91 protein-coding genes and 1 riboswitch (1 of these 92 running past the window's edge) are annotated in these 115,343 nt (G+C 49.1%); of the genes, 38 read left to right on the top strand and 53 right to left on the bottom strand.

What is annotated here, in order from left to right; all coding sequences use genetic code 11:
• The 10 genes from QZ311_RS02900 to QZ311_RS02855 form a co-directional block, all read right to left on the bottom strand.
• On the bottom strand, window positions 1–87 hold the beginning of the coding sequence (locus QZ311_RS02900; protein ID WP_297063681.1) for a fimbrial protein. Its footprint begins 3,174 nt before the window's first position; only the first 87 of its 3,261 coding nucleotides appear in the window; it begins with the start codon at window positions 85–87; its stop codon lies beyond the left edge, outside the window.
• A 27-nt stretch (window positions 88–114) separates the two neighbouring features.
• Window positions 115–1,389, bottom strand: coding sequence for a hypothetical protein (locus QZ311_RS02895; RefSeq protein WP_297063680.1), 1,275 nt, complete (start codon window positions 1,387–1,389; stop codon window positions 115–117).
• Window positions 1,390–1,451: 62 nt separating this feature from the next.
• Window positions 1,452–2,507, bottom strand: a complete 1,056-nt coding sequence (locus QZ311_RS02890; RefSeq protein WP_136415376.1) for a FimB/Mfa2 family fimbrial subunit — start codon at window positions 2,505–2,507, stop codon at window positions 1,452–1,454.
• A 385-nt stretch (window positions 2,508–2,892) separates the two neighbouring features.
• Window positions 2,893–4,479: an Mfa1 family fimbria major subunit gene (locus tag QZ311_RS02885; RefSeq protein WP_287117748.1), complete on the bottom strand. Its 1,587-nt coding sequence runs from the start codon at window positions 4,477–4,479 to the stop codon at window positions 2,893–2,895.
• Window positions 4,480–4,729: 250 nt separating this feature from the next.
• On the bottom strand, window positions 4,730–6,127 hold the full coding sequence (locus QZ311_RS02880; RefSeq protein WP_287117747.1) for a DUF3868 domain-containing protein: 1,398 nt from the start codon (window positions 6,125–6,127) through the stop codon (window positions 4,730–4,732).
• Between the two features lie 39 nt (window positions 6,128–6,166).
• Entirely contained in the window at window positions 6,167–6,751 is a 585-nt protein-coding gene (locus QZ311_RS02875) for a DUF3575 domain-containing protein (RefSeq protein WP_123615196.1), read from the bottom strand.
• Between the two features lie 704 nt (window positions 6,752–7,455).
• Entirely contained in the window at window positions 7,456–9,246 is a 1,791-nt protein-coding gene (locus tag QZ311_RS02870) for a lytic transglycosylase domain-containing protein (RefSeq protein ID WP_297063678.1), read from the bottom strand.
• A 34-nt stretch (window positions 9,247–9,280) separates the two neighbouring features.
• Window positions 9,281–10,186 carry a DUF5683 domain-containing protein gene (locus tag QZ311_RS02865; protein ID WP_297063676.1) on the bottom strand — a complete coding sequence of 302 codons (906 nt, stop codon included), beginning with the start codon at window positions 10,184–10,186 and terminating at the stop codon, window positions 9,281–9,283.
• 72 nt (window positions 10,187–10,258) lie between these two features.
• Entirely contained in the window at window positions 10,259–11,140 is an 882-nt protein-coding gene (locus QZ311_RS02860; RefSeq protein ID WP_297063674.1) for a ParB/RepB/Spo0J family partition protein, read from the bottom strand.
• Window positions 11,141–11,171: 31 nt separating this feature from the next.
• The gene (locus QZ311_RS02855; RefSeq protein ID WP_297063672.1) at window positions 11,172–11,948 is read right to left on the bottom strand and encodes an AAA family ATPase; all 777 of its coding nucleotides are present in this window, start codon (window positions 11,946–11,948) and stop codon (window positions 11,172–11,174) included.
• A gap of 192 nt (window positions 11,949–12,140) precedes the next feature.
• Between QZ311_RS02855 and QZ311_RS02850 the strand changes: the two genes are divergently transcribed.
• The 8 genes from QZ311_RS02850 to QZ311_RS02815 all read left to right on the top strand — a co-directional run bounded on the left by QZ311_RS02850 (window position 12,141) and on the right by QZ311_RS02815 (window position 24,356).
• Window positions 12,141–13,592, top strand: coding sequence for an ATP-binding protein (locus QZ311_RS02850; RefSeq protein ID WP_297063670.1), 1,452 nt, complete (start codon window positions 12,141–12,143; stop codon window positions 13,590–13,592).
• Between the two features lie 479 nt (window positions 13,593–14,071).
• Complete coding sequence (locus tag QZ311_RS02845) at window positions 14,072–16,990, top strand: N-acetylmuramoyl-L-alanine amidase (RefSeq protein ID WP_297063669.1); 2,919 nt, start codon at window positions 14,072–14,074, stop codon at window positions 16,988–16,990.
• Window positions 16,991–17,019: 29 nt separating this feature from the next.
• Complete coding sequence (locus QZ311_RS02840) at window positions 17,020–18,360, top strand: glycosyltransferase family 2 protein (protein ID WP_297063668.1); 1,341 nt, start codon at window positions 17,020–17,022, stop codon at window positions 18,358–18,360.
• Between the two features lie 52 nt (window positions 18,361–18,412).
• Complete coding sequence (locus QZ311_RS02835) at window positions 18,413–19,372, top strand: DUF4922 domain-containing protein (protein ID WP_297063665.1); 960 nt, start codon at window positions 18,413–18,415, stop codon at window positions 19,370–19,372.
• 32 nt (window positions 19,373–19,404) lie between these two features.
• Complete coding sequence (locus tag QZ311_RS02830) at window positions 19,405–20,739, top strand: SpoIID/LytB domain-containing protein (protein ID WP_297063663.1); 1,335 nt, start codon at window positions 19,405–19,407, stop codon at window positions 20,737–20,739.
• 27 nt (window positions 20,740–20,766) lie between these two features.
• Window positions 20,767–22,032 (top strand): MFS transporter, encoded by a 1,266-nt coding sequence (locus QZ311_RS02825; protein ID WP_297063811.1) that lies wholly within the window; start codon window positions 20,767–20,769, stop codon window positions 22,030–22,032.
• Window positions 22,033–22,150: 118 nt separating this feature from the next.
• On the top strand, window positions 22,151–23,482 hold the full coding sequence (locus QZ311_RS02820) for a DUF1343 domain-containing protein (protein ID WP_297063661.1): 1,332 nt from the start codon (window positions 22,151–22,153) through the stop codon (window positions 23,480–23,482).
• Between the two features lie 25 nt (window positions 23,483–23,507).
• Window positions 23,508–24,356, top strand: a complete 849-nt coding sequence (locus QZ311_RS02815; protein WP_297063659.1) for a BadF/BadG/BcrA/BcrD ATPase family protein — start codon at window positions 23,508–23,510, stop codon at window positions 24,354–24,356.
• A 154-nt stretch (window positions 24,357–24,510) separates the two neighbouring features.
• Here QZ311_RS02815 and QZ311_RS02810 read toward each other — a convergent pair whose 3' ends face one another.
• From QZ311_RS02810 to QZ311_RS02800, 3 genes are all read right to left on the bottom strand, one after another.
• Entirely contained in the window at window positions 24,511–25,062 is a 552-nt protein-coding gene (locus tag QZ311_RS02810) for a 5-formyltetrahydrofolate cyclo-ligase (protein WP_297063657.1), read from the bottom strand.
• 18 nt (window positions 25,063–25,080) lie between these two features.
• Window positions 25,081–26,697, bottom strand: coding sequence for a S41 family peptidase (locus QZ311_RS02805; protein WP_297063655.1), 1,617 nt, complete (start codon window positions 26,695–26,697; stop codon window positions 25,081–25,083).
• An 84-nt stretch (window positions 26,698–26,781) separates the two neighbouring features.
• Window positions 26,782–27,234: a dCMP deaminase family protein gene (locus QZ311_RS02800; protein WP_297063654.1), complete on the bottom strand. Its 453-nt coding sequence runs from the start codon at window positions 27,232–27,234 to the stop codon at window positions 26,782–26,784.
• A gap of 470 nt (window positions 27,235–27,704) precedes the next feature.
• On the opposite strand from QZ311_RS02800, the gene QZ311_RS02795 reads away from it, so the two are divergent.
• The 8 genes from QZ311_RS02795 to QZ311_RS02760 all read left to right on the top strand — a co-directional run bounded on the left by QZ311_RS02795 (window position 27,705) and on the right by QZ311_RS02760 (window position 35,038).
• Window positions 27,705–28,589, top strand: a complete 885-nt coding sequence (locus tag QZ311_RS02795) for an META domain-containing protein (RefSeq protein WP_297063651.1) — start codon at window positions 27,705–27,707, stop codon at window positions 28,587–28,589.
• An 89-nt stretch (window positions 28,590–28,678) separates the two neighbouring features.
• Complete coding sequence (locus tag QZ311_RS02790; RefSeq protein ID WP_297063649.1) at window positions 28,679–29,842, top strand: Xaa-Pro peptidase family protein; 1,164 nt, start codon at window positions 28,679–28,681, stop codon at window positions 29,840–29,842.
• Between the two features lie 68 nt (window positions 29,843–29,910).
• Window positions 29,911–31,380, top strand: coding sequence for an HD domain-containing protein (locus tag QZ311_RS02785; RefSeq protein ID WP_297063648.1), 1,470 nt, complete (start codon window positions 29,911–29,913; stop codon window positions 31,378–31,380).
• Between the two features lie 13 nt (window positions 31,381–31,393).
• Window positions 31,394–31,726, top strand: a complete 333-nt coding sequence (locus QZ311_RS02780) for a 6-carboxytetrahydropterin synthase (protein WP_297063645.1) — start codon at window positions 31,394–31,396, stop codon at window positions 31,724–31,726.
• Between the two features lie 29 nt (window positions 31,727–31,755).
• Complete coding sequence (locus QZ311_RS02775) at window positions 31,756–32,337, top strand: radical SAM protein (RefSeq protein ID WP_297063643.1); 582 nt, start codon at window positions 31,756–31,758, stop codon at window positions 32,335–32,337.
• A gap of 259 nt (window positions 32,338–32,596) precedes the next feature.
• The gene (locus QZ311_RS02770) at window positions 32,597–32,908 is read left to right on the top strand and encodes a DUF5053 domain-containing protein (protein ID WP_297063641.1); all 312 of its coding nucleotides are present in this window, start codon (window positions 32,597–32,599) and stop codon (window positions 32,906–32,908) included.
• Between the two features lie 216 nt (window positions 32,909–33,124).
• Window positions 33,125–34,654: a bifunctional UDP-sugar hydrolase/5'-nucleotidase gene (locus tag QZ311_RS02765; protein WP_297063639.1), complete on the top strand. Its 1,530-nt coding sequence runs from the start codon at window positions 33,125–33,127 to the stop codon at window positions 34,652–34,654.
• A gap of 12 nt (window positions 34,655–34,666) precedes the next feature.
• Entirely contained in the window at window positions 34,667–35,038 is a 372-nt protein-coding gene (locus tag QZ311_RS02760) for a DMT family protein (protein ID WP_297063636.1), read from the top strand.
• A gap of 82 nt (window positions 35,039–35,120) precedes the next feature.
• Here QZ311_RS02760 and QZ311_RS02755 read toward each other — a convergent pair whose 3' ends face one another.
• The 15 genes from QZ311_RS02755 to QZ311_RS02685 form a co-directional block, all read right to left on the bottom strand.
• Window positions 35,121–36,974: a U32 family peptidase gene (locus QZ311_RS02755; protein ID WP_297063634.1), complete on the bottom strand. Its 1,854-nt coding sequence runs from the start codon at window positions 36,972–36,974 to the stop codon at window positions 35,121–35,123.
• Window positions 36,975–37,284: 310 nt separating this feature from the next.
• On the bottom strand, window positions 37,285–38,514 hold the full coding sequence (locus QZ311_RS02750; RefSeq protein WP_297063633.1) for an AGE family epimerase/isomerase: 1,230 nt from the start codon (window positions 38,512–38,514) through the stop codon (window positions 37,285–37,287).
• Window positions 38,515–38,526: 12 nt separating this feature from the next.
• Window positions 38,527–39,966, bottom strand: a complete 1,440-nt coding sequence (locus QZ311_RS02745; protein WP_297063631.1) for an MFS transporter — start codon at window positions 39,964–39,966, stop codon at window positions 38,527–38,529.
• Window positions 39,967–40,101: 135 nt separating this feature from the next.
• Window positions 40,102–41,271, bottom strand: a complete 1,170-nt coding sequence (locus QZ311_RS02740) for a glycosidase (protein ID WP_297063630.1) — start codon at window positions 41,269–41,271, stop codon at window positions 40,102–40,104.
• Window positions 41,272–41,345: 74 nt separating this feature from the next.
• Window positions 41,346–42,449 (bottom strand): glycosyl hydrolase, encoded by a 1,104-nt coding sequence (locus QZ311_RS02735; protein ID WP_297063628.1) that lies wholly within the window; start codon window positions 42,447–42,449, stop codon window positions 41,346–41,348.
• Between the two features lie 98 nt (window positions 42,450–42,547).
• The gene (locus QZ311_RS02730) at window positions 42,548–44,995 is read right to left on the bottom strand and encodes a glycosyl transferase (RefSeq protein ID WP_297063809.1); all 2,448 of its coding nucleotides are present in this window, start codon (window positions 44,993–44,995) and stop codon (window positions 42,548–42,550) included.
• 159 nt (window positions 44,996–45,154) lie between these two features.
• The gene (locus QZ311_RS02725) at window positions 45,155–46,891 is read right to left on the bottom strand and encodes a glycosyl hydrolase (protein ID WP_297063626.1); all 1,737 of its coding nucleotides are present in this window, start codon (window positions 46,889–46,891) and stop codon (window positions 45,155–45,157) included.
• Window positions 46,892–46,971: 80 nt separating this feature from the next.
• Window positions 46,972–49,275 carry a hypothetical protein gene (locus QZ311_RS02720; RefSeq protein WP_297063624.1) on the bottom strand — a complete coding sequence of 768 codons (2,304 nt, stop codon included), beginning with the start codon at window positions 49,273–49,275 and terminating at the stop codon, window positions 46,972–46,974.
• Between the two features lie 25 nt (window positions 49,276–49,300).
• Complete coding sequence (locus QZ311_RS02715) at window positions 49,301–50,617, bottom strand: glycan-binding surface protein (protein ID WP_297063622.1); 1,317 nt, start codon at window positions 50,615–50,617, stop codon at window positions 49,301–49,303.
• Window positions 50,618–50,640: 23 nt separating this feature from the next.
• The gene (locus QZ311_RS02710) at window positions 50,641–52,407 is read right to left on the bottom strand and encodes a RagB/SusD family nutrient uptake outer membrane protein (protein WP_297063620.1); all 1,767 of its coding nucleotides are present in this window, start codon (window positions 52,405–52,407) and stop codon (window positions 50,641–50,643) included.
• 21 nt (window positions 52,408–52,428) lie between these two features.
• Window positions 52,429–55,608, bottom strand: coding sequence for a TonB-dependent receptor (locus QZ311_RS02705; RefSeq protein WP_297063807.1), 3,180 nt, complete (start codon window positions 55,606–55,608; stop codon window positions 52,429–52,431).
• 271 nt (window positions 55,609–55,879) lie between these two features.
• Entirely contained in the window at window positions 55,880–57,181 is a 1,302-nt protein-coding gene (locus tag QZ311_RS02700) for a beta-mannosidase (protein WP_297063618.1), read from the bottom strand.
• 162 nt (window positions 57,182–57,343) lie between these two features.
• Window positions 57,344–58,810, bottom strand: a complete 1,467-nt coding sequence (locus QZ311_RS02695; RefSeq protein WP_297063616.1) for a sialate O-acetylesterase — start codon at window positions 58,808–58,810, stop codon at window positions 57,344–57,346.
• A 65-nt stretch (window positions 58,811–58,875) separates the two neighbouring features.
• Window positions 58,876–59,889 carry a glycoside hydrolase family 5 protein gene (locus tag QZ311_RS02690; protein WP_297063613.1) on the bottom strand — a complete coding sequence of 338 codons (1,014 nt, stop codon included), beginning with the start codon at window positions 59,887–59,889 and terminating at the stop codon, window positions 58,876–58,878.
• 20 nt (window positions 59,890–59,909) lie between these two features.
• Window positions 59,910–60,785: an AraC family transcriptional regulator gene (locus QZ311_RS02685; RefSeq protein WP_297063612.1), complete on the bottom strand. Its 876-nt coding sequence runs from the start codon at window positions 60,783–60,785 to the stop codon at window positions 59,910–59,912.
• 376 nt (window positions 60,786–61,161) lie between these two features.
• Between QZ311_RS02685 and sppA the strand changes: the two genes are divergently transcribed.
• From sppA to QZ311_RS02660, 5 genes are all read left to right on the top strand, one after another.
• A complete protein-coding gene (gene sppA, locus QZ311_RS02680; protein ID WP_297063610.1) occupies window positions 61,162–62,943 on the top strand; it encodes a signal peptide peptidase SppA in 1,782 nt (593 codons plus the stop codon).
• Window positions 62,944–63,024: 81 nt separating this feature from the next.
• Window positions 63,025–64,098, top strand: coding sequence for a tetraacyldisaccharide 4'-kinase (lpxK, locus tag QZ311_RS02675; RefSeq protein WP_297063608.1), 1,074 nt, complete (start codon window positions 63,025–63,027; stop codon window positions 64,096–64,098).
• Between the two features lie 91 nt (window positions 64,099–64,189).
• A complete protein-coding gene (locus tag QZ311_RS02670; protein WP_297063607.1) occupies window positions 64,190–65,002 on the top strand; it encodes a purine-nucleoside phosphorylase in 813 nt (270 codons plus the stop codon).
• 81 nt (window positions 65,003–65,083) lie between these two features.
• Window positions 65,084–66,115 (top strand): thiamine-phosphate kinase, encoded by a 1,032-nt coding sequence (thiL, locus tag QZ311_RS02665; RefSeq protein ID WP_297063804.1) that lies wholly within the window; start codon window positions 65,084–65,086, stop codon window positions 66,113–66,115.
• A 264-nt stretch (window positions 66,116–66,379) separates the two neighbouring features.
• Window positions 66,380–67,627, top strand: coding sequence for a hypothetical protein (locus QZ311_RS02660; protein WP_297063606.1), 1,248 nt, complete (start codon window positions 66,380–66,382; stop codon window positions 67,625–67,627).
• Window positions 67,628–67,769: 142 nt separating this feature from the next.
• Here the strand turns inward: QZ311_RS02660 and QZ311_RS02655 are convergent, their stop codons facing one another.
• The 5 genes from QZ311_RS02655 to QZ311_RS02635 form a co-directional block, all read right to left on the bottom strand.
• A complete protein-coding gene (locus tag QZ311_RS02655; RefSeq protein WP_297063605.1) occupies window positions 67,770–68,840 on the bottom strand; it encodes an LptF/LptG family permease in 1,071 nt (356 codons plus the stop codon).
• Between the two features lie 57 nt (window positions 68,841–68,897).
• A complete protein-coding gene (gene tgt / locus QZ311_RS02650; protein ID WP_297063604.1) occupies window positions 68,898–70,028 on the bottom strand; it encodes a tRNA guanosine(34) transglycosylase Tgt in 1,131 nt (376 codons plus the stop codon).
• 4 nt (window positions 70,029–70,032) lie between these two features.
• Window positions 70,033–70,584: an FKBP-type peptidyl-prolyl cis-trans isomerase gene (locus QZ311_RS02645; protein ID WP_297063603.1), complete on the bottom strand. Its 552-nt coding sequence runs from the start codon at window positions 70,582–70,584 to the stop codon at window positions 70,033–70,035.
• Between the two features lie 9 nt (window positions 70,585–70,593).
• Window positions 70,594–71,172, bottom strand: a complete 579-nt coding sequence (locus QZ311_RS02640; protein WP_297063602.1) for a LemA family protein — start codon at window positions 71,170–71,172, stop codon at window positions 70,594–70,596.
• Between the two features lie 98 nt (window positions 71,173–71,270).
• On the bottom strand, window positions 71,271–72,815 hold the full coding sequence (locus QZ311_RS02635) for a glycine--tRNA ligase (protein WP_297063600.1): 1,545 nt from the start codon (window positions 72,813–72,815) through the stop codon (window positions 71,271–71,273).
• Between the two features lie 327 nt (window positions 72,816–73,142).
• Between QZ311_RS02635 and QZ311_RS02630 the strand changes: the two genes are divergently transcribed.
• The 3 genes from QZ311_RS02630 to crcB are packed head-to-tail and all read left to right on the top strand — an operon-like array spanning window position 73,143 to window position 75,161.
• Window positions 73,143–74,036, top strand: coding sequence for a zinc ABC transporter substrate-binding protein (locus tag QZ311_RS02630; RefSeq protein WP_297063598.1), 894 nt, complete (start codon window positions 73,143–73,145; stop codon window positions 74,034–74,036).
• A gap of 27 nt (window positions 74,037–74,063) precedes the next feature.
• On the top strand, window positions 74,064–74,756 hold the full coding sequence (locus tag QZ311_RS02625; RefSeq protein WP_297063597.1) for an ATP-binding cassette domain-containing protein: 693 nt from the start codon (window positions 74,064–74,066) through the stop codon (window positions 74,754–74,756).
• A gap of 24 nt (window positions 74,757–74,780) precedes the next feature.
• Complete coding sequence (crcB, locus tag QZ311_RS02620; protein ID WP_297063594.1) at window positions 74,781–75,161, top strand: fluoride efflux transporter CrcB; 381 nt, start codon at window positions 74,781–74,783, stop codon at window positions 75,159–75,161.
• A 103-nt stretch (window positions 75,162–75,264) separates the two neighbouring features.
• Here crcB and QZ311_RS02615 read toward each other — a convergent pair whose 3' ends face one another.
• The 9 genes from QZ311_RS02615 to dnaG all read right to left on the bottom strand — a co-directional run bounded on the left by QZ311_RS02615 (window position 75,265) and on the right by dnaG (window position 88,685).
• Window positions 75,265–76,506: a bifunctional 3,4-dihydroxy-2-butanone-4-phosphate synthase/GTP cyclohydrolase II gene (locus QZ311_RS02615; RefSeq protein ID WP_297063592.1), complete on the bottom strand. Its 1,242-nt coding sequence runs from the start codon at window positions 76,504–76,506 to the stop codon at window positions 75,265–75,267.
• Window positions 76,507–76,553: 47 nt separating this feature from the next.
• Window positions 76,554–78,470 carry an LptF/LptG family permease gene (locus tag QZ311_RS02610; RefSeq protein ID WP_297063590.1) on the bottom strand — a complete coding sequence of 639 codons (1,917 nt, stop codon included), beginning with the start codon at window positions 78,468–78,470 and terminating at the stop codon, window positions 76,554–76,556.
• A 157-nt stretch (window positions 78,471–78,627) separates the two neighbouring features.
• A complete protein-coding gene (locus tag QZ311_RS02605) occupies window positions 78,628–79,122 on the bottom strand; it encodes an OmpH family outer membrane protein (RefSeq protein WP_297063588.1) in 495 nt (164 codons plus the stop codon).
• Window positions 79,123–79,233: 111 nt separating this feature from the next.
• Window positions 79,234–79,749: an OmpH family outer membrane protein gene (locus QZ311_RS02600; protein ID WP_297063586.1), complete on the bottom strand. Its 516-nt coding sequence runs from the start codon at window positions 79,747–79,749 to the stop codon at window positions 79,234–79,236.
• A 112-nt stretch (window positions 79,750–79,861) separates the two neighbouring features.
• Window positions 79,862–82,525, bottom strand: a complete 2,664-nt coding sequence (locus QZ311_RS02595) for a POTRA domain-containing protein (RefSeq protein ID WP_297063583.1) — start codon at window positions 82,523–82,525, stop codon at window positions 79,862–79,864.
• Between the two features lie 32 nt (window positions 82,526–82,557).
• On the bottom strand, window positions 82,558–83,295 hold the full coding sequence (locus QZ311_RS02590) for an isoprenyl transferase (RefSeq protein ID WP_297063581.1): 738 nt from the start codon (window positions 83,293–83,295) through the stop codon (window positions 82,558–82,560).
• Between the two features lie 112 nt (window positions 83,296–83,407).
• A complete protein-coding gene (locus QZ311_RS02585) occupies window positions 83,408–84,109 on the bottom strand; it encodes a DUF6089 family protein (RefSeq protein ID WP_297063579.1) in 702 nt (233 codons plus the stop codon).
• 38 nt (window positions 84,110–84,147) lie between these two features.
• The gene (locus tag QZ311_RS02580; RefSeq protein ID WP_297063577.1) at window positions 84,148–85,680 is read right to left on the bottom strand and encodes a DUF6242 domain-containing protein; all 1,533 of its coding nucleotides are present in this window, start codon (window positions 85,678–85,680) and stop codon (window positions 84,148–84,150) included.
• A gap of 803 nt (window positions 85,681–86,483) precedes the next feature.
• Entirely contained in the window at window positions 86,484–88,685 is a 2,202-nt protein-coding gene (dnaG, locus tag QZ311_RS02575; RefSeq protein WP_297063575.1) for a DNA primase, read from the bottom strand.
• Between the two features lie 318 nt (window positions 88,686–89,003).
• Between dnaG and thrS the strand changes: the two genes are divergently transcribed.
• The 6 genes from thrS (at window position 89,004) to QZ311_RS02545 (ending at window position 94,040) form a co-directional block, all read left to right on the top strand.
• Window positions 89,004–90,947, top strand: a complete 1,944-nt coding sequence (gene thrS, locus QZ311_RS02570) for a threonine--tRNA ligase (protein WP_297063574.1) — start codon at window positions 89,004–89,006, stop codon at window positions 90,945–90,947.
• 74 nt (window positions 90,948–91,021) lie between these two features.
• On the top strand, window positions 91,022–91,543 hold the full coding sequence (gene infC / locus QZ311_RS02565) for a translation initiation factor IF-3 (RefSeq protein ID WP_363323590.1): 522 nt from the start codon (window positions 91,022–91,024) through the stop codon (window positions 91,541–91,543).
• 83 nt (window positions 91,544–91,626) lie between these two features.
• Window positions 91,627–91,824 (top strand): 50S ribosomal protein L35, encoded by a 198-nt coding sequence (gene rpmI / locus QZ311_RS02560; protein ID WP_123615160.1) that lies wholly within the window; start codon window positions 91,627–91,629, stop codon window positions 91,822–91,824.
• Window positions 91,825–91,958: 134 nt separating this feature from the next.
• Window positions 91,959–92,309 carry a 50S ribosomal protein L20 gene (rplT, locus tag QZ311_RS02555; RefSeq protein ID WP_107032431.1) on the top strand — a complete coding sequence of 117 codons (351 nt, stop codon included), beginning with the start codon at window positions 91,959–91,961 and terminating at the stop codon, window positions 92,307–92,309.
• 154 nt (window positions 92,310–92,463) lie between these two features.
• On the top strand, window positions 92,464–93,747 hold the full coding sequence (locus QZ311_RS02550; protein ID WP_297063568.1) for an O-acetylhomoserine aminocarboxypropyltransferase/cysteine synthase family protein: 1,284 nt from the start codon (window positions 92,464–92,466) through the stop codon (window positions 93,745–93,747).
• A 35-nt stretch (window positions 93,748–93,782) separates the two neighbouring features.
• Complete coding sequence (locus QZ311_RS02545; protein WP_297063566.1) at window positions 93,783–94,040, top strand: DUF2007 domain-containing protein; 258 nt, start codon at window positions 93,783–93,785, stop codon at window positions 94,038–94,040.
• 99 nt (window positions 94,041–94,139) lie between these two features.
• On the opposite strand, the gene QZ311_RS02540 is transcribed toward QZ311_RS02545, so the two are convergent.
• The gene (locus QZ311_RS02540) at window positions 94,140–96,773 is read right to left on the bottom strand and encodes an outer membrane beta-barrel protein (protein WP_297063564.1); all 2,634 of its coding nucleotides are present in this window, start codon (window positions 96,771–96,773) and stop codon (window positions 94,140–94,142) included.
• 407 nt (window positions 96,774–97,180) lie between these two features.
• On the opposite strand from QZ311_RS02540, the gene QZ311_RS02535 reads away from it, so the two are divergent.
• The 5 genes from QZ311_RS02535 to leuB all read left to right on the top strand — a co-directional run bounded on the left by QZ311_RS02535 (window position 97,181) and on the right by leuB (window position 103,445).
• Window positions 97,181–98,677, top strand: a complete 1,497-nt coding sequence (locus tag QZ311_RS02535) for a 2-isopropylmalate synthase (protein ID WP_297063562.1) — start codon at window positions 97,181–97,183, stop codon at window positions 98,675–98,677.
• Window positions 98,678–98,725: 48 nt separating this feature from the next.
• A complete protein-coding gene (leuC, locus tag QZ311_RS02530; RefSeq protein ID WP_297063560.1) occupies window positions 98,726–100,120 on the top strand; it encodes a 3-isopropylmalate dehydratase large subunit in 1,395 nt (464 codons plus the stop codon).
• A gap of 28 nt (window positions 100,121–100,148) precedes the next feature.
• Entirely contained in the window at window positions 100,149–100,736 is a 588-nt protein-coding gene (gene leuD / locus QZ311_RS02525; RefSeq protein WP_297063558.1) for a 3-isopropylmalate dehydratase small subunit, read from the top strand.
• Between the two features lie 88 nt (window positions 100,737–100,824).
• Window positions 100,825–102,360 carry an alpha-isopropylmalate synthase regulatory domain-containing protein gene (locus tag QZ311_RS02520; RefSeq protein WP_297063556.1) on the top strand — a complete coding sequence of 512 codons (1,536 nt, stop codon included), beginning with the start codon at window positions 100,825–100,827 and terminating at the stop codon, window positions 102,358–102,360.
• A gap of 23 nt (window positions 102,361–102,383) precedes the next feature.
• Window positions 102,384–103,445 carry a 3-isopropylmalate dehydrogenase gene (gene leuB, locus QZ311_RS02515; RefSeq protein ID WP_297063554.1) on the top strand — a complete coding sequence of 354 codons (1,062 nt, stop codon included), beginning with the start codon at window positions 102,384–102,386 and terminating at the stop codon, window positions 103,443–103,445.
• Window positions 103,446–103,742: 297 nt separating this feature from the next.
• On the opposite strand, the gene QZ311_RS02510 is transcribed toward leuB, so the two are convergent.
• The 9 genes from QZ311_RS02510 to QZ311_RS02470 all read right to left on the bottom strand — a co-directional run bounded on the left by QZ311_RS02510 (window position 103,743) and on the right by QZ311_RS02470 (window position 111,937).
• Window positions 103,743–104,246, bottom strand: coding sequence for an RNA polymerase sigma factor (locus tag QZ311_RS02510; RefSeq protein WP_297063552.1), 504 nt, complete (start codon window positions 104,244–104,246; stop codon window positions 103,743–103,745).
• A gap of 899 nt (window positions 104,247–105,145) precedes the next feature.
• The gene (locus QZ311_RS02505) at window positions 105,146–105,925 is read right to left on the bottom strand and encodes a hypothetical protein (protein WP_297063550.1); all 780 of its coding nucleotides are present in this window, start codon (window positions 105,923–105,925) and stop codon (window positions 105,146–105,148) included.
• Between the two features lie 88 nt (window positions 105,926–106,013).
• A complete protein-coding gene (locus QZ311_RS02500) occupies window positions 106,014–106,796 on the bottom strand; it encodes a hypothetical protein (RefSeq protein ID WP_297063548.1) in 783 nt (260 codons plus the stop codon).
• A 19-nt stretch (window positions 106,797–106,815) separates the two neighbouring features.
• The gene (locus tag QZ311_RS02495) at window positions 106,816–107,580 is read right to left on the bottom strand and encodes an NADAR family protein (protein WP_297063546.1); all 765 of its coding nucleotides are present in this window, start codon (window positions 107,578–107,580) and stop codon (window positions 106,816–106,818) included.
• A riboswitch (SAM-I-IV-variant riboswitch) is annotated at window positions 107,577–107,693 on the bottom strand. Its footprint overlaps the gene before it by 4 nt.
• 139 nt (window positions 107,694–107,832) lie before the next feature.
• Window positions 107,833–108,267: a hypothetical protein gene (locus QZ311_RS02490; RefSeq protein ID WP_297063543.1), complete on the bottom strand. Its 435-nt coding sequence runs from the start codon at window positions 108,265–108,267 to the stop codon at window positions 107,833–107,835.
• Entirely contained in the window at window positions 108,267–108,740 is a 474-nt protein-coding gene (locus QZ311_RS02485) for a hypothetical protein (RefSeq protein WP_297063541.1), read from the bottom strand. The genes QZ311_RS02490 and QZ311_RS02485 overlap by 1 nt, the downstream gene beginning before the upstream one ends.
• Window positions 108,733–109,953 carry a hypothetical protein gene (locus QZ311_RS02480; protein ID WP_297063539.1) on the bottom strand — a complete coding sequence of 407 codons (1,221 nt, stop codon included), beginning with the start codon at window positions 109,951–109,953 and terminating at the stop codon, window positions 108,733–108,735. Before QZ311_RS02480 ends, QZ311_RS02485 begins: the two co-directional genes overlap by 8 nt.
• Window positions 109,947–110,987 (bottom strand): hypothetical protein, encoded by a 1,041-nt coding sequence (locus QZ311_RS02475; RefSeq protein WP_297063537.1) that lies wholly within the window; start codon window positions 110,985–110,987, stop codon window positions 109,947–109,949. Before QZ311_RS02475 ends, QZ311_RS02480 begins: the two co-directional genes overlap by 7 nt.
• Window positions 110,988–110,995: 8 nt before the next feature.
• Window positions 110,996–111,937: a DUF6175 family protein gene (locus tag QZ311_RS02470; RefSeq protein ID WP_297063535.1), complete on the bottom strand. Its 942-nt coding sequence runs from the start codon at window positions 111,935–111,937 to the stop codon at window positions 110,996–110,998.
• 411 nt (window positions 111,938–112,348) lie between these two features.
• Here QZ311_RS02470 and QZ311_RS02465 point away from each other — a divergent pair, with 411 nt between their 5' ends.
• The 3 genes from QZ311_RS02465 (at window position 112,349) to QZ311_RS02455 (ending at window position 114,857) form a co-directional block, all read left to right on the top strand.
• Window positions 112,349–113,260 (top strand): hypothetical protein, encoded by a 912-nt coding sequence (locus QZ311_RS02465; RefSeq protein ID WP_297063533.1) that lies wholly within the window; start codon window positions 112,349–112,351, stop codon window positions 113,258–113,260.
• A gap of 12 nt (window positions 113,261–113,272) precedes the next feature.
• Window positions 113,273–114,193: a hypothetical protein gene (locus QZ311_RS02460; protein ID WP_297063531.1), complete on the top strand. Its 921-nt coding sequence runs from the start codon at window positions 113,273–113,275 to the stop codon at window positions 114,191–114,193.
• A gap of 160 nt (window positions 114,194–114,353) precedes the next feature.
• On the top strand, window positions 114,354–114,857 hold the full coding sequence (locus QZ311_RS02455; protein ID WP_297063530.1) for a hypothetical protein: 504 nt from the start codon (window positions 114,354–114,356) through the stop codon (window positions 114,855–114,857).
• Here QZ311_RS02455 and QZ311_RS02450 read toward each other — a convergent pair.
• On the bottom strand, window positions 114,854–115,162 hold the full coding sequence (locus QZ311_RS02450) for a helix-turn-helix transcriptional regulator (RefSeq protein ID WP_297063528.1): 309 nt from the start codon (window positions 115,160–115,162) through the stop codon (window positions 114,854–114,856). The two genes, QZ311_RS02455 and QZ311_RS02450, sit on opposite strands and share 4 nt — an antisense overlap.
• Between the last annotated feature and the right edge of the window lie 181 nt (window positions 115,163–115,343).

Raw genomic sequence — 115,343 nt, 5'->3', positions numbered from 1 at the left:
ATCAATATCGTCACTACAGCTTCCCACAGAGACAGCAAGAGCAGTAGCGAGCATGATAGTTTTAAATATGTCAATAAAAGTCTTCATTGGTCGTTGTTTGTGTCTTTTCTCTGATTAATCAAAGGTAGGAACATTAATAGTGTTTGAAACCCACGGGCAAACGGTGTAGTTCACGTTAAGCTCGGCTTTCATTGAGCGGGTGACGGTGAACTCATAGATGTGGTTGCGGGTGATATCGGTGACCGGAGTCATTATATTGGATAGGAACAATTCCCATTCTTTTGTTTTGGGATTATCATTATCAGAATAAGTGGTTATTATGAACTTCACATTCTGATTGCGCGAGGCTTCTGTCATATATGCGACAAAAGCTTCTGTGAAAGTATTACCGTCGGCATCGGTGTAGTCACCGCCTTCATCACTGCCTACTTTACGGGCATTGACCTCCAAGGAGGAATCAAACCAGTCAGCGACAATGGTGGGAGTTTCGACCATAGTCGTTCCTTTTGCCCACTCCGCGCAACCTGACTGAGAAAAATCAGGGATAAACGCACCGTAGGTATTACCGCCTTCGATACGCACAGCCGTAATCGTCGTGGCAGCATCAGCATTTTCTTTATTTATATTGTCGAATACCCGAATCTTGGCCATTGCGCGCTGCATAAGCAACGGCGAGTCCTCACCCGTCAGATTGTGGGCATTCTCAATTGTCGTAGCCTCGTCAAGATCGGTACTCTTTATGGTGTAGTGTGCCCAACCCGACATAGGGATATAATTTGTCGAGCCATCAGGATACCATTCCTTGTCTGCTGACCAAACCGGCGCAAAACTATATTTCTGTTGCGCAATCCATTGAGCGCTTTTCATGAAAAGGGCGTCGGTCAGGTCGTTGGACGATGACGTCACCCCAGATGAAAGGTTGGCCAAAAGCATCAGGGATATTTTGATGTCGCCGGTCGAGGTGGTTGCAAAGTCGAAATATGCCTTGTTGATGCGTGCCTTGATTTCATAGCGAGAATTATTCTTATCGTCAGTCGTCGTTTCAAAACTTATCAAGTCTTTCCGCTCAAGTACCTTGATGACATTCTGCCTGTTGTCGAATAAAATCAGGCGCATGTCATCGGTATTTATCATGTTTTCGGCAGCCGTGGCCTCTTCTTCAGGATGATTTGCGGAGTCGTCGGCCCGCGAGATGCCGGAGGCCGAACGCCCTACGCCGGGCACACCCTTGAGGGTGAAGGTGAGCCAGATATCATTGCCTTCGACGTAGCCGGGCCGGTCCTCGATACATCCGAGGTCGTCGCTGACACACGACACGGCCAGTGAACCGAGACACAAGCAGCCCGCGACCAGTCCAAGGTAGTTATGTGGGAGATGTATACGTATCATAATTATTTCTTAACGTAGCCATTTGCTATCATTTGTGTGTATGGCAGAGAGATTGGATGGTTTTATTCGATTGGAGTCTCATGACGGACAATGCGCCAGTCGTTGATGATGATGACAGCGCTGATCCAGCGTCCGCCTTCGTCGAGGAAGAATGTCATGTTGTATTCATCCTGACGGTCGAGATATTCCTGATCGGAGAGCGAAGCGTTTTCGTAGCCTTTGACAAGCAGGGCGTAGTCAATGACCGGGATGCTCAACACGACCTTGTTTTCGGCCTTGTTGATGATGGTGAGCATGGGTTTGTTTTCGGTCAGGAGGCGCGAGGTGGTGAACTCGGCGAGCGATGCGCCGAGCACCGCACGCGACGGAACTGCAAACGGAGCTGCGGGCGCACCCTTTGGATCCTGAGGATTGACGTTGACATCAATCTGTCCGCTCTTGGTGAACCACGGACGATAGACAAGCTGCTCGCGGTCGCGGAGGGTGTTGTCGTGGTTGAGCCATCCGTTGTTGTCGGTGATGGTGAAGTCGAAATTGTCGGCAAACACTGGCTCGCCCGAAAGATGCTGAAGCACGACGCGGACGGTGTTGGTGTTTTTCTTCAAGTTGAGTGTGACGTGGTTGGGCTTCGACGGGGAGGCATAAGGAAGCTCGACGCGCTGCAGGGTATGGAACAGTCGCGAGAGCTGTGCGTCGGATTCACCGGCCTGATTGCGTCGGAGCTTGCAGTGGAAGTCTTCGAGCGCCGATTTGCCGGTCTCGCCTTCGGCTATGTCGAAATGGCCGGAGTAATCACCGCCCCAGACGAGGAAGTCGTAGCTTCCCGGCTCGACCTGCACGGCGAGTTCGTGATTGGCGGAGAGCTGACTGCGGGCGACGTCGAATCGGCGGGCAAGCTTGCCGGTCTTGGCATCGACTGCAAGCAGGGTGACGCGGTCGACTTCGTTGCCAAAGGCATCGGCAAATTTCATATTGTGGTCGTAAGTGAGTCTTACGATGTTGTAGCTGTCGACACAGTCGCTGTCCTCAAAGATTGAGTGACAGCCTGTGGCAGTCAAAAGTGTTGCCATTGAGGCGGCTGCAATGGCCGTATTTTTTATAATAGTATGTAGCTTCATGACCGGCTGATATAATAATGTGGTTATTTATTTGTTTACTGTGGTTTTGATTCAGATTTTTGGGAGTCTCGGTCGGGACAAGACGGTTATATTGTCGCCACGGCTATCGGCATGGCGTTGAGTTTTCGTCGGTTGGGGAGGATGCGGCTGTCATTCAGGCGCTGCATCTTTGAGTTGTTTCGAAGAGAGTGAGAGACGGTTTAACCTGTATTAAGAAGAAGTCCGGTTCGGTGGTTTCCGATTGGACTTGGGGGACGGGGTCGGAAATGATTTTCGGTAGGATTATCGGGGTCAGAAGAAAAAAAGAAGCCGACCCGGCTCAATGGGCCGGCTTCTTTCGCTATTGCAATGGGTCTTGATTACACATCAAGACAAGTTTAGAGGATTATTCGAGAGTGACAGTGTTGGAAACAGTACGCCAGTTAAGAATACGAACATGCGCAGCAAGATAAGATTCGATAACCTTTGGATTCTCAGTTTCGTTACCCGGAGTACCCAGTCCGACAATACCATCAATTACATAATCATAGATATGATTACGAACCACGCCTGTCAAACCACCGAGATGTTCAATATTCATATAGTAAGATGTCACACCGTCTACCCAATGCTGAACTTCACTAAACTGAGGAACTGCCGTTTCTACATCATTAATTGTTACTATAGCACGATGAGTGTTATCACCTTTCTTGTTAGGCTCAAAACTTACGTTGTCTTTAGTTGCTTGAATAGGATGATCATCAGCATTATACTGTTGAGCAACTTTTTCTTTTATACGATCTTCTGTATAATAAGCTCCACTCCACTTGTACATATTAATAGGCTGTCCATTATGCTTTATAGTAGCTTTTACAACTATTGCGGTTACATTGGGATTACGATCTGAAACTTTTGCTTCGGGGACAGTCGTATTTTCATAGCAATACTGAACGTTCGCTGTACCTGATACAAAAGATTGATTCTTGAATTGATTTTCACTGTAAATATCATAATCTTTATTAGTGAAAGTACCAGTAGTGGACTCAGCCCAATAAGAACGACCACGGTTTACATCATTCCATTTCCAATTCCAACCAGCATAATTGTCAGGCTCGAGTTTCTTGAAAGCATTGGCTTGTGACGGAATATTTACAAGTTGCCAGCCTTCAATCGACGCTGTAAATCGTGCGTCTGCGCCATCAAGATTAAATTTACCGGGATTTTCAATTGTCTGAGATGGCTCATTTTTACCGGGACGACGCTGAACATCGAAATTTTCTTCATAAGCAACACGGATTTTAGCAGTTAGACGCTCTAAGCTGATTACTACAGGATTATTTTTTGCTCCTTCCGGAGTATCAGAAAATGCACTCGCATCCAAATCAATAGCAGTTATTACAGTACCATTTTTAACATAAACAGCATTGGTCATCAAAAAATCACCTGCTTTTGTCCAAGAAGTCGGAGCTGTTGTCAGTGTATTAATTACGACATTCAAGTTCTTATTTTCAAGACTTTTCATCACATCGGTGCGAGGATTAGCCACACATAACACTTTTGCTGGAAGTTGCCCTACATATGGGGCTGTTGGCTTTCCAAGAACAAGCACACCTTTAAGACCTTCTTCATCACCATAACCTTCACTTGATGAAAGCTCAGCCGGTTTTACCATATTGGTTATGACATCTTCTTGGCCTGCATTGACATTTGCGTATGCAAGACCGAATGCTGTACCATATCCATCATAAAAAAGGAAATAAAGATTTTCTTTCGAGATTGAACCTTCAATGGTCTCAGCTGATTCAAATTCACTCTTAGCAGGATCATCATCTTCAGCTCGACTACCATTAGCAAGATTGCTTATAGCCACGGACATATACTTTGATGCTTCAGTAGCACCGCCGTTGTCACCCTTGATGGGCTCTTCGTTTGAACAAGATGCAAACCCTACTGAGAGGGCGAATGCACCAAGAAGAAATTTGTTAATCTTCATGTTAGTAAAAATTGGTTTATTTTAGTTAATTTCTAAATTAGTTGATTTAAATCTGGGGTTGAGGGATTAGCCTCGACCGTCGGGTTAGGCTACCGACGGCCAAGCTAAAATTGGGATAAAAAATCTGAGGAATAAACAATTAGGTGATCTGTTAGGGGATCAGTGCAAGGGGTTTGTAGCGGGGTAGGTTTGCGCGTGTGTCAAAGTCAGGATAAATGACGATGAGGGGGCAAATTTTGGGGAATTACGTTCACTTATTGATTTTCTGAAGCTGGTCGAGGGCATCGGCTGCTTCGGCGATACCTGCGTCGGCAGCTGACTTCAGTAGGGTGTTGGCAGTGGCATTGTCGCCCTGCTTTGCAGCGAGGACACCACGCGCATATGTGGCACGAGGGGAGTTTCCGGCCTTTGCCAGATAGCCCGCTGCTGCATTGAGCTCGTCGCGACGGAGTGCAATGGCAGCCATGTTGAGATTTGCAACGGGGTCGTCGGGATACATGCGTACAGCAAGCTCAAACGCCTCGCGATAGGGGTCGGAGTCAGGCTCAAGAAAGTTGGCCACGACATAGATTTCGTTGAGGCTGAGTTTCTGGGGTGCGGTCGCCATGACCTGACGGATTTCTTCTACTGTGACGAAGGAGCGGACCACGTAGTCGACGGTGTAGTCTGAACGTCGGAGTCCGGGATATACGTTTTTGAGGAGGAATGCGTAGTCCTGCGGGAACTTGGATTTGAGCCGCCATTCGCGCGCGTCGGGAGCGAGAGATGTGTCGTCGATGACGGCGAGGAGGGCTGTGGTGTCGGGGAGGCTGCATGTCGCCACGTAGTTGCGGAGTCCTTCCCAGTTTTCGGCCACCCACGAGGTGTGCATCACGTCGGCGTCAAACGAATAGAGTCCGCGGACGTATTCGGCGAGCGAAGCCGAACGGCCTTTGGCAAGGCGCTCGTTGTTGGCATAGGTGCCTTCGGGCGATGCGAAGCCGACGATGGTGACGGAGGTTATGCGCGAGTCGGGGTCGTTGGCCACTACGTCGATTGTCGAGCGTATTTTGGCCAGTTCCTCGGGGTTGCGGCGGTATGTGGGCGAGATTTCGGTGCGGTTGACAGGGAAGTCGACATAGGCCGAGCCTTTTGCCGAGCGGGTTTTCTCAAGCTCTGCGGGAGGGGTGACCATGACGAACTGCGGGGCGAAAACGCGCTCAACGAAGTCAATCGAGGCGAGTTCGGATGTCTGGCCCGACGAGAGGGTGAGGACACCGCAGTCGCATTCGTCCTCTACGAGCACAAGGCGCGATTCTGCCATCCACTGCTCGTAGGGGATGATGGTTGAATAGCTGACGGTGTGTCCGGCGCGCGAGAGTATGGCTGGCGCTTCGGGGGTGTCGTGGCGCTGATTCTGTATGTAGCGGTTACGCCCTGCGATGATAACCTCTGGGAGCTCGCGGCGCTCTGTGCCGTTGGTGATCACGGGGATGTATTTTATCTCACGGTCGCTCTTGAGCTTCATTGCGGTTGCGTCGAGGTTCATGGTGACGACGAGGGAGCTTGCGGAGCGTTCGACGTTTACATCGCTGACCGTCACCGACTGAGTGGCTGCGGTGGCGCTGACGGTTGCCATTGCCATGAGGAGTGTATGAATGGTTCTCATATACTTTTCGTATTGGTTATGGGGGTTGACGGTTAGCTTTTAAAATACATATACGAGGTTGAGGGCGGCTTTAGTCGGGCCGACGTAGTTGTGAGCCTTGTTGGCACGGACCTTGCGGCCACATCCCTTGCACTCGAAGGTGTCGTAGCGGGTGTAGGCCCATCCGATGCCGATTTCGGCTTCGAGGTTCCAGTGTTTTCCGAGCAGCCAAGAGTAGCCGTAGGCTATGCCTGCGCCGGCAAACCAACCCTGATAGCGGTGGTCGGAGAGAGCGTGGGCGTCGTTGTTGAGAAACTTGAAGCCGTGGCCGAGGTGGCCGATGTTGTATTCACCGCCGAGGAGGTGTAGACCGACGAAGTGTCCGCCAAGTGGCTGGCAGAACCAGTAGCGCGCCTCGGGCTGTATCATCCAGTGTTTCCACTTCTTCCCTCCCGAGAGGGTCCACGGGTTGTAGTTTCCCGACAGGTCTACGCTCCATTTAGGGGCGACCTGCATCTCCGCTCCGACATTAATAGTCAGGGTAGCGTCATACAGAAGGTTGGTTTTTACGGCGATGTCCTGCGCTGAGGTATGGATACAACAAAAGGCTCCCAGCAGCGCTGCCGTGAGAAATTTAATCTTCATATAATGTGTTGGAATAAGCGTGTAGAGTCCACCCAATATGCGCCGGAGCATAGCCGGACGGCCACAATTCGCTGACACACAGGTGTTTACGCCACAAATCGGGGGGGGTATTTTTCACCTCCCTGCGAGACGGAATCAGCGTGTATAACCTATGGTCGATACAAGACATAATGTGATAAGTTATGGTGGTCAGTTACTATAAGCAGATTGGTTTGAAGAGCAGGTTCTTTTAAAATAAGATCAACGTCAGGTTAATCAGGATGATAAAAGTTCTTCGGTTTAGGTGTGGCAAATATACGACTTTCCTCAATTTTTAGCAAATTTTTTAAGAAAAAAAACATGTTTTCCCTACAATCTGCGAAAAATTACCGCCGAAATGTGTTTGTCTATAGCAATTACCCTAAAAACCGTTTTGGTCGGGGTCGATTTCGGATACGTGTGCTTTAGATAGTGTCATGAATTGTGTGTTTCAGACAGTGACCTGACAAGCTAAAGGCGAATTTGGCTCGAAGTTAGGCATAATTTCAGAGGTGTGCAAGGCGGTGGCTGCAAAAAGTTGTTAACTGTTTCTCCGTGTCTTCACCCAGTGTTGCCCATGTCCGGCCGAAGGTCGCGACATGGGACGAAACATATCGCTCCGGCCACCTATTATATAACAGGTATTGCCGGAGCGATATGTTTCGTCGGAAAAGGCGAGGCCGCTGTCAGCGACGGCGGCGGCGCGAAGTCGATTTCTTGGCCTTTTTCGGCGGAATCTTGAGCTTCTGTCCTATCTGGAGGGCCGTTTTCGACCCCATGCCGTTGGCAGCCTGAATGGCGGCGACCGTCGTGCCGTAGCGCGCGGCGATCTTGCCGAGGTTGTCGCCCTTGCGGACTCTGTAGACAGTAGTCGCCGGGGCTGCTTTCTTAGGCGCTGCTGTAGTCTTGGCAGGTGTTTTGGCCGGAGTGGCAGGCTCGGCGGAAGCCGGCGATGCGGCCGCATCCTGCCCGGACGTTGACGGTGTCGAGGCTGACGACAGGCCCGAAGCCTTGGCTACGGCAACGACAAGCTCGGTAGCACCGGCCTCGCGGAGTTCCTGAGGAGTGACCTGTGCGACTTCCGCAGCGGCCACGACCTTGATGTTTTCAGGATTCATGCGTTCGAAAGTCTCGATGCGCAGAGAGTCGCCCTCGCGCACTTTTCCGCGACGGAGGTGGTTCCATCGCTTGATGTCGGTGGCTGAGACTCCATATTTGCGGGCTATGTCGCGTATGCTTTCGCCACGGCCAACGACGTGGGTCCTGACCGTCATCTGTTCGACAAGGCCGGTATGTGCAAGCTCGTTGTTTGTCTCGGCGTTTACGCTCTGGCGGCTCGCGCTGGCAAGGTTGGCAGCGCCGTGGTCGCTCTCGGGCAGCACAGGGTCGGCGGGCTGCGCTCCCGGCTCGACATGCGAGCGGCGGGCGTAAAGCTCGGAATCGTAGTCGGCGATGCGCTTCTCGCTCATCACGTAGCTCAGACACTGCTGGGTCGGCAGAGTGAGCGTGTATGGCCGGTAGTCGCCGGGAATCACGTCCTTGAGGAACTGCGGGTTGAGCATGCGGATTTCATCGACAGGGATGTTGAGCACAGCCGCAATCTGGTTGAAGTGTATGTATTTGTCGACAGTGACAGTGTCGGTGGTGAGATGGCGCTTGATAATGGTCGGGGTTATGCCATGTTTGCCATAATAGTTCATCACATAGTTGGCGGCGATAAACACGGGGACATAGCCTCGGGTCTCTGCCGGAAGAAACTCATAGATTTCCCAGAAATCCTTCTTCCCCTCCCCTGCCCTGCGCATGGCTTTGTTGACATTGCCGGGTCCGCAGTTGTAGGCGGCGATCGCAAGCGACCAGTCATTGTAGATGTCGTAGAGCTGCTTCAGGTAGCGGGCGGCGTTGCGCGAGGAAAGACGTGCGTCCCTGCGCTCGTCGACGAGCGAGTTGACCTCCATGCCAAGACCCTTTGCGGTGGCCGGCATGAACTGCCAGAGCCCGGCAGCCCCCGCACGCGAAATCGCATTGGGATTGATGGCCGATTCGATCACCGGGAGATATTGCAGCTCAGTCGGCATCCCTTCCTTGATAAGCTCCTCGACAAATATCGGACCGTAGTAGCTGTGGAGGGCGAGCATGTCGGCCACAAGTGTGCGCTTCTTGGTCAGATACATGTTGATGAAATTGCCGACAAGCGAATTGTAGGGCATCTCGATTACGGTCGGTAGCACCTTGAGACGCTCTTCATACTCGGCAGGAGATGCCGGCTGCGGTTCGCCGAGATCGACGCCCGGCACTACGTAGTTCTTTATATAGAAATTCTCTTCAAGCAGACGCGTCTGTGTCTCGAAGCTTTCGGGAGCGATTATATTATCGTCGGTGATTGACTGCTTGATGTCGAGAATCGACCTCGCACTGAGCGTCATCGAGGCAGAAAGCCCAACAGCAAGCAATGTGGCAAGGATTGATTTTTTCATGTGACGGTATTTTGATTGGAGAGTTGATGAGAGTTCAGAAATTGAGCGCCCAATAGAAACCTACGCTCGGCAGCGTGAAGCGCCCTGAGGTGTCGCCGGGCAGAAGCGTCGGGGCAATGTCGACACTAAGATCAGGCGAGATGTCGAAATGGGCAAGCTGGGCGTCGACATAGGCATCGATCATAGCGATGGCGTAGACTCCGACCATACATATTATACATAGGTCGCGGTTGCGGCGATACATGTTCTTTCGACGGCGCAACAGGTCGGTCAGCCAAGCCTTGTCGAGATCGGCCTCGTTGACTGTCGGCGCAAAGAAGTCCATGTAGCTCTTTGTATTCGGGTCGTTGTCCATGATGTCGGAATAGGCGCGGGTGTAGTCACGAAGCATGGTGTTGTTCCAGTTTGTGGCATATCCCAGACCCATGTATGCGCCGACAACAATCGGCAGCTTCCAGTAACGGCGGTTGTAAAGCTGACCGAGACCGGGAAACAGCGCCGACATCCACACTGCCTTAGTCGGATTGGGGACAAACGTGAAAGTCTTTTCGACATACAGCCCGGCTACGGAGTCGTTGGGATTGGGAAGGGGGGCATTGGCCACCACCGCCGAGTCAATCGGAACTACAGTGACCGAATCGCCGTGAACCGAAAGACTGTCGCCCACGACAATCGAAGGCTCTGTCAGAGGCTGCCCGATAGGAATACTGTCGGGGAGGACGGTAATCGGCGATGTCGGGCGCTTCTTCGGACGCACCGGTCTGTTGGGACGCGCAGGCACATCACGGCCAACGCTGTCAACCCCGGCAACCGGAGCTGCCGGATGAGGAGTTTCAGAAAAAATGTTAAAAGGACATGCCAGCACGATTATCATCATGCCGACAAGCACACCAAACAGAGGCCCTATGTGGTTACGATCTTTTTCCGCTGCTGATTGCATCTTAGTTATTTAACTGGCGTTCAAACCGTTAGACAAACCCGCAAATACCGGGCAATCTACGATTCCGGCCATTCACTGTTTTGCAGTGTCAAAGATAGCAATTAATCTTTCAAGTTCCGCCTCGTCGCGGAAAGAAAATGATATTTTCCCCTTGCCGGAAGCGTCGCATGTGAGCTTAACCGGAGTGCTGAAGCGCTGCGAGAGATGATTCTTTAAAATATCATAATCATTGTTAGAAAGTCTTTTGCTCTCGTCGGCAGGGGTTGTCCCTTCGAGAGCCGCCTGCTGATATTTTTTGGCAAGCTCCTCGACCTTGCGCACCGAAAGGCCATGTTTTAGAATCTCCTCATAGAGCCTCAGCTGGAGCTTTGGGTCGTCGATGCTCAGCAGGGCGCGTGCATGGCCCATGTCAATGCGCTTGTCGCGCAGTCCGAGCTGCACGTCGGCAGGCAGACGGAGCAGGCGCAGGAAATTTGCGATGGTAGTGCGCTTCTTGCCGATTCGTTCGCTCAGGCGCTCCTGCGTAAGATTGTATTGCTCGATAAGTTTCTTGAATGTCAGCGCGATTTCAATTGCGTTGAGATCCTCGCGCTGGATATTCTCGATGAGCGCCATTTCGGTCAGCTCCAGATCATTTGCCGTGCGTATGTAGGCCGGGACAGTGGTCAGTCCGGCCATGATGGCAGCACGGTAGCGACGCTCACCGGCGATAATCTGATAGGTATCCGGCCCGGTCTTGCGCAATGACAGCGGCTGGATGATGCCGAGTTCACGTATTGATCGCGACAGCTCTTCAAGCGACTCTTCGTCAAAGAGGCTTCGAGGCTGATCTGGGTTTGGAGAGATTCGCGAAATCTCTATGTCGTTAATGGCCGATGTGCCACGGGCTGGAGCGTCGTCCATCGCTATGAGCGAATCAAGTCCGCGGCCGAGAGCCGGACGTTTTGGCAGCATTTTTAATTCAGATGTAAATTAGTTGATTATGTCAGGATGCTTTCGCCTGATTTTTCGAAATGAGTTCGCGGGCGAGAGAGATGTGCGACGTAGCCCCGCGCGAAAGCGGATCATAGAGCAAGGCCGGAAGCCCGTGGCTCGGAGCTTCGCTCAGACGGATGTTGCGCGGAATCACCGTGTCAAACACCATCGGGCCAAAATGCCCCTTGAGCTCCTCGTAAATCTGATTGGCCAGACGAAGACGGGCGTCATACATCGTCAGTAGGAAGCCTTCGATTTCGAGCGCAGGGTTGAGCTTCGACTTGATGATACGTATGGTGTTGAGCAGTTTCGTGATACCTTCAAGAGCGAAATACTCAGCCTGCACCGGTATAATCACCGAATCGGCGGCAGTCAGAGCGTTGACAGTGATGAGTCCGAGAGAGGGAGAGCAGTCAATCAGTATGAAATCGTAGGCATCGGCCACATCGCCAACGGCTCTTTTAAGCACATTTTCACGCGACGGCTTGTTGATAAGTTCGATTTCCGCACCTGCGAGGTCTATGCGCGAACCGACAAGGTCGAGCCCCTCGCAACAAGTCCCCACCTGTGAACCCGCCACAGGATAATCGTCGACAAGACATTCGTAAATCGACGAGGCCATTGATTTTGGATCGATACCGTAGCCCGAAGTGGCATTTGCCTGAGGATCGGCATCAATAATCAGAGTCTTTTTCCCTTCGGCAGCAAGAGATGCTGCGAGATTGATGGTTGTCGTGGTTTTTCCTACACCGCCCTTTTGATTGGCGATAGCAATGATTTTACCCATAAGGTCTTTATTATCAATTTTCTGATACAAAGTAACAAATAATATTGTTAACAACCACCCTTACAATACCCAAAACGTGTTAAAATGTTGAAAACTCGCAGCGATTGTTAATAAACATCCTTCTAAACATTAAAGCTCTGTGACATGTTAGATAAATAAACACTCACGACAACAATTCACACCTATTTTATTATGAGACGATTGATTTCACTGGCGCTGGCACTCTCCCTTTCAGCCCTCGGCCTTCTCGCCGACACCCAGAGCGAGCTCAACGCTCACCTCAAGGCATATAATTCGCGCATATCAGCGCATCAGTATCTCCCGGCTGCGCAATCAGCGGCCGCAGCGGCAGCCGTATGTGTGAATGCGCATAACTATGACGGCGCATTCCGCCTGCTCGGCAATTTCGACAAGACCCTTGCTCAAAACGGAGTCGCTCCCGATTCGCTCCCAGCTGTCCGCTATACCACCGAAAAAGCACGCTACGAGGCTTACCGCCACCTCAAAAACAATGACTCGGCGTTTAAAGCCCTTTCGCGAATGGGCAACTTCGCAAAAAAAGCCGGCACAAAGGAAATTGCCACCGATATGCTCTTCAACGAAGCGCAATACTACTATTCGATAGACCAGAATGCCAAAGGCGACCTTTGCATCGCCCGGCTTATAAAGCAGTATGACAATTCAAAAGACTATACCGCTGCCGACAAGGCCTACCGTTCGCTTATCGACAGAGCCGTATCGGCAGGCGATGCCGAACTGGTCGAGCATACGTATGAAAACTACATGCAGTGGTCTGACTCGATCGAGGCTCTCACGGCCCATAGCGAACTTGGAAAGGTGAAGAAAGAGTATGCCGACTCTCAGGAGACAATCGCTGAGAAGGACCACACGATTGCCACCCGTACAGGATGGATAGTCACTTTCATCACCCTATTTGTCATCGCAGTAGCCGCACTCGCCGTCGGCGCGCTCTTCTATTTCCGCATTCTTGCAAAGAACCGACGCATGAAGAAATCGGTCGAGGCAGCCAACGCGCAAAGCGCAGCCAAGAGCGCGATTCTCCACAACATGTCGTCGCAGATGGAACCGACGCTCGAACGACTTGACCAATCCGACCCGGCCGTACAGAATCTCCGTGGCTACGTAAAACGCGTAGGCGAACTGTCTGATGTCGAAAATTCCGAGACTTCGGCTGATAGCGGACTTGAAGAGACGAATCTCGACACTTTCTGTGAGACCATCGTGGCGAAAGTCCGTCCGCTCGTTCGTCCGCGGGTCACCGTCACACTCAACGGGACCAAAGGATATGCGCTCATCAATCCTCAGGAAGTTGGCAAGATACTCACCCATCTGCTTCAAAATGCGGCAAAATATACTCCGGAAGGAGGAAAAATAACATTGAGCTACAAAAAACGCGGAGCTAAAGTCAACCAGTTTATCGTTACTGATTCCGGCCCCGGCATCCCTGAAGCCGACCGCGAAACCCTATTCACGGCATTCTCGTCGCAATGCGATATATCCGAAGGCGACCGCCTCGGCCTCCCCATCTGCGCTCTGCGCGCCGAAAAAATCAACGGGACTCTGACTCTTGACCCCGGCGTAACTTCGGGCGCATCTTTTGTGCTCACAATCCACAACGCCTGAAAAGTATCTGCGAACCGAGACCGCATATTCTTTGAAATGTGACATTTGATAATCATCACTTGAAACAAGAAACCGCAATCAAATCAACTAAAAATTGTGTGGCCCGAGGATTCATGACACCCTTATAATCCTTCTGATGTCAGCACAATCCACCATCCGGCCACAGAAAGGAGGTGTTCACCCATCTGCAAGGGGGAGTGACTACGGCAATAGTCACTCCCCCAAAAACTGAATTAACAGCTCTTTTCCACTCCATGCAACACCGATTTAACCAATAGGAAGACGCTGTTTAATCCACTATTCACAACTTTCCGTCTTTTTTCGTATCTTTACATCCGTAAACAATTCCTGTCCATGATTAAAAAGACTTAATATCCGTGTTTGAAAAGCGAAAGTTATTGAAATCAAAGGATTTTTACCCTTGCAGGGGACTTTTGCAGACATTCTGCGGTGTTATAAACGACAGGAGGCCCTGAATTATGAAAAAGCTACTGTCAATACTCCTGATCATATGCGCCCTGTGTGCGGAGGCTGCTCCGAAAGCACCCAAAGGACGCAAGTCAAAACGAGCCAAGACAACTAAAGTCGTCTCGACTCCGTCTGTTCCACGGCCTGCACGCGAACCATTCGTGCGCAGCGTGGATTCTCCTGCCGCTCCCAATGGCCTCAGTGGGAAAAACATCGCATTGTGGCAGAGTCATGGAAGATATTTCGACCAGAATGAAGACAGATGGACATGGCAGCGCGCTCGGCTTATGGGTACAGTCGAGGACCTGTATCCTCAGGCATATGTGCTCCCCTATCTGATTCCAATGCTTGAAAACGCCGGAGCTTATGTGCTCACACCACGAGAGCGCGATGTCAGCACTCAGGAAATAATAGTTGATTTCGACGGTGGATATGCCCAGAAAGGATATGAAGAGAAAAATCGTGCTAAAAAATGGCATACAGCCGATGGTGTCAAAGGATTCGGATATAAGAAGGAGATATTGACAGGCACAGACAATCCATTCCGGATGGGATCTGTCCGACAGATACAGACTGTCACCGATGCCGATAAAGCATCGGCAGCCTGCTGGTATGCCGATTTCAAGAAAGCCGGCACTTATGCCGTATATGTCAGCTACGCATCACTTCCCAAAAGCGCCAGCGATGCCCGCTATATAGTCAACTCACTCGCCGGAAGCAAGGAATTCGAAGTAAACCAGCGCATTGGAGGCGGTACATGGATATACCTCGGCTCGTTTCCATTTGCTGCCGGACGCAGCAAGACTCCTGTTGTCGAACTACTCAACGTATCAGCCGAGGAAAATCGGCTGATTACGGCCGACGCCGTAAAAATAGGCGGTGGTATGGGTAACGTAAGCCGTTCGACAGCAGGCGGTGAAGCGACTGTCAGCACTTATCCGCGATTCACTGAAGGAGCACGCTACTGGATGCAATGGGCCGGTATTCCGGCAAGTGTCTATAGTGTCACCGAAGGTAAAAATGACTATGAAGATGATTATAAAAGCCGCGGAATGTGGGTCAATTATCTCGCCGGAGGCTCGTCTGAGCTACCCGGACAAAAGGGTCTCGGGATACCGATTGACCTGTCATTCGCCTTTCATACCGATGCAGGCACAACGTCAGGCCCCGGAGAGACAATAGGCACTATGCCAATCGTCTATTCAAAAGGCGCGAAACTCGGCAACGGGGAATCGCGCACAACATCCTTGCGCTATGCCGAACTTGTGACCGATCAGATAGTCAACGACATACAGACTTTATATGAACCGACATGGAACCGGAGAAAGCTTCGCGACAGACCATATCACGAAGCAATGGAACCACAAGTGCCGGCAATGCTCATCGAACTGCTTAGCCATCAGAATTTCGCCGACATGCGTTATGGCCTTGACCCGACATTCCGTTTCACTGTCAGCCGTGCGATATATAAAGGAATATTGAAATACCTTCATGAGAAGGATGGTATTCCATACGTGGTCGAACCGCTCCCGGTCAGCCACTTCTCTATCTCAGGGAATAACGGAAATTATACACTTTCATGGAGAGGGGTTGAAGATCCGCTCGAACCGACGGCCAAACCGACCTACTACATCGTATATGAACGAATTAACAACGGTGCTTTCACCGAACTTGAAGTTGTCGACAAGCCATCTGTAAGCATAAGCATTTCCGATGACCAAATCCACAGTTTCAAAATTGTGGCAGCCAACGACGGAGGCATCAGTTTTCCGTCAGAAATACTTTCGGTCTGCGACATTGCCGGAAGTGACAAGCCACAGGTACTTGTCATCAACGGATTTAGCCGCATATCAGGCCCTGCCGAGATTTACGCCGAAGGACACATCGGCTTCGATTATACCGAGGACCACGGTGTCCCCTATTACGGTGACATTCATTTCACCGGCGAGCAGACCGAATTCCGTCCTGAAGCAAAATGGGTCACAAACGACGCTCCCGGCCACGGGTCAAGCCGTGCCACACACGAGACTGAGGTATTCGCAGGCAATACGTTTGATTTCGTATTCGTCCACGGACAGTCAATCCGTGCTGCCGGCTTTCCGTTCATTTCGTGCGGAGTAGACGCATTTGTCGATGGGAATGCCAAAGCCTCCCCTATCATCGACCTCATTCTTGGCAAGCAAAAGGAAATCACAGTCGGAACATCCGAAGAACGCAAATTCAAACCTTTTACGGCAGCATTGAAAGAGAGATTAAACGTTTTCTGTGAGGCCGGAGGCTCTTTACTTGTATCAGGAAGCTATATTGGAAGCGACCTGTTTGACAACGCTTACAGCACTCCCGACGAGCGCGTAGCCGACAGCCAGTTCGGACATTCCGTTCTCGGACTGCAATGGCGACAGTCAAAAGCGACTGTGACAGGCAAAGTCCGTGAAGTCAGATCACGCTACGGAGAATTCCGCGGAGGCCTTTCCTTGACCTTCAACCAACAGCTCAATGCCGAATGCTACGCTGTCGAATCGCCGGAATCATTCGCCCCGATGGATACTTCAACCGCCGGACCGATACTCCGCTACACTGAAAACGATTTTATCGCAGGTGTAGCCTATGACCCGGGGACACATCGTGCCGTTACCATCGGATTCCCATTCGAGACAATTACCGGCTCATACGAACGCGACGCACTCATGGCACAGATTCTGAAATTTTTCACAGCGCCTGAGGGTGTACATCCCGGCGCACGGCCCAAAGTATTGCCCGAAACCATAATAGGTCTTGAGTCTCGCCCAACCGTGCCGCCTTATCCATACTCACGCAATCTGAATCCCAGAGAAACTGCCAAACGCTCTGAGGAAGAAGAAAACAAAATAAACGAGAAACGCCGGCGCAAATCGCCAACCGACAAACGCAAGCCGGATTCCCTCGCCTAATAACCAACAATTTATCACATTTCTCTGCAATGTCAAAACCGACTACATATCCACGACTTTCAACAGAAGCCATGCGAATGCATGCAGATAAGTCGACCGACAGCCCTGTAATCATACCGTTTACAGACCACAAAATAACATTCACCGCCACCGGACGAACCCGGATGGAGCAGATTCTGAACGACACCGGTGCTGCAATCGTATACTCCGATTTCTACACGCCTGTCGAAAACAGCGGAAACTTCAATACAAACCGCCTCATCAATTATCAAGAAGGGTCTCTGCGCGACGATTTCGATTTCGGACATATAGCAGTTGTCAATCCGGCTATGTTACGCAAAGCGGTTGCTGAAATGACCGACAACTTCAATGCCGCCGGATGGTATGACCTCCGTCTGCGCCTTTCACGTCTTGGGAAAATCATTCATATCCCCGAAACGCTCTATACAGCTTCACCGCTTGCCAATTCCGATGAGATATCCGGCGAAGAAGCCCACTTCAGCTACGTTGACCCGCGCAACCGGGCCTCACAGATAGAAATGGAGCAGGCTGTCACATCTCATTTACGCGAAATTAATGCGTTAGTCAACCCGGAATGTCATGTTACACTCGATTTCGAGACAGATGACTTCCCGGTCGAGGCATCGGTCATCATTCCTGTGCGCAACCGTCATCTCACTATCGCTGATGCCGTGAAAAGCGCACTCTCCCAGAAGACATCATTCAGTTTCAATGTCATAGTCATCGACAACCGCAGCACGGACGGAACATCTGAAATCCTCACATCCATAGCCGAATCCGAACCACGGTTAAAAATCATCGACACCTCAGTTCACGAAGGTCCTGCCCCGGGCATAGGCGGTTGCTGGAATCTCGGTATTAATTCAGACTTCTGCGGTCGTTTCGCAATTCAACTTGACAGCGATGACATATACAACCGTCCTGATACCCTCCAGATGATTGTCGACAAGTTTCATGAACAGAACTGCGCCTTGGTTATCGGTTCATATAGTCTGACTGATTTCAACGGCAATCCACTTCCTCCGGGTCTGATTGACCATGCCGAATGGACTGACGAAAACGGACCGAACAACGCCCTTCGCATCAACGGTCTCGGCGCTCCGCGTGCGTTTTTCACTCCGGTCGCACGCAAAATCAATTTCCCGGATGTCAGCTATGGCGAAGACTATGCGATGGGGCTTGCCATCAGCCGCAGATACCGTATAGGACGAATCTACGAATCTCTCTACTCATGTCGCCGATGGGAAGGAAACTCCGACCACGCATTGTCTCAGGAACGCATAAATGCCAATAATTTATATAAGGACCGTATACGCACCCTTGAACTTGCTGCAAGAATCAGACTCTGACGATTCTGCTCTCACCAACTGCCAATAATCATAATAATAGCCTATGAGCGTTATGAATCATGACAAGTTCTTTGACACAGAACTTGAGAAATGGCCGATGGCTGCCGATAACTTCGTCAGAATCAGCAACAGCCTCGCCGATGGTCAACGACTTACCCTGTCGGGCAATGGCTCGTCATGGCGTATAGACAAAATGGTCGTCAATCACCGCCGTGCATCCGTAACTGCCAAGACAGACCCTTCGAGTATCTCGTCGCGCCCATGTTTCCTGTGCAGAGACAACCGCCCGACCCAACAGTCAGCAATCAGCTTTCTTGACAGATACGAAATACTTGTAAACCCCTATCCACTTGCCCGCAGACATTTCACAATCGCTTCAATCCGTCACGAAGAGCAATGCATCGATCCCGGTTTCAACCGTATTATTGACATGGCTCAACTTGCATGTGAAATGTCAGGGATGTGCATCTTCTACAACGGGGCGCGTTGCGGCGCATCTGCTCCAGACCATTTCCATTTTCAGGCAGTGTCGACTGAAACAATCCCAAACATATTATCGGCAAAGCTATTATGCAAAGAGATAATCCATTCAAATTCCGCCTCTCTTTACAAAAGTGACGAAAAGGCCACACCCTTCCCGTTTTTCATAATAGAGTCAACCGATAACTCAGCCCTTGTCTCAGCCTTCCGGCGCTTATGGAACGCTCTTAAATCAATAAATCCTGATTTACCTGAACCGGATGTCAACATCGCAATGACACATGATGCCGAAAGCAACACGATAAGGACACTTGTCATCCCAAGAGGCAAGCACCGTCCCGCTTGCTACTATTCAGAGCATGACAAACTGCTCGTCAGTCCGGCCACTGTTGAGATGCTCGGCACAATCATCTGTCCTCGCCGTGAAGACTTCGACAGGCTCACACTATCGTCAGCATATAGTATTCTTAAAGAAGTAGGAATTTCCGACACCCAATTCAATCTCGTCATCAGCCTTCTTACAGGCGAGTGACATTTCTGACCATAAGTTTATAGACTAAAGATATGAATCAGCAACCTCAGGTGAGAGTCGGCATACTCTCCTCGCCCTGCATACGTTTCACACTCACCGGCCTCTATTCAGGTCCTGACGGAGTGTTGACCGAAGGTTATCACGAAGCCAAAATCAACGACTCCGGAATCAGTTTCACTCTTGACGGCAAGACATACACATCCGTTGAGTTCAGTCCGAATTCATATGCCGGCGACACATTCGAACTCGAAGGAGTGACAATCGGAGTAGACTTTCACTGGCAACGAAAAGAAAACCAACGTTTTCGAGGCTCGCTCCGAATAATCGTCGAAGACGGAATACTTATGGCAATCAATATCATTGATGTCGAAGACTATCTTGTCAGTGTCATTTCAAGCGAAATGAAATCCACCTCATCGCTCTCGCTGCTGAGGGCTCATGCCGTCATCTCACGCAGCTGGGTACTCTCAATGATGTCGCATGGCGAAAATACCGCCCGATCAACCATGAACAATCCTAACGTCAGCGCGCTGAATCCCGGCCCGTCACTTATAAAATACTGGGACAGGGAAGACCATCGGAATTTCGATGTATGCGCCGACGACCATTGCCAACGCTATCAAGGCATCAACCGCGTGTCGACTACGGTTGCGGAAGGAGCTGTCAACGACACTTGTGGCGAAGTGCTCACCTACAAAGGAAAGCTTTGCGACACCCGTTTCTCCAAATGCTGCGGAGGCGTCTTCGAACAATTTGAAACCTGCTGGGACGATACGCCACGCCCCTATCTCAAAGCCGGACGCGATGCAGCCGACAGACTTGACTACCCCGACCTCACCGACGAAGGAAACGCGCGCCAATGGATTTTGAACACTCCTGAAGCATTTTGCAACACCACCGACAAAACTGTGCTTTCACAGGTAATGAACGGTTACGACATGGAGACCCCCGATTTCTACCGATGGACCGTGCAACTGTCGCAAGAAAAAATTTCCTCTCTGCTTGCCACCCGACTGAATACGGATTTCGGGGCTATCCGCGCACTCGTTCCCCTCACACGCGGAACGTCAGGCCGTATCCGTGAATTAAAAATCATAGGCTCGAAATGTGAACTCACAATCGGCAAGGAACTCTTGATACGCCGTGCGCTGTCCGACACCCACCTTTACAGTTCCGCCTTTGTAGTCGAACCTCACGGCCTTAATGCCGACGGAGTTCCGTCAGGCTTCACTCTCCACGGAGCAGGCTGGGGACACGGAGCAGGCCTTTGCCAGATAGGAGCAGCCATAATGGGCGAACGTGGCTATAGCTACGATGAAATACTCCGTCATTATTATGCCGACGCATCAATCACGAAACTATATTAGCCGATGAAAGCAGATTCAAAAACAGCTATGTCCATCCGCAATCCGTGGGCTTGGATTCCGACCCTATATTTCGCACAGGGGCTGCCATACGTCGCGGTCATGACAATTTCAGTCATAATGTATAAGCGACTTGGACTGTCAAACACCGACATCGCACTCTATACAGGCTGGCTCTATCTGCCTTGGGTTATAAAACCGTTCTGGAGTCCGTTTGTCGACATCATAAGCACTAAACGCCGCTGGACAATCACTATGCAGTGGCTGATAGGCATCGCCTTCGCAGGGATTGCCTTCGCGCTGCCGACATCGTTCTTTTTCTCTCTGACACTTGCTATCTTCTGGCTTGTCGGATTCACGTCCGCCACACACGACATCGCTGCCGACGGATACTATATGCTCGCCCTGACCGAACACCAGCAGTCACTCTATGTCGGAATCCGCTCGACATTCTACCGTATCGCAACCGTCGCCGGACAAGGACTGCTCGTGATTCTTGCAGGAGCTATTGAGGAGTCATCCGGCAACATCCCGTTCGCATGGTCGGTTGTATTCGGCATCCTGTCGGTCATGTTTCTGGTTTTCGCATTCTATCACAGCCGCATACTTCCAAAAGTCGAACAGACATCCGCCCGCCCGCTGACAACGGCAAACGATGTCTGGCGTGAATTCATAGCTGTTTTTTCGGAATTTTTCCGTAAAAAACAGGTCGGAGTGGCAATCGTGTTCATGTTGCTCTACCGCCTGCCTGAAGCCCAGCTTGTCAAACTTATCAATCCATTCCTTCTCGACCCGCCATCCGCAGGAGGACTCGGGCTGTCGACCGGTCAGGTCGGAATCGTATATGGCACTGTCGGAATCATCGGCCTGACGCTCGGAGGAATCATCGGCGGTATAATAGCCGCACGTCGCGGTCTGAAATTCTGGCTGCGCCCAATGGCGTGGAGCATGTCGCTCACCTGCCTGACATTCGTCTATCTCAGCTTTGCCAATGAACCATCACTCGCAATAGTGAACATCTGCGTGTTCATCGAACAGTTCGGCTATGGATTCGGCTTCACAGCCTATATGCTTTACCTTATATATTTTTCCGAAGGTCGACACCGCACGGCCCACTATAGCATCTGCACCGGTTTCATGGCCCTCGGCATGATGCTGCCGGGAATGGCGGCCGGATGGATTCAGGAAACAATCGGCTATCAGAATTTCTTTATCTGGACAATGATATGCTGCGTAGCAACAATCGGTGTCACTTATCTCATCAAAATCAATCCCGAATTCGGAAAGAAAGCATAACTGATAGACAGCAATCAACAGGAATTATGCAGTCCTAAGTTGTTACTAATATTAGGTCCTGTTTGATTCAGACTCCCTACTTCTGAAATTTCTAACCACAGTCACTCTCTTTCCAACCATGCAAAAAATAAAAATGACAACCCTGTTTTCAGCCATACTCCTTTCACTCGCAGCCATCAGTTGCGGGAACAACACCACCGAAATCAACGGTGACAACGTAACCACTGCCAGCGACAACCGCAATTTCACCTCTAAAAACAGACTGACGGAGAATGAGGCCGTGCGTCCGGGCATCGAAGTTCTGCGTCAGAGCGGATTCGAAGCTCTTAAGGGCAAACGGGTAGGTCTTATAACCAATCCGACAGGCATCGACAATAAGCTCAAATCGACCATCGACATCCTCGCTGAAGCTCCTGAAGTCAAGCTCACAGCGCTGTTCGCTCCTGAACACGGAGTCAGAGGCAACTATGTGGCAGGTGCATCCGTCGCAAATGAGACAGATGAGAAAACAGGAGTGCAGGTATTCTCTCTCCACGGTAAAACAAGGAAACCGACTGCCGAGATGCTCAAAAACGTGGATGTGCTTGTCTATGACATTCAGGACATAGGCACACGAAGCTACACGTTCATCTCGACAATGGGTCTTGCGATGGAAGCCGCCGCCGAAAACGGTAAGGAATTCATCGTGCTCGACCGCCCGAATCCACTCGGAGGCAATAAGGTCGAAGGCAATCTCGTCGAGCCGGCCTCGCGTTCATTTGTCAGCCAGTATCCCATACCTTATATATATGGACTGACACCCGGCGAACTCGCACGCTTCCTCAACAATGAAGGCCTGTTGAAAAACGGAGTGAAAGTGAAACTTGAGGTAATCCCGATGGAAGGATGGCATCGCTCGATGACATTCGCTGAAACCGGTATGCCTTGGGTACTCCCTTCACCACATATTCCGGACCCATCAACCTCGATTCTCTATCCGGCCACAGGCATCATGGGCGAACTTGACTATGTATCAATCGGTGTGGGCTATACACTCCCGTTCAAACTCACAGGAGCACCGTGGATCGACGCGCAGACACTGTCCGACAGACTCACTGCCCTGAATATTCCCGGTGTGGAGTTCCGCCCGATACACTACAAACCTTTCTATGCCTTATATAAAGGTGAGAACCTGAACGGTGTTGAAATCTATGTCACCGACGAGGCAAAAGCACCTTTGTCGCTAATCCAGTTTTATATAATGCAAGAACTGGCTGCCATGTATCCTGACCGGAAAGCATTCGGCAAAGCCACCCAATCGCGCTTAAACATGTTTGATAAAGTCTGCGGTTCACCAAAAGTACGCGAACTCTTCACCAAGAACTATAAAGTCTCAGACCTCGCTCCGTTCTGGGACAAGGACACCGACAGTTTCAAGAGCAGAAGCGAAATCTATTACCTCTACAAATAATCCGAAACCATAACCGACATAAGATATGATACTTATAGCCGATGCAGGAGGGACTAAAATCGAATGGGCGCTGATTGATTCAGACGGAACGACACTTATGCGCACAACCACACGCGGACATAATGCCGCACATGCCGACACGCAGACTCTCGTCTATATGCTCCACGCCGAAGCTCCGACTCTGTATGCCGAGGCTCAGGACGTTGATGAAATTTTCTACTACGGAGCCGGATGTGCCGGAGAGCGCAAGGTCACAGTAGCCAAAACACTGTCTGAAATTTTCCATGCCGGGACGTGTCATGCAGAAAGTGATATGCTTGGAGCCGCACAAGCCCTTTGCGGACGAAACGAAGGAATAGCCTGCATACTCGGGACAGGCTCAAACTCCTGCCATTATGACGGCATTAAAATCACAGCCAATGTTTCGCCGTTGGGATTCATCCTTGGCGACGAGGGCAGCGGTGCAGTGCTCGGCCGACGGCTCATCGGAATGGTCTTCAAAAGAGGTTTCTCAAAAGATATATGCGATAAGTTCCAATGGCGTTTCCCTGAAGACAGCATCAACAGGATAATCACAAGCGTATATCGCGGTGAGCGTCCGAACGCCTATCTCGCATCGTTTGTTCCGTTCTTGGCCGAAAACATTGATGACAACGAGATATCCGACTTTGTGACCGATGAGTTTATCCGTTTTTTCAGGTTCAATATAAGCGCCTATTCCCAAGCCAAATCCCTACCGATACATTTCACCGGCTCTGTCGCCTATTATTTTCAGAAGCAGCTCAACATAGCTGCCCAGACCCTCGGCTATACAGTCGGAAACATCCAAAAATCCCCTATGGAAGCTCTGATAGCATTTCATGGTGGAAAATAGAAAAACTGCCAATCAACCGACAGATTGCTACAGTCTAAATTATTTCGCAAATAAAGTATAAAAGGTTAAAATTCACTCAGATGCGTGGATTTTAACCTTTTAATCTATACTGAAATATGTTTTTAGAATCTTATGATTATTTTCAAGGCTGTTTTTAGCGCTTGCGGATGATGATGTGGTTGCTTTCGGTGATGACGACATCAACACGGACATCATGAGGCTCGGAATCGATTTCGTCGACAAGCTGGAAATCGTAACCCACCCCCACCTTACGTGCACGACTGTCGGCCAGCAGCCTGTCGTAATAGCCTTTACCGCGACCGACGCGATTGCCGACGCGGTCATAGGCCACAGCCGGGACTACTATCATCTCCATATCGCCGATAGACGTGGTGTCGTTGCCGGTCGGTTCTTCGATGTGAAAAGAGCCAAGAGCAAGCCGGGATTCATCGTAGGGGAGAATCTCGAGATTCACACCGTTGACACGCGGAAGATAGAAATGCTTACGGCCACACCACTTGCGGATGAATTCATGTGTCGACAATTCATCCGGGAGTGAATGATACATCAGTATCCTGTCAGCCAACAGAAAATCGGCCGTCTGCTCCAAAAGTCCAAACACTTTCTCGGCAGCCGAAAGTTTCTCGTCCTCGCTGAGAAGAGTCTTGCGAGCCTTGACACTACGTCTTATTTCATCTTTCTTCATCGAATAGTTTCCCTTGATTTATTTTTTAATCGGGAAAGCCGCTTTGCCATTCGTGAGGGCATCGACGCCGGATTTCACTGTCGGGTCAACCTCGTTGTAAACCTCGAAATATCCCTGAACGCCGAGCGCATTGCGCGCAATCATGGCTTTCAGTTGGTTAACAATCAAATCACGTGAAATGTTTATGTAGTACCATCTTGGAGCTATACCTGCTTTCTGGGCATAGCTTACGAAATCCTGAAGCAAAAGGTCGTCCTCAGGAAGCATGCGCAGAAGTTCAGCCGCATTTTCAGCCGTCTCGATTCGCGAACGGTTACGGTCGGTATAGTCAAATGTATATTTCTGAATCAATCCTGCATTAAGCACATTCAGGTAGTAGGTCGTAATGCCGATTGTGTCATTCGGGACGAATACATCAGGCATTATACCTCCTCCGCCATAAACAGTGCGACCATGAAGAGTCTCAAACGCAAGAGACTTGTCGAGCTTGATTGAGTCGGCGTTATAGAACTCGCCATGTTCATAGCGGTTGACAATATCGCGGTCATAGTCCGTCCCGGGAGCATATGTCTTCTGGATGCAACGGCCCGATGGAGTGTAGTAGCGTGCGATTGTCAGACGGATGGCACTGCTGTCGGGCAGCTCCATCTGATTCTGGACGAGACCTTTTCCGAAAGAACGCCTGCCGATGACGAGTCCACGGTCATTGTCCTGAATAGCGCCTGAAAGAATCTCGCTCGAACTTGCCGAAGTCTCGTCGATAAGTATCACCACCTCATTGTTGAGGAAACTTCCGGAGCCGTCACTCATCGTAGGACGCGAATCAGGCGTAGCCTTTCCGCGCATACTTACTATCGGCGACCCGGCCGGAAGAAATTCATTGGCTATCAGCACTGCCGGTTCCATGAATCCGCCTCCGTTTCCACGAAGGTCGATGATGAACTTCTCCGCTCCGTCAGCCACCAGATCCATCATTGAAGTAAGAAACTCGCTATACGTAGAGGAACTGAACTTATTGATTTTCACAAATCCGACTTTAGGAGCGACAAGATATGCCGCATCAATCGAAGTAACCGGAATGTCGCCACGAATCACGTCAAAATTCAACGGAGTCTTAGAACTGTGACGTCTGACCGTAAGCTTGACCGTGCTGCCTTTTTCACCACGGAGTGAACTGCGGACCTTGACATCGCTCCAGCCCTGTCCGGCAACAGCAGTGTCATTTATCGCTATGATTCTGTCGCCTGCAAGAAGTCCGGCTTTTTCCGAAGGACCTCCAGAAATGACTTCAAGCACATTTATGCTGTCATTCAGAAGATTGAAAGAAATACCGATGCCGGAAAACGAACCTCCAAGCTCCTCGTTGACATTTTGCAGGTCTTTCGCGGGTATATAGACCGAATGAGGGTCAAGACGGGAAAGCAGTCCCGGGAATGAAGCTTCAAGAAGACTGTCGGTATCGACCTCATCCACATACGAACGTTCCACGAGATCAAGTATGGTATCGAGTTTGCTGCGTGAGCTCCACTTTCCCGAACCATTGAAAAATGCGCTACCAATCCACATACCCGCGACCAACGACAATGCAATGGACAACGGCATCCATACGGATGTTTTTTTCAGACGGTTATTCATAGAAAGTTTTTACAGATAGAATTTAGCTTTTTGACAGATACTTAAAAAATGCAGAACGCGAACACAAATCATCGGAACAGAATATCAGACACCGGATTCAACAGCCGGACATGCATCAGGGATATGACAGCAATCGACACCGGCTCTTTTTAGGAGGTCTATACCGTCGGTGATTCGATAAAGTTCATTATAGACCACTCTTTTTATTCCGGATTGAATGATAAGTTTCGCACAGTCAAGACATGGTGAAGCGGTCACATAGAGAGTCGAACCTTCGGCCGAATTGTTTGAACGCGCAACCTTAGTGATTGCATTAGCCTCGGCATGAAGCACATATGTTTTAGTAAGGCCATCGGCATCTTCACAGACATTCTCAAATCCGGCGGGAGTTCCATTGAAGCCGTCGGAAATTATCGTGCGTTCCTTGACCATGAGTGCCCCGACCTTGCGACGTTCGCAATATGAATTTTCAGCCCAGATACGAGCCATGCGCAGATAACGTCTATCGAGCAATTCCTGCTTACCGTTATGTTCCATTCTGGTTTATTTTATGCTGCAAAGTTAGTGAGAATTATTATATTGTGGCACATTTCATATCAAAATATTACACACTTGTCTATAAATTTGTGCAAATTTCAGTGTCGCGACAATATATACCACATATACCATGATATATCTTCGCGACTCCTTTTTACTGTCAGGCCATTGCGTCTGTAAACATAGCTGTAGTCATCGCTAAACCGAAAGCCGAATCCGGTCACACTCAATTTTCAAACACAACGAAAAAGCGGTTTTGTGTATGTTTGGGAAATTGACTACTTTTGTGAGATAAATGATTATGAATTGCCTTTTGTATCAATTCTTCCACAAGGATTCGCACAAACCGAAGGGCTCAATCGTTTAAACTTTAGTCCAGCAAGGCTGTCATATTAAAACATAGCCATACGGTTGGCGAAATCATCCAAGGTTTCATTCTCCTCAATAACTAACAAAAAAATTTTGTAATCATGAAATTTGTTTCACTATTTGCATCAGCCATTGCCATCACCGCGTTAGTCAGCGGCTGTGGAACTGTAAAAAAATCCGGCATAACCGCATCTGATTCTAACTCAACAGTAAAAACAACACCTGTGAACTCTACCATATCTTCTTATGATGAAGCTCAGATTGCTCCACTCCTCGGAAGCTGGGCAGTCACCGCCATCAATGGACAGAAGGTTGTCATCAACGGCGACAACCATCCTCAGATAACCTTTAAAGCCATCCCCGACGCAAAAACGGCCATTATGGTCATAGCATTCAACGGATGCAACTATCTCAACGGCTCATGGATTGTACAAGGAAGCAAACTTGAACCAAACGGCGAATTCCTTACCTCGCTCAAAGCCTGCCACGATGCTCCTTACGAGACTGCTATGAACAAAGCCATTGACGACGTAAAATCCTACAGCGTGGTCGATGCCAACACAATCGTACTGAATTCATCGACAGGCAACACTGTCATGACTCTCCGCAAGAGAAACCTGTCGTTCCTTAACGGAGCATGGCAGGTGACAACCATTCAGGGCACACCTGTCCCGGCCAATACAGCCATCAAAGTCGTAATCGACATTGACGAATGCAAGATTCACGGTAACGCAGGCTGCAACATACTCAACGGTGCGATTGTGGTCAAGCTCGACAAGGGTGACGGCATCGAATTCAAGGACATCGCCACTACAAGAATGACCTGCCCGGCAATCGCGACAGAACAGGCATTCATCCTTGCGCTCGAACAGGTCGACACCTGTGTTGAGGGCGCATCATCGGATCAGGCTATCATGAAAGGTGCGAACGGACAACCATTGCTCACCCTGATTCGTATCTCACCGGATCAGGTCGGTGAAGACTAAACCCCACGGCAATCAATATCTTTTATAAATTCCGACAAACTGTTTTAATTCACCAACATACGATGCAACCAGTTGACCAGCACAAGCTAATGTTAATTGACCGCGACGAGTTCAAGCGCCGCATCGACCATATAAAATCTCAGATGGCAGAACCGGGCATCCCGGCTCTGCTCATCTCTGATAATGCCAACAAATATTATGTAACGGGCCGTGTATTTGACGGCTATATCTACATTCCGCTCGAAGGCCCGGTGATGTTCTTCATCCGCCGTCCGGTGGCGCTTGAAGGCGACGGTGTGGTCTACATACGCAAACCTGAGGAGATAGCTTCGTCAATCGGGCTAAATGTCCCTGAAGCCATCGGGCTCGAGCTCGACGTGCTCCCCTATTCCTCAGCCGTCCGCCTCAAAAACATTTTTCCTGAAAGCGAACTGAAAAACGCATCGGCAGTGATGCGTCGTGCTCGTGCGGTGAAAACTGCCGCACAGATTGACAAGATACGCCGTTCGGGCATCAAGCATGTCCACGTCTACAGCCGCATCCCGCACCTCTTTCAGGCCGGGATGACCGACATGGAACTACAGGTCGAAATCGAGCGCGTCAGCCGTCTCGAAGGCTGTCTCGGTCAATTCCGCATCAGCGGTGACTCAATGGAACTTCACATGGGCAATGTGCTTGTCGGCGACAATGCCGATGCGCCTTCCCCCTACGATTTTGCCATGGGAGGAGCAGGCCTCGACCCGTCACTTCCGGTCGGAGCATGCGGCACACCCATAAAGCCGGGCTGCACCGTCATGGTCGATATGAACGGCAATTTCAACGGATACATGACCGACATGACCCGCGTTTTTGCATTAGGCGAGATTTCACCGCTTGCCATCGAAGCCCATAAATGCTCCATCGACATCCACCATACGCTCTGCGACATGATGCGTCCCGGCGCTCTTGCCAAGGATCTCTATGCAAAAGCCGAGGAAATGGTAAAGGAACGCGGACTATCATCTTACTACATGGGCCACAGGCAGCATGCCGGTTTCATCGGTCATGGAGTAGGCATCGAAATCAATGAGACCCCGGTCATCGCGCCACGCAGCCGCGACATTATAGCCGAAGGCAATGTCATAGCTCTCGAACCGAAATTCGTCATCCCCCACACCGGGGCTGTCGGTATCGAAAACACATATGCGGTCCATGCCGACCACATAGAGTGCCTCACACCTGCGCCAGAGGAGATTTCTTATTTCGACGTTTAGACCGCGGAAAGCGCCATCCGACACCTGTCCGGCAATCATCACGGCCATTAAATACCATAACAACAGAGATGCAGTCATTAGACAAAGTAGTAACACAGCTTGACAAACCGCTTTTCCACACCATCGGTGATGCAGCAGATTCAATAAACCGCCCATGTTATGCAGTGGGCGGATGCGTGCGCGACCTCTTCCTTGAACGTCCGTCGAAAGACATTGATTTTGTCACCGTGGGGAGTGGAATCGAACTCGCCGAAATAGTCGCTGAAAATCTCGGCAAAGGAACCCACCTGAGCGTATTCCGCAATTTCGGGACTGCACAGGTGAAGCGTCGTGACATCGAACTTGAATTCGTCGGCGCGCGCCGTGAATCATACGACCGCAATTCGCGCAAACCTGTGGTCGAGGACGGCACTCTTGAAGAAGATCTTTCCCGGCGCGACTTTACGGTAAACGCCCTTGCCATACGCATCAACCGCAACGGATTCGGCGAACTTATCGATATGTTTGACGGACTCGGCGACATGGAGAGACGTATCCTGCGCACTCCGCTCGACCCGGACGTGACATTCAGCGACGATCCGCTACGCATGATGCGCGCCATCCGTTTTGCCACTCAGCTCAACTTCACCATATTTCCCGAGACATTCGAGGCCATCAGACGCAACGCACAGCGGATAAAAATCATTTCACACGAGCGCATAGTCGACGAACTTATGAAAATCATGCGCTCGCCACGCCCCTCGACCGGATGGGATCTGCTGCTCAAATCAGGATTGCTCGCACTGATTTTCCCGGAACTTGCTGCCATGAAGGGCGTGGATGTCGTCAAGGGACGCGGACATAAGGATAATTTCTATCACACACTCGCCGTCCTTGACAACGTGGCCGAAAAGAGCGACAATGTCTGGCTGCGCTGGGGCGCGCTTATGCACGACATCGCAAAGCCAGTCACAAAACGCTGGGACGACAAGCTCGGATGGACTTTCCACAACCATAATTTCATCGGAGCAAAAATGGTCCCGAGGATTTTCCGCCGCATGCGATTGCCTCAGGACACTAAAATGAAATATGTGGCCAAACTCGTCGAGCTCCACATGCGCCCGATAGCCTTGGTGGAGGACGAGGTGACCGACTCGGCCGTCCGTCGTCTCATCCATGATGCCGGCGACGACCTTGAGGATCTCATGACCCTTTGTGAAGCCGACATCACATCAAAGAATCAGGAAAAAGTCCGCCGCATTCTTGAGAATTTCACTCTTGTCCGCCACAAGATGATCGACCTTAACGAGCGCGACCACATCCGCAATTTCAAACCGCCGGTCGACGGCAATGAAATCATGGAGACGTTCGGCATCACCGGAGGCCCGGTAATCGGGGCTATCAAGAGCGCCATAAAAAACGCCATACTCGACGGAATCATCCACAATGACTATGACGAGGCCCACGCCCTGATGCTAAAGGTCGCCGCCGAACATGGACTCTATCCCTTGAGCGCCAGTCCGGCCTCAAAAGAGCCTGACAAGACAAATGACAACTAATCACGACTGACCAATGTACTATATAACCAAACGATTTGAACTTGCCGGCTGTCACAGCCTGCAACTTTCATACGAGAGCAAATGCTCGCGTCTCCACGGCCACAACTGGATTGTGACCGTCCATTGCCGTTCGCGCGAACTCAACGCCGACGGGATGGTTGTCGATTTCAGCCATATAAAGGAGCGTATCACATCCTATCTCGACCACGGTAATTTCAACGAACTGCTACCCTTCAATCCGACAGCCGAAAACATCGCCCGCTGGATATGCGAACAGATTCCGAATTGCTACCGTGTCGATGTGCAGGAAAGCGAGGGTAATACCGCAAGCTATGAAGTCGACTGACTGTTATAAGTGAAAAATCGCAATCAATCATGAGCTATCGCATCAACGAAATTTTCTATTCACTTCAGGGCGAAGGATATTTCACCGGGACTCCGGCGGTGTTTCTGCGCTTCAGCGGCTGCAATCTAAAATGTGGATTCTGCGACACGCGCCACGAGGAATTTACCCTCATGTCGCCTGCCGACATTGTTGAGAAAGTGAAGTCATATCCGTCACGCCACATTGTCATCACAGGTGGAGAACCTTCGCTACAGCTTGACACTATGCTCATCGACATGCTCCACGACGAAGGCTTTTTCATCCAGATCGAGACCAACGGCACTCGTCGCCTTCCCGAAGGAATCGACTGGGTGACATGCTCGCCCAAAGGTAATGCCATCGGTGAGTGCGAGGTCAAACTGCGCACCATCGACGAACTCAAAGTCGTCTACGAAGGACAGGATGTCGAGGCCCTTGCCAACGCTCTGCCTGCAATGCACTACTTTCTCCAGCCATGCAGCTCACCTCGCTACGAAGGTGGCTCGAACACAGCCGATACCGTAGCCTATATACTCGCCCATCCCCACTGGCGGCTCTCACTCCAGACCCACAAACTTATCGATATTCAGTAAAATAATATTGAAAAAAATAAAATGAACACTGCATGATAGCGTTTCTGTCTAAAGGCGCTATCATGCAGTGTTCATTTTCTCAATTTTCAGTCAAACATGAATATCTTTGGCCGAAAACAGATATCAGCCATCTGATTGGCGTGTTTTTTGTATCATATAACATAAAATTTTCATCTATCTAACATTTGTTATTAATAACTTTATTACTACCTTTGTAGTATTCTATTAATAATTTATCCTCTTAGCAATTTACAAAAACATGTATTTAGGTAAACGGAAATTTTACAACCCAGAATTAGCGGAAAAACACAGAGACGAAACCCTTCTTTTTAAGGAAGGTGCAATATTTACCGCATTTCTTGATTTGGAAGGATTGATTAACAAGACTGCACTTGCAAAGCAATACTTCAGGAAGACGCATGGATGGTTTTCACAGAAACTGCATGGGGTGACCGTATGTGACAAGGAACGCAGTTTTTCCCCTGAAGAATCTCATCAATTAGCGGAAGCTTTTCGTGATATTGCAAAACGACTTATCGCACACGCTGATGAAATTGACAATGCAGAATGAAAGCAAACGGTTCACACTGGCTGAGTCTTTTGTCTTATACATTTATATGTCGGAAGATATGTAAATGCAATCTGTCTTAAAATAAAAATCTTTCACGTCTGTTTCTCATCCGTAACCTCTACCTATTTATAAGGCATTAAATATGTATGGTTTAAATGAACTTTATTCGAAGATTAATTATTAATTTTGTAGAGACTAACTATTTTTTGTCCGAATATGAAATTCAACAAACTGTTTATCATAGGAGCTGTCGCCTCTCTATGGCTCACTTGTGGCTGTGCAAGTCACAAGGATAGCGACCATCTTGTCATTCTCCATACCAATGACACCCATTCTGCCATCGATCCTGACCGCCATGACATGGGCGGAGTTGCCAGACGCAAGGTCCTGATTGACAGTGTGAGCGGCGAACACGAGAATGTAATGCTCATTGATGCCGGCGATGCCGTACAGGGGTCGCTCTACTACACCCTATTCGGCGGCGAAGTCGAGCGCAAACTGATGAATGCACTCGGCTACGACATCCAGATTCTCGGAAACCATGAGTTTGACAAGGGAATGGAACAGCTTGCCAAGGAATGGAAACAGCTGAATGCCAACCGCCTCAGCACCAATTACGATTTCACAGGCAGTGCGCTTGACGGAATGTTTGTCCCCGCTGTCATGCGTAAGGTCGGAGACAAGACCATCGGGTTTATCGGAATCAACCTTGACCCTGCAGGAATCGTCAGCGAAGAAAACTATAAGGGAGTCAAGTATATCGACGGCATCAAGGCTGCCAATGAAGAAGCTGCGCGTCTTAAAGCCGAAGGCGCAGACATGGTTATAGCCGTAACACATATTGGCTATGACAACGAACCGGGCTACAGCGATACGGACATCGCCCGCAATTCACGCGACATCGACATTATAATAGGTGGCCACTCCCACACCGTCGTCGATCCCAACGACACCCGCAGCGGAGTCCCGACATGGCGTATAGCGAATGCCGCCGGCGACACAATCTCAGTATTGCAGACCGGCTCAAGCGGCGTGAATCTCGGAGAAATAGACATTGACCTCAACACCAAGCAGGTGAAAGCACGCTTAATCCCCGTAGACAAACGACTTGATGACCGCACAGACCCGGCCATCGAGGAAATCATATCCCCCTACCGCCAGCAAGTTGCCGAAATGCGCTCAAAGGAAATCGGCTCATCGCCATTTGAATATGAGCGCAAGTCAAGCGAAATGCTCAACCTCCTGAGCGACTTCGTAAAAACACGCGGCTCGGAATTGTGTGGCAAACCTGTGGACCTCTCCATTATGAACAAGGGCGGAATCCGCAACAGTCTTGCTGCCGGGACTATTACTCAAGGCGAGGTCATTGACATCGCACCGTTCGACAATTCAATCGTTGTCATGGACATCAAAGGCAGCGACCTTCTTGAAAATTTCGGCATCATGGCCGCACAAGACGGCAATGGCGTGAGCGGAAACGTAAATGTCCTCTACGACCCGGCTACAAAAAAAATCAACAGCGCCACAATCGACGGCAAGCCAATCAACCCGGACAAGACATATCGTCTTGCTACCATTGACTACCTTGCTGCCGGAAATGACTATATGGAACCGCTGAAACGCGGAGTCATAATCTCGCGTAGCCCTGAGGTGCTCTATCAGATACTTATCGACTATATCGCAGCCGGGAAGCTCGACAATCTCCTTGCCAATCCCGACAAAACACAACGAATGAGAAGCTTCTAAAAGTATCGGATTATGAACGGATGGCTAACGGTCGGACTACTTGTCGTATCAAATATCTTCATGACTCTCGCTTGGTACGGGCAGCTGAAACTCTCTGAAATGAAGGTCATCTCCTCACATACACCCCTGATATGGATAATACTGGCATCATGGGGAGTAGCATTGCTTGAATATTGCTTTATGGTTCCGGCAAACCGCTACGGCTTCACTCAGAACGGCGGTCAGTTTTCACTGATACAGCTAAAGGTCATGCAGGAGGTGATATCCCTACTCGTATTCTCTGTGTTTGCAATCGTGCTTTTCAAAGGTGAATCCTTGCAATGGAACCACTTCCTTGCGTTCGGACTCCTCGTAGCAGCAGTCTATCTCGTCTTTATGGAATAAGCACAGAACTGTTCAAACAATAACTCATAAACATATCAGCACCCCGAAAGTCTGTTTTTACGACTTTCGGGGTGCTGATATGTTATTCATTATATAAATTCATCCGGCATGCCTTGCAATCAAACTCAACCCTGAGTCTCGTCTGTCCGCTGACGAGTGTCAATGGAGCTTTCCAATCTTTACCGCCTCCATCTTTCAGACATTTCCCGAGTTCTCGACGCAGACAATAGCGTGTGGTCATGACAGGTTCTCCGGCTTCACGCAATGGCCCTTTCGCTATTTCAATCGCAGGAACTATATTCTTAGCGCCATGTGAGATGTAGAACTCACGTGCAAGACGGTTTGCGACATTGTCATGTACGGTCAGGGACTCACCATAGGGCAAAGGCACGTCAAACTTCTCAGGCAAACGGTAGGTGTAGCGGTAGGTTGCTCTTGAAGCTCGCTCAAGAGCATCAAGACAGTCACGCCGTAAAGCTGTCAGGACGGATGCCGGGATAAAGAGGCTTCCTGCAAGGTCGACAATACGCCCGGCACGATAGGCCGTGCCTCCAAGTTTGTCAAGTATGCGGCGACGGGGCGCTTCCTGTGGAGTTACAGCATTATCAAGTGGCGGCACGCAGGCTGTCACTGCGGCTGAACACCCGCGCTCGTCGGTCATCTCAAGCGAAATCAGCTCAGGCCCGACAACGTGAAGAGCCATGTCAACAGAGAGCGTTCGCGAAGTCTTGGCAGCCTCAATGCTGTCATCAAAACTCTTGTCCCGGTTGCGATAAAGCACCGTTCCGGCCGGAATCGACTGAGGGGTTGCAGGGAAAAGCCTGTTACCGTCAACCCTGTTCAGACGGAAACCGTTGAACAGACCGGCAGCATTAAAATAACCAAGTCCGTCGCCATTGGCAAGATTCTCGCTAAGCCTTGCAGTGATGACCTTTGGCTTGCAGTCAGTCACTACTCCAACTTTAAGGCCTATAGCCTTAGGCGAAGAAATCGATGCCATTCCTTTGGCCGGAGCTTTCCCCGAAAGGAAATAAGGAGTAAACCCACGGTTGAAACTTTTGTCGAGCGATGGATTGAAACCGAGACGTACCGCACCGGCCGACTGACGCACATACCGGCCGTCACTCTCACTTACAAAACGGTCGAGAATACGGCTATAAGCACCAACCGTATTCTTCACATATACCTCGTCCTTCAGACGGCCCTCGATTTTAAAAGAGCTGACACCGGCATGAACCATGTCAGGAATAGCCGTCGAACGGTTGAGGTCGCGCAATGAAAGCAGATGCTTACCCCTGACAATGGCTCGACCCGTAGAATCAACAAGATCAAAAGGCAAGCGACAGATTTGCGCACATTCACCCCTGTTCGCACTCCGGCCGGTAGAAGCGAAACTTGCACGGCAATCGCCACTGTAGCTGACGCAAAGAGCACCGTGGATGAAAGCCTCAAGAGGAGTTCCGGGGACAGCAGCATGGATTTCTGATATTTCTTTCAGCGAGAGTTCACGCGCGAGAACAAGACGGGAGAAACCAACATCGGCGAGAAAACGGGCTTTGGCAACATCGCGGATGTCGCATTGCGTGCTGGCATGCAACTCAATCGGAGGAATATCCATGCGAAGGACAGCCATGTCCTGAACGATAAGCGCATCGACCCCTACACGGTATAATTCACGAATCAGCCGCTCGACCGATGCAAGCTCGCTGTCATAGATGACCGTATTGACCGTAGCAAAAATCTTTGCATTAAACTTATGGGCAAAATCGACTGCACGGGCAATATCATCAACCGAGTTGGCCGCGGCATGACGCGCACCATGACTCGATGCCCCTATATAGACTGCATCTGCCCCGGCACTTATAGCGGCAATGGCAATGTCGGCATTACGGGCAGGGGCAAGAAGTTCGAGAGGAGTTGCGGTTATTTTGCTCATAGTTATGGCTCATAAATGTTAAACAGAGTTAAAATCACGTAGTTATGATTAAACCTTCGGAGTTTTGTCGAGTCAAAAAGGCATACAACGTAATAGAATTAGCTTTTTGATTATATGCTCTGCGTCGGCTCGTGAAGAGTGGCGCAGGGCACTTTTTCTTTTCCGATTATACATTAACGTCGGAAGACGGCTGATTATTGTCGGAAAAACGAATAACACGGATACATCGAAATAAAAACCTCAGAAAAGATATTCACATCTAAATCGCATATCTTTTCTGAGGTTTTTTATTCTATGCCTACAGCTCACACTATAGTGCATCGAGAACCCTGACGGCCTCTATGCACATTCGTGAATTATGATATGGGCATTTCCAGAATCCGGCTTTGTCATCGGTGCGGTTGACAGAGCCGTCGACCGACCGTCGTGACCAGTGCCATTCGCCACCTTCGTTATCAACAATATTGTCTGCTATATATCGCCATGATTCATATGCCTTGTCAGCCTGCTCCGGAAGACCGTGGAAACGTGCAAGCCAAAGCTGCCCTATCACATTCTCTGCCTGCACCCACCAATGCTTGTCATTGTCGTAGTTTCCGGCCGGATGACGCTCATAGACCATCGACCCGTCATGACACCGACCCTGAAGTCCGGCGAAAGCGATGTGGAATGTGTGGTCGAGCGTCTTAGCAGTGAGGGCATCGTCCCCGACCACATGGGCGCTTTCAAGCAGCAGCCATGAGGCCTCGATGTCATGTCCATAACTTTCCGCACCCGGCTGCGCGTGCCAATCGTCATCGAAAAAAAGAGTCAGATGATGTGTCTTGCTGTCTTCAATCCTTTCAAGGAAAACATCGAGCAGATTGACAGTCGCTTCCTCAACACGGCCTATCTCGCCATCAATGCCGCTCTCTCCACGCGCCCGCTTTTCTTTGAGCGCACGAAGCAGATTGGTGTATCCTTCGAGAATATGGAGATGCGTATTCATTGTCTTTGACGCATTTGCATCATGATCGCTCAGACGCATGTCGGCTATGGGCAACCACTCCCGTGTAGTAGCCTCGATATATCCGTTTTTTTCCATGTCGCGCGAATGGTTCTCTATCGAATCGAACAGTTCAAGAGCCAACTGCAAAGCATCCTCATCACGACATGCGCGATAGTATTCGGCAAGGCCATAGATAATAAAAGCTATGGCATAAAACTGCTTCTTGGTGTCGAGCGGACTTCCGTCGGCATTCACACTCCAGTATGCCCCACCAAACTCACGGTCAATGAAATGGTCTCTGATATAGTCACAGGCACGAGTTGCCATTGCAAGATATTCAGGTTTTCCGGTCGCGATATATGCAGCAGAGAAACTCCATAGGATGCGGGCATTGAGTATCGCACCTTTGGGCGCTTCGACATAAAGAGAGTCGTTTCCGTCGCGACGGCCATAGAAACCTCCGCGCGGATCAGCCATTTTGTCCATCCAATAAGGAAGGATGTTTCGAGTCAGATTGTCAAGCAGTTCCTGACGAAATTTAGTTTTGTCCATTTACAACTGTCTTTAAACAGGTTCGACAAATTCATCTTTTGTTATAACCACAGGATTCTTACGCTGTTCGCGAAGGCGATCCACGATTTCATTCATTTCCTTAGTGCCAAGAGGATAAAGCCACACTATCAACATCGAAAGCAAGGCCACACCGGCAGGAATAAATGTCATCAGCATCCACAGACATGTAATCGCACTTTCAGGCTGCTGAATCGATAGCGATGCGTTTGCATCCGACCGCTCCACATAGCCGCAGGCACTGAGAAGCCACATGACAGAAGCACCGCCAATCGCACCGCCAAACTTCTGGGCCATAGATGCCGATGAGAAGATTAGCCCGGTAGATGCAGACTTGGTCTTCAGTTCGGAATAATCACTGACATCCGCATACATTGACCAGACGAGAGGTGACATGACTCCGGTCAGTACAGAAATCACAATCTGCAGAAGAAGCATCAGGAGCAATCCGGCATTCGTCGATGGAGAAAGCATAAAGAAAACGACACTGAACACAATCAGCAGCGCATCCACCATTATAAACGTTGGCTTTTTACCTACTTTTTTTGTAATCGGCACAGCCAATGCGACACCAATCATATTGGCAACCTCACCGACACCGAGGAAAAGGCCAGAATAGAAGAGCAGCGACAGTGAAAAAATCGCGATGTGCTGCTCACCACCGATAACATCGGCAAAGAAAAATGCCACTGTCGCTCCACGGACTGTGTTGAAAAGGTTGAAACATAGCGATGCTCCGTTGAGCAGCCACCACGGTTTGTTGGTCAGAAGTGCCTTGAGGTCATTGCCGAGAGACGCGGAACTTACGGTGGTCAACTGTTCGCGCGTGAATTTGAAACAGAGGAGGAAGAGAATGAAACAGCAGACTGCAATAACTATCATGGAGAACTGCCAGCTCGACTGAAGTGACATTCCGGCTTCGCCAGAGAAGAATTTACACAGAGGATCCCACGCAAAGAGGGCTATGAATGAACCGCCATAGGCGAAAAACATTCTGAAAGAAGAAAATACGGTCTTTTCCTGAGAATTATCAGTCATCACACCGAGCATCGCTCCATAGGGGACATTGATGCCGGTATAGACTGTCATCATCAGAATATAAGTGACATATGCCCACACAAGTTTCGCACCATACCCCCAGTCAGGAGTTGTGAAGAGCAGGATTCCGCAAATCGAAAACGGAGCGGCAACCCAAAGCAGATAAGGACGATATTTACCCCAGCGGGTCTTTGTACGGTCTGCGACAATTCCCATCATGGGGTCTGACACAGCATCCCAGATACGCGTCACGAGCAATAGTATTCCGGTGTCAACCAGACTTATGCCGAAAACATTGGCATAGAAGAACGGCAGATAGTAGCTGAAGACTTTCCAGAACATGGACGATGCCATGTCGCCGAAGCCATAGCCTATTTTTTCACTAATAGAAGCCATTTTTAGTTTTAGGATAAGGTTGTGTGTATTAAAATTAAGGATTTAATGGAGATAAAGCCCGCGACACTGCCATAATTCACAGTGCCGTGGGCTTTGGAAATCAAATTTCCTTCACTTCATTATTCAAATTATGCTTCATTTGTCAATAATCAGAAGATTCCTGTCAATCAACTCGTTGAGAGTCTTGACAGATTCTGAGGTCGAAAGGCCGTCCTGCGGAGTGTTGAGGCAGTAATCTACCAGACGGTCAACAGTCGAAGTAGCCACGTGCATACGTGTATCCGACGAAGCATAGTAGATAAACACCTTTCCATCCTCATCGGCAATCCAGCCGTTGGCAAACAGGACATTCATCACATCACCGATATATTCCTCTCCGACAGGCGCCATGAAGTAACCGCCGGGCGATGCAATCTTCTTCCAAGGTTCTTCAAGCGATGTCATGTAGAGATACAGCACATAGCGGAGTCCGGAGGCACAGCCTCTTACACCATGAGCCAAGTGAAGCCAGCCGCGTGAGGTCTTGATGGGGTGAGGACCTTCACCATTCTTGACTTCCTTGATGGTGTGATAATAACGCTTATCGATGATGATTTCGTCCTTTACTTCTGCGTTGGTAATATCGTCGACGAGCCCCCAGCCTATGCCACCGCCGCTTCCGGTGTCGATGAAACCATCCTGCGGACGAGTGTAGAGAGCATACTTGCCATTGACAAATTCAGGATGAAGCACAACGTTGCGCTGCTGCGACTTTGATTTGAGATCGGGAAGACGCTCCCAGTTGACAAGGTCGCGGGTGCGGGCAATACCGCATGCAGCTGTGGCTGCTGAAAGGTCGCCGGGCTTGGAATCATCATGGCGTTCAACACAGAAGAGGCCATACACCCATCCGTCCTCATGCTGAGTCAGACGCATGTCATAGACGTTGACCGCAGGATCATCCGTGTCGGGCATTGTGACCGGATGCGGCCAGAAACGGAAATTATCAATGCCGTTGGGACTCTCGGCGACAGCAAAAAACGACTTTCGGTCACTACCCTCGACGCGCACCATCAAAACGTATTTGCCATTCCATTTGATTGCGCCTGAATTAAGGGTGGCATTGCAACCGATGCGCTCCATGAAATATGGGTTTGTTTCAGGATTAAAGTCATATTTCCAATATGGAGGAACCATCTCGGCGGTTATGACAGGATTGACGTAACGCTCGTAGACACCATTGCCTTCAATCGGAGTATTGGGACGTGTCACCAATGTTTCGTAACGCGAAATTATAAGATTTTTACGGTGATTGAATATATCCATTTATTCAAGTATTAAGTACAAAGTTTTAAGTATTAAGTACAAAGCATCAAGCCTTGGAAAGATGACAAACCATGCTATTTGACGAAAATAGCATTGGATTTCTCTGCAAACTGCTTGAAGTCGGCTTCTGACTCATGACCGGGATATGGCACATAGAAATGCTGAGGTTTCTCGCTCTCAATGGCATTGCGCCATACACAGACATAGGCTATCGGTAGATTCTTTATGGCAGGGAGCAATACGGTCGTGTACCAATCGCTGTCGCCAAGCCCTTCAAGCCCGGTTTCGGTAAATGCGGCAATCTTACCTCTATTCCGTGCCTCTTCAATCACGTAGGGCAACTGCGAGCTGATTCGTGCGGCATATTCTTCTGCTCCATTCTCGGCATCGAACTGATAGATGTCAGTGCCGAGAATGTCAACATACTCATCACCGGGATAAGTCGAGAAATATTGTTCGCGTGTAAGATCCTTGTCTGGAGAATAGGCCCACACAACATTGTCGACACCGATTGAATCAAACACCTGCCGAGTTCGACGCCACAGATTTTTGTATTGCTCGGGAGATCCGTGTTCAGCACCCCACCAGAACCAAGAACCGGAATTCTCATGCCATGGACGGAATATCACCGGAATAGAAACGCCATCCGAATCACGCAAAGCCCCGATAAACTTAGCAACACGGGCAATCCAGACATCCATCGTATCCGAGAGTGCCTTGTCGGTTTCCAAATTTCTGAGCGGAGCTTTACTCACGTCCCACGAACCACCATTGCTCATCGGATTGAGAGCATGCCAGCTTATCGCATTTACACCTCCACGCGCATACTGTTTAGCAATTTCAGATGCAATGAAGTCGAACGGAACACCATCAAGATTACGAACCGAATCAACCTCAATCAAGCCAAGATCCCAGCTCATAAGTCCCGGATATGCCCCGACTACAGATTTCACATCGGATGCGCCATCCGCATATTGCCACGTATGGCCATAGGCAGTATCGTCGTGATGTCCGAAATAAAAACGGCCGCTACGACTTACGGAGTCCAGTTGTGCAATCAAGGCCTGCGCGGGCGTAGCAGAAACGTCATCAGCACGGTCTTCCGTGACAGATTTAGCGTTTCCACAGCCAACAAGTGCAAGCACTGCCGACATCTTTATCCATGAAGCATAATTCATAAATTAAATATCTTATTTTTTCGTAAATAACTTTTAAATTAGACGCAGGCTGTTTGCCAAGAGCAACCCATACGCCAATTCTATTTTCTATTTCACTGTCACTGAAGTGTAACCTCAACCCTGCAAACCGAACCTTCAGGCTGCATCGGTACGATATTACCCTCCACGGCCGAGCCATTGACAGAAATCTGCTTAACGCCACGGCAGAGATGTGAAGGATTCTTGATTTCTATCTCATATTCAGCGCCACGGAATTTACGTGAAACTTTAAACCCATCCCATGAAGCAGGAATACAAGGATTGATTTCCAGTCCGTCGTAGGTCGGTTTGATGCCGAGAATAAACTGAGTAATCGCATACCAGTTCCATGCCGCAGTTCCCGTGAGCCATGAGTTTTTAGCCTCACCCGGTTTGGCAGCGTCTTTTCCGGCTGTCATCTGACAGTAGACATACGGCTCAACCTTATGGAGATCGCTTTTCTCTTCAAGATATGCCGGGCAGATCTTCTGATAGTATTCCCAAGCCCGGTCACCACGGCCAAGCACAGTCTCGCCTATTATTACCCACGGGTTATTGTGAGCAAAGATACCGGCGTTTTCCTTATATCCCGCAGGATAGGTGGAAATTTCGCCATATTCCATGACATATTCCGTAAACGCAGGGTTATTCAGGACAATCCCATGCTCGCAATCGAGATACTTTTTCACAGAGTCAAGCGACTTTTCAACAAGGCCTTCCTCAAGACCGATTCCGGCCATCGTACACCATCCCTGCGACTCAATGAAAATCTTTCCCTCCTTGTTTTCCTTTGATCCAACTTTCCGTCCAAAGAAATCGTAGGCTCTGAGAAACCATTCGCCATCCCAGCCATAAGCCTTGACGGCTTCAATCATCTCATCTACATGTTTCTGCGCACGGTCGGCCTCTTCGTCGTGGCCGAGACGGCGGCAAAGCTCTACGTAGTCATGCCCGTAGATGACGAATTGTCCTGCAATCATGAGAGATTCGGCCTGAGAACCTTCCGACTTGTTTTCTGTGGTCTGGAAAGATTCATTGGGGTCATTTGAGAAGCAATTCAGATTAAGACAGTCATTCCAGTCAGCACGTCCGATAAGCGGCAGTCCGTGAGGCCCGAGATTGTCCACTACATGATCAAACGATACTTTCAGATGTTCGAAAAGCGACACTTCCGACCCCTTCTGATTGTCGAATGGCACAGGTTCTTCAAGAATCGAGAAGTCGCCTGTTTCCTTGAGATAGGCAATCGTACCGAAAATCAGCCACATCGGGTCGTCGTTGAAACCGCCACCGATGTCATTGTTGCCACGCTTGGTGAGAGGCTGATACTGATGGTAGCATCCACCGTCGGGGAACTGAGTGGAGGCAATGTCGATGATGCGTTCACGAGCCCGCTGAGGAATCTGATGTACAAAACCGACGAGATCCTGATTCGAATCGCGGAAACCCATGCCACGTCCGATACCACTCTCGAAGAATGATGCCGAGCGCGAGAAGCAGAATGTAATCATACATTGGTATTGATTCCAGATGTTGACCATGCGGTCAAGGCGTGAGTCGCCCGAAGAGAGAGAGAAGCGGCCAAGAAGGTTGTCCCAGTACTCACGCAACTCACCGAATGCCTTGTCCACTTTTTCAGGAGTGTCAAATTCGGCAATCATCCTGCGGGCACGGGTTTTGTCAATCACCCCTTTTGACTCCCACTTCTCATCCTGAGGATTCTCGACGTAGCCGAGCATAAACACATAGTCGCGGCTCTCGCCGGGAGCAAGGGTGATTTCAAGATAGTGGGAAGCGATTGGCGACCATCCGTGAGCGACAGAGTTGCGCGGACGCCCTTCAATCACAGCCTCAGGTTCGTCAAACCCGTTGTAGAGACCGATGAAAGTCTCTCGGTCAGTGTCGAAACCGTCGACCGGAGTGTTGACCGTGTAAAAGGCGTAGTGGTTGCGACGCTCCTTATACTCGGTTTTATGATAGATGGTCGAGCCGTCAATCTCGACCTCTCCTGTCGAAAAGTTTCGTTGGAAATTCTCCATATCAGTGGCAGCATTCCAAAGACACCATTCAATGAACGAAAAAAGTTTGACCGATTTCGGCCGGTCAGTATTGTTGGTCAAAGTCAGTTTCGCAATCTCGGCATGAGTGTCAAGCGGAACAAAGAAAAGGACACGCGCCTCAAGTCCGTTTTTCGCACCTTTAATCACAGTATAGTTCATACCGTGACGGCATTCATAGGAATCAAGCGGTGTTTTGGTAGGCTTCCATCCGGGATTCCAGATAGTGTCACCATCTTTAATATAGAAATAACGGCCACCGGCATCCATTGGAACACCGTTGTAGCGATAACGGGTCAGACGGCGGAACTTAGCATCTTTATAGAAACTATAGCCTCCGGCCGAGTTTGAAATTAGAGAGAAAAAATCTTTATTGCCGAGATAGTTAATCCAAGGCCACGGAGTGCGTGGTTCGGTGATAACATACTCACGTGATTTGTCATCAAAATAGCCGTATTTCATAATCAGGATTCTAAGTAAGTTCAGTTAGTAAATCAAGTTGAAAATGATTTACAAATTTAGCGAAAAGTGTTCGGTGACGGGTTGACAGGTAAGGCTCAAAGAATGACAGGATGGTATCAATATGTTTCCGATATGTAACTGGTTTGATACCATCCTGTATGTCATAACTTATCTGAGATTAAATTCGCCCTGATTGAGGACACGCGGGTTGTTGAGCACGGTGCTCCACTCTCCGTTGGTATTCCACTCGATGAATGCAGGACCGTTGTCGTTCTGCTCATACCATCCCATGAAGAAACTCCAGAGAGCGCCGTCATTGAAAGCAGCGTCAACATCGAGAAGGTTGCCGCATTCAGAAAGAGCCACAAGCTTCTTGCCTCCGACGAGATTGTAGAGAAGATCGAACTGGGCTGTCTGAGCTGTCAGCGGCTCAACATAGAGATCCGCACCTACGATGTCGACAAGTGCGTCGCCGGGATAAGCAGCTTGAAGCTTTGAGATATCGGCAAGCTTTCCTTCGTCGGAAGTCTGTACGGTCCATACCCAGATAAGGTTATTGAGACCATATTGATTAGTCAGCTTGTCATAGAGCCATGACCAAAGCTGCTTGGTGGTCTCGACACCTGAGTTACCCCACCAGAACCATGAGCCCCAAGTGTAGTCACCGGCTGCTTCGTGGAACGGACGGAAAAGCACAGGAATCTTTGCATCACGGAGCAAAGTCATGTAACCGGCAAGCTTCTCAACATCGGCGAGGGCTACCTGATTTTCCCATGAACCGTCGACAAGCACGTTGGCTGCATTGAACACCTCCGAACTTGCATCATAACCGGTGTCCCCGCCGGCAGGAATGGTGATAGAGACCTCTGTCACTGTGTAGTCATGACCACCCACAATGAAACCGTTGTTGCGGACTTCCGTAGCCATGTCGGCAGTAAGCGACACGGTATAATCACCGGTAATTTCAAAGTAATCCAACTCAGGAGTAAGACCACTCCAACCACTGTTCTTTATCGAACCTTGCGCTCCTGCGCCGACATCCTTGGTCTTTACCGAAATAACTGCACCGGCAACAACATTTGAAAGCAATTGCTTGGCATTATCGTCGGTCAACTGGACATTCCCTGTCCAATCAGAGGGCATAACCACTTCACCGGTCCACAGGCTGACAGTTCCGGGCTTGTTCTTAGGAACGTTCCAGTGCCATGTCACCGCAGGGATGCTTCCGGCGTTCCAGACTGTCTGTACGGGCGTAATGTCTCCGTAGTCAATCCAGTTTGAGGGAGAGGAGGCAAGATGTATGTAGTCAAAACCTACGATTGCAGGGAATTTACCTGACTCGGCTTTGATGAGGTCGCAGAAACCTGTTCCCCATGCCACTTCACCCATAGCACCCGAAAGCTGGCTGTGACTGTAGTTATCGACCAGCATGGCATAGACAGCCTTTGCTTCGGGAGTAGCATTTGGATTGATGAGCGACTGGGCAAGAAGATTCTTGTTGATACCGGTCTTGGTGTCGAAACTGATTGTAAGTTCCTTGGCCATGACGGTCTTATCGTCAGAGCGATAGACAGCACCCTCGGGGATTATGAGCGTGTAGTCCTGATAGGGCTGGAGGTCAAGGGCTATTATAAGCTGCATTCCATTGAGCGGATTGACCACGGCATTGACCACCGGAGATCCGTTAATAGTTATAGCCTTGTCCTTGTCAAGACCCACGAGGTTGTTGTAGTCGACAGTGATACCTGAAAGCGCCTCTGCCCTCACCGATGCACCGTCGGCAAGCGATACGGAGCGGGTCACCATAGGCAGGTCGTCCATCGGGCCGTAGCTGTCGTCATCGTCACACGCAGTCATGGCAAATCCCACCAGAGCTGCGGCAAACATATATTTGTACTTGTTCATCAGTATTATTGGTTTTAAATGTTCGGATTCCCGGCATACGAGAGTCTATCACCCGCATGCCGGTTTTCCTGAAGCTTTTTTTACTCAATTGTAATCTTGTTGAGATGGTATTCACTGCCGGTAATGACCAGACCGCCTTCTGCAACGAGGTCAGCGATTAGATCAGCAGTCAGAACAACTTCGAGCGGACTCGCGGGATTGTCGTACTGCGCTGGAATCGGGGCAGGAAGATTGCCCCAGCCGTTTCCGTGACGAAGCGACAGACACCACCATTCACCTTCAGCAACAGTCGGAGTGGTGTACAGGCGCAGAATCTGACCCGGCTTGACTGTCGACCAGTCATAGCCACCCCAAGCGAGGTCCTGATTGCCACCCCAGCCTGAGCAGGTCCATCCGGCTTCCCATATAGTGGTTTCAAGAGATATTTCCCATTCTATTGTCACTTTGTTGAGTACAAATTCTGATCCTGTGATGACAAGGCCGTTGTGCTCGATGATGTCTTTGAGGACATCTGCCGTCAGTGTCACTGATAAGACACCGTTTTCAGGATTGTCATACTGCCCGGGAATCGGCTCTGGAAGATTGCCCCAGCCGTCAGCATGGCGGAGTGACACACACCACCAGCCACCATCAGCAACAGTCGGAGTCATGTAGAGTGTAAGCGTTGCACCTGCGGGAACCTGCGACCAGTCATAACCGCCCCATGCAAGATCCTGATTACCACCCCAACCTGTATTTTCCCATATACCTGACCAAATGGTCAGGCCTACGTGTGTAGCCGGGATTACGGCAATATCATACGAAATCGAACCGTTTGAAGACAAGAGTGTGAAAACCGAGTTTTTACCGGCCGATTCAGGCACTTGGATGATAAGGCGCTCTCCGTTAAGAATATACTGCACGTCAACGCCATTGACCTTAACGCCTGTGAGTTTGTCGGCATTGGCGATGGAAATCACGAAGGTCTCGCCTGCATGAATCTCCACATCCTCACCGGGAAGCAAGGTAGCATAGGCACATTCAGGGGCTGAAAGCTCGGCATTTCCTGCCTCTACAGTTTCTCCGTTGGTAAGAGTCAGCTCAATGGCATTTGCTCCGGCAGAAAGCGTAGCGGGCACTTCGACAGTGAACTCAGTCGAAGTCGGATTCTGAACCTCGACAGTAGCAGCACCTCCAAACGAAATGGATGCCACATTCTGAAGATTACGTCCCTTGACTGTCATCTTACCGGCAAGCGCTGCAGGCTGCGGCTCAAAGCTTACGGCTTCGGGCTTAAGCGTAACAACCGCTACCTCAACTTTAGCTCCTGAAGCCGTGTTGAGCACAAGATTGCCGCTCTGTGTCCCTTCGGGAGCAACCACAGTCAATTCGGTTGCAGATACGTTTTCAGGCTTGACCGCGTCAGCGACATTCGGGAAAACGACATCAGTGACAAGTTCCATGTTGAGACCTTTGAGTTTGATAACGTCACCGGCCCAAATGTCAGTCGCAGGCTCGGCCACTACATCCTCGGGCACTGCGACACCGATAGTGGCAACCGCAACCTCGACTCCCGAAGCAGGAACCATGCGGATAGTTCCGTCAGAGACATTTGCGGGAAGGACAAATTTAAGCTCATCGCCTCCGTCATTGACAGAAAATTTGACCTCATCACCGTTAGGCATCACGACCTTCTTCACGAGATCAAGATCCTTACCCTTCACAGTCACGTCATCGCCGGGCTTAGCCTTAGTGAGATCAAGCACCTTGTCGACAGACGGCAAAATTACGGAAAGATCGTCGTCAGAATAAATCCAGTTAGGCATATCTGCAGCATCACTGAGAATTATTTTGCCGGTCTGTGCCTCAGCTGGAACAGCCAGCTTGATTTCATAACGGCTGTGGGCGAGGAAAGCCTCTTCAGGAACAGAAATATCATCATTGAAGATTATCTCATGGATGAGATTGAGATAATCACCTTTGACTGTAATTTCATCACCGGCCTTGACAGTGAGAGGCGCAATGCTTTCAAGCGTGATAGGCTCTGTGAATGTCAGCAGGGTCTTGGTGGTAATGTCTCCTTTTGCATGATGGAGCACCACATGACCGGGCTCGGCGTTCTGAGGGACTATGATGCGGATTTCATTATCTGAAACCACATTAATATCCGTGATGTCACCACTGCCGGGAATAGTGATTGACTGAATCTGCTTCAGACCTGAACCGAGGAAACGGAGCTCGCCGCCACGTGCCACGGGACTTGGTCCGAACACATTGAGTGTAACGCCACCTACATACTGCTGTGTACTGAAGTCATCATCGTCATTGCAGGACGTGAAAGTGACTCCCGACATCAGCATCAGGCCTGCCATTACGGCAGCCGTGAGTTTATTTAATGTTTTCATTGGTTAAATTCAGACGATTAGATGATTATTCAATAGGAACGATACGGATATTGTCGAGGCATATCACCGGTGCGCAGTCTGTACCTGCCACACCGCCGTGCCAAACGAAAAGCGTAAGGCCATCGAAATTCGACACGTTCAGCTTGCTGCCTGACGAACCTCCTTCGTGAGTATAGGTAAACGTATTGAGAGGCATTGTCACAGTCTGCCATTTACCTTCTGTGGTAAACGAGCCGGTCGACTGCCACGGATTCCATAGTCCACGAGTAAAGGTGGCATCGCTATAGTAGGCATTCGTACCTGTCGAATAGTCAACCATCGAAGATGGTGTAAACATCACCTGCAGCGCGGCAGACTGCCACGGGTTTGAAGCAGGAACGAAACATTCGAATTTCAGCTGTAGGTTGTCAACACTATAATCGGCAAGCATCTTTGCAAAATCAGGCATATCCTTCAGACATGGGAAACCTGCCGCGGGTTCAGGCCAGTAGTTCATACAGAACTGATCTTCTGCCCATGTTGCGCCAATCTCACCAAGCATGTCTGCGCCGCCGAAATAAAGATAGTTACCGTCAATAGCCTCGATGTCGGCATCAGCACCCGGCTCATGAACCACGCCGTTACGCCATCCGTGACCTGTCGCAAGTCCACCGTGTGAACCATCCCAGTCAAACAGGATATTACGGTTGTCGCGGAACTGGAATGCCGAACGACCTGAGCCATAGATGGTATTGACAGTGATATATCCCACCGGAGCATCCTCGGGAATGACAAAATTAATAGCAGTCTTAGTAATCGACGTAATGTTTTCAGCCGGGACGGCAACATTACCAGCCATTGATATTGACAACGGGACGTTGGGGTCATCAATGAAATAATCGCCATATACAGTCACCTCGCTTCCGGCATGAGCATATTCGCACGACATGGAGCGTACAGACGGACCGGGAACAAGAATATTGAAATCATACTCTACCGTATCTCCGTCCTTGGTCTTCATGTATATCTTGTTGGTAACAACCTCAGGAATATTACCGGGGACAGACACAAGGAGAGTATGGTCAGTGATATAGCTCGTGTTCAACACCGCCTTCTGGTCATTGAAATAGAGTTCATGAATCGAAGTAAGGTTGTCACCGACGAGACATACCAGATTGTCAAGATAAGCACCTGTAAGCAGCGAATCGGATGCAGCAGCTCCTGCAGGACGGATATATTTCACCACAGGTTTGCCGGAAGTCAGCTCGAACTTGTCAGGCTGATCCTCACATGAGACGGCTGTAACACCAAGCGCAATGGCCGCCATGCCGAGAATCCATTTGTTATTGAATATATTTTTCATTTTCTTACATTCAGGTTAAGAGATTAGTAGGCATAGAGTTCACGTACATCCTCATGAATAGGATCAGCGAGAAGATTCTTGTTAAGCGCGATATCTGTTGTCGGGAACGGCAGAGTGAAACTCGAAGCTGTCACGTTGGGAGCTTTAGTCGTGGTATCGTAGCCGGCCTCACCGGAATCGCCCGATTCAGCAGCTTTTGAAATATCCCATACACCATTTTCATAGTAGTATTTGAAAAGCGCGTTGAGATTCCAGTATGAGTTGCGACGCTGGCTGACAAGCTCGTTGATTGCACGCGGTGTATCGAAGTAAGCAAGACGCACATAGTCATACCAGCGGTCACCTTCTCCTGCAAATTCAAGGCGACGTTCTTTCCAGACGTCATCAAACGTAATCGAAGTATAGGGAGTAGTTCCGGGGATAGCTCGTCCGCGCACTGCATTGAACGCAGCAAGGGCATCAGCGTTTGAAGTCGAACCATTGTTTCCAACCATCGCTTCAGCATAAATCAGATAGACATCGCTAAGACGAAGGATGTGTGTGGCAAGCTGATTGAACATATTACCGGCCGAAACGCCTGTCGCAGCCTCGTGATCGGCGTTGTTGCCATAGAGATGCTTGACATTGTAAGCTCCTGTCGGTGACTGCCATTCACCGGGACCACCTTTGCCATAATTCTCGGTATCGTAGCTGAAACGGAGCGGATCGAAACCACCTTTATTAGTCCAGAAATATTCATAATGGTCACCCGGAAGCATCATGACAGCCTTGCGACGCGTATCCGTGTCGATGCGGTTGGCCGGATTTGTATTGATGACATCAATACCAAAAGCATCCTGAAGGTCGACCGACGGACCGCCGTAACCACCCCAGCAATCACCGAATTCATCAAATCCCACAGGAGCAAGGTCGCTCTGAAGTGTGTTTTGCTGAGTCCAAGGATCGCGACCGGCGCTCCAGCGCCATGCAATCAGCGATTCCTCACTCTCGTTGTTCTGCAGACGGAACACATCAGAATAGACCGGCAGAAGCTTACGTCCGGAATTGTCTATAACATCCTTTGCAAACTTTGCTGCCATATCAAGGTCAGACTGATTGCGAGAACCGCTCATTCCAAGACCGGAACGTGTAAGATAGACTTTCGACAATAAGGCTTCGGCGCAATAGTAGTCAATACGACCCTTCGCGGCGCTTTTGGGCAGAAGTTCGAGAGCTTTTTCAAGTGTCATGATTATGTATTCATAGACATCAGCTCTCTGCACTTTGAACTTCGAGCTATAGGTTCCGGCTGCGATTTCGGCAGAGTTGTCGTGGATAATAGGCACATCGCCGAAAGTGCGGACAAGATAGAAATAGGCCATAGCCTTCCATGTCAGACATTCGCCACGGGTATAATTCTTCACCTCCTCACTTGGACCTGAAGACTCACCTATATATTTATAGACGGTGTTGGCGTGTCCGATGGCAGCCCAGAGCGAAGACGACATATTGACAAGGTCTTCGTCTGTTCCGTTGATTGTAAATGTCAGATAAGGAGAACTGCCCCAGTACATGTTGCCCGACAGAACCTCACCGACCTTGATGAATCCGCGCTGGAAGTCATACCATGGCGAATTATACAGGTAGTTGACACCCTGATAGCACTGTTCGTCATTCTGATAGAAGTTGCCGGCATTGTAGTTGTCCTCGGCAGGACGATTGAGAAAATCCTCACACGATGTAAGGCCAATCCCAAGTGCTGCCACGGCAACTATATGTATATACGTATTTAGCGTGTTGATTAATTTCATAATTTTATTACAGATTTGGAATTAGAATGAAAGGTTTAATCCGAATGAGTAAGTTGAAGGAGACGGATAGCGGCCGCCGTCAAGACCATATACGAGGCCTGAAGAGTCCTGAGTTGAAGCGCCGACTTCAGGATCGTAGCCCTTATATTTGGTCCATGTGTGAAGGTTCTGGAGATTGCAATAGACACGGAGGTTCTCCAGACGGAGGCTCTTAAGGACCTTTTTGGGAAGAGTGTATCCAAATGTGATGTTTTTCAGACGGATGTATGAACCATCTTCGATGTAGCGATCCGAAATGCGGTCGTTGTCAGCCGGGTCGTTTAGACGGGCCGCAGGGGTTTTGGTCTTCCAGTTAGAGACGCGCACATTCTCAACATCGTCATACCAATTCTGGCCGGCAGGATAAACCTTACCCGGATCAATGGGTACAAGCTGAGCACGATTGTTGACAGTTGTCAGCTGGTTGGTCCATGTCGACTTCATGTTCGTAAGGTTAATGGCAAGATAGTTCATCACATCGTTGCCATAAGAACCGTTGATGAACACAGACAGGTCGAAATTCTTATAGTGGAATGTATTGGTCCATCCGAATGTAAAATCAGGCATAGGATTACCGATGACTGTACGGTCATGCTCGTCAATCACACCGTCGGGAACTCCGTCAGGGCCACTGATATCCTTATATTTGAGGTCGCCGACCCACACGGTATTGCTCTTGTTGAACACTCCGTCTTCTGGATAGACGGCAACATCGCGCGGTGAATTGATAAGATCTTCATAGTCACGATAGACACCTTCCACCTGATAGCCGTAGAAATTATAGAGAGGCTGTCCGATTTCAGACACTGAAACCACATCGCTCCACTGGCCGTAGCCGACAAGCTGAGCATTGCTTGTGCCCGACAGAGCCTTGAGCTTGTTTCGGTTAAACGAGAACTGTATGCTCGACTCCCACTCGAAGTCACCGACAAACGGACGGCCTGTCAGCTCGATTTCAAAACCCTTGTTCTCGATTTCGCCGAAGTTGCCTTTTGGAGCGGCAAGAGCCGACGAACCATTTCCGAGAGTTCCCATATAGGACGGAAGCTGGAGAGACATAAGCATGTCTTTCGATGTCTTGATGTAGGCATCGGCCACAAGATTAAGGCGATTGTTGAAGAAATTCAGATCAAGACCGACGTTCCATTGTTCCTGAGTCTCCCATTTGATGGCAGTGTTAGGGATGTTTGCCGGACGATAGCCAAGGCCGAGAGCCGAAGGCATGCGGGACATAGCTGTGCCCCACGCATAACCGCCGATATTTGCATTACCGGTCTGACCCCATCCGAGACGGAGTTTACCATTGTTGATGACAGGCGCGAGAGATTCGAAGAATTTCTCATTCGAGAAGCGCCATGCACCTGCGAGAGAGTGGAAACCGGCCCAGCGGTTGTCAGGACCGAAGTTCGATGAACCGTCGTAACGGTATGTATAAGTCAGAAGATAACGTCCGTCCCAGTTCAAGGTTTCGCGTGTGAAGAACGAAGCCATGGCCGAGCTGCCGAAACTTTCACTGATATTATAAGAGTTCTTGTTGCCAAGCGCCGGATTATGGACTTCGTTCGAAGGAAGGCCTGATGCAAAGATGCTCGTGTTGTTCCACGACGATTCCCAGCATTCCTGACCGACCATAGCTGTATAACTGAGTTTATCCCAGTCGCCGGAATATGTCACATAGTTCTTAAGCTGCCAGAACCAAGATTCATTCTTACCGATTGAACTTTCGTTGCTGCTGCGCACCCATGTGCCCAGATCCACGGTCGGTTTGAAACGGTCGCTCTTCGAATTGCTGACATCATAGCCAAACTCAGCATGCCAGATAAGATTCTTGACCGGAGTGACGTCAAAGAAGAAGTTTCCCGACAGTTTCTTTCGGCGGAGTTCGATCTTGTCGAGCATGGCGAGCGCGATGGGATTGGGATTAGTGTAACCCTCACGTACAATCGACGAATAATTACCGTCGACATCGTAGATAGGAATATCGGGAAGCGTGGTAAGAGAGTAATAGATGATACCCTGATTACCGTCGGCAAGCTTAAGGTTTTCTTTTGTGTCGGCATAGGTGGACGACATGCCGAACTTCAACCACGACTTAAGCTGTGCATCAAGGTTAGCACGGAAAGAGAAGCGCTCGAAATCAGATCCGATCACAGTTCCTTCCTGATTCATATATGAACCGGAGACGTAGTATGACACTTTCTCTGTGCCTCCCTGTGCTGAAATCTGATGCTGGTTCTGGAAGGCGGTGCGGAACATGGCATCCTGCCAGTTTGTTCCTTTGCCGAGAATCGACGGGTCGCTGTAATAATCATTGGATCTCACATAACCCTGCGAAACAAAGTCATTGTATAATTCGGCATATTCACGAAGATTCATCAGATCGAGACGTTCATTCTGATGATTCCATGCGACCATACCGTCATATGTGAATTTTGCCTCGCCGGCCTTACCGCGCTTAGTTGTAATAAGAACGACACCGTTCGAACCCTGCGCGCCATAAATGGCCGTGGCTGAAGCATCCTTGAGAATCTCCATTGACACGATGTCAGACGGGTTGATGGTCGAGAGAGGTGACACAGTCGACACCTTACCGTTGCCAAGCGCATCGCCAAGGCCAAAATCAGAACCGGAATTACCACCGCCCTGCACTATCACACCGTCTATCACATAGAGCGGCTCGGCATTGGCGTTGATTGTCGCCTGTCCGCGCACACGAATCGACGATGACGAACCGGGAGCACCCGAAGTCGACACAGCCTGCACACCTGTCGCACGGCCTTGGAGCGACTGGTCAAGGTTGGTGATGACAGAGCCTCTCATGGCATCCTCGTTGAGCGATGATGATGAACCCGCAAGGTCGCTTTTCTTCATTGTTCCATAGCCGACCACAACGACTTCGTCAAGAATCTCAGAATCATCTTCAAGTGTAACAGTGATGTCCGTACGGCCATTGAGTGCTACCTCTTGGGGCTTCATGCCTACATAAGAAACAATCAGTGTTGCTTTTGCAGACTTAACTTTCAGTGCGAAATCACCGTCTATACCGGTGGCGATACCGTTGGCGGGATTGCCCTTTTCTTGCACTGTCGCACCGATAAGCGGCTCACCCGACTTATCCTGCACGATACCTTTCACCGAGACCTGCGCCACGGCGGGTAGCATGAAGCAAAGCATCAATGCCGTCAGCAGACTCCGAAGGTCAAAAATTTTACTTTTCATATTGCAATTTTAAGGTAAGAGATTAAAAATTCATATAATATAATTAGGTAATAGTGATTAAGGCCTGTAGGACTAATGAATACTTGATATTATTCACAATTCAAAAATTAGACATGGCAAAAGTAGTGCAAAGTCACCATAGAGACTTACACTATTTTATCACCTAATAACACTTTTGCCACAAGCTTTGTAACGAACCGTCTAAATGGCAAGATTAGTGTAATTTTAACACTCCTTTGCGTATTATAGCGATTGTTGTCGAATCAGCGACAAATACTGAATTAAGCCCTTGAGCTTCTTGAGCAGGGTCGCCGGTATAGTCGTCGCCAAGCTCCCATGTCTGATGAACCGGCTGAGCGAATCCACCCCACGCCCAGAAATTTACACCGGCCAGATGCCCTCCGTCGGCGACCTCATCAAATATGAAACGATAGTAATTATCCCGGCCTGTAGTCGGCGAACCGGGAGAATAGGACATGGCATCGCGCGGATAGCCGAATTCTTCAAGGACAATCGGCTTCAATGTCCCGTTCCCGGCAAGAGCCTGATAATGCTCTCCAATATACTTTCGTGTATTATCTATAGCTACTTGTACACTGTCGGAAACCGCAGTCTGCGGAATCCAGCTCCAGTTATATGGCCATATATGAATCGTAGCGTAGTCAACCTCCGGGATGGAATGGATTTCAGTCCATAAATCCATCGAATTCTCACATCCCCACGAGCCCTCGCTCCCGACCGACACAAGATGGTTGGCATCAATGCTTTTAATCAGCCGTGCCGTCTCTCCTATCCATTCTGCAAAAGGACGCATACTTTCCTGAGAGAAAGGACGCGGTTCATTGGCTATCTGCCATGACATTATGGCTGGCGACTCGCTGTATGGACGGCCGGTAATCGAATTAGTGCGCCCGACGATTGCCCTCACATGGTTTGCTGCAAGCACCTTTGCCGAATCGTTGCGGACAAAATTGGACGCATACTCCATATAAGCCGGATAGCCTGCATCAGCCGGATTTACAGCCTTGCCTGCACCTGCCCACTCAAGATATGTAGAGAAACCGCCGCTCCACTCCCATGCATTGTTAAGATAAATCACAGCCTTCATGCCGCGTTTTTCAAGATCGGCAAGAAAATAGTCCATACCTGCAAGCAGAGTGTCGTTGTAGACTCCCGGCGCAGTCTGCAAAGTCGGCGCTATGTGCGAGGCAAGCCCTTCAATCCCGTCAGCGCCGGCGAGGACACGTAAATTATCCACCCCAATTTCCTGAAGATAATCAAGTTCGCGTGCAAGACGCTCGCGATTCCCTCCGACTCCTTCCGAAGCCAGAATCGGGCCATACCAGAAGTTTGTGCCTATGAATCGATAGGTCGAATCACCGATTTTGAATTTCCCGTCACTTACAGTGACAAAATCGACATGCTTTTCGGCGACCGCCGAAGATTTCCCTCCGCCACAGGCTGAAATCACAATTGTAGAAGCAGCGGCAATAACTAAGCTTTTTATATCTTTCATGGGTCAATAGTTTTTACGTCAGATTTGTATTATCACACTTTTTTCACCCAATCATGCACTTAAATTTGCAATGGGTGAAAGAAGTGGATAACAGAATAATTATATATGATACGCAGATAACTACATTTAAACTTATCGTAATTAAGGATTTACATCTAACGGTCAGTTTGTCACAGACCGTTTGGCCTCATCCCAATTATCGGTCCGGAATGGGACAAGAGGCATGCCGTACATATCCTTAAGCTGACCTATGGCAAAATTATGGAAACAATAGCGCACAGCCTTTATGTCATTCACCTTGTCGGAGCTGACTGTCACAGTGCGTTCGTTCCAGTCCTCGGTTGCATTGGCAGGATAAAAAATCCTGTCATCGCCGGCCACTTCAAAACCGGGAAGATTCATATTGGGATTCAGTCCGGCATCGGCATTGTTGAATCGCAACAACGCCGTAGAGCCGTTTAACTCAACTGATTTAAATGTAGGATAAGTGTGTGGAACACCGTTAACCCCATATGTACGGGCAGCAGCCATGAACGCAAGCCGTTCCCCGATTTCACGCTTTTTGCGGGCATGAATATCCTCCAGTTCAAACGGATACATCAAGTCCGTCGTGCATACAATACCGCTGTTGGGGGTTATCTCCGCAGCCCTATGCTGACATTCACGGAAATATGCGGCCGCAGTCTCATCTCCGTTTCCATATTTCCAGCCCGGCAACTCGACAAAATAGAACGGTAAATCACCCCTGCCCCACTTCTCACGCCATATCTCAACCATATCGCGCTGATGTTCGGGATATTCATCATGACGGCCCACATTTGATTCGCCCTGATTCCACAGGAAACCTTTGACGGTATAGCCGATGACAGGATGAAGCATTGCGTTATACATCACCCCTATGCGTTCATATTCATTCATGGCCGGGTCGTTCTCCTCCTTTGCCATGTCCCATCCTGCATAAGTGTCGAGCTTCTCCTTTGGCATCCAGCCTTCGACCTTCGAGCCTCCGTAAGCACAGCTTATTATCCCGACAGGGACATTAAGCATATCCGTAAGCGAGGTGGCGAAGTAGTAAGCGAGCGCCGAAAAATCAGCCGCATTTTCCGGGAGCGACTCTTTCCATCTGCCCTCAACTTTATCCTGTGGCTGATAAGCCCCTTTTTTAGGAATCGTGACCATACGGATTCCCGGATACTTACCCGAATAAGCTATGGCCTGTGCCGCTCCTTCGACTGGCTGACACCAAAATCCGCGCAAAGGCATCTCCATGTTGGACTGTCCGGAACAAAACCAGACCTCGCCTATCAGCACATTATTTATAGTGACAGTGGATTCATTGTCTTCAAAACTAACGCTTTGAGCGTCAAAAGAAGCCTTCGGAGTCTCGACTTCGACGACCCAACGGCCAGTGAGATTATCGGCCTGTGCGGTATAACTTTTTCCATCAGACCATGATGGCGTAACCTTCACTTTGCTTCCGGGCTTACTCCAGCCCCATAGACGAGCTTCAGACTGCTGCTGAAACACGGCATTGTCTCCGATAATCTCAGGAAGTTCCACTCCCGGCAGGGCCAGAGGCAAGCCGGCGATAAGAAATGGCATCATCCGCCTTATGATTGAGAGTCGCATGTTTTTTATGTGATGAATGGTTTATTTATTTTACTTATATCCTAATAATCAGGGTGTCATCTCGATTATTTCCGGCTGTTTCGCTCCATGATGGTCTTCCGCGCCAGTTTCGCCCACTCTTTAAGGTCGGCGTCAGTCCATTCCATACCATTGTCCGAGGCCGTAGATGAAATCATCGAGCAGCTTTCATCCTTATCAGCGATGTCCCACATCAGCACTGAAAGCTTATTTCTGTCGGCAAAATCCATCCATTCCTGCCATGAAACGTAGTCAATCGGACCGTCACCGGTGTGATCCATCGAACCACATTCCGAAACAATGAGAGGCAACCCTGCCTCAATTGCCTTCCGGGCCTTATCCCTGTTCCAGTCTTTGTGGGTCCCGGCATAATAATGGAGAGAATAAAGAAGGTTTGGCTGTTCAATCGGAGACTCAGCTGCTATATCCACATCCTGATCCCATTTTGGAGTGCCGACAATAATGACTGAACCGGGAGCATTCTTTCTGATGACCGGTATCAGTTGATTGGCATAATCCTTGATTTCCTGCCAAGGTATCTCAAGCGGCTCATTCCAGATTTCATAGAGTATGTTGGGCGTATCGCCATACTTTTCCGTTATGACTGAAAAGAAATTCTTGGCATCGGGAAGAGTGTTTTCATGCGAATGCCAGTCGCAGATGACATACATCTGATTGGCGATTGCCGCATCAATAACCTTCATGGCAAGATTGACAGCATTGGCCGAATCGACAGAGTAGCCGTTGACGCAATCACCCGATGGATGAGCCCCTATGGCCGCGCGGACAATATTTGCCCCCCATTTCTCCTTTACGGCCCTTACAGTCCCCTCATTGTAGAAGCGTCCCCAGTTTGAATGCCATCCGAGCGAAGGTCCGTTGAGCACGACCGTGTCGCCATCGGCATTGACAAGAGCTGTCCCGCTGACGTGAAGAGGAATGACAGCCATCGTATCGTTTTCTGCATTTTCCACATTGGCTGACTGCTGTGACCCATGACCGCATCCGGCCATCATGCCTAAAGCGACAGCCGATACTATAATTGCAGGTAATGATTTCATATTTATAATAAATAGTTTAGTTATACGAGCACTTTGTGATGTTGATAGATTTCACGGAACACCTTAGGCGAATTGCCCTTTTTCTTTTTGAAAATACGGTTGAAATTCGACACATTGTTGAATCCGCATCCATAACATATTTCCGACACGGAAGTCGTTGAGTCGACGAGCTGACGCGTGGCATGACCAAGCCTTATATCAATCACATAATCAGAAATCGAACGTCCTGTCCTCAACTTGAAAAACCGGCTGAAGGCCGTAGGTGTCATCCCGACCAGATCCGCAAGATCGTTAAGCCGGATATCCTCCTTATAATGGGCATTTATATAATCCTTCACCTTACGCACACGCCTGCTGTCGCCGACCGGCTTCATCGACGCGAACGACGAGCTCGACAAACGTCGGTAATGCCCGTCCTCGGCCAGTTCATGGAGTATCGACATCAGCTCAAGCATCCGGTAGAATCCCGACTCTATTTTAGTAAGCGTGTCGAGCTTGTTAAACACCCTCATGATTCCCTCACATGTGAAAGCGATGCCGTTTGAACTGTTTTCAAGCATACGTCTTATGCTCGACAGCTGTGTCTTTGCCAAAAAAGTCTCTCCAAAAAGATCAGGTGAAAATTGTATCGTAATCTCACGAATCTTGTCACTCGTACACTCATGCTGTTCCCAGCCATGTTCTATTCCGTTTCCGATAAGCACAAGATCATAATGACCGAGAGTCTCGATGGAATCTCCGACCACCCTGCGCGCTCCGTCGCAGTTCGAAACGAAATTCAATTCATATTCGGCATGACGGTGAACCGGATAAGTAAAACGGTCCTTATACCTGTCAATCAGATAAAAGCAGTCTTTCTCCGACAATGGAGTGATTTCAGTTATAATCTTATTCATGGCGCGATTTTAAAGATAGTATAGAACTGTCGGTAAGGGATTAGGAGAATAAAGGCTGAAACCTTTCCTGCAAAGTTATAGATTAATTCCAATTATCAAAGCAAACTATCGACCCCTAAACCGTGATTTTTACACATTTGACATATCTTTGTTAAAAAAGTATCAGTTTTTACATTTACTACACTACCATCTCCCAACCGCATGCCGTCGTCGAGCCTTAGAGGGTGTTATCACCCATTGTTCTTTACGGCTGAAGATTTACATCCGTATTTCTGTTACATGTTTATTATTAGGCAAAAAATTTGTTATTGACGAAGCGATGTCGTAATTTTGTAGAGTTTTAGCGTTATCAATCATTCACATCAACTTATTCGGAATGAAAAAATTTTTCATCTCTTTTCTCGCTACGCTTGCCGGCATCTGGTTTTCTCTGCTGCTGGCTATCTTCGGTATTTTTATTGTAGCCGCAGCGGCTATCGCCCGTTCCGCAGGCTCATCCACTGTTGACGTAAAGGACAACTCTATACTCCGGCTCGACCTCTCCGGCTCAATCCTCGACCGCCAGCCCAAAATCGACTTCATGTCCATAATCAAGGAAGAGGATAAAGGAATCACCATTCTCTCTGATATTACAGGCTCTATCGAAGCCGCATCGACCGACGACCGTATCAAAGGCATTGTCATCAACTGCTCCGGATCGGCCGCAGGACTTGCGCAGCGCGCTGCTATAATCGAATCTCTCCACAAGTTCAAACAGACAGCTCCCGACAAATGGATTTATGCCTATGGCGATTCATACACACAGGGTGATTACTACATTGCAAGCGCCGCCGACAGTCTTTTCATCAATCCGATAGGCTCTGTCGATGTCAGAGGTCTGTCTGCAACAACCCTTTTCTTCCACAAATTTCTTGAGAAAATAGGAGTTGATGTGCAGGTTGTAAAAGTCGGCACATACAAAAGCGCCGTCGAGCCCTTCATTCTTGACAATATGAGCGAACCGTCGCGCGAACAGCAGCAGCTCTACCTTGACAACATCTGGTCGACCATCAGCTCGACAATCGCAGAGTCGAGAGGTGTCGATGTCACCAAAGTCAACGAATGGGCCGACAATTTCATCTTCACAAAAGACACCAAGGAATATGTCAGCGACGGAATCGTCGACGCCCTCGTCTACCGCCACGAATTCGATCAAAAACTTGCCGACCTCACCGGCCATGACAAAATCAAGGATGTTGACTACATCTCTGTTTCTGACTATGCAAAGACCGCCGATATAACCAAAGTCGGCAATGGCAAGGGGGCAGAAATAGCAATCCTCTATGCCTGCGGTGACATCACTGACGAAAGTGGCGACGGCATAGTCGCAGCCGACATGGTCCCTGAAATCCTCGACCTTGCAGAAAACGACGACATCGACGCCCTTATAATGTATGTCAACTCACCCGGTGGAAGCGCATTTGCATCAGAACAGATATGGGAAGCTCTCGAACAGTTCAAGAAACTCACAGGCAAACCGTTCTATGTATCAATGGCAGACTATGCTGCATCAGGCGGTTACTATATCAGCTGCGGAGCTGACAAGATTTTCGCACAGCCGGTGACTCTTACAGGCTCAATCGGCATATTCGGCATGATTCCCAACGCCCACCGCCTGCTCTCCGATAAACTCGGCATAAACACCGGAACAGTCAAGACCAATTCAAACGGCAACTTCCCCTCGATAATGGATCCCATGACCCCTGCCGAGGCATCAGCCATGCAGGCTTATGTGGAACGCGGCTACGACCTGTTCACAAAACGATGTGCCGAAGGCCGCCACATCTCTCAGGACTCAATCAAGAAAATAGGCGAAGGCCGCGTATGGGACGGTCGTGAAGCCCTGCGCATCGGACTTGTCGATGAGCTCGGAGGCCTCGACGCCGCCATAGCGGCAATGGCAAAGCAGCTTAACGTCGAGTCCTACACCATCAGCACCTATCCGAATCCCAAACAGAAATGGTATGCTTCCATAATCGAAGCAGCAGGCACTGACATCAAGGCTGCGATAGTCCGCAATGAACTCGGAGAAATGTCGTCGCTCTACGAGACCCTCCAGCGCGTCAAGGGCATGTCGACTCTCCAGTGTCGCATGGATTTTGTCGATGTCACCCTTTAACGGCAACACTCCCGCCGTCTGATTACAAACAGTCAAACATCAAACTCTCGGAACTAATTGGCTCGCAGCAAATTTCTATCAATGCTTCTGCTCTATCCCATCTCGCAACTCTACGGGATGGGAGTCGCCATACGCAACAAGATGTTTGAGTATGGCATGCTGAAGCAACAGGAGTTTGACATCCCGATTGTGGTCGTTGGCAACCTTGCCGTAGGAGGTACAGGCAAAACACCACACGTGGAATACATCGTCAGCTCAATGCTGGGACGATATAACATCGGTGTGCTTTCACGTGGCTATAAACGTTCGACAAGCGGATTTGTGCTTGCCACACCGCAATCTCGTCCGGAGGACATCGGCGACGAATCATACCAGATCTACCGAAAATTCGGGCCTGACATCACACTCGCCGTATGCGAAAAACGTTCGGAAGGCATCAGAAAGATGCGTGAAATCAATCCGAAACTCGACATGATTATCCTCGACGATGCGTTCCAGCACAGATATGTCAAGCCATCGGCCTCTGTCATACTCACCGAATACAATCGTCCGGTATTCAAAGACAAGCTTCTGCCCTACGGTCGTCTGCGCGAACCATCCCGTGCACTGAACAGAGCCGAAATCGTAGTTGTGACAAAATGTCCGCTCGGCATGAAAGCGATGGACTACCGCATCTTTGAAGAAAATCTAAAACTGTTCCCTTATCAGAAACTCTATTTCTCAAGATATAATTACGGACATCTTGTCCCGATTTTCCCCGAAGAAGTGACCGACATCCCGGCGCTTGATGCCCAGAGCGCCGACACTTCAATTCTCGTTATCACCGGAGTTGCCAATCCCAAACCGTTTGTCCGTTTTCTGCGTCGCCAGAAAGCCAAAGTCCAGCTCAGGCGTTTCAGCGACCACCACAACTTCAGTTCCTCCGACATGGAGGAAATCACTCGCCTGTTTGACCAGATGCAGGGCAAACGAAAATTCATTGTCACAACTGAGAAGGACGCCGTCCGCATCCTCAACAATCCTTACTATCCCCATCGTCTCAAGAAGTCGATTTTCTACGTTCCTATCAAAGTCGAATTCATTGACCGCGGAGAGCCTGATTTCACTTCCGGACTCGAAAAAACCATCCGCGATTCCCGTTTGTTTAAATCTTAGTATCCTGACTGCATCCCAATGCGCATCATACACGTGTGCATATAGTTATCAAGCAGCCGGAAAATCTATAATCATCAATATCATAAGAACCATGTTAGAACAAATCAAGCAGACAGCAGATTTCCTCCGCTCGAAAGTGGACGAAATGCCTAAAACCGCCATTATCCTCGGAACCGGACTTGGTGCGCTCGTGGACCATATGGACGATAAAACCTATATCCCATATTCTGAAATCCCCAACTTCCCTGTGTCGACTGTCGAAGGCCACAGCGGCAACCTCATCTTCGGAAAACTCGGCAGCAAACGCGTCATCGCGATGCAGGGACGTTTCCATTACTATGAGGGCTATGACATGAAACAGGTCACTTTCCCGGTGCGCGTGTTCAAGGCTCTCGGTGTCGACACCCTCTTTGTCAGCAATGCTTCAGGCGGCATGAACAAAGAGTTTCAGGTCGGAGACGTGATGACTATCACCGACCACATCAATCTCTTCCCCGAATCACCTCTGCGTGGCAAGAACTATAATGAACTCGGCACTCGCTTCCCCGCGATGACAAACGCCTACGACAAGGAACTCATGAATCTTGCCGACAAGATTGCAGAAGAAAAAGGCATACGCCTTATGCACGGAGTCTATGTCGGCGTTACCGGCCCGACATTCGAAACTCCGGCCGAATATGAATTCTACCGTATCATCGGCGGCGATTGCGTGGGCATGTCTACTGTCCCTGAAGTCATCGTCGCAAACCATGCCGGCATGCGCGTCTACGGCATATCGGTCATCACCGACCTCGGAGGCAAAGACGTCACTCAAGTCCCGACCCACGAGGAAGTGCAGCAGGCAGCTCTCATCGCACAGCCAAAGTGCCTCGAAATCATGAAGGAGCTTGTCAACCGCTGCTGATTTCTGTCTGGAAAGCCAACATAACTTATAAGGCCACCGCATGCGGTGGCCTTATTCCGAATCATCACCTACTATACATCTATCAATATGGAAATTTCCGAATTAGGCGAATTTGGTCTTATCGACCGTCTCACAGCCGGACTCAAACCGGTCAACAGCTCAACCGTCAAAGGTGTCGGCGATGACTGCGCGATCTTACGCAACCGCGAGACTGACATCCTCGTCACGACCGACCTCCTGCTCGAAGGAGTCCACTTTGATCTCACCTACGTGCCGCTTAAACATCTCGGCTATAAATCAGCAATCGTAAACTTCTCAGACGTTTATGCCATGAACGGCACACCTCGGCAGATTACCGTCTCGTTGGGTATCTCAAAACGTTTCACGGTTGAACATATCGAAGAGCTTTTCGCCGGAATACGCCTTGCTTGCGAAATCTACGGGGTGGACCTCGTCGGAGGCGACACCACCTCATCTCGTCAGGGACTGGTAATTTCCATCACTTGTATAGGCGAAGCGCCTGCCGACAAGGTCGTAAGTCGCTCGGGTGCTAAAGACACCGATTTAATCTGTGTGTCGGGCGACCTTGGAGCCGCCTACATGGGCCTGCAACTACTCGAACGCGAGAAAGTCGCATCAGCCGGACAAAAAGACTTCATTCCGAAGTTTGAAGGCAAGGAATACCTTGTCGAACGACAGCTAAAGCCCGAAGCTCGCCGCGATATCATCGAAGAGCTCGCCAAGGCCGGAATCGTGCCGACAGCCATGATGGATGTCAGCGACGGCCTCAGTTCTGAACTTCTCCATATCTGCAAGCAGAGCAATGTCGGATGCCGTGTCTATGAAGACCGCATACCTATCGACTATCAGACAGCCATCATGGCCGAGGAACTTGGCATGAATCTCGTGACAGCCGCTCTAAACGGTGGTGAGGACTATGAACTCCTCTTTACTGTCCCTCTCCACTATCACGAACAGATAGAGAAACTGCCGGGCGTCAAACTAATCGGCCACATAACAAAAGCCGACCTCGGATGTGCGATGATCACACGCGACGGGACAGAAATCCCGCTCCGCGCACAGGGCTGGAACCCCCTCGCCACCCAGCAATAGAATTATAATTAAACATAAAAAACAAAAGCACTGCTCTGGCGTATGTCTTTACGTTGAAAGCAGTGCTTCTGTTTTTTTCTTTCAACGGTGCGCCTATCACCAATACCCCACCATAGTTTATAAGTTTATACAGACTTCCTACGATAATCTTATCTAATCTGAATTTTAAACTATTTTATGGTTACGACAGTTAAACCTTTTAAGCAATAATCTCTCCAATCTATAGAACATCTGATTTTATCTACCATTAACTGACATAAGCCAATGAAAAGAATTCTACGCAACATATCGCTGGCACTCCTATGCGGCGCACTCGCAATGCCTGTGGCTTCAGCTCAAGGCCGACATGAAGGCGGCACAAACGGAGGACGTGGAGGACACCTCGAACGCACAAACAACAATTCGCGTCCAAACCGTGGAAATGACCGCTCCCACAACACAAACAGAGGAAACGCCAACCATAATAATAACAGCAGCCGTCCTAACACCCGTCCCGGGAACAACGGATCTGCAAACCACCGTCCCGGTATCAACACATCAAACGGGACACGACCCGGCATCACTGAAAGACCGGGCAATAATAAGCGTCCCGAGCAAGGCACTATCGGCAACGGTGGCTCAAACACCCGTCCGGGACATAACATAGGGACTCGTCCCGGAATAAATAACAACCAGAATCGCCCAAACCACGGAAATAACAACCGCCCTGACAATGGTAACAACCATAAACGTCCCGGAATAAATGACCAGCACCGTCCCGGAAACGGCAATAACGGGATGAATCATGGAAACCGTCCTGCAGACAACCACCGTCCCGAAGGAATGCGACCCGGCAACAACAACCGACCAACAGGCGGCCGACCCGGAATTAATGAATCTCGCCCCGGACACAACACAGGCTCTCACCGCCCCGGAAACCAACATGGCAACCGTCCGGGACTGAATCACGGTCACCGCCCCGGAATGCACCCCGGAAACGGCCATGTGACATCCCGTCCACCGATGATTGCACCTCCTCACCGCCCACACCGTCCGCCAATGATGCGTCCGCATCATCGCCCGATGCCCCCAAGAGGATGGCGACCGGCCGGCCGCATACCCGTCATACGCGGTGTCATCGGTCTGACATTCGGAACGACCATAGGCCTGTCGCTCGACTATCTGTTCAACGCCGGTTATAATGTCGACGGATATACCGACAATATCGTCTATCTCCGCAACGTCGCAGCTCTGAACTATGTCTGGACTGACGCAGCTCTCTACTATGGGAATTCAGGTCTGGACGCATCTTCATTCTACTATTCCACTCCTGTCTATGACCTTACACGCTATAACAATGTCTACAATTCACTCGTAGCCTCTTACGGCATGCCTGTCTCTGTCAACAACACCATGGGTTCACTCGGCGCTACATGGTTTGGAGGGAACAACGGTTACATCACACTGACATTCGGACAGAACAACATCGGCCCGGGTATACGCTATCTCACCACACTCACATTCGGAATGTAAACCAGACTTGACGACAAAACTATCCTTATCAGATAACAGAGTCAGGCCTCACTTCCATTTAAGGCATCTGCAATCGTTTGCTGAAGCCAAAGGAAGTGAGGCCGGACTCTGTTATCTGATGTCACTCAGGAAAGAGACAGTCTTACTGGTGCGACACCTTATAATATAGGTAGATGGCGATTATTGTATAAAGGATATTAGGAATCCACATCGCCACCATCGGAGACGTATAGCCCGAAACTGCAAAGGTCGAAGTCACAGTCATAAAAAGGATGTAACTGAAACTGAGCACAAGCCCGATACCGATATTGACACCCATTCCACCCTTTATCTTACGCGAAGACAGCGACATTCCGATAACTGTGAGGATAAACGCCGCCGCGGTCATGGCATAGCGTTTATGGTTTTCAATCTCAAACGACTTTATGTTTGCCACTCCACGCTCTTTCTGACGCGAGATGTATTCGCGCAGAGCAGGAGATGTCATGGTCTCATGGTCGTTCTTTGAAATCAGAAAATCACGAGGCTCAATGGGGATGATGGTGTCCAGACGTGAACCGCGACGTATTTTTTCGCGCTGTCCGTCGAAATCACGTATCATGTAGTCACGCACCGTCCAGCGGTGAAGAGTGTCCCAGCGTATTGTCTGCGCCGTCAGACGCGAGACGAGTTTCTTATCCTCAAATGATTCAAGCGAAAACTTATAGCCGGTCTTGCTCGTGTTGTCGTAGCGCGACATATATGCAATCTCGCCCTTGGCGACCTGAAGCTGAATATTTGTACCGTAATCGACACGCTTGTTCTTGACATACGTGTTGGTATATTCGATTCGCTCCACATTGGCCGGAGGGATTATATAGGCGCTAAGTATATAGGTCACGATAGCAATCACCGTGGCACTCACCATGTAGGGTCGCAGCAAGCGCCGGTAGCTCATCCCTGTCGAGAGCATGGCGATGATTTCAGAATTATCGGCAAGCTTCGACGTGAAGAAAATCACCGCAATAAACGTGAAGAGAGGGCTGAACTGGTTGGCAAAATAAGGGAGAAAGTTGAGAAAATAGTCAAACACCGTTGCCTTCAACGGTGCTTTAAGAAAGGCATCAAGCTTTTCGTTGATGTCAAACATGATTGTGATCGCCAGAATGAGGGCAATCGCAAAAACGTAAGTTCCAAGGAACTTCTTGATTATATACCAGTCAAGAATCTTCACGTGGGTGCGTTGATTTTAACAGCTTCTAAAATTACAGTATATTAATCACGGCGGCAATCAGAGACGGCGTGTGACACATTCAAGCATCTCCGTCTTCCACGCTTTGAAATCGCCTGCAAGGATATGCTTGCGCGCCTCACCGACGAGCCAGAGATAGAACGCGAGGTTATGTATCGACGCAATCTGCATCGCCAGAATCTCGTCGGCGATGAAGAGATGACGCAGATATGCCTTCGAATATGTCACGTCGACATAGCTCGGACCGTCTTCCTGAATGGGCGAGAAATCATCGGCCCACTTCTTGTTGCGCATGTTCATGATGCCGTGGCGGGTGAAAAGCATTCCGTTGCGGCCGTTGCGGGTAGGCATAACGCAGTCAAACATGTCGACACCTCTGTCGATACCCTCAAGGATATTGGCCGGCGTACCGACACCCATCAGATAGCGCGGACGGTCTTTCGGCAGAATCTCGTTGACCACCTCAATCATGTCATACATCACTTCGGCAGGCTCGCCCACGGCAAGACCGCCGATGGCGTTGCCGTCAGCACCGAGGTCGGCTACAAATTTCGCTGACTCACGACGCAGGTCGGGATAGGTGACACCCTGCACAATCGGGAAATAGGCCTGCGAATAGCCATACTTTCCTTCGGTCTCCTTATAGCGTTTCCAGCCGCGCTTGAGCCAGCGGTGGGTAAGGTCGAGCGACTTGCGGGCATAGCTGTAGTCGGCCGTACCAGGAGGGCACTCGTCAAGCGCCATCATTATGTCAGCGCCTATCGAACGTTCGATATCCACGACGCCTTCGGGAGTGAACAGATGCTTCGAACCGTCAATGTGCGACCTGAACCAAGCCCCTTCCTCTGTCAGCTTGCGGTTGGCCGACAGAGAGAACACCTGAAAGCCGCCGCTGTCGGTAAGAATCGGGCGCTCCCATCCGTTGAACTTGTGGAGACCTCCGGCTTTTTCAAGAATCTCGATGCCGGGGCGGAGATAGAGATGATAAGTGTTACCAAGGATAATCTGTGCCTTGATATCGTCGCGCAGCTCATGCTGATGAACAGCCTTCACACTTCCGAGAGTGCCGACAGGCATGAAAATCGGTGTGCGTATCTCTCCGTGGTCAGTCGTGATGACACCGGCGCGGGCGGCAGAGCCCGGTGCGGTAGCTTCTAACTTGAAATCCATATTATCAGGGACGCACTTCGTAGTAAGGTATATCGACAAGCTTCACATCGAACACGAGCGTCGAATAAGGCAGAATCGCACCTGAACCTGACGAACCGTAGGCAAGCTTATAAGGGATAACGATGCGGGCGCTGTCGCCGACGCGCATGTTCATGAGCGCGATTGTCCAGCCCTGAATCACCGAACCGGGTGTGGTGGTGAAGATGCTGTCGGTGTTGGTGTATGACGAGTCGAACGCAACGCCGTTATACAGACGTCCGATATATTTGACATCTACAGTCGAAGTCAGCAGCGGAGTGAGATTTCCCTCGGTCTTACTGCGGTCGTTGAGATAACGCATGAGAATCTGGGCTGAAGGATTCCACGACGGAGTAACGGTCTGATAGACGTTTTCGCCGTCTTCCATCATGAAGCGCTGCTCGTCAAAGAATTCCTCGTTGGCTATACGCCATTCCTTATAATCGTTCCATACATCATCGTCATTGCATGAGGTTGTGATGACAGCTCCAAGGCTTGCGAGGAGAAATACGGTAAATAGTAATCTGAATTTAGACATCGGCGTAGTTTAGAATTTCACTTCGGGGGCACGCTGGGCCGACTCGTCGGCCTTGAACTGAGGCTGAGACTCAAAACCGAACCATCCGGCATAGATATTTGTAGGGAATTTCTTGATTGAAGTGTTGTAGTCAGCGACAACCTGAGTGTAACGTCCGCGGGCAGTGGCAATGCGGTTCTCAGTGCCTTCGAGCTGCACCTGAAGGTCGCGGAAATTCTCGTTAGCTTTAAGATCGGGATAGGCTTCAGAGACAGCAAGAAGCGATTTCAGTGCACCGGTCAGCTGATTTTGCGCTGCCTGAAACTTGGCAAGGGTCTCTTCGTTGAGGTCTTCGGCATTGATGTTGACGGAAGTAGCCGCCGCACGAGCCTGAGTCACCTTTTCGAGTGTTTCGCTCTCATGTGTGGCATAGCCCTTGACTGTCGCTACAAGGTTCGGAATCAGGTCGGCACGGCGCTGATACTGGTTCTGCACCTCGGCCCATGACTGCTCGACACCCTGTTTTTTCTCTACAAGAGAGTTATAGTTACATGACGACAGCATCGGAAGCATGCAGACAATGAGCAATAATAGTTTGAAAGTTTTCATTTTAGGGGAGTTGAAGGAGTGATTTGTTTTTTGAGATTGCAGGGACACGCCTGAGCGCATCCCTGCATTTATGATATTCGGTCAATATCCGGTCTGTATTAAGCGAGCTTGCGAAGAAGTGCGTTGAGCGACACTTCGTCGTGGATGAGCTTGTGGAGATCCTCGATCTTCACGCGCTTCTGCTCCATCGAGTCGCGTTCGCGGAGAGTGACGGTGTTGTCCTCGAGAGTCTGATGGTCGACAGTGATGCAGAAGGGTGTGCCGATTGCATCCTGACGGCGGTAACGCTTGCCGATAGAGTCTTTTTCCTCGTAGTGTGTGGCAAAATCAAACTTGAGTTCATTGACAATCTCGCGGGCCTTGTCGGGCAGACCGTCCTTGCGCACGAGCGGCATCACGGCACACTTCACAGGCGCGAGAGGCGCGGGGAGGTGGAGAACCACTCGCTTGTCGCCGCCTTCAAGCTCCTGCTCCTCGTATGACGAGCAGAGGACGCTGAGGAACATACGGTCAACACCGATTGATGTCTCAATGACATAGGGTGTGTAGCTTTCGTTGAGCTCGGGGTCGAAATACTGGATTTTCTTGCCGGAGAACTTCTCGTGCTGCGAGAGGTCGAAGTTGGTACGAGAGTGGATACCCTCGACTTCCTTGAAGCCGAAAGGCATCTGGAACTCGATGTCGGTCGCGGCGTTGGCATAGTGGGCGAGCTTCTCGTGGTCGTGGTAGCGATACTTCTCGTCGCCGAGGCCGAGCGCCTTGTGCCAGCGCAGACGGAACTGCTTCCAGTTGTTGAACCACTCCATCTCAGTGCCGGGGCGCACGAAGAACTGCATTTCCATCTGTTCGAACTCGCGCATGCGGAAGATGAACTGACGGGCAACAATCTCGTTACGGAACGCCTTGCCGATCTGTGCGATGCCGAAGGGTATGCGCATGCGGCCGGTCTTCTGGACGTTGAGGTAGTTGACAAAGATACCCTGAGCTGTTTCAGGACGGAGATAGACGGTCATAGCGCCATCGGCAGTCGAACCCATCTCGGTCTTGAACATGAGGTTGAACTGACGCACCTCTGTCCAGTTCTTTGTGCCTGAAATCGGGCAGACGATTTCTTCGTCGATGATAATCTGGCGGAGTTCGTCGAGATTGCCGTCGTTCATCGCCGTAGCGAAGCGCTCGTGGAGAGCGTCGCGCTTTGCGGTGTGTTCGAGCACACGGGGATTTGTCTGGCGGAACATAGCTTCGTCAAAGCTTTCGCCGAAACGCTTGGCGGCCTTGGCCACTTCCTTTTCTATTTTTTCTTCAATCTTGGCGATCTGCTCCTCGATGAGCACATCGGCACGGTAACGCTTCTTAGAATCCTTGTTGTCAATCAGCGGGTCATTGAAAGCGTCGACGTGGCCCGAAGCCTTCCAGATTGTCGGGTGCATGAAGATAGCAGAATCGATGCCCACGATGTTCTCATGGAGGAGGGTCATCGAATCCCACCAATAGCGCTTGATGTTGTTTTTGAGCTCTACGCCGTTCTGACCGTAGTCATAGACGGCTGAAAGGCCATCGTAAATCTCGCTTGACTGAAACACGAAACCATACTCCTTGGCATGGCTTACTATTTTCTTAAAAACGTCTTCTTGTGTTGCCATTTCGGTTTATGTAATGGAAATGAATGATATTCTGATTTCTGAGAGAGTTAATCCTCTTGGAATGTGCAAAGTTAATAAAAAAAATCGAATCACAGCCACTTATACCACGCCTCTCACCCCGATGCCTCAGAAATTCGTCAAAATCAGCCGATTCATGCCATTACAAAACGAACTATGATACTTATAGGAGAGGAAATAATTAGGCTATAAAATGAAAATTTTTCTTAACAAATGAGGCGGAATTGCTAAAAATTGCTTATATTTGCAAATATTTATGCAATAAGAGCGTTATATAACTCACATAAGGGCAATTTTTAAGTAATAAAGATGAAATCCAATAATATATTTTTCCTTCCCATCATAGTCAGTTTAGCCGCATGGCTCGGCCTGTTGGTCGCATGCACGGCCACCACTCACGACACACCCATTGTCACCGTCAGCATCGAGCCTCAGAAATATATACTGGAACAGATAACAGGCAACCGCGTGGAGATACGCACACTCATAGCCAACGGCGCGAATCCGGAGACGTTTGATCCATCGGTCAACCATATCATCAACCTCACAAAGTCGATAGGATTCCTGCGCATGGGCAACATCGGCTTTGAGGCCGCAATCCTCGACAAAGTGCACAGCGAGAACCCTGACCTGCCTATATTCAACACTTCGCTTGGTGTGATTCCTGTCACCGGGACTCACAGCCACGGCGGCATCACACACGACGTGATTGACCCGCACACATGGACATCGGTCAAAAACGTGAAGATAATCAGCAAGAACATGCTCATCGCCATGACCGAAATCGACCCTTCAAACGCCGACTACTACCGCAACAACTACGACCGTTTCGCAGCAAGACTCGATTCGCTCGACAATGAACTGGCAATCAGGCTCGCGCCCCACAAAGGGGAGGCATTCATGGTGTGGCATCCATCGCTCAGCTACTTCGCCCGCGACTACGGACTCGAACAGATTACCGCAGGCAATGCCGACAACAAAGAAGTGGCAATGGGCACACTGAAAGAGACAATCGACCATGCAGCCGAGCACAAGGCACAAATTTTCTTCTACCAGAAAGACCTTGACAGCCGGCAGGCCGAAGCGCTCAGCTCGCAGCTCGGTCTAACAAAAGTCAACATCAATCCTCTGTCCTACGATTGGGAAAAGGAAATTACAGCAATCGCCGATGCCATCGCTGCGACCGACAGTATTGCCGAATAAGCATGAAAATCCACTCCTGACTCATCAATGAAACCAAACGGAAACGAGATAATCATATCCCTGCGCGACATATCCAAGCGATGGGAAGGTAAAACAGCCTTGACCGACATCAATTTCGATGTCCGTCAAGGCGATTTCATTGCCATAACAGGCCCTAACGGCGGAGGAAAGACCACCCTGCTCCGCATACTCCTCAAATTGCTGAAACCGACGGAAGGAAGTGTTACATATTATCGCGACGGCAAACCGGCCGACGAACTTTCAATCGGCTATCTTCCGCAAAAGAATCTGATTGACTCACGTTTCCCGATCAATGTCGAGGAAGTGATAGCCTCAGGCCTCATCGGAGAACACCTGCCGGCCCAAGAAGTAAAGAGCCGGGTCGAAGAAACAACACGCCTTATGGGACTCGACAGCCATGCCAAGGCAAGCATCGGCAACCTGTCGGGCGGACAGCTGCAACGTGCCCTGCTCGGACGTGCCATCATCTCGCGTCCGAAACTGCTCGTGCTCGACGAACCGCTGAGCTATGTCGACAAACGTTTCGAACACTATATCTACGACCTCGTGGCCGAACTCGCAAAAACCACTACCCTACTGCTTGTGTCACACGAAATGTCGACCATAGCCGGAATGGCCAACCGCCATCTCATCATCGACCATACGCTGACCGAATGCCACTCCGCACACCACCACGTACACTATGACTGTGATGACTGAACCGGGTGAATAACTGATGTCGATATGCTGAAAACCATCCTGTTTATAGCAGCCGGAAGCGGCCTCGGCGGTGTGGCCCGCTATCTTGTCGGGCGATGGGTGCAATCGCTGTTCGGGGCGACATTGTTTCCTTGGGGGACGTTTGCAGTAAATGTGGTCGGTTGCCTTATTATCGGGCTGATATACGGTGCTGTAGACCGAGGCGCAAATATCCCGCAGGACATGAAAATATTCCTTACGGTAGGGTTTTGCGGAGGATTCACAACCTTTTCCACATTCATTCACGAAAACTACATGCTTTTCGATTCGTCGGAATTTCCAGCTCTCGCGCTTTATGCGGGAGCAAGTTTCACTGTAGGACTTCTTCTCGCGTATGCCGGACACTGGATAGCCCGGACTCTCTGACATTTCCCGACGGAACAGAAAAACATAACGCTGCCACACATACCGAAGACGATTCGGACACGCGTGGCAGCGTTATGTTTCATATTATACGATTCGTACTATATCATATCTCCTTATTCGGGTCAGTGGTGTCGTTCATGTGAAGATTATGCCCCATGCGCTGCTGCTTGGTGAGCATGTAGCGGAGATTGTAGCGGTTCGGGGCGATTTCAATACCGACATTATCGACAACTTCGAGCCCATAGCCCTCAAGACCGATACGCTTGACAGGATTGTTGGTGATGAGCCGCATCTTACGTATGCCGAGAAGGTTGAGAATTGATGCACCTACACCATAATCGCGCTCGTCGGCCTTGTGGCCGAGATGCAGATTCGCGTCCACCGTGTCGAGGCCCTCTTCCTGAAGTTTATAAGCCTTGATTTTCTCCATCAGTCCTATGCCTCGGCCCTCTTGGTTAAGATAGACGATAGCACCGCGGCCTTCCTTCTCGATAAGCTCCATCGCTTTGTGAAGCTGTTCGCCACAGTCGCAACGCATCGACCCGAAGATGTCGCCAGTCGCACATGAGGAATGCACACGCACAAGCACGGCATCGTCGCCGCTGACATCGCCCTTGATCAGAGCTATGTGTTCAAGCCCGTTGCTCTTCTGGCGGAATGGGATGAGACGGAAATGTCCGTAGGCGGTAGGCATATCGACCTCCACACCTTCCTCGACGAGCGATTCGGTGCGCAGACGGTAGGCGATAAGGTCGCGGATGGACACCAGTTTCAGCCCCCATTCGTCAGCTTTACGGCGCAACTGAGGCAGACGTGCCATTGTGCCGTCCTCATTGAGAATTTCGATGAGCGAAGCTGCCGGATACATGCCCGACAGTCTTGCAAGGTCAATTGCAGCCTCGGTGTGGCCGGCACGGCGTAACACACCCGCATCCTGTGCATAGAGCGGATGCACGTGTCCGGGACGTCCGAACATATCGGGAGTCACCGAGCGGTCGGCAAGAGCGCGTATGGTCGCAGCCCTGTCGTGGGCCGACACGCCGGTCGTACAGCCCGGAAGCAAATCGACAGTCACTGTGAACGGAGTGCCGAGCATCGAGGTGTTGTCCTGAACCTGATGCTGCAGACCAAGCTCCTTGCAACGTGAAATGGTCACGGGAGCACAAAGCTCACCGCGCGCATGGGTTATCATGAAGTTCACAGCTTCAGGGGTGACTTTCTCGGCAGCGATAATCAAATCGCCCTCGTTTTCGCGGTCCTCGTCATCGACCACAATCACGAATTTGCCTTCGCGGAAATCAGCGAGAGCCTCTTCAATTGTATCTAACTTTATATTATTTTCCATCGTTTAGGAGGTTTTTCAACAGGTTGAAATTTATTTGGCAACTGGAGTCAGTCTATTTTCGGAGCTATAAGTTCGATGAGCTGGTCGGCCACCTTTGAGACCGTGGCCAGTTCGTCGCGCAGCCTGAGCTGGGTTTTACGGCCATAGAACCAGACGGGCAACCCGACCGGGAACAGAGCCATCATCGTCCACGAAAGCCAAGCTTTTGTCGATGGCTGCTGAAACCACAGGCTTCTCAACACAGGTAAATCCATCAGCTTAAGCACAACCATCTTCTCTCTGGAATTGGAGAGATACTCGACGTTGTTTTCAATCGTATCGCGAAGACGGTGGAGCTCGTCGCGGTCATAGCCGTGAAGCCAATAATCACGATAGCCCTGCCGGGCTGGATTTTTCTGAAGATATGCCGCCACCTCAAGTTTCAGTGCCTCCATTCGCTGCACCGCCACTACCGGGTCGACATCTTCCATCACAAGCTCCTTCATCTCGACATGACGCACCTCGCTCACGCCAAAGAATTTACGGAAGAAATTCAGATAGGCATCCTTGTTGAACACAGCCGAGTCATTGACAGCCTTATATGTGAAGAATACGCCCATCGGCAGAAGGACAGCAGCACTCAGCCACATTCCTTCCCAAACTTCCCATTTACCGTCACGCGCAAGCTTATAACCCATGTTGTCGATAATATAGTAGAATATGAACAGGAACACGGAGATGACAAGCGGAGTTCCGAGGCCGCCTTTGCGGATGATAGCGCCCAGCGGAGCACCGATAAAGAAGAATATTATGCAGGCAAACGAAAGCGTGAACTTCTTTTGCAGCTCTATGGCGTGACGTCTCATTGTTTTAAGGTCATCGGCCATTGCGATGCTCTTGTACTCATATTCCTGACGCATTCGCTGAGCCTTGGCCAGACCTTGGGTCAGATAACTGAGCCTTACACCTGACGACGAACCACGCAGAACAGAGTCGACGTTGACCGGTTTCGCAATCGCCACATCAGGCCTGCGTGTCTTGACGGTCTTGCCGCTGTCGACCCGGGTCTGATAGGCATGTATGCCCATATATGGATATTCCCTGAGCGCTGTGCCATAGGATGAGCCAAGCGAGTCGACGCGTGCGCCCACAGAGTCAATTGTCGCCTGCAACTCGGCCATGTTCTTGCCGACATACTGGTTGCGCATTCCCTGCTCGTCCATACGGTTGAAATTGGAATCGAACTTCAGCATGATTTCCTTCTCTGCAAACGACTCACGGCGATAAGGCACATTCTTCATATTGCCGGCCCCGGCATCCTTGAGGTTTTCAAACGACTCGCCGTGCCAGAGATGAAGAAACAGGTGGGTCTTATCGGGGGTTATCGACATTTTTCCGGAGTCAGCAAGAATTATTGACGAGTTTTCAAAACCTTTTGACACGTCGTAGATCATCACCTCGTAGAGCACGCCAGTCTCACGGTTTTTCTCCTGCACAAACAGATTGTAGCCGGGAATCTGGTCGTAGAACACACCCTCCGGGATTTCAAGCTCCGGCGATTTCTGCCGCATGGAATAGAGCAGAGTCCACATCTTTGTCTGAGCAACCGGAAGCACGTTGTTTTGAAAAAAGAACGCGCCGGTGGCAATGCAGACCATCAGCACGATAAGCGGAGCCATGGTGCGGAGGAGCGAAATCCCCGACGCCTTCATGGCTGTAAGTTCAAACTGCTCGCCGAGATTACCGAAAGTCATAAGCGAGGCGAGAAGTATGGCGAGCGGAAGAGCCATCGGAATCATGGTCAGTGCGGCATAGAAGAACAGTTCACCTATGACATCCACACCAAGGCCCTTGCCGACAAGTTCGTCAATGTAACGCCACAGGAATTGCATGAGCACTATGAATAGACAGATGCAGAACGTCATCATGAACAGAGGAACAAAGCTCTGAAGAATGAAGATGTCCATGCGTTTGATGCGTAACATAGCTGTGACTGTATTGGCGGGTTATGATTGGGGTATGGTTATATAAAGAGTATGCTTTTAACAACGTCCGCCATGCAATCCGCTTGGTGCGGACGGCATGGCGGACGGGTATATGTGATTGATTCTTTTCAATCAGTTAATCGCAAGCCGTAATGGCTTATTTAATTCCGAGGGCGGTCTTCACGAGAGGAGTGACGTCAGTTACATCAACTCCGGTGTAAAGCGACATGCCGTTTTCGAAAATAAAGGTGTACTTACCTTCTGCGCCTACGCTCTGGATTGCCTTCATGACCTTTTCCTGTATAGGAGCGAGAAGCTGCTGGTTCTGACGCTGGAGATCCTGCTGGGCAGTCTCACGGAAGCGCTGAATCTTGGTGTCGATTTCCTGAAGTTCCTGAGTGCGACGCTCCTTGATGGTTTCGGGGGTAGTGGCCTCAAGAGCCTGGAATTCCTGGAATTTCTTGTTGAATTCTTCCTGAAGTTTGGTGAATTCGTCTTCGTATTTCTTGGTAGCGGCTTCCATCTGTTCCTGAACAGACTTCATTTCCGGAAGAGAAGTCATGAGCTCGTTAGTGTTGATAACACCAAATTTCTGAGCGAATAGGCTCATGGGAAACGCAATCATGATTGCGAGCAAAAGTCTTTTGATCATCGTTGTATTGTGAAGTTTTATTTTTTAATTATATCGTTTGTCTGAATTGTTTTACCGCTGTATAGCCAGAAATACGACACTGATTTCCGAAGCAGTGCAAAGATAGGGATTTTATTTGGAATAACCTAACTTTTCAAGCACCTCGTTAGAAACGTCGATTCGTGGAGAGGCAAATATTATATCCGCGGATGATGCACGGTCAAAAATACACTGGTAGCCGCGTTCTTCCGACACTTTCTTGACGGCATTGTACACATCGTCCTGAATCGGCTTCATCAGCGTCTGACGCTTTTTGTAGAGCTCGCCGTCAGGACCGAAGTATTTCTGGCGCAGTTCGGCAGCCTGCTTTTCCTTCCCGACGATTTCTGCTTCTTTTTTCTTCTTCTGTTCGTCGGTCAGAAAGACCATTTCATTCTGATAATTCTTATAAAGTGTCTCGGCTTCCTTGGCCACGGATTCGACCTCTTTCTGCCATCTCTGGGAAATCTGGTTGAGCTGCTCGTTGGCCATTTCATAGGCGGGGACATTCGACAGGATGTAGTCCATATCGACCAACGCGAACTTTTGCGCGGATGCCCCTGCGAAGCATGCAAGCACAAGTGCTAATGTCAGGAAAATCTTTTTCATACCTTGGCGGTGTTAAATAATTGAGGAATGTTGATATAATATAGACGCACCAGCGGGTGAAAAGTTTAATTTGCTGTAAAATCGTTGTTTCAGTTAGCTCTGTCGGGGGGGATTAGAATTCCTGACCGAGAATGAAATGGAAGTGCGAGCCACCCTTAGTGCCGTAGACGCGGTCAAAACCGTAGGCCCAGTCGATACCCATCATACCAATCATCGGGAGATAGATACGGATACCGGCTCCGGCACTGCGCTTGAGGTCGAACGGAGAGAAGTTCTTGACAGAATTCCAAGCGTTACCGCCTTCGATGAATGTCAGACCATAGATTGTTGTCGTCGGCTGGAGCATGAAGGGGAAGTGAAGTTCCATTCCGAAACGGGTGTAGGCATAACCGCCTCCACGGTAGTAGGGAGTAAGCTGTCCGTTGTCATAGCCGCGGAGTGCGATAGTCTCCTGTGCGTATGTATAGGATCCCGACATACCGTCGCCACCCACATAGAATGTTTCGAACGGAGATTTGAGATTCTTATTGTAGCTGCCGAGAAGACCAAGGTCGGCACGTGTCATGAACACGAGGGTGTATTTACCGTCAGGATTGGTAAGCGGAGTGTAGGTGCGCGATTTGAAACGCAATTTCCAGTATTCAATCCAGCGATAAAGTTCCTTGCGGGCATTCTCAATCTGAGTGGTCGTATAGGTGTCGGTATTGGTGCTCTTCGCAATTTCCGACAGCTGCTTCCAGTTCTTTTTGCCGAAGAGTGAAGCCGGAGGAGTGAGCTGGAGGTTAATCGAGAAGTTAGAGCCACGGCGTGTGTAGAGCGGGTTGTCGGTAGAGTTACGCGCAAGTGTCAGGCCAAGCGTAAGTGAATTTGACGTACCGTTCTGCATATCGAAAAGATATTCCCAGTTCTTAAGGAAATACCAGTTGTAGCCGAGTTCGGCCTGGAATGTGAAATAGTTGTCAGGCCAGTTGAGACGCTTTCCGAATCCGACAGAAACACCAAGCATCTGGAGGAACTTGTTGGGGTCGTAGGCGTTTTCGTAAGAATTCTGATAATAGTCGTTATATCCGTAGCCCGAGTTATAGAGTCCGCTGTAGGGATACATGTAGCTGTTCATGTAGCTACGGTTGTAGTACGATGAGTTGACACCTGTCTGACGGCTATAGTAGGCCGAGACAGAAAGTGAGTTCGGGCGCTTGCCTCCAAACCACGGGTCAAGGAACGATATGCTGTATGCCTGATAATAGCGGGCATTTGTCTGGGCAGAAATCGTGAGCTGCTGACCGTCGCCCTGCGGGACAAGACCTTTATAACTGTTGGGGTAGAAGAGATTCTTGATCGAGAAGTTTGTAAACTTGATCGCTACCTTACCGATGACACCGGTCTGACCCCAGCCCATAGAGAATTCGAACTGGTCGTTTGACTTCGATTCAAGGTTGAAAAGGATGTCGACAGTACCGTCCTCCTGATTTGGCTCAGGACGAATGTCCATATTTTCAGGGTCGAAATGGCCTGTCTGTGCGATTTCACGCGCCGAGCGCATGAGGTCTTCCTTATTGAACAGCTCTCCGGGCTTGACATAGAGTTCGCGACGGATCACCTTTTCATACAGACGGTCGTTACCGTTGATGATGACATTGTTGATGCGCGCCTGCGGACCTTCGGTTATTCTCATCTCAATATCAATCGAGTCACCGTTGACATTCTTTTCAATCGGAGTGAGGTCGAAGAAGAGATAACCGTTGTTCATATAGTAGTTGGCAATCGCGTCATCATCTTCCGATGTACGCTTCTTCAGAAGTTTCTGATTGTACACATCGCCCTTCTCCATTCCGAGCACGTTGGAAAGAAGGTCGGTCGAGTAGATGGTATTGCCGACCCATGAAATATCGTTGATGTAATACTTCTTACCTTCGTCAAGTGAGATGTAGACATCGACTGTCTTTTCGTCAAACGGAACTACAGAGTCGGAAAGTATCGCGGCATCACGATAGCCTTTTTCATTATATTTCTGGATGATACGTTCAAGGTCATCCTCATAGTCGCTCTCGACAAATTTTTTCTGACGGAAAAGATTCAGAAGCTTACCCTTTTCGTTAGTCTTTTTCATGACGCGCTGCAACTGGTTGTCGCTCATCACCTCATTACCGTCGATATAAATCTTGTGGACCTTCACCTTGTCATTCTTGTTGACATTGATATCGACAAGCACTTCGTTGGGATGTGAGAGGTCGTCGGTCAGGTTGATTTTGACAGTCGCGTTGCCAAAACCCTTGTTGCCATAGTATTTCGAGATAATCTGCTCGGCACGGTTGACAATGTTCTGGGTAATCTGGTTTCCTTTGCGGAGCTGCAGAGCCTCATCGAGATCCTGCTGCTCACCCTTTTTCACTCCATGATAAGTAATCGAGCCGATACGCGGCTGCTGGCGCAGGTTAAGCGTTAGATAAGCCTTGTTTCCCACGACCTTGTCGACTGTTATCTGAATTTTGGAGAACAGGCCTTGACGCCACAGACGCTTTGTCGCATCAGTGACATCCGGACCGGGAATCGTGATGAGATCGCCCTTTTTAAGTCCGGTGTAGCCGATGACTATGTAATCTTCATAGTTATCAGCACCTTTGACCTGAATATCGGCTATTTCATATGTCTTTGGCAGACCGGTGAAATGTATGGTTGGATTGTAAATCGTATCCGTCGTGGCCTGCGCCGAAACGCCGAATGATATGGAGAGTGACGAGAGCAGGAGCAGGAAAGTGATGAATTTAAAACGCATTTGTCTAACGTTGGTATTGGGGATGGAGGGATTTATTTTAGTTGTTCGGAAGTCAGGCCGAAACGGCGTTCGCGGCCACGGAAGTCTTTAAGCGCCCTGACAAAATCTTCGCGAGAGAAATCCGGCCAGAATGTATCTGTGACATAAATTTCCGAATATGCAATCTGCCAGAGCAGAAAATTGCTGATGCGGTGATCACCGCCTGTACGTATGAGCAGGTCGGGGTCTGGATATGACGCGGTGGTCAGATAACGGTTGAATGCCTCGTCCGAATCCATGTCGGCAGGGTCTGCTTTTCCGGCCTTGACATCCTCGGCAAAAAGACGCGATGCCCTGAGGATTTCCCAGCGGGCTGAATAGCTGATGGCCAGAATCAGAGTCAGGCCTGTGCCATGCGAAGTGTCGGCTATACATTGCTGCAGACGCTCATATGCCTCACGAGGCATGCGCGACGTATCGCCGATCATTTCAAGACGGACATTGTTTTTAATCAGGTCGGGAGTCTCGCGCTCGATTGCAATCACAATCAGATGCATCAGGGCGTCGACCTCGGCCTGAGGGCGATTCCAGTTTTCTGTGGAGAACGTATAGAGTGTAAGATAGCCTATGCCGAGTTCCGAAGCAATCTCAGTGATTCTTCGCACTGTGTTCACTCCTTCGACATGACCCTCGCTACGGTCAAGACCGCGCGCCTTGGCCCAACGGCCATTTCCATCCATAATGATGGCCACATGGCGTGGAAGGCTACTTTTGTCTATTTCTTCTGTCATATCTTTTATGTCGCCGGGCTTCATACACTTTGTTTGCGGAAGAGAGAAAGCTCACCGGCTGATTTGTTTATATTGTTTATATTATGATATTCATGTTCCTTAAGTCACTTTTTCAATCGATACGGTGACATGTGACGCAACGTTTGCCAAACTCGTAACTGATGCCAAGCATTATAGTCGAATACCAATCGGTATTTTTGAGGAAAGAACTTTTAATCTGATAAAGGTCAGATAGTTCTCCGCTATCGACATGATCGCCAAACACTTTTGTCATACAGAACTCAAGACTGAGATTGACACGCGGCTTGACCTTGTATTTGACACCGAAGCCCATCGGAAGGCTCATTGCCACATAGCTTTCGCCTGCCGTATTTGACATCGTGACTCCAAGCCCAAGCGAGAGATATGGCGAAACGCGGCTGAGATTCTTATAACTCTCCCCTATCCCATAGTTGAAAAAGTTAAACTCGACCCGGCCTCCGAGATCGTAGACCCACGACTTGAAGTCGTAGACCTTTCCTTCGGGTAGCACATTGTCCATATCGGCCGTCGTTCCACTCAGTGAAGCAGCCGTAAACAGACCGCGTATGGCCCAGCGGGTGTTGATGAGATAGCGAAATGAGCCGTTAAGCGCGACACCCGGATGAGCGAAAAGCGAACTTTCGTTTGCATCACCGAGATAGCCCGACATCCCGAGTCCTGCTCCGACATCAAATTTGTATGTCTCGACGCTCTCTTGCGTCTGAGCGTATGCTTCAGCCGGAATTACCGACAAGCATAAAGCGACAATCAGTGAGAGAAAGAGAGGTTTCATATGAGATTACCACCTTATTTAATATAATGGCGACATCATTAATAAAGTGGTGCGAATGTGAAGCGACGAATCACTCCTTTCCAAAGCGTGTCGTAAAGATCACCGGCAGCATTCTCGCCTCCGAACAGATAGATGTAAGGACATTCCCATTCTGTGACAGGTTTGCTCACACGACTTACATGTGCAAACGGGACAGGGGTTGCCCATGCAGGCATACGGTTGCCATTGAAGGCGGTCCAGCCATCAGCCGAACGCGACACCGAATCATCAAGACGGGCATCAACCACCATAGCCTGTGCGGATGCAAAATCAGGAATATAGTCCGGCAGCTGGAGATAGCTTGACGCCTCATCCCATGTTATGCCTTGGTCATATGAAATATATACATTGTTTGACACGACCTGACCTTCTGTCGACTCATAACGGCCACCGAGGGCAATGAGCGCCGAGCGCTCTGTCACACGCCAGAATCCGGTCACTTCGCGTGGTGTAAAATACGGGAACAAAGCCACATCCTCACGCTCATCAATGTCTCGCGAGCTGATCTTCGCCCAGACTTCACCGTCATATCCCCATGTCGAGCCAACGACATTACCTGAAGCGTCATGTCCGCCGACAAACATTGAAAGCGGAGAGTCGCTCCATGAGGTTACATATGTAACCATCTGACCTGTGCCTCCGATAGGGCATCCCGCGGGTATTGCATGTTCGGTAGTCGCAGGATAAGTGACATGCTTCCAACCGTCGGCATCCTTTCTTGCACCAAGGATGCGATTTACGTAACCGCCGTAGACATGATCCATGTGAGAGCCGGTGGCACTCCATGTCAATGCGTCAGACGATGTATAGAGACGACCTTGACCATCAATGATATAGAAGGCATCGTTACTTGCAGCGAATGATTCGACCACCGCGTCGTCGGGGATATGAGCTTCGTCGGCAGTCCAATTGTTGTCATAAGGATTTTCGACCGAGGCAACCGAAGCCTTAGAGCCGGCAACCGTAAGACAGTATATGCGCCCCTTGAATTCAACTGTCTTCTGAGCCTGCGGAGCGGAAAGCGTCCCGGGAAGTGTGCGGCGTGAGGCCTTATCCCAGTAGAGCGTATCGGGCACTACCTCATGCACGTTGAGCTTGATGCTGTATTCGCGGCTCGAAAGACCGTCGTATGACTTCACGAGCAGCTTGACAGGGCCATCGGCAAAATTTATGCTGTCGTTCGGACTTTCGATATAACTGATGGTCGTATCGCGGGAGGTCTCCGGGACACGGAACGTAAGGTCACATGCGCTTGCCGACGATGTGCCGATTTTGACTATCATCTTGTCGATACGCGTACCCTTGGGAAGCGAGTCGGCATTGAAAATGACAGCGTTGACAAGGTCTATCGAAAAGTAGACAGAATCAAGGCCTTTAAGCACACTGTCATTCTTCCCGAGGCTGAAAGATGTCACCGAACAGTTGCCGAAATCGCCCTCTGCCACAAACGAGTCAGAGTCCTTGTTACAGCTACTGATAATGGCTGTCAGGAAGAGAGCCACCAAAGTGTATAGCGGATATCTTTTTGTCATAATGCGATTAAAAATCCGCCTTTTGCGGCGGGGTGTATTTGCAATTCGTTGTATCAGGGTCGTTTAGGTATTCTAAACAATATTTCAAGATGCAAAGTTAACAAGATTTTTGTTAACTACCATTCCGAGTACGTAAAAAAAAGCTAATTAGAGCACTACACATTCGTTAAATCGACCACACGGCCATTTTACATGATGTAGACCCGCCACAACAATCCCTGTAAATATTTCAAATCAAAAGGCATCCATCGGTCAATGTCGCACATCTGTAGACAGCCCGGATAATATCGGCCCGAATCTGTCCCCAAACAAGCTACAACTCTGTCTACCAAACAGGTACAAAACGATTTTTTTCAACAAATCATGGCAAATTTCTTGGATTTATTAATCCTAATCCATACATTTGCATTATCAGACCCTCCCCCCTCTTCAAAACAACACTTGCATTAACGCCAACTACAGCCGACAGGCTAAGTTACAACATATAGCAACCTCATAAAAACAAACTTTTCAATCAAACTACAAACCTGACAGGATATCTAACATACTAACTTTATACAAGCTATTTACAATCGTCGGAGCCACATTAGAAAAAGCCTCTGATTCCAAATGCAACCATTAAAGACGGAATCGTTTTTTCAATATATGTGTTTTTACAAGATTGTAGATTAGAAGAGGGGGACTGGCCGTGAGGTTCGTCCTCCTTGTCTTTTACAGGCATTTACAAAAAATATTGCCGTCACCGCTGAGCCACGATGACGGCATATAAATATCAATAAACCACAAGGTCAGCCCACCTGCAATTATTTGCGCGGGGCGATTACCCTATCGCCGATAAGCTTGGCGAGTTCGGAGCGGGCGCCTTCTATCTCCTGAAGCCTACGCATTAGTGCGAGCGCACGCTCATAGTCAGAGGCACATGCGGCAAGCTCCTTACGGGTGTCATCAAGGCGCGTCCAGAGAATAGCATCCTTCAGTTCATGCAAAGCTCGCGGCACAAGCTCGCCCAAAAGGTCCTGTTCAGTGTCGACCTTTGCATATTTCGTGTGCACCTTGCTCAATATATGGCGCTCCACAACGAGATCCGAAGCGAGATTCCTGACAACATCGTCGGGCGACGAACACATCTGGCGTGCGAGGTAGGAGCTTGAGAACTCTTCAAGCCCACGGTTGAAATTAGTGTCGACCGTCTCTCGCAAAGTCTTTTCCATAGCCGAAATGCTCCCGACATCAGTAGCCTTCTGCCTGATTGCCTCGACACCGGCTGAAAATTCCTGATTACGCCGTCCTTCCAGTTCCTCGCGACGACGGGCGAGATCGGCCTCCCAGCTGTAACGGCTCAGACGCCGTGCCTCGGCGAAAAAATGGGCAAGGTCAGGATTTACAAACGAAATTTCATCGGCGGCAAGATCTGCCTCTATATATTCAAGCACAGTCATCGGGACGGCGTTTCCATCGTCATCGATACCATCGGCAAAGGCATAATTGCCATATTTGGCGATGAGACGTGCGATATTCATCTCATAAGTCCGGAGAAAACGCACATGGCGCGACTGTTCGGCCTGAGGCTGAGACGGCCGGTGCTGAGAATCGGCCTCAGGTCCTCCTTCTGCCGCAGCCCCGTCCGCCACCGACGGAGCAGCGCCGCCTGTGAACACCTCGGCTCTTTGTTGCTCCTCGCGCGATTTCAGCCTGAATTCATTGTAATACTTTCCGATTTCGCGACGCAACACATCCTCGTCCATAAAGAGTATGCGTGAACACTCCTGCGCATAGACACTCCGCTTGATTTCGTCGGGAATCAGAGCGATGGTTTTCACCACACGCGTGATGACCTCGGCGCGCTTTGTCGGATTGCTGGCCGCTCCGTCCATCAGAATCGAAGCCATAAAACTGATGAAATCGGTCTCATGCTCGCTGATATAGGCCTCGACCTCGCTCGACGAATGGCTCTGGGCAAACGAGTCGGGGTCTTCACCTTCAGGCAGGAGTAGCACTTTGATGTCCATGTCGTCCTGCAAAAGCAGTTCGATTCCTCGCAGCGACGCCTTGATACCGGCGGCGTCACTGTCGTAGATGAGAGTGACATTGGATGTGAAGCGCTTGATCAGGCGCACCTGCTCCACAGTCAAAGCCGTGCCCGACGAGGCGACGACATTGCACACCCCGGCCTGATGCATCGAGATGACATCCATGTAGCCCTCGACAAGGATACACTTCTGCGCCTTCGCTATCGCCTGCTTTGCCTGAAACAGACCGTAAAGCTCCCGTCGCTTCAGATAGATGTCCGATTCGGGCGAATTGACATATTTAGCTATCTTCTTTTCCGAGCTGAGCGTGCGTCCGCCGAATGCAACCACCTTTCCGGCAAGCGTGAATATCGGATAAATCACTCGGCCACGGAAACGGTCATAGATGCGTCCGTCGTCAGTCTTGTTACATACGCCTGTCGAAATCAGATACTGCTCGCTGTAGCCACGCTCGATAGCCGTCTTGTAGAGCGCGTCGCGCCCGTCGAGGGCATATCCGAGATGGAATTTCTCGATCATCGCCTCGCTGATGCCTCGGTAGCGGAAATACGAGAGACCGATGTCACGACCGTCAGCCGTCTCCTTGAGATTCTTCTCAAAGTAGCGCATGGCGAAGTCGTTGAGAGCAAACATGTTCTCGCGGTCATTCTCGGCACGACGCTCGTCGTCGGTCATCTCGCGCTCCTCGATTTCAATGTTGTATTTCTTGGCGAGATAGCGCAATGCCTCTGTAAACGACAGCTGTTCGAGCTTCATGATGAAACTCACCGGGCTTCCGCCCTCGCCACAGCTGAAACATTTGCACATGCCTTTCGACTTTGACACATAAAACGACGGGGAACGGTCGTTGTGAAACGGACACAGTCCGACATAGTTAGCCCCACGCTTTTTAAGGGCTACGAAGTCACTCACCACCTCTACGATATCGGCGGCATCGAGTATTCGCTGGACTGTGGCATTGTCAATCTTTTTCATAGCGACCACAAAGTTAGCCCAATTTCGCAAAACATCAAAGCCGAACAACAAAGACCCTCCACCACCAACCGTCAGCCCGGCCCCCCAAGTTTCCGGCATAAGCGAAAAAAGGCAGTCGAAAAATCCGCTCAAAGCCTTCTTAATTGACAATATTGACAAAAAACAGCGCCAGTGACACCACAAAGAGAGCCAAGCTTTGGCATATCGGTCGAATTTTCACCATATTATAAGATGAATTTAAAGAATTATTTTCTATCTTTGCAAGCTGAAAACAACAGGAGTCGCTCGTATGACTCCCTAAACCACACATTATTAATAATGGCAACAATCAATATCACCTTCCCCGACCAGAGTGTGAAGCAGTTTGAGAGCGGAATCACCCCCCTGCAGATTGCCGAATCTCTGTCGTCGCAGCTCGCCCGCGACATTCTCGCGGCATCAGTCAACGACAAGGAGTGGGACATCACCCGCCCCATCACCGAAGATGCCACAATCAAACTTTTCAAATGGGATGACCCCGAAGGCAAACACGCTTTCTGGCACTCATCGGCCCACCTTCTTGCCGAAGCGCTTCAGGAACTTTTCCCCGGAGTCAAGTTCGGCATCGGCCCGGCCATTGAAAACGGTTTCTACTACGACATCGATCCGGGCGAACACACCATCACATCTGCCGACTTCCCCCGCATCGAGAAAAAAATGCTCGAACTCGCACAGCAGAAACAGCCCATCGTCCGCGCCGACATCTCGAAGTCCGACGCGCTGAAGCTCTTCGGCGACCGTGGCGAAGAATACAAGTGCGAGCTTATCAGCGAACTTGAGGACGGACACATCACCACCTACACACAAGGTTCGTTCACCGACCTCTGCCGCGGCCCGCACATCGCCAACACCGCCCCCATCAAGGCTGTGAAGGTGACATCGCTTGCCGGCGCATACTGGCGTGGCGACGAAAAGCGCAACCAGCTCGTCAGAGTCTACGGTATCACCTTCCCTAAAAAGAAGATGCTCGACGAATACCTCGTGCTCCTTGAGGAAGCCAAAAAGCGCGACCACCGCAAGCTCGGCAAGGAAATGGAACTTTTTGCATTCTCACAGAATGTAGGCGCAGGTCTGCCGCTCTGGCTCCCCAAAGGCACAGCCCTTCGCGACCGCCTCGAACAGTTCCTCCGCAAAATCCAGAAACAATACGGCTACCAGCAGGTAATCACACCCCATATCGGCAACAAGAACCTCTACGTGACCTCAGGCCACTACGCCAAGTATGGCAAAGACTCTTTCCAGCCGATCCACACACCCGAGGAGGGCGAGGAATATCTGCTCAAACCGATGAACTGCCCCCACCACTGCGAAATCTTCCGCGCACTTCCCCGCAGCTACCGTGACCTGCCACTGCGTCTCGCAGAATTCGGCACAGTCTACCGCTACGAACAGAGCGGCGAGCTCCACGGCCTCACTCGCGTGAGAGGCTTTACGCAGGACGACGCACACATCTACTGCGCCCCCGACCAGATCAAGGGAGAGTTCCTCAAGGTGATGGATATCATATTCTACATCTTCAAGGCTCTTAAATTTGAAAACTTCGAGGCTCAGATTTCACTGCGCGACCCCAACAATAAGGAAAAATATATCGGCACTGACGAAAACTGGCATCTCGCCGAGCAGGCCATCATCGACGCTTGTGAGGAAAAGGGTCTCAAAGCCCGCAAGGAATATGGCGAAGCCGCCTTCTATGGCCCGAAACTCGACTTCATGGTCAAGGACGCACTCGGCCGTAAATGGCAGCTCGGCACAATTCAGGTTGACTACAACCTTCCTGAAAGATTCCAGCTCGAATACACCGGCTCTGACAACCAGAAACACCGCCCTGTGATGATCCACCGTGCGCCTTTCGGCTCGATGGAACGCTTCGTCGCCGTGCTTCTCGAACACACAGCCGGACGCTTCCCCCTCTGGCTCGCACCGCAGCAGGCAGTCGTGCTCCCCATCTCGGAGAAATTCAACGACTATGCCTATGAAGTCGCAGCCAGCCTCAACGCCCTTGACATCCGTACCCAAGTTGACGACAGAAATGAAAAAATCGGCAAAAAAATCCGTGACAACGAGCTCAAGAGAATACCCTACATGCTCATTGTCGGTGAAAAAGAAGCTGAAAATGGTGAAATTTCTGTAAGAAAACAGGGTGAAGGTGATAAAGGTTCGATGAAAATTGCTACCTTTGCAGACGATTTGACTCGCGAAGTCAACGAAATGATTAATCAATAACCCCCTGAATGGAGAAAAAACCTTTCACCCCGCGCCCGCCGCGCCCCAACAATAGCAACGGTCCACGCCGTCCTCTGAATAACCGTAAAGAGGAACCATACGCCATCAACGAGCATATCCGCGCACGCGAAGTGCGACTGGTAGGCGACAATGTTGAAAACGGCATATATTCCATTCAGGAGGCATTGAAAATCGCCGACGGTCTCGGTCTCGACCTCATCGAGATTTCACCGACCGCCGAGCCACCGGTCTGCCGTGTGCTCGACTACCAGAAGTTCCTCTACCAGCAGAAAAAACGCCAGAAGGAACAGAAGGCAAAGGCAACGAAAGTAGTAGTCAAGGAAATCCGTTTCGGACCTCAGACCGACGACCATGACTATAACTTCAAGCTTAAACACGCCATCGGCTTCCTGCAGGAAGGCGCAAAGGTGAAAGCATACGTTTTCTTCAAAGGCCGTTCGATTCTTTTCAAGGAACAAGGCGAGGTGCTTCTGCTGCGTTTCGCCAACGACCTTGAGGAATATGGCAAAGTAGACCAGATGCCGGTCCTCGAAGGCAAGCGCATGATCATCATGCTCAGCCCGAAGAAAAAATAAACCAGCAATACGCTAAAAAGCGCGTCGGCCTCCGGGCCGACGCACTCTATAGAATTAAAATCATTATTTAACAATCACAACCAATGCCAAAGATTAAGACTAACTCCGGTGCCAAAAAGAGGTTCGCCCTTACCGGATCAGGAAAGATCAAGAGAAAACATGCCTTCAAGAGCCACATCTTGACTAAAAAGACCAAGAAGCAGAAACGCAACCTCACTCACTTCTCTGTTGTGTCTCGCGCCGACGCTTCAAACGTTAAGGAACTCCTCGCCCTTAAGTAAGGTTAGGCTTTTCCCCTCCGATCTTAAACAAATCGTGATTTCTAATTCAATTCTTTAAACCGAACGGTCAGCCACCTAAAAAATGAAATTAAGTGCATTGACGTGCCGCTGACGTTCACAACTCATTTTTCAAAATGCCAAGATCAGTAAATCATGTAGCTTCAAGAGCTCGCCGCAAGAAAATCCTCAAACTTACCCGTGGTTACTTCGGATGCCGTCGCAACGTTTGGACTGTAGCCAAGAACACTTGGGAAAAGGGTCTCACCTACGCTTACCGTGACCGCAAGGACAAAAAGCGTAACTTCCGTGCCCTCTGGATTCAGCGTATCAACGCAGCTGCCCGTCTTGAAGATCTTTCTTACTCAAAGCTCATGGGCCTTATCCACAAAGCAGGCATCGAGATCAACCGCAAAGTCCTCGCCGACCTCGCGCTCAACAATCCTGCCGCTTTCAAGGCTATCGTTGACAAGGTAAAGAACGCATAAGGATTCATCAAGTGTGAGAAGCACTTGCGTATATCCAAACGCGCACAAAATTTAGCCATACCAAAACCAAGGGCTTCCCTCAGACTAAACGCTGTGGAAGCCCTTGATTATTTTCATCACATATTTAATATATTATACAAACTTCGTCAGTGATATGACCAACGATAAGAACTACTCGCCGGCCACTCTTTGTGTACAGGCCGGATGGACTCCAACCAAGGGTCAGCCACGTGTGCTACCTATAATCCAGAGCACAACTTTCAAATATGACACGAGCGAACAGATGGCCCGGCTTTTCGACCTCGAAGACTCCGGATATTTCTACTCCCGCCTCCAGAATCCCACCGTCGATGCGGTCGCTGCCAAAATCGCAGCACTCGAAGGAGGTGTCGCCGCCATGCTTACCTCGTCAGGACAGGCTGCAAACTTCTATGCTGTCTTTAACATCTGCGAGGCAGGCGACCATATCGTATCGTCGTCAAACATCTACGGCGGCACTTACAACCTCTTCGGCGTTACACTCAAAAAGCTCGGTATCGACTGCACATTCGTCGACCCCAACGCCTCCGAGGAGGAGATTCAGGCAGCCTTCCGCCCGAACACCAAAGTCCTTTTCGGCGAGACCATCTCTAATCCCGGCGGCGAGGTGCTCGACATCGAGAAGTTTGCGCGTGTAGCCCATGCCAACGGAGTCCCCCTCATCGTCGACAACACCTTCCCCACCCCCATCAACTGCCGCCCGTTCGAATGGGGCGCAGACATCGTCACACACTCCACGACCAAATATATGGACGGCCATGCTGTCAGTGTCGGCGGCGCTGTGGTCGACAGCGGTAACTTCGACTGGGATGCACATGCCGACAAATACCCCGGTCTCACCACCCCCGACGAGTCATACCACGGTCTGACCTATACCAAATCGTTCGGCAAGGGAGCTTACATCACCAAAGCCGTAGCCCAGCTTATGCGTGACCTCGGCTCGATGATGTCGCCACAGAACGCCTTCCTGCTCAACCTCGGACTTGAGACCCTCCATCTGCGCGTCCCGCGCCACTGCGAAAATGCCATGACCGTAGCCAAATGGCTCGAAGCCAATCCAAAAGTAAAGTGGGTGAACTATTGCGGCCTCCCCGGCAACAAATATCATCACCTTGCCGAAAAATATCTTCCTAAAGGTTCATGCGGAGTAATCGCCTTCGGTATCGAAGGCACGCGCGAGGACGCAATCAAGTTCATGGACCGTCTGAAATTCATAGCCATCGTCACCCATGTGGCCGACGCGCGCACCTGTGTGCTACATCCTGCAAGCCACACCCACCGTCAGCTCACCGACGAGCAGCTCCGCGAAGCCGGTGTAGCACCAGACCTCATCCGCCTCTCCGTCGGCATCGAGGACGTGGCCGACATCATTGCCGACATCGAGCAGGCTCTCGCCTGATTCCGGCACTCCATTCCAAACTCTCCATTAAGAAAATGTCGCTCATCCAACGCATCAAAAAACTTCTTACCGACACGAGGCCGCCCGAACCAGACGACCTCGTGAAGATAAGAACCTTCGACACCGCAGGCGAAGCCTACGTAGCCAAAGCCCTCCTTGCGTCCAACGGCATCCCAGCTATGGTCTCAAACGAGGCTGAAATCTACTCGCCACAGATCCGCACAGGCATCCGCCTGCTCATCTTCTACCGCGATTGGGACACCGCTACCAGTCTTCTCGACGGAAAAGCCTGAAAGACACATTCCAACATGGCATACAATCAAAAGCGTTGCGCATTCATAGTTAATTATGAATGCGCAACGCTTTTAATTGTATATGAGATTAGTAATCGTTCAGAACATGAAATATCTCAACATATTGCCATCAGCATCATCAAAACTGTCATCCTTACGTTTTTTTGGCTTCTTCTTTTTTCCCATGAACTCCTTGTTGAAGCGATATTCGAGCGAGACAAGGAAGTAACTGCCCACCTGCATGTCATAATACTCGGAGATACCTGTCGACGAACTCTGACGGACAAGATTTTTCCTGTCGTTAAGTATGTCGACCCATCTCACTGACACCGTAGCCGTCCGCTGCTTCAGGAAGCGCCACGACACTTCAGCATTCCATTGCAGCTGGCTGAAGTCGCGAGGATTGATATTCTTGCCGGTCCGCAGTGAATATGAAGCATCAGTGGAGATGCGCAGACCGAACGGCAGATTAAGGTCGGGCGCGAGACTGAACGCATAGTCCGACTGATGGTCGGACAGACCCTGCAACTGATTGACCGAATGCGAGTATCTCCACGACACATTTGTCCTTAAATTAAAAATACCCGACATGTAGTGAAACGCCCCTGAAATTCCCGTGTTCCTGTAGCGGGTGATGCTGCGTTGCGGCTGCTCATCCATATCCTCGTTTATCAGCCCGACGCTCCTGCTGAGTGATCCGTTGATACTGACTGAAATCAGGTACTTCGACTTTAGGTATTTGAAATAATTGACATAGAGACTTGCATCGCGGTTACCGTTGATGTTGACCGGCGAGCTGATGCGTCCGCCTGTCTGCGGATTGTAGTAAACGGCCATTGTCTGTTCGTTGATGGTGTTTGACATACTCATGCTGACAGAAAGTCCAAGAGGCGAATTCCGGCCGTCGAAACTCAGCGACTGGCGGTAGGCAGCCTTGAGACGTGGATTGCCTCGGGTGATGTAAAGCGGATTGCTGTTGTCGGTCAGTGAGAGTAGCGAAGATATTTCGGGCTGCCTTGTAGATCCGTCGTAGGCCATGCCGAAGGCCCAGTCATCACTCATATAGGTTACGCTAAGACGCGGAGCGAAGTTGACCGACGACCTGACCGTATCGGCCCGCCTTATGCCGGTCTTCTGGTCGAGTGTCCGACGTTCAGGCTCTGCGGTAAATGTCGCATCGGCATTCAAGCGCTCGGAATTATACATAAACACAGCCTGCATCTCGTGGGCATAGATACGGCTGAAACTGTAATTACTGAGACTGTCTATATAGGCCGACTCATAGCCTGAAGGAAGTGTCGCCGCCGATATAGCCTCCTCGCGGTCAAAGAAAGGTGAGAGATCATAGGTGTTGCGCGTGTAGTCCTCGCGTGTCTTTTTGAACCTGTAGCTCAACTCGAAGCGCATCTTTTCAGAAAGCGGCTGGGTGAAACGCAGGCCGATTGTGCGCGTTCGGCTTTCGGATGGCGTGATATTATACTGGTGACGATAGAGCACCGAATCAAGTCCCGCATGGTCGCGCAGCCTGAAATAGCGCGTGTCGGATTCCGAGAACGAACGCCCGGTGCGGTCACCGTTTTTCAGACCTCCGGAAATCACTATCGCCGTCCCCCGTTTGTTAAGCTTACGTGTAACGGTGGCGTTGAGCGAATAGTTCTTATTGTCGTTCACACTTGTGCTGCTTTGAGAGATGTCGTTGACCTTTATTGAATCCGGCACTTGGCCGTAGACATTCTCGGCGAAGGGATCGACAGTCGGTAGATTAGGGTCAGCGTCAAATGATGCCCGGCGATTTTCGCCGGTGACGGTGCTGCGCGCATTCTGCATGTCGCCGGTGAGGCTTATGCGGGTATGGCTGCCGATGGTCCACCTCATGTTGAGATTGGCCGAGAGCCGCCGGTTCTTATTGCGGTTCGTTCCGGTCGAATGGCTGAAAGTATCACCGGTCGATAGATAACTTTCATCGGCCGAAGAGAAGACAGAGCCTGAACGGTCGTGACCATACACCACATCTGCCCCGACAAACAGATTGTCGGTCATATCTTTCGATAGGTGCAGCGACAACGCGTCGCGTCTGTTTTTCTTGTAGAGGGTGGTCATGTCGCGGTTGCCGCTTCTCAGCGAAAGCGAAAACGCATCGCCACCGGGTTTGAAATAGTGCGACCTCAGCTCGGCGTTCTTCCTGTCGCGATTGCCCATGCCAACCTCAGCAGCCGTCATCAGCGATCCGTTAAACTCATCCTCAGTCTGAAGGTCAAGCACGAAATTATTACCGGACTTCCTCTTTATGCCAAGAAACATATCCTCGTCGCTCGACTTATCATAGATTTTTATCTGCTTGAATATTTCGGCACGCAGATTTTCAAGCGCCATCGACTTGTCACCTGTCAGAAAAGCCTTTCCATTGATATTGATTTCAGAAATCGGAGTGCCATTGTAGCGCAAGCTTCCGGTCTCCTTGTCATAGGTCAGCCCGGGGACCATACTGACGAGTTCTTCGAGATAAGCGCCGTCGCGAGTCTTGAAAGCGTTGGTGTTGATAATTGTCGTGTCGCCCCTGAATACTATGGGCTTCACACGTGCGGTCACGACCACTTCGTCGAGCGCTATCGCATCGGCAATGGAATCGGCACGCGCAATTGCAGCCTTAACCAAATCATCCTCATCAATGGCAACACTGTCAGGCTCTGCCTCCGACATCCTATCGGTCAATGAATGGAATCCAAATTCCATACTTCCGGCAATAGCCGAAACCGACAAGATTAAAAGCGATAACACAAACAGAATATTTCGTGAAAATTCCATTGCTGAAGTAGACTAATTCAGACGAAAGTACAACTTAATCCTATAAATACAAAATCGCAATCAACAATTAACAATTATTAAACCGACATGTTTAAAACTCCACAGGACGTATGGTATCCATCAGCATATCACAAACCAAATTCTTTCAATTTGCCATTATTTGAAGCCCAAATCAGTTAAATTTATAATTTTATTGCATGGTTTTATAAATAATTTGTAACTTTGCAGCCAATCGTCTTCATTCTCCTTACCACTCCTCACGCAAGAACCATTGTTTTAGGTCAAGTTTCCAATAAAACATTCACACAAAAATACATAAATATATATCCGAATATATGAGTGACAGGCTTTTTATCTTTGACACGACACTTCGCGATGGAGAGCAAGTGCCCGGTTGTCAGCTCAATACCGTAGAAAAAATTGAAGTTGCAAAGGCGCTGGAGGCCCTCGGGGTCGACGTCATTGAAGCCGGATTCCCCGTGTCGAGCCCCGGTGACTTCAATTCAGTGGTCGAAATCTCCAAGGCTGTTACATGGCCGACAATCTGCGCGCTCACACGCGCTGTCGAAAACGACATCCGTGTAGCCGCTGAAGCTCTAAAATATGCCAAACATCCGCGAATCCACACCGGCATCGGCACATCTGACTACCACATAAAATACAAATTCAATTCAACCCGCGACGACATTCTCGAACGTGCCGTAGGCGCAGTTTCATTCGCAAAGAAGTTTGTCGAAGATGTGCAGTTCTATGCCGAAGATGCCGGACGTACGGACAACGAGTATCTCGCACGCGTAGTCGAGGCTGTGATACGCGCAGGAGCGACAGTCATCAATATTCCCGACACCACCGGCTATTGTCTGCCATCGGAATTCGGAGCAAAAATCAAATATCTGATTGACAATGTCGAGGGAATCGACAAAGTTGTCATCGCCACACACTGCCACAACGACCTCGGCATGGCCACAGCCAACACCGTCACAGGTGTCATCAACGGAGCGCGTCAGGCAGAAGTCACAATCAACGGTATCGGCGAACGTGCAGGCAACACCTCGCTCGAAGAGGTTGTGATGACATTCCGCTCCCACAAAGACCTCGGAATCGACACAAATATCAACGCCACCAAAATTACAGGCGTCAGCCGCATGGTGTCGAGCCTCATGAACATGCCCGTGCAGCCCAACAAGGCGATTGTTGGCCGCAATGCGTTCGCACACTCGTCGGGTATCCATCAGGACGGTGTGCTCAAGAACCGCGAGAGCTATGAAATCATCGACCCGAAAGATGTTGGCATCGATGAAAACTCAATTGTCCTCACCGCACGCAGCGGACGCGCGGCTCTCAAACACCGCCTCCACGTGCTCGGCATCGAACTCTCGCCCGAAGACCTCGACAAAGCATACGAAGCGTTCCTCAAGCTCGCCGACCGCAAGAAGGAAATCAACGACGACGATGTGCTCATGATTGCCGGCGCTCACCGCAAAGCACTCAACCGCATCAAGCTCGACTTCCTGCAGGTGACAAGCGGCGTAGGCGTACATTCGGTAGCAAGCGTCGGGCTCGACATCGCAGGCGAGAAATTTGAAGCATGCGCTTCGGGCAACGGCCCTGTCGATGCCGCCATCAGCGCCATCAAACTCATCATCCACCGCAAGATGCTCGTCAAGGAATTCCTCATCCAAGCCATCAATAAGGGCAGCAACGACGTGGGCAAGGTCCACATGACCGTCGAGCACGAAGGAACACCCTACTACGGATTCTCGGCCAACACCGACATCGTCGCAGCCAGCGCCGAGGCGTTTATCGACGCTATCAACAAGTTCGTACGCTAAACAACCATCAGTCAACAATCATTTACACAAGACTACTATACGCTCATCATGGGTAAAACTCTTTTTGACAAAATCTGGGACGCGCACGTTGTCAACAACATCGAAGGCGGCCCCTCACAACTCTATATCGACCGCCACTATTGCCACGAAGTGACCAGCCCTCAGGCATTTGAAGGACTGCGCACACGCGGTCTCAAGGTGTTCCGCCCGGAAAAAACGTTCTGCTCTCCCGACCATAATATTCCCACTCTCAATCAGGACAAACCTATCGCCGACCCTGTGTCGCGCAATCAGGTCGAAACCCTTACACGCAATGCAAATGAATTCGGAGTCACACTCTTTGGACTCGGTCATCCGAAAAACGGCATCATCCATGTAATCGGTCCTGAAAACGGTCTGACCCTCCCGGGCTACACAATCGTGTGTGGCGACAGCCATACCTCGACCCACGGAGCTTTCGGTGCAGTGGCATTCGGCATCGGTACGAGCGAGGTGGAAATGGTGCTTGCATCACAGTGCATCCTCCAGCCCAAACCCAAAACCATGCGCATCAATGTCAACGGCAAGCTCCGCCCCGGAGTGACGGCCAAGGACATCGCTCTCTATATAATTGCAAAAATGACCACCGGCGGCGCTACAGGTTATTTCGTAGAGTATGCCGGCGACACAATCAGCAATCTCTCTATGGAGGAACGAATGACTGTCTGCAACCTCTCTATCGAAATGGGAGCGCGCGGCGGCATGATAGCCCCCGACGAGACAACTTTCGCATATGTCGAAGGCCGCGAATTCGCCCCCAAAGGCGAGGAGTGGGAAAAAGCCGTGGCCTACTGGCGCACGCTCCCGTCGGATGCCGATGCGAAATTTGACCGCGAAATCAACTTCGACGCAGCCGACATCGAACCGCGTATCACATTCGGAACAAACCCCGGCATGGGCATCGGCATCAACGACCCCATTCCCGCTCCCGACCCAGAAGACGAAGCAGGTAAAATCTCATATGAAAAGTCACTCGACTATATGGGATTCAAAGTCGGACAAGTGCTTGCCGGTACGCCTGTAGACTATGTATTCCTCGGAAGCTGCACCAACGGACGAATCGAGGATTTCCGCGCATTCGCCAACTTTGTCAAAGGCAAAAAGAAAGCCCCCGGCATCACAGCATGGCTTGTACCCGGCTCATGGAAAGTCGACGCACAAATCCGTGAGGAAGGATTGGACAAGATTCTTGAAGAAGCCGGATTTGAAATCCGTCAGCCGGGTTGCTCTGCCTGCCTCGCCATGAACGAGGACAAAGTCCCTGCCGGAAAACTTGCCGTATCAACATCAAACCGTAACTTCGAAGGCCGCCAAGGCCCCGGGTCACGCACTATTCTTGCCGGACCGCTCGTCGCAGCAGCTTCGGCAGTCACAGGAGTGCTGACCGATCCACGCACTGTCTAAAAAACATCGACCTTCAAGCCAACGAATCATGAAAGAAAAATTCACCACCATAGTTTCAACATGTGTCCCGCTCCCGATGGAAAATGTGGACACCGACCAGATCATACCTGCACGTTTCCTTAAAGCGACATCCCGCGAGGGCTTCGGCGACAATCTCTTCCGCGACTGGCGCTACGACAAGGATGGCAATCCGATAAAGGATTTCGTGCTCAACGACCCGACATACTCGGGTTGCATACTCGTCGCAGGCAAGAATTTCGGCTCAGGCTCAAGCCGCGAACACGCCGCATGGGCCATCCACGACTACGGTTTCCGCGTCGTCGTATCAAGTTTCTTTGCCGACATACACAAAAACAACGAGCTTAACAACTTCGTGCTGCCTGTCGTTGTAAGCGAGCCATTCCTCGCTGAACTTTTCGAATCGATAGCAACAAATCCACGCACAGAAGTCAAAGTCGACCTTCCTTCGCAGACCATCACGAATCTTGCGACAGGAAAAAGCGAAAAATTCGATATCAACGCCTACAAAAAACAATGCCTCTCGGAAGGTCTCGACGACATCGAATATCTCCTTTCAAAAAAAGCAGACATTGAAGCTTGGGAAGCAGCACGCTAATTCCACCCGTTCATAACATTTTACCCACACATAGTCCTCAATTATATATATATCAGTACCCCACGAAACCGGCATGTATGTTGAAATAATGGATACAACTCTCCGCGACGGAGAACAGACTTCAGGAGTGTCGTTCTCGACCTCCGAGAAACTTGCCATCACCCGCCTGCTGCTACAGGAGCTTCATGTGCCCCGTATCGAGATTGCCTCCGCACGTGTTTCGGACGGCGAGCGCGATACGGTGCGCAAAGTCTGCGCTTGGGCAGCCCGCACAGGCTATCTCGACCGCATTGAAGTGCTCGGTTTCCTTGACGGAGGGAAATCTGTCAGATGGATTCAGGAAGTCGGCGGACGGGTCATCAACCTTCTTGCAAAAGGTTCTGAAAAGCATTGCCGCCTTCAACTAAAGCAGAAGCCTGAGGAGCATTTCACCGCGATAGCGACAGAGGTCGCAAGAGCCCGTGAGGCCGGACTTGACGTGAACATATACCTCGAGGACTGGTCAAACGGCATGAAACACTCCCGCGATTATGTTTTCGCACTGATGGAGGCCATCAAAGACCTCCCAATAAAACGTTTCATGCTTCCCGACACTCTTGGCATACTCAATCCGTATGACACACTATCGTACATACATACCATAGTAAAACGTTATCCCGGCCTCCACTTCGACTTCCATGCCCATAACGACTACGATCTGGCGACAGCCAACGTATTTGCGGCAATCAAAGGCGGAGCGAAAGGTGTCCATTGCACAATCAACGGACTCGGTGAACGAGCAGGAAACGCCACTCTTTCGAGCACGGTCGCAGTCATCCACGACCAGCTCGGCGACACAACCGACATCGACGAAAGCAAGATAAACAAGGTGAGCCACATCGTCGAATCATTTTCAGGCATACTCGTGCCACCAAACAAACCGATTATCGGTGACAGTGTGTTCACACAATGTGCAGGAGTCCACGCCGACGGCGACAACAAAAGCCAGCTCTATTTCAATGAACTCCTCCCCGAACGCTTCGGGCGCGAACGTGAATATGCACTCGGGAAAACTTCGGGAAAGGCCAACATCAGGAAAAATCTTGAAGTACTCGGCATCGAACTGTCTGACGACGACATACGCAAGGTAACCGACCGCATCATAAGCCTCGGCGACAAGAAAGAGATTGTCACGCAAAGCGACCTGCCTTTCATCATTGCCGATGTGCTGAAGCATGAAACCCTGCCGTCGAACGTACGTGTCGACAACTATGCCCTGAACCTTTCGCAAGGCCTGAGGCCTACAGCCACGGTCAAGCTCGTGGTCGGAGAAACCGAATTTCAGGAGTCGGCAGTTGGCGACGGTCAGTTTGACGCATTCATGCGTGCTGTCCGAAGCATCTACAGAGGCAAACTACAGCGCTCATTCCCTACGCTGGTCAACTACTCCGTCAATATTCCTCCCGGCGGAAAGACCGACGCACTTGTCCACACCACCATCACATGGGATTTCGAGGGGAATGTCTTCAAGACAAGAGGACTTGACCCCGACCAGACCGAAGCCGCCATTCAGGCAACGGTCAAGATGCTCAACCTGATCGAGACACTGCTCCCTCAGGAACAGGCATCGACAAGACATTCATGAAATACAAAAATCAAAACGATATTATGAATCTGAAAATAGCAGTCCTTCCGGGCGACGGTATAGGTCCGGAAATATCCCGTCAGGGAGTTGATGTAATGACAGCCGTATGTGAAAAATTCGGTCACAATGTCGAATACCGCTATGCCATCTGCGGAGCAGACGCCATCGACAAAGTCGGCGATCCGTTCCCGGAAGATACATTCGAAACCTGCCTTTGGGCTGATGCAGTACTTTTCTCAGCCGTCGGCGATCCGAAATTTGACAATAATCCCAACGCCAAAGTGCGCCCTGAGCAGGGACTGCTGGCCATGCGCAAGAAACTCGGTCTTTTTGCCAATATCCGCCCGGTGGAGACTTTCAAGTGTCTGATTCAAAACTCGCCTCTGCGTCCCGAACTCGTCGAAGGCGCTGACTTTATCTGCATCCGCGAACTGACAGGCGGCATGTATTTCGGAGAGAAATATGAAGACAATGACCGTGCCTATGACACAAACGCCTACAGCCGTCCCGAAATCGAACGCATCCTTCATGTGGCCTACAGCTATGCCCGCCGCCGTCGCAAGCATCTGACCGTTGTCGACAAAGCAAATGTGCTCGCGTCGTCACGTCTATGGCGCAAAATCGCACAGGAAATAGCCCCGCAATATCCCGATGTAACCACCGATTTCATGTATGTCGACAATGCCGCCATGCGCATGATTCAAGAACCTCGCTTCTTCGACGTGATGGTGACAGAAAACACATTCGGCGACATCCTTACCGACGAAGGTTCGGTAATCTCAGGTTCGATGGGTCTCCTTCCCTCCGCCTCGACAGGCGAAAAGACACCGGTGTTCGAACCGATCCACGGTTCATGGCCACAAGCAAAGGGCAAGAACATCGCCAATCCCCTCGCCCAGATTCTTTCGGTAGCAATGCTTTTTGAATATTTCAATCTCAAAGAAGAAGGCGAACTAATCCGCAATGCTGTCAACGCTTCACTCGATGCCAACGTCCGCACTCCGGAAATTCAGGTAGAAGGAGGCGTTACATATGGCACTGACGTAGTAGGACAGTGGATTGTCGACTACATCAAAAACGCATAAGCTCAATAAAGCCGCTTACAAAGAGCGGCAGACACGAATGAGGAGATAAACCTATTATCATAATCAGCATGCAGCCCCGGAGAAGTCACATCTCCGGGGCTGCAATGTATAAGTCGTGTGGTTTTAATAGTGTATAGATTACCAATACCTTAACATGAAACAATCTTACTTTATATTATCTTATTTATCATTCAAATTTCTTAGAATCAATACCTTAATACATTCAGGTCTAAAACAATCTTTCTTACATCTTATCAATCCGTATCTCTACGGGAAACCCATATATTTTTTATCAGTTCAACGATAGTCGGCGAAACGCGTCTGAAGTTTTTTGCGTGCGAAGAAAATGCGGCTTTTGACAGTTCCGAGAGGAAGGTTCATTTTCTCAGCGATTTCATTGTACTTATAGCCCGCTACGTGCATTGAGAAAGGAATGCGGTATTCGTCGGGAAATTCGTTGATTGCATCTGCAATCTCGTTTGCTCCGAATGAGCCTTCGGGAGTCTCGAGACCGGAGTCCTGAGAAAGATTCAGATGATAGAGATCTTCAGTCTGGTCAATTACAGTAGCCGAACGGGCCACGCGACGGTAGTTGTTAATGAAAATGTTGCGCATGATGGTGAAAACCCAACCCTTGAAGTTGGTGTTGTCAACATACTTGTTTTCATTATCAAGGGCCTTCAGGGTAGTGTCCTGCAGCAGGTCGTAAGCATTGTCTCGGTTAGAGGTGAGCATATAGGCAAAGTTAAGAAGATTGCCTTGAAGGCTCATGAGCTTATTTTGAAATTCCTGAGTTCCCATAATCATTGTGTTTAAATGTGTTGAACTTGTTTGTATATCTTAAAGAAGAATATAATAGGGTTTTGTGATGTCTGTTTTTGTTTGACATTTCAAAATTACAACGAAAACAGACGATGTCAAGATTCTTTATGTAAAAATATGTTAATTCAATGACAATTCTATTACAAATTACACATATCATTGACACACAACACATTAAACAACAAAACAAAGATTACAAAAATGTTACAATGCAACATGTATTGCAACATTTTACAACCTGATTTCCTCAGATTCCGCCTTTTTACCCTGAATCACTCCACTTATATCACATTTTTTGAAAAAATATGGCCCTGATTCAAATCGAACCAAGGCCATGTATCAGATATTAGAATGTATCAAACAAGAGCTATTGATTACTCCCACTCGATTGAGTGTTTGAATCGGGAGTGGGCTGATATATCGTGAGTTATCTTCTTGTCTTGTCTCATCGGGGATGAATTACGGGGTTATTTTGAGCTTCGCAGGCGCACTGGAGGACAGCGAGTTAGGCGTGAAATCCCATGCTGATTGCTGAGATTATATTCTCTCACTGCCGTTTCAGTCGTCTTGCGTCTGCAAAGGTACGCATTTTTAGTAGCATTCACTATATCAAAGGGCTGCAAATTTTGGGCTTCCTCTATACCCAGTAAAATGACCTGGGAGTATGATTTCTCCAAGTTTTAATGTGTAAGAATCTGTGTTGACGCACTGTAACCCCCGTCCCCCCTCTATCCCTCCCTCCCTGGGCATGGGTAGCATTCCGATGTGTGTGGCTTTCTCAAAAATTTTCTGAAATTTTCCGTGGACTGTGCCAAGTATTACGGTGTGCCATTTTAATCTTGTCGAGGGCTTCTGTTACACCCACTAAGTGTACCACTTTATTCTTTTAAGTTAAGTTGGCGCAGTCGGGCGAGGAAGCGGTCAATTTCTGATTGGTCGCGTGTATTGCGCGGATAACCGTTTCTCTCAAACCATGGGTTCATCTCGTTGGTGACGATGCAGAGTTTCTCAAACAACCCTCGGAAGGAGTAAACGTAGAGGTCATTCACAAACCAGCCGATATTAAGTCGGTCATGGTCAAGCCAAATTTCAAGGTCGATGGGATAGCGGAAGGTCGATGGTACTTTCAGTTTCTTTTCAGCCTCTACCAATAGAGGATTAACGGCTTTGCGTATGAGGGCTAAATCTTCGCTGCCATCATCGTAGGAGTAACACCGACGAGGATTCTTAGCATCCATCCCCATTAGCCTACGCGAAAGATAGTAACGTACCCGCCATGATGAATAGCCGTCATGGTAATAGGCGGCATCCAGTATCGCATATCTTTCCGAAATAGTTGAGAAGGCGCGGTAGTCCTGCCTCTGCGCAAACCAACGATATGCGCTTATGTTCTCGAAAAGGAACCAGTCGATGTATCGAAATAGTTTGACATAATGCCGTGGCGGATTCGGATTTTCTTCAAATCGCCACTCCGATATGCTGAACTTTTCGGTTATATGCGAGATTAGCCATTGAGGAAGGTTGAAAACCAATACCGCGTTTCTCTCGTTGTCTATTGCGTATATATAATGTGCGTGGCTTAGCCAGTTTGCCACTTCAATCTCCTTGGTCGATTCGGCTTCAACGGATAGCGTAAGCCAATTATGAATATGCTCCATATTATATAATGTGTGGTTTGGATAAGTTAATTGGGCTGCGCTGAGGAGGACACGCAACCCAATCTCCGTCGTTTGTGGTGAGCGCGGATTATTTCTCTATTATAGCGAAGTGTTCACCCAACTGAGGGCAAGCCTTGAGCATAACTTCAAAGAAGCGCACTACTGCTTCATTTGTGGTGGGATTGGTCGAGATACCCGCTTCTTGGAACCAGTTGATGAAGAAGGTCTGAAAACGGTTCTTCTCTGCGAATGTCGGGCCACGGTCGCCAACCTCTGCCCATTGGGGTGTTTCCCAGCCAGTGCCGAAATACAGACTGTTTACGACACCAGTTTTGTGGTCTATCGAAATATGGAATCGGAGGGCGAACCAGTCGTTATCTGACTGACCGAGGCAATCAATGATGCAATCCTTAAGGATTTCCAAACCCTCGTTATTCTGAGGATTGCGGATTATTACTAACTTCATTGGCGTGTAATTTGGAGGAATTTGGAATGTGGTAAATATCAAATGTTGTCCGAGGTGAGGAATGTGTTCGCGTAGGTAGAGGAAAGTCTTCACAATTTCATCTCCGAAAAATGGATTTAATCTGACAGCGTTTTGCTCGGAGTATCGGTATAGCCTTCCATTGAGACCTATGGCGCGGCTAAAAGTCATTCGCTGTCCAAGTCTCTTTGCTTCATCCTTATCCATCTGCCAACCAGTGCGCAATTCGGACACTTGGTTGAGGCTGTCGAGTTTTAGAGTGACATGAACGTGGATAGGACTGAGAATGCTTGTCTCGGCTTCGAGGAAGCGGGCTATTGCTTCCTCAACTAATTCCTTCTTGTCGGGCGGTATGCGCACAGAGCAAGCGCACTTATATAATTCCATAAGCGTGAAATATTGGTGATTAGAATGTTAGACGATTGCCAAAGATGGTGATATTGGCTGAGTTGAGGTGTGCGCGGTCGATAGGAGGCTCAATGCCTTCTAACAGACAGCGACGGCAAATCATAAGAATCTTGCCTATGTTGTTCTGACCTACGAAAGTTCCTATATTACGGACAGCATTGGTCTCGATGTTGATTTTTAGGTCGAGGGCTTTCTTAGTGAGGTTAGAACCGCTCCACCGCTTAATGCGGTCAGTGAGTTTCTTTCGATGTGTTATAAGCTCGGGATTCTTACACCCCCAAACGGTAGCCGTACCGCCAGTGTCGAGAGTAGTTTCCTCTACCAATATCACTCCTTCGGGGAGGGAGAGCAGCTTGGCTCGGAAATCGGCATTACCAAGGCACTTCTGCCATACGACAAACAACATCCACTGCAAGCGGAATGTCGGAAAGTCCTCGCGGACTTGTTTCTTATACTTCGCCTTAATGAAACGCTTGGCTGCGTAACCGCTTGTTTGTGAGCGAAGTTCATTCTGAATATCTTCGTCCGCAAACTCACCACAAAGGTAAAGTTGCTCAGACGACGGCCAGCGTACACCACCAAACTCAAACGGATATCCCCCTGCCATGTTGGAAAGTCTCATCTCGATGCCCTCGACAATATCAGTAACTCTCTTGAAACACCATACGGGCAGTTCAGACGCAACAAGTCGCTCCTCACGCCCAAGGGACGCAACGAGTTCAGCCACGGAAGATGAAGTTGAAAGAAAAGTTGGATTGCTCATAACAATTTATTTTATAGTTACTTACTATCGTGTCTGGATTTCTCCGACCACCGTGGCCAGTTATGCATGGCTCGGTTGGTGCAGCCCCGAAGGGCTGACTCTTGACACTACGGGAGTTTCCCGCTTCAGACTACAAAGTTATAACATCGACATACCCCTTGTCAAGTTTTGAGTGTTAAAAATTGATAAGTTGATAGTAGCAATCAATGATAGGTGTTGTAATAAAGAAGAGGAGACCGAAGCCTCCTCTTATTATTGTTCAATATGTATCTTCCGTTTTAGAGTATTCAAATATTCAAGCTGACTGTCATCTCCATTTAATCGAGCTAACAGCTCTTTTCCTCGGTGTGTGCGATATAACTGTCTTAGATAGAAACCGAAAAAGACATCAGCATTCCCCGCATCTAACGAATTTGTGGACATATACATACCAAGTTCCTCAAAGAAACGAAGAAATAGCTCAAGCTGATAAAGCGATGGTTCTTGCCCTGAGGGTTCTTTGTCGCGTAAATATTTCACGACATATTGAATGTCATTATTCTCCTGATATCGTCTGTTAAGTTGTGAAAACAATTTATGCTCATCCGTTTTATTATGAGATTTGTATTCTACGTAAGCAACGATGAGTGCGATAAGAGCAAATATTGACATCGCTACATTTGCCCAGGTTTGAATAACAGATTCCATTATTTTAGCTCGTCAAGTTTGCGGTAGAACATAAAGCACTTAGTTCCGCTTGTCGTTTCAAATGTGGTCAATACCTCCATTGACTTGGTAAAACCAACTGAATGCTCTTTAATTATATCGGTAACTTCCTCAACTGTCACATTGTCTTTAGCTTCCTCTGAGGTGCGGATAATGGTCTGACTCTCGGTTGTTACATTACCACTTATATACTGACTGACCTGTCGTTGGCTTTTTACTTGGGCAACACGATTCATCGCAGTTTCATTTCCGCTATTTTTAACGGAAACGACAGAAAGTAGATATGTATTACCATAATCCGACACTATCTTCACGCCTTCAAACGGAGCATTACGATACATCCGCACGAGAAAGTTCTCCAGTGCAGTACGTTCTTGATTGTAGGACTGTGCAATTACAGTATTGGTTGTTATAGACAATACGAGAACTAAGATAAACGCTTTAATATTAGTCATAACTGTCATGCTTTATCCCTCCATAATATTCAGTAGGCTCAGCATGGAAATTTGTGCCGAAGCCCTTGACCTTCCAAAATATTGGTGGGCGTTCCTCTCCGTTAAGTGGGGCTACGGATATGTTTGTAACTTTAGAAATTTCTTCCATCGAATATCCGATTATGTCGACAAATGTATAATTCTCAAATCTGAATTCTACTCTGTTAGATTTCTCATATTCGATTATTGGATAGCATAAACCATTGATGTTGCTTTCTTGAAGTGTTGATATATTTTCAACTATTTCTTCAATATTATCGCCTTGTTTCCACGCTAAAATGCTATAATAATAATTACGTTCTGGCCCATTATGGTGTACTAATTCTACAAATGGATAGTATTTGTTTATACCGTCAGAGATATAAAAATTGAACATTTGAGTGACAAAAGAAGGGTCGATGACGGTTAAATATGCGTTTTCTTCATCTAATTCAGCTTTTTTATCAGCATTGGCTGCACTTAGAATCGCTTTCATTGTCCTTTTCGCATAGTCAATTGCTTCATAAGCATTCTTATTAAAAGATGCTGTTACTTTAACATTGATTGACGCTCCTTCCACAATATTATCAGGCATCATGCTACGGCTACCCGCATTTTTGAATCGAAATGGGGCAGGCTCAGAGACCTTAATTGTATAATCGTAGCAATTCTTAAACATTTCAGCCACCTCCAACTTTAGATGCTCAATAGCCATCATCATATTTTTTAATTTCGCCTTTTCTATTTTCACATTCATGACGAATTGAGCGCCAGCAAGTTCCGCACTCCCCCCTTTAGATTGTACAAATGAGGCGAGTTTGCCGAGAGAAACAATTGCTTCAAGTGTCACTCTACAAGTATTATCATTTACGCTCTCATTCAAAATTTTGTATGACCGAATATTGCCAGATGAAACGGTCGCTATTTCATCCTTTACAATTTCATCATTTATAAAGGAGGTATTAGATGAAACGAATGTTCCATAGTTTTGCTCTATAGCACTGAGAAGCGCATTCTTCACGGCTTCATCTGTAGTTACACCTTCTCCGAAGACTACCATTTGGATTTCATCGGGAGCCAAGGTCTCGAACTGTTCTTTTTTCTCTTTTTTGTTTTTCTTAGGTGCAGCGTTGATTGGCTGCACAGCTACGACTGCCACTAAGATGACAAGAAGACGGATGATAAATCTTACCATATATTTATTCTGTTGAAGTTAATGACTTTAGGTTGATTCTTTGCTCTCTCGACGGCGATATCACGGTAAGCTCGAATGAGTACACGGTGGGTTGCAGCGTTTTGTGCGTCACGAGCCATTCCACGTTCATGGGCTTGCCGTTCCTGCTGCATCCTTTGTTCCCATTGTCTTTTTTCTCGTTCAATACCATCTTTGTATTCTTGGAGATGCTGTTCCCATTCTCTTTCATCTATCTTTTTCATTTGCTCCGTGATACACTCTGCCAATTTAGAGGCTTGTGGTTGGACAGACGCATTGAAATTGATTTGGGATAGGTATTCAGTTGCTATTGAAGCTCCTTCTTTTGTGGGATTTGCTGCCCATGCTGATTTTGCAGCATTGAAATAGTAGTTCCCATCAGCCTCAATCATTTTGAAGTAGTAATCCTCAATCAGCTTTCCACACTGAGAGTAAATGGAGGCATTGACATTTGGTATGGATGTTAGTATATCCAGTGCGCCTCTATAATTTTCACTTGCCGCCAACTGTTTTGCCAATGCAATTAGTTCTGAGCTATGTACAGTGTAATAATTGAGAATAGACTGTTTCCCTTTTGCCATAAAATCAGCATATTGCTGTGACCGAGGTTTAATTTGCTTTATCGCGTTAATAAATGACTTGTTGACATTCGTCCCGATACCAGTAAGCTCGAATGAATAGGAATCAAACGCTTTGTCGCACTCTACGTCCCCTATGAACAGAGTTACCTCGATTGCTTGCGAGACTTTTTGAGGAGGCCCGACAATAATGTCTTTATTCAAGATATTAACACGAGCTGCCAGAACAAAGCGGGTTACATAATCATTGTCTGCAAACCCATTAGCTGTTATAATTTCTTGTAACTTATTGTATAGTAGCTTTTCAGACTCTACAGTCAGAGTGTTGTCATTTTGTACAACGGCACTGATACAGATATGGTCTAAGTCATCTGTCTGCATTGAATATGCAATTCCACATATCAAGAGCGACATAATAGTGGCGATAATCTTTCCCATGGTAAATTTCATTTTTCTCCTAATACTAATATCGCTTCACCTAATCCGCGTGTCATTATCTTAGATTGTATATTGAAAGGAGCCTTGGATAAGAATTTCTGTAATCCTCTTGCAAAGCCTCTCGCATCCATATCCATGCCATTTTTATCCTTAAGAGGGATTCGCACTTGCTCAAACTGCGCAAAATTCTCAGAAGCGTCTGATAGATTGAATGAGCTATTGACAGTATTCTCTGAAAGCCATTTTTGGATGTGATAGAGTAGTTCATCTCCATTATATTCAGTTTCAAGGTCATTATCCCAATTATCCCATGTTCTTACAGTCAAAATCGTTTCTCGACCATTTTTCTTAATATTAGCAAAGTAAGAGTCAAGTTGTTTGTCAAATGGCTTTATGTTTTTTTCAACAGCGTGTTGAAGGTGAATTGGTACGGATTCAAAAGAACCAGTATCAGTTCCCGTAGCTGTTGCAATTCGCTTGCTTGTATATGCGTCAAAGGCTTCGAGTGTAAATGTCACGGACATTCCACTTGCTTCTCGATTCAGAACCCAACCTATCTGAAGGATAATGTCTGCTTTTGTTCTCCGTTTTAACATATCAAGTGGAGATTCGGTTAATTCTGCACCACTTGATTTGCTTTTAGTTACATTATCTTCCTGTTGACGAGCTGCTATATTTTTCAGCTCTTGTTCAGCATCTTTTAGGCTATAGCCAAGTTTCGTCAGCAACTCACCAATTTTGCTTATTACTGGTTGCAGCTCAATATCCTCTTGAAATGCTTGAGGGTAATTAGGTATTCTTACTAACTCACCTTGATTTTCAAAGGTAGTAGTAAAATAACGCTGTGTACACCAGTTGTCACTGGGCAACAACATGAGCGTTGGTTTCTTCTGTGCATACGCCGCCATGCTTACAGTAAGAATTAAAAAGAACAATATTAGCTTCTTCATTCTTATCTTTGTTACCCTTGGCAGCTCTATCGGGCGGTTGGTGGTGATTGGTTAGTTAAGAAGACACAATAAAAAGAGTGAGCCGCCTTAGCGTTTATCTCACTAACGCGCTCACCACAAGCGGAAGAAATAAGATGTTACGATTACGGCAGCTCACCCAGTCTGCCGTATATATCGTGAATGATGTATATGCGCGACTGAGGGAACAGCGTCTTTCGCTTCATCTCTGATTTCTTACTATACGAGGTGGTGATTCGTTAGTCAGAGAAAGCTAAAACACTTTCCTATTATGTCTTGTCAAAGGCTGTTAAGCCATCAACGCCACAAATTTACTAAATTTTTCTGAGAGGGCAAGCAACACTTGGTATATTTCATCAAAAATTGTTACCTTTGCCGTAGAAATAATTGATAATGCCAACGAAATCTCGCATAAACTACAATCCATCTCTTAGCGTTGAGGATAACGCCAAGCGATGCGGTGTGACCGAGGCGGCAATACGCAAATATATCAATGAGCATGGTATTGACCGCCGCTATGATGAGCAAGTAAAGCGATATAATGCCGTGAAGGTCTATATCCAATCCCATAAGGACGCAAAGCCTTCCGAGGTTGCCAGTGCTCTTGGTATGTCGCTTAATACGGTTAAGAAGTACATGGCAATGGAGAGTGCGCCAGTAAAGCCTAACACAGATAAAGTTTCCAAGGTCAACCTTTCCAAATTGTCAGCTCCTATAAAGACGGTAGATAAAGACCAAACGGCTATATTATCGGGGATTTTGAGGCTCTATTGTGATAATGCTCCCACTTTTGACTGCGATTTAACTACATCCGTGGGCGGTTTTTATAAGTTTGGCATCCCTCGCCCCGCACATCTATTCGACAAGTATCCAGTTGATGAAACTGTAAAGCCATTGGAGGTAGCAGAGTTGTTTCCAGATAACTCATTCAACAGTATCATAATTGACTTGCCATTTATAGTCGATGAGTATGCAGAATCGAAAACAATTCAGAGCATGATGCTCAAAAGATTCTCATATTTTGGCAGCAATGAAGAGTTATATAGCACTAACACGCAGATGATTTCACTTGCTTATCGTCTATTGAAATCTAACGGGGTGTTAGTGATGAAAACGCAAGATTATTGGTATAAGGGAAAGCAAGAGTGGGTAGCCTTATATGTCATTGAACAAGCTCGACAACTCGGCTTTAAGTTACTTGACCAGTTCCTTTTGATTGCTACAACTAAATTACTCAAACAATCGTATAGGCAGCGTTGCGCCCGAAAGATGCACTCCTATTTCCTTGTATTCCGTAAGCATTAAAAGACCATTACCATGCCTCTAAATCTCGATACATACCCCTATCCTCAGCTCCGCTATACGGTGAGATTAGAATATCTCCATCCAGTATATTACAAGGTGGAGTTTGTGTATATCTACATGACGGATGAGGAGTTTGAGAAATCGTATCGAGATATCATAGAAAAGCGTAAAACGGAGATATGTGAAGAGTTGAGAAATAATGAGGGATGGGAATATGAAATATCTGAATGGGGTGTGAACTACACTGAGAACAGCTTCTATGAGAATGAAATACTGTCGGATAATGTCATCAGTCTCTTGAAGACTGGTGAGATTACATATCCAGCCCATCGGAACGCCGAGGAGCGAGAATTGGCTTTGGCATATCTGAACGAGATTAGACCTCTATACACCAAGGAGCAGGTTGCCAAGGCTATATTAGCCGTTATTACAACCAAGCCAAAGGTCGAGATAGTTAACCGTATTTTGAAAGTTTGGGGAGTATCGCTCAATCGGAATACATATATTGAGATGCAGTTGAAGATGATAGTCAATTCAAATGAAATGGATTTGGCTCTCGGCAATCTTCTGAAGACTAACAGTAGAGATAATCTACATCTACTCAAAGTCAGCCTTAAACATCTCTCCGAAGAATGGAATCTCATGCGGGATGAAGATGCACACAGACGTACCATAATAGTGTATCGGTTTTTATCTGAGAGTCCATTGATAAAGCGGAGCAACGTTAGCCTTAAAAAAGGACTGGAAACACTTTCATCATACCTTAAACTGCCCTTCTCCAATTATACAAAGGAAGTTCAACTGAGCGAACCTAAAAAAGACAAGAAAGGTGAATATATCACACACGAAGACCCGATGATATTCCGAAAAGGTCGAATCTATTCTCAGATTAACTCCAAATGGGCTACTTTTAAGGCTCAATATCTCAAATAGCAGTTACCTCGCAGTTACCACTTTCATTTTTATTTTCCTGAGGCTGGGATGATTCCGTCCCCGCTCGATAATTCTATTGGGTTGTCAATCAGATTATTGCCAATTTTGCATCGTCAACGATGACATGAACAGTTCATGTTTTGGTAGTGACGTAAACAAAATGAGTATCTCAAACAAAAACACAGTCTATCCCATCTCAGAGTTCTTCACTGATGAAGTAATCAATGTAAAACTCGCCTATGTTCTCAATTCCTATATTGAGGAGATGCAACAAATTCTTCGTACCTTGGAAATGCTACACCGCTTCCCCTCTATGTCTGTAAAGGCGAGGGTAGCCTTACTCGAAAATACGGTGTCACCCAACCTCTCTGAAATATCAGATAATGATATCTGTCTGTTAATTGAGGAATTGAAATGCTCACTCCCAATTTATGAAGTTCTTTGTGGCTGCCTTCTTGAGTGGGAAAAAGAAAACCTTCACCCACTCGCTTATAGCGGGACAGATGACTTTGGCTTCCACTGGATAAAAGTGGATGGAGGGTTTCAACTGGTACCTAAGTCCCAGCCAATGCTGCAACAATTTCAGTTAGAGTTCGCCCCTGCTATAGAGTTGGAATATTTTACTCCAGAGGCACTCGATTTTATCAATTCTCTCATAAATTAATCTATTGAGTGTATCCAGTCCTTCAAATCTGACTTAGAATGAAAAAGATAAGTTTTTTTACCATTGACTACCAAGGCTGTAAAATCAGAGGTCAACGGTTCACAAGACCGCCCACCAGTTAATAACTCGGCAACTCCTACTCCAAGGGCTTTGGCAATATTCTCCAGTGTGGAGAGTTGAGGGTTTCCATTGAGCGTACGGCTTAGGGATTCGGGTTTTATCCCCATCTTTTCAGCCAGCCCTTTGAGGGAGATGCTTCGCTCGGCGCAGAGTTCTTTGACGTGGGTTGATAGTGTTTTTTCCATATTCATCGGTTCTTTACCGCAAAGGTAGCTAAATTAACGCGAAATATCAATTGTCTCAGCATAAATTAACTTTAGTTGGCTGAAGAAATTTGGAATCGCTTAACTTATGATGTAATTTTGCAGTGTAATTCTTAACCGATAATATCAAGAAAATGGCTGAATACATTCTTCAAATCCTCCG

The organism is uncultured Duncaniella sp. (genome assembly GCF_910578445.1).
Classification (GTDB): domain Bacteria; phylum Bacteroidota; class Bacteroidia; order Bacteroidales; family Muribaculaceae; genus Duncaniella.
Note: the sequence above shows the minus strand (reverse complement) of the source record. Positions and strands in the feature narration are given on the sequence as shown.

What these genes read in the sequence shown, in the direction of transcription:
- QZ311_RS02685 (WP_297063612.1), bottom strand. Translation starts at nt 60,785, where the DNA reads ATGAATAAGATTATAACTGAAATCACTCCATTGTCGGAGAAAGACTGC.
- QZ311_RS02770 (WP_297063641.1), top strand. Translation starts at nt 32,597, where the DNA reads ATGTATTTAGGTAAACGGAAATTTTACAACCCAGAATTAGCGGAAAAA.
- QZ311_RS02720 (WP_297063624.1), bottom strand. Translation starts at nt 49,275, where the DNA reads ATGAAAACATTAAATAAACTCACGGCTGCCGTAATGGCAGGCCTGATG.
- QZ311_RS02490 (WP_297063543.1), bottom strand. Translation starts at nt 108,267, where the DNA reads ATGGAATCTGTTATTCAAACCTGGGCAAATGTAGCGATGTCAATATTT.
- lpxK (WP_297063608.1), top strand. Translation starts at nt 63,025, where the DNA reads ATGCTTCTGCTCTATCCCATCTCGCAACTCTACGGGATGGGAGTCGCC.
- leuD (WP_297063558.1), top strand. Translation starts at nt 100,149, where the DNA reads ATGAAAGAAAAATTCACCACCATAGTTTCAACATGTGTCCCGCTCCCG.
- QZ311_RS02645 (WP_297063603.1), bottom strand. Translation starts at nt 70,584, where the DNA reads ATGTCTAAATTCAGATTACTATTTACCGTATTTCTCCTCGCAAGCCTT.
- QZ311_RS02520 (WP_297063556.1), top strand. Translation starts at nt 100,825, where the DNA reads ATGGATACAACTCTCCGCGACGGAGAACAGACTTCAGGAGTGTCGTTC.
- QZ311_RS02540 (WP_297063564.1), bottom strand. Translation starts at nt 96,773, where the DNA reads ATGGAATTTGGATTCCATTCATTGACCGATAGGATGTCGGAGGCAGAG.
- QZ311_RS02600 (WP_297063586.1), bottom strand. Translation starts at nt 79,749, where the DNA reads ATGAAAAAGATTTTCCTGACATTAGCACTTGTGCTTGCATGCTTCGCA.
- QZ311_RS02580 (WP_297063577.1), bottom strand. Translation starts at nt 85,680, where the DNA reads ATGACAAAAAGATATCCGCTATACACTTTGGTGGCTCTCTTCCTGACA.
- QZ311_RS02545 (WP_297063566.1), top strand. Translation starts at nt 93,783, where the DNA reads ATGTCGCTCATCCAACGCATCAAAAAACTTCTTACCGACACGAGGCCG.
- QZ311_RS02460 (WP_297063531.1), top strand. Translation starts at nt 113,273, where the DNA reads ATGCCTCTAAATCTCGATACATACCCCTATCCTCAGCTCCGCTATACG.
- crcB (WP_297063594.1), top strand. Translation starts at nt 74,781, where the DNA reads ATGCTGAAAACCATCCTGTTTATAGCAGCCGGAAGCGGCCTCGGCGGT.
- QZ311_RS02875 (WP_123615196.1), bottom strand. Translation starts at nt 6,751, where the DNA reads ATGAAGATTAAATTTCTCACGGCAGCGCTGCTGGGAGCCTTTTGTTGT.
- QZ311_RS02725 (WP_297063626.1), bottom strand. Translation starts at nt 46,891, where the DNA reads ATGAACAAGTACAAATATATGTTTGCCGCAGCTCTGGTGGGATTTGCC.
- QZ311_RS02605 (WP_297063588.1), bottom strand. Translation starts at nt 79,122, where the DNA reads ATGATCAAAAGACTTTTGCTCGCAATCATGATTGCGTTTCCCATGAGC.
- QZ311_RS02585 (WP_297063579.1), bottom strand. Translation starts at nt 84,109, where the DNA reads ATGAAACCTCTCTTTCTCTCACTGATTGTCGCTTTATGCTTGTCGGTA.
- QZ311_RS02705 (WP_297063807.1), bottom strand. Translation starts at nt 55,608, where the DNA reads ATGCTACCCGCCGTGGCGCAGGTCTCGGTGAAAGGTATCGTGCAGGAT.
- QZ311_RS02455 (WP_297063530.1), top strand. Translation starts at nt 114,354, where the DNA reads ATGAGTATCTCAAACAAAAACACAGTCTATCCCATCTCAGAGTTCTTC.
- QZ311_RS02885 (WP_287117748.1), bottom strand. Translation starts at nt 4,479, where the DNA reads ATGAAGATTAACAAATTTCTTCTTGGTGCATTCGCCCTCTCAGTAGGG.
- QZ311_RS02690 (WP_297063613.1), bottom strand. Translation starts at nt 59,889, where the DNA reads ATGAAATCATTACCTGCAATTATAGTATCGGCTGTCGCTTTAGGCATG.
- QZ311_RS02470 (WP_297063535.1), bottom strand. Translation starts at nt 111,937, where the DNA reads ATGAAGAAGCTAATATTGTTCTTTTTAATTCTTACTGTAAGCATGGCG.
- dnaG (WP_297063575.1), bottom strand. Translation starts at nt 88,685, where the DNA reads ATGAAAAAGATTGACAATGCCACAGTCCAGCGAATACTCGATGCCGCC.
- QZ311_RS02855 (WP_297063672.1), bottom strand. Translation starts at nt 11,948, where the DNA reads ATGGGTAAAATCATTGCTATCGCCAATCAAAAGGGCGGTGTAGGAAAA.
- QZ311_RS02485 (WP_297063541.1), bottom strand. Translation starts at nt 108,740, where the DNA reads ATGACTAATATTAAAGCGTTTATCTTAGTTCTCGTATTGTCTATAACA.
- QZ311_RS02860 (WP_297063674.1), bottom strand. Translation starts at nt 11,140, where the DNA reads ATGCTGCCAAAACGTCCGGCTCTCGGCCGCGGACTTGATTCGCTCATA.
- rplT (WP_107032431.1), top strand. Translation starts at nt 91,959, where the DNA reads ATGCCAAGATCAGTAAATCATGTAGCTTCAAGAGCTCGCCGCAAGAAA.
- QZ311_RS02755 (WP_297063634.1), bottom strand. Translation starts at nt 36,974, where the DNA reads ATGAGCAAAATAACCGCAACTCCTCTCGAACTTCTTGCCCCTGCCCGT.
- QZ311_RS02660 (WP_297063606.1), top strand. Translation starts at nt 66,380, where the DNA reads ATGAAAAGAATTCTACGCAACATATCGCTGGCACTCCTATGCGGCGCA.
- sppA (WP_297063610.1), top strand. Translation starts at nt 61,162, where the DNA reads ATGAAAAAATTTTTCATCTCTTTTCTCGCTACGCTTGCCGGCATCTGG.
- QZ311_RS02840 (WP_297063668.1), top strand. Translation starts at nt 17,020, where the DNA reads ATGTCAAAACCGACTACATATCCACGACTTTCAACAGAAGCCATGCGA.
- rpmI (WP_123615160.1), top strand. Translation starts at nt 91,627, where the DNA reads ATGCCAAAGATTAAGACTAACTCCGGTGCCAAAAAGAGGTTCGCCCTT.
- QZ311_RS02820 (WP_297063661.1), top strand. Translation starts at nt 22,151, where the DNA reads ATGCAAAAAATAAAAATGACAACCCTGTTTTCAGCCATACTCCTTTCA.
- QZ311_RS02890 (WP_136415376.1), bottom strand. Translation starts at nt 2,507, where the DNA reads ATGAAGCTACATACTATTATAAAAAATACGGCCATTGCAGCCGCCTCA.
- QZ311_RS02740 (WP_297063630.1), bottom strand. Translation starts at nt 41,271, where the DNA reads ATGGATATATTCAATCACCGTAAAAATCTTATAATTTCGCGTTACGAA.
- thrS (WP_297063574.1), top strand. Translation starts at nt 89,004, where the DNA reads ATGGCAACAATCAATATCACCTTCCCCGACCAGAGTGTGAAGCAGTTT.
- QZ311_RS02495 (WP_297063546.1), bottom strand. Translation starts at nt 107,580, where the DNA reads ATGAGCAATCCAACTTTTCTTTCAACTTCATCTTCCGTGGCTGAACTC.
- QZ311_RS02550 (WP_297063568.1), top strand. Translation starts at nt 92,464, where the DNA reads ATGACCAACGATAAGAACTACTCGCCGGCCACTCTTTGTGTACAGGCC.
- QZ311_RS02850 (WP_297063670.1), top strand. Translation starts at nt 12,141, where the DNA reads ATGAGACGATTGATTTCACTGGCGCTGGCACTCTCCCTTTCAGCCCTC.
- QZ311_RS02735 (WP_297063628.1), bottom strand. Translation starts at nt 42,449, where the DNA reads ATGAATTATGCTTCATGGATAAAGATGTCGGCAGTGCTTGCACTTGTT.
- QZ311_RS02795 (WP_297063651.1), top strand. Translation starts at nt 27,705, where the DNA reads ATGAAATTTGTTTCACTATTTGCATCAGCCATTGCCATCACCGCGTTA.
- QZ311_RS02450 (WP_297063528.1), bottom strand. Translation starts at nt 115,162, where the DNA reads ATGGAAAAAACACTATCAACCCACGTCAAAGAACTCTGCGCCGAGCGA.
- QZ311_RS02475 (WP_297063537.1), bottom strand. Translation starts at nt 110,987, where the DNA reads ATGGGAAAGATTATCGCCACTATTATGTCGCTCTTGATATGTGGAATT.
- QZ311_RS02590 (WP_297063581.1), bottom strand. Translation starts at nt 83,295, where the DNA reads ATGACAGAAGAAATAGACAAAAGTAGCCTTCCACGCCATGTGGCCATC.
- QZ311_RS02805 (WP_297063655.1), bottom strand. Translation starts at nt 26,697, where the DNA reads ATGAATAACCGTCTGAAAAAAACATCCGTATGGATGCCGTTGTCCATT.
- QZ311_RS02835 (WP_297063665.1), top strand. Translation starts at nt 18,413, where the DNA reads ATGAATCATGACAAGTTCTTTGACACAGAACTTGAGAAATGGCCGATG.
- QZ311_RS02610 (WP_297063590.1), bottom strand. Translation starts at nt 78,470, where the DNA reads ATGTTACGCATCAAACGCATGGACATCTTCATTCTTCAGAGCTTTGTT.
- QZ311_RS02790 (WP_297063649.1), top strand. Translation starts at nt 28,679, where the DNA reads ATGTTAATTGACCGCGACGAGTTCAAGCGCCGCATCGACCATATAAAA.
- QZ311_RS02780 (WP_297063645.1), top strand. Translation starts at nt 31,394, where the DNA reads ATGTACTATATAACCAAACGATTTGAACTTGCCGGCTGTCACAGCCTG.
- QZ311_RS02700 (WP_297063618.1), bottom strand. Translation starts at nt 57,181, where the DNA reads ATGAAAGATATAAAAAGCTTAGTTATTGCCGCTGCTTCTACAATTGTG.
- QZ311_RS02480 (WP_297063539.1), bottom strand. Translation starts at nt 109,953, where the DNA reads ATGGTAAGATTTATCATCCGTCTTCTTGTCATCTTAGTGGCAGTCGTA.
- QZ311_RS02865 (WP_297063676.1), bottom strand. Translation starts at nt 10,186, where the DNA reads ATGCAATCAGCAGCGGAAAAAGATCGTAACCACATAGGGCCTCTGTTT.
- QZ311_RS02870 (WP_297063678.1), bottom strand. Translation starts at nt 9,246, where the DNA reads ATGAAAAAATCAATCCTTGCCACATTGCTTGCTGTTGGGCTTTCTGCC.
- QZ311_RS02880 (WP_287117747.1), bottom strand. Translation starts at nt 6,127, where the DNA reads ATGAGAACCATTCATACACTCCTCATGGCAATGGCAACCGTCAGCGCC.
- QZ311_RS02635 (WP_297063600.1), bottom strand. Translation starts at nt 72,815, where the DNA reads ATGGCAACACAAGAAGACGTTTTTAAGAAAATAGTAAGCCATGCCAAG.
- QZ311_RS02760 (WP_297063636.1), top strand. Translation starts at nt 34,667, where the DNA reads ATGAACGGATGGCTAACGGTCGGACTACTTGTCGTATCAAATATCTTC.
- QZ311_RS02630 (WP_297063598.1), top strand. Translation starts at nt 73,143, where the DNA reads ATGAAATCCAATAATATATTTTTCCTTCCCATCATAGTCAGTTTAGCC.
- QZ311_RS02750 (WP_297063633.1), bottom strand. Translation starts at nt 38,514, where the DNA reads ATGGACAAAACTAAATTTCGTCAGGAACTGCTTGACAATCTGACTCGA.
- QZ311_RS02465 (WP_297063533.1), top strand. Translation starts at nt 112,349, where the DNA reads ATGCCAACGAAATCTCGCATAAACTACAATCCATCTCTTAGCGTTGAG.
- tgt (WP_297063604.1), bottom strand. Translation starts at nt 70,028, where the DNA reads ATGGATTTCAAGTTAGAAGCTACCGCACCGGGCTCTGCCGCCCGCGCC.
- QZ311_RS02595 (WP_297063583.1), bottom strand. Translation starts at nt 82,525, where the DNA reads ATGCGTTTTAAATTCATCACTTTCCTGCTCCTGCTCTCGTCACTCTCC.
- QZ311_RS02810 (WP_297063657.1), bottom strand. Translation starts at nt 25,062, where the DNA reads ATGAAGAAAGATGAAATAAGACGTAGTGTCAAGGCTCGCAAGACTCTT.
- leuC (WP_297063560.1), top strand. Translation starts at nt 98,726, where the DNA reads ATGGGTAAAACTCTTTTTGACAAAATCTGGGACGCGCACGTTGTCAAC.
- QZ311_RS02505 (WP_297063550.1), bottom strand. Translation starts at nt 105,925, where the DNA reads ATGGAGCATATTCATAATTGGCTTACGCTATCCGTTGAAGCCGAATCG.
- QZ311_RS02640 (WP_297063602.1), bottom strand. Translation starts at nt 71,172, where the DNA reads ATGAAAACTTTCAAACTATTATTGCTCATTGTCTGCATGCTTCCGATG.
- QZ311_RS02830 (WP_297063663.1), top strand. Translation starts at nt 19,405, where the DNA reads ATGAATCAGCAACCTCAGGTGAGAGTCGGCATACTCTCCTCGCCCTGC.
- QZ311_RS02895 (WP_297063680.1), bottom strand. Translation starts at nt 1,389, where the DNA reads ATGATACGTATACATCTCCCACATAACTACCTTGGACTGGTCGCGGGC.
- QZ311_RS02825 (WP_297063811.1), top strand. Translation starts at nt 20,767, where the DNA reads ATGTCCATCCGCAATCCGTGGGCTTGGATTCCGACCCTATATTTCGCA.
- QZ311_RS02745 (WP_297063631.1), bottom strand. Translation starts at nt 39,966, where the DNA reads ATGGCTTCTATTAGTGAAAAAATAGGCTATGGCTTCGGCGACATGGCA.
- QZ311_RS02815 (WP_297063659.1), top strand. Translation starts at nt 23,508, where the DNA reads ATGATACTTATAGCCGATGCAGGAGGGACTAAAATCGAATGGGCGCTG.
- QZ311_RS02625 (WP_297063597.1), top strand. Translation starts at nt 74,064, where the DNA reads ATGAAACCAAACGGAAACGAGATAATCATATCCCTGCGCGACATATCC.
- QZ311_RS02845 (WP_297063669.1), top strand. Translation starts at nt 14,072, where the DNA reads ATGAAAAAGCTACTGTCAATACTCCTGATCATATGCGCCCTGTGTGCG.
- QZ311_RS02695 (WP_297063616.1), bottom strand. Translation starts at nt 58,810, where the DNA reads ATGCGACTCTCAATCATAAGGCGGATGATGCCATTTCTTATCGCCGGC.
- QZ311_RS02775 (WP_297063643.1), top strand. Translation starts at nt 31,756, where the DNA reads ATGAGCTATCGCATCAACGAAATTTTCTATTCACTTCAGGGCGAAGGA.
- QZ311_RS02500 (WP_297063548.1), bottom strand. Translation starts at nt 106,796, where the DNA reads ATGGAATTATATAAGTGCGCTTGCTCTGTGCGCATACCGCCCGACAAG.
- QZ311_RS02615 (WP_297063592.1), bottom strand. Translation starts at nt 76,506, where the DNA reads ATGGAAAATAATATAAAGTTAGATACAATTGAAGAGGCTCTCGCTGAT.
- QZ311_RS02715 (WP_297063622.1), bottom strand. Translation starts at nt 50,617, where the DNA reads ATGAAAAATATATTCAATAACAAATGGATTCTCGGCATGGCGGCCATT.
- QZ311_RS02535 (WP_297063562.1), top strand. Translation starts at nt 97,181, where the DNA reads ATGAGTGACAGGCTTTTTATCTTTGACACGACACTTCGCGATGGAGAG.
- QZ311_RS02710 (WP_297063620.1), bottom strand. Translation starts at nt 52,407, where the DNA reads ATGAAATTAATCAACACGCTAAATACGTATATACATATAGTTGCCGTG.
- QZ311_RS02765 (WP_297063639.1), top strand. Translation starts at nt 33,125, where the DNA reads ATGAAATTCAACAAACTGTTTATCATAGGAGCTGTCGCCTCTCTATGG.
- QZ311_RS02510 (WP_297063552.1), bottom strand. Translation starts at nt 104,246, where the DNA reads ATGGGAACTCAGGAATTTCAAAATAAGCTCATGAGCCTTCAAGGCAAT.
- leuB (WP_297063554.1), top strand. Translation starts at nt 102,384, where the DNA reads ATGAATCTGAAAATAGCAGTCCTTCCGGGCGACGGTATAGGTCCGGAA.
- QZ311_RS02670 (WP_297063607.1), top strand. Translation starts at nt 64,190, where the DNA reads ATGTTAGAACAAATCAAGCAGACAGCAGATTTCCTCCGCTCGAAAGTG.
- QZ311_RS02785 (WP_297063648.1), top strand. Translation starts at nt 29,911, where the DNA reads ATGCAGTCATTAGACAAAGTAGTAACACAGCTTGACAAACCGCTTTTC.
- QZ311_RS02800 (WP_297063654.1), bottom strand. Translation starts at nt 27,234, where the DNA reads ATGGAACATAACGGTAAGCAGGAATTGCTCGATAGACGTTATCTGCGC.